Here is a 113,571-nt window from a genome sequence, read left to right as displayed (position 1 = left end):
GCGGTGTCGACCTTCTACGCCCGCAAGGACACCGCAACGCCGGTCAAGGCGTCCCTGACCGGGCTTGCCGCCAATGTCGTGCTGAAGGTGCTGCTGATGGGCTCGCTGGCCCAGGTCGGGCTCGCGCTCGCAACCGCCGTCGGCGCCTGGATCAACCTGTTGCTGGTGCTCGGTTTTGCGGTCGCCAGGGGCTATCTGGAATTTGGCAGTGCGCTCCGCGCATCGCTGGTCAAATATGCGATCACCGGGCTCGTGCTGGCGGGCATGCTCTGGCTCACCGCCAGCATCGCGATGGCGCAGCTTGCCGGTCTCGGCCGCTTCCGTGACGAAGCCGTTCTGGCCCTGCTGATCGTCGTCGGCGCGATCGTCTATGCCGGCGCCATTCTCAGCTTGTTTGGCCCACGCTGGCTCAAATCTCTGGTGCGGCGGAGCTGACGAACCGAGCGTCGGGTCCAGTTCGCGAAATTTTGCACCGCGTCAAAGTGGCGGCTGAATCGATTTGCGCCGATCCTGCTCCCGCTGCAATATGCACGTAATCGGGCAACAAGCGGGAAGTGAAACGAGATGGCAGCTCCAATCAAGTTCGGCGTCGGTCAAAGCGTGCTCCGGAAAGAGGACGATGCGCTGATCCGCGGCAAGGGCCGCTACACCGATGATCTCGCGCCGTCGGCCTCGCTCCATGCCTTGGTGCTGCGCTCGCCGCATGCGCACGCCAGGTTCACGATCGACGCGAGCGCGGCAAGGACGCTGCCCGGTGTGTCGCTGATTCTCACTGCCGAGGATGTCGCCGATCTCGGCGGCCTGCCGTGCCTGTTCAACCTCGAGACCGATCCATTCACGGCGCCCCCATATCCGATTCTCGCCAAGGACGAGGTGCGGCATGTCGGCGACGCCGTCGCCTTCGTGGTGGCCGATACGCTCGATCACGCCCGCGATGCGCTGGAGGCTGTCAAGGTCGAGTGGACTACCTTGCCGGCGGTGACCGGGGTTGCCAACGCTGTCAAGCCGGATGCGCCGCAGGTCTGGCCGCAGCACAAGGGTAACGTGCTGTTCGACGTCTCGATCGGCGACAAGAAGGCAGCCGACGAAGCATTCGCCAAGGCGCATGCGGTGGCCGAGATCAGGATCGTCAATCCGCGCGTGGTTGCGAGCTTCATGGAGACGCGCGCGGCCGTCTGCGAATATGATGCCAAGCGCGATCATTTGACGCTCACGGCCGGCAGCCAGGGCAGCCATCGCCTGCGCGACATCCTGTGCCAGAACGTGCTGAACATACCCGTCGAGAAGATGCGGGTGATCTGCCCGGATGTCGGCGGCGGCTTCGGCACCAAGCTGTTTCCCTACCGCGAATATGCGCTGCTTGCGGTCGCGGCCAGGCGCCTGCGCAAGACGGTGCGCTGGGCGGCCGATCGCGCCGAGCATTTCATGGGCGACGCGCAGGGCCGCGACAACGTCACGGTGGCGAAGATGGCGCTGGCCGAGGATGGCAAGTTTCTCGGCATGGACGTCGACCTGATGGGCGACATGGGCGCGTATCTCTCGACCTTCGGGCCCTACATTCCGCATGGCGGCGCCGGCATGCTGCCCGGTCTCTACGACATCCAGGCCTTCCATTGCCGCGTGCGCACCGTCTTCACCCATACCGTGCCGGTCGATGCCTATCGCGGTGCCGGCCGCCCCGAGGCGGCCTATGTGATCGAGCGGCTGGTCGACGCCTGCGCGCGCAAGCTCGGCATGAGCGTGGATGCGATCCGGCGCAAGAACTTCATCGCGCCGCGCGCGCTGCCCTATAAGACCGCGACCGGCAAGGTCTATGATTCCGGCGACTTCAGCGCGCATCTGAAGCGCGCGATGGAGATCGCGGAGTGGAAGGAGTTTCCCAAGCGCGCCAGGGCGGCGAAGAAGCAAGGTCTGGTGCGCGGCATCGGGCTTGCGAGCTATGTCGAGGTCTGCGGCGTGATGGGCGAGGAGACCGCCAATGTGCGGCTCGATCCCAATGGCGATGTCACCATCCTGATCGGCACCCAGTCGAGCGGGCAGGGGCACCAGACGGCCTATGCGCAGATCGTCGCCGAGCAGTTCGGCCTGCCGCCCGAGCGCATCCACATCCATCAGGGCGACACCGATGAGATCAAGACCGGCCTCGGCACCGGCGGCTCCGCCTCGATTCCCTCGGGCGGCGTCAGCGTGCAGCGCGCCACCCAGGAGCTTGGCGACAAGCTGAAGCAGATCGCGGCGGAGGCGTTAGAGGCCGGCATTGGCGATCTCGAGATCAGCGAGGGGCGGGTGCGTGTCGCCGGCACCGATCGGGCCATCAGCTTCGCCGATCTCGCCAAGAAGGCGGACGGCGATGCGAGTAAGCTGAGCGGCAGCGCGACCTTTGCCAGTGCCGACGGCACCTATCCGAACGGCACCCATCTCGCCGAGGTCGAGATCGATCCGGCCACCGGCATCATCAGGATCGTCAACTACGTCATCGTCGACGATTTCGGCGTCACGCTCAATCCATTGCTCCTCGCCGGTCAGGTGCATGGCGGCGCGGTGCAGGGTATTGGCCAGGCGCTGATGGAGCGGGTCATCTACAGCGACTCCGACGCGCAGCTCGTCACCGGCAGCTTCATGGACTACGCGCTGCCGCGCGCCGCGGATGCGCCGCCCTTTACCTTCGAGACTCACAACGTGCCCTGCAAGACCAATCCGATGGGCGTGAAGGGCGCCGGCGAGGCGGGCGCGATCGGGTCATGTCCGGCCGTCGTCAACGCGATCATCGAGGGGTTGTGGCGCGAGTACAAGATCGACCACATCGACATGCCGGCGACGCCGGAGCGGGTCTGGATTGCAATTCGCGAGCAGCACCGTCGCCATAGCCTCTGACTTCAGCCGCAATTCTGGAATAATTCGAAATTGCCGGGGTTGGACGGATGATGAATTCGGCTTGCGTCCGGCAAGCCGTGATCGTGGCAATAAGGGAGCTTAAGGAATGAAGCGGACTGTGGTGGCCGTCGGAGCGTTGTTGCTTGGGATCGGCGCGGTGATGGCACAGCAGGATCTGGTCAAGCACGACCAGGACACCATGAAAGCCAATGCCAAGAATCTCGGCGGTGTCCTGATCGCGATGGTCAAGGGTGAGAAGCCGTACGACCAGACCGCCGTCAGCGCCGCGCTCGCGCAGCTCGATGAGACCGCCAAGAAGCTGCCGACCATGTTCCCCGACAGCGTCAAGGGCGCGAAGTTCGATGGAGATTACAGCCCATCGCCGAAGCTATGGGAGGACAAGGCCGGCTTCCAGGCCAGGATCGACAGCTTCGCCAAGATCGTCGCGGAGGCCAAGGCCAAGGTCAAGGACCTCGATTCGTTGAAGGCGATCGCGCCTGCCATCGGCAAGGAATGCGGCAACTGCCACGAGACCTTCCGCGTCAAGCACGGCTGATCGCATGACAAAAGGGCGAGCGCGGATTGCGTTCGCCCTTTCACTTGTCTGCCATCTTTGCTGTTCGCGGCAGGACAGTCGTGCGACTTCGCGGATCTACTTCGTCACCTGCCCGCGGATTTCGCCGGCCGGGTTGGCGGCGGTGTGGACATTGACATAGTACTTGCCAGCCTCGAGATCGGCGGCCTGGGCGTCGGTCAGCGTCGCGCTGCCCTCAGCCGGGCTCGACGTCGCGTTGGGAATCGCGACCGCCACGCCGGCGTTCTTGCCGGGCTCGGCGGGACCATGGAAATGCGCGGCGGTCGCAGGGCCCGTCAGGCCCGAATAGGTCAGCTTCCAGCTCAGCTTCTTGCTGGCGGGATCATAGTCGATGTCGGCCGTCCCGGTGCCGCTGCTGCTCGTCGCCGGCACCTCGGACTTTCCGTCCAGCGTGGCCTTGAACTTCTCGGCACAGGCGGGTCCTGCGCAGGCAAGCGTTGTGATGAGAACGAGCGGAATGAACCTCGTGCTGGTCATGATTTCCTCCCAATGAACGTCAAGTACCAATTCGCTCAACCGTGAGCTTTCGGCTTTATTCCCGCGCAGAAGGCGAAGACCTGCGCGAAATTGTCAGCACCGCCAGCCGTGCGAGGCGGCTAGACTGGTGCCGACCTACCCTCGAAACGACGGATCGGTGATGCTGCGACGCTTTCTGCCTGCCCTGATCATCCTCGTTGTTGTTGCGGTTGCGGCCTATTGGTGGCTCACCACGCCTTCGATCGCGTTTGCGGTCACCGCACCTGCCCACACGCCCGATCTCGCCAATGGGCAGGAGATCTTCAATGCCGGCGGATGCGCGTCCTGCCATGCCGTTCCGAAGCAGCAGGATCGCTTGAAGCTTGGCGGCGGCCTGCCGATATCATCGCCCTTCGGCACCTTCTATGCGCCGAACATCTCGCCCGATCCCACCGACGGCATCGGGCGCTGGAGCGAGGCCGATTTCGTCAGGGCGCTGACGCGCGGCGTCTCGCCCGGCGGCCAGCATTATTTCCCGGCCTTTCCCTACACCACCTATGCGCATGCCAGGCTCGAGGACGTGCAGGATCTGTTCGCTTACTTGAAGACGCTGGCGCCGGTATCGGGCAGGGCGCCCGATCACGACATGCCGTTTCCGTTCAACATCCGCCGCAACATCGGGATCTGGAAGCTGCTGTTCTTCAGCGACAAGCCGTTCAGACCGGATCCGGCGCGCTCGGCGCAGTGGAATCGCGGCGCTTATCTGGTGAACGCGTTCGGCCATTGCGCCGAGTGCCACAGCCCGCGCAATGCGCTTGGCGGCATTGTCGCGGCGCAACGCTTCGCCGGCGGACCGGACCCGGAGGGACACGGCTTCGTGCCGAACATCACCCAAAAAGGATTATCCGACTGGAGCGAGAGCGACATCAGCTATTTCCTCGAGACCGGACAGATGCCGGATGGCGACTCCGCCGGCGGCTCGATGGCCGCCGTGATCCGCAACACCTCGCAACTGTCCACGGATGATCGCGCAGCTATCGCGAACTACATCAAGTCGCTTCCCCCGGTCGAGGGACCACCGAAGCCGCCGAAGAAGCCGGATGGTTAGTTTGTCGATTCCATAAGATCGCAGATCGTAGGATGGGTAGAGCGAACGGGTCGGAGCTTCCGACCTGTTCGCGAAACCCACCGCTGGCTTGATGATCTAACAATGATGGGGATCGCTTCGCTCAACCCATCCTACATTCTGGTCGTGAGTGTCGTCATTGCGAGGAGCGCTAGCGACGAAGCAATCCAGACTTCCGTCTTAGCGCTGGATTGCTTCCGCCGTCGCCCTTCGGGCTATGGCGGACACGTCGCTTCGCTCGCAATGACGAACATTGGCGAACATCCTGACGGTCGCTAGTTTTGGACACAACCATCAGTTCGTCAGCCTTTCGACCGGCTTGAAGCTGCCGTCGGACTGGATCTGGGTCAGGAACACCTCCGGCGGGTGGGTCTGGCGCATTGCGCCGAAGGCGATGATGTCGCCGCCGATGTCGAACTTGCCGACATCGTTGATGACCCGCAGGAGATCGGAGCGCGTCGGATTGGGCCCTGCGAGCTCCAGCGCCCGGCCGACCACGCGTCCGACGATATAGCCTTCCAGCGACTGGAAGTCCGGTGTCTGGCTTGGATCGAGCGCCTTCTGCGCCGCCTGATAGTCCGCGACCAGTTTCAGCCGCGTATCCCATGGGAACGGCACGACCTGGGAGACGATGATGCCGGCGCCCTCGCGTCCGAGCTCCTTGGCGAGCGCGGTGCCGCCGACGAAGGAGGCGGCGGCAAAGGTCGGGTTGAATCCGCTGCGATGCGACAGCTTGATGAACTCGGCGCAGGGACCGTAGGTGCCGACCATGATCACCGCATCGGGCTCGGCACGCTTGATCATCCGGAACGCGGCGCCGACCGCGCGGGTGTTGCGCTCGAAGGTGCCCTCGGCGGTCAGCTCCATGCCGCGCCGGTCAAGCGCGGCCTTGACGCCAGCAAGCACGTCGCGACCGTACGCGTCGTCCTGATAGAAGATTCCAATCCGGCTCTGGTGCAGATCCTCGACCAGATGCTTGATCCAGGCCTCGGCCTCCGCCTTGTAGCGTGCGCGGATGTTGACGACGTTCTGAAACTCTGGGCCGTTGAGGAACTCCGCGCCGGAGACCGGCCCGATGAAGGGCACGTCGTTGGCGGCGGCGATCGGTGCCGTTGCCATCGCCGTCGGGGTGCCGACCGCGCCGATCAGCGCGAACACCTTGTCCTCGTAGATCAGCTTCACGGTCTCCACGACCGAGCGGTCGGGGTCGTAGCCGTCGTTGCGGCTGACCAGCTTCAGCTTGCGGCCATGGATGCCGCCTTTGGCATTGATCTCGGTGAAAGCGGCCAGAAGGCCCTGGCGCATGGACTGTCCAAGCGCCGCCGAGGGCCCTTCGAGCGCGGCCACCTGGCCGAACAGGATGGTATCGCTGGTGACGCCGACCTCATCGGCCGCCGCAAGCGACGGAAGCAGGCCGCCTGCCAGCAAAGCAAGAGCGGCCAGGATCCGCAAAGGCGATCGCAACCTCATTCGTGCCACCGACCGAAGTCCCTGCTACCATAGGCTGCAACTCGTCCGGGGACGTCGGATCGAAGCGCCGCATGTGAATGTCCGTGTGCTAATGGGCCCATGATTTTCCCAAGGTCACGTAAAGATCTTGCGGCAAATGCGCTGCGACCGCTGCAAATGCCGTCTTCATGGGCAGCCAGACATCCTGGCGCACACGGGCCGTGCGGCTTTGAAAGGAGTGCGTTAACCAAGCTCGCGCTTGCCGCAGCGTTTGGTCGGCATCTTTGAGCGTCCTTAACCGCGGCAGTGTCCCATCCGCCTGGAAATAGGCAGGGGCAGCCATTTTGGCGGATACGGGATTGCAGGTCGGACAAGAGAGAAGACGGGCTGTGGAGGCGGATCGTCAGCAGGTCCGCGCGGAGATCGTGCGCGAGCCGTCTTCGTCCTCCTCTTCGTCACGCGCGCCGTTGTCGAAATACCGGCTCTATCGCCCGGCGCTGATTGCGGCCGGCATCGGCCTTCTGGCAACGCTCATCGGCACGGTCGCGGTCGGCCGCTGGGAGAACCGCCTCGCGCGCGCGGATTTCGAGGGCTTGGCCGAGGCGCAGGCGATCCTGATTCAGAACGGCATCAACGAATATGTCAGCCGGCTCACCGCGCTGCGCACCCGCTTTGAATCGGCCAACGAGGACATCACCCGCAGCGAGTATCAGACCTTCAGCGCCCGGCTGTTCGAGGCCCATCCGGGCCTGCTGCGGGTGTCCTGGCTGCCGCGGATCAAGCGCAAGGAGCGCGGCGAATACGAGGCCGCGGCGATCACCGACGGCGTCCCGGCATTCCGCATCAAGGCCTATCCGGACGGCGCGGTGGCGCCGGAGGGCGACGAATATTTTCCGGTCTACTTCTCCACCGAGCCTAAGACGGCGATGGTCTACGGGCTCGATTATTGGAGCGTTCCGGAGCGGCGCGCGGCGCTGGAGCAGGCCCGCGACTACGACATGATCGGCGCGGTTCGCACCCATCTGTACGACTACAAGAAGGGCGGGCGTTCCACCGCCGTGATGGTCGGCGTGCCAGTCTATGCCAAGGGCACCTCGCGTACCACGGTCGCCGACCGCAGGCGCAATCTGACCGGCTTCGTGGTCGGCCAGTTCGATCTGCCGCTGCTGCTGCAGTCGATCCGGGCGACCAGCAAGGCGAGCCCGGCGCTTGCCATCAACGTGCTGCCGCCCGAGCAGGGCATCAATCCCGTCGGGCTGGAGCGCGGTGATCTTGCCGCCGATACCGCGCGCCGGGCCGCCGAGACCGGACTGTACTGGCAGGTTGCGCTGCGCATCGGCGATGCCGACTGGCTGTTCCAGGCCGCCCCGGCCGCCGGCAGCGGGCTCACCACCACGCATGACCGTGCGCTGGCGCTCTATGCTGCGGGCATCGCCATCACCATCTTCCTCTCCGTCTATCTCATCGTGTCCGGCCGCAACGCCGCGCAGCTCGCGCTCGCCAACCGCCGGGTGCTGGAGCTTGCGCAAACCGATGCGCTGACCGGGCTTGCCAACCGCGCCTTCTTCCTGGAGCAGCTGGAGCAGATCATCGCGGGTAGCGGCAACGGCCGGTTTGCCGTGTTCCTGCTCGATCTCGACCGCTTCAAGAACGTCAACGACACGCTTGGTCATGGCGCGGGCGACGCCCTGCTGGTGCAGGTCGCCCAGCGGCTGAAGTCGAGCCTGCGAGCGAGCGACGTGCTGGCGCGGCTCGGCGGCGACGAGTTCGCACTGATCCAGGTCGGTGCTCCCGACCATCGCGTCGCATCGGTCGATTTGGCGCAGCGCATCGTCAAGCTGATCTCGGAACCGTTCCAGCTCTCCGGCCAGCGCGTCGAGATCGGCACCAGCATCGGCATCGCGCTGGCGCCGGAGCACGGGCGCCACCAGGAGCAGCTGCTCAAGAAGGCCGATATCGCGCTGTACCGCTCCAAGGCCGCAGGGCGCAACTGCCACACCGTCTATGACGATGCAATGTCCGCCGAGCTCGAGGCACGCTCGACGCTGGAGGGCGATCTCCGTGACGCCATCGCGCGCTGCCAGTTCGAGCTGCATTACCAGCCCTTCTATGATGTCGAGACGGGGCGGCGCTGCGGCGTCGAGGCCCTGGTGCGCTGGCGCCATCCGGCCAAGGGCCTGGTGCCGCCGGACCAATTCATTCCGCTTGCGGAATCCACCGGGCTGATCGTGCCGCTCGGCGAATGGATCCTCGGCCGCGCTTGCAACGACGCCACGATGTGGCCCGACGACGTCAAGGTCGCCGTCAATCTGTCGCCGGTTCAGTTCAAGCAGGCCGAGCTGTATGACGTGATCGAGGCGGCGTTGTCGAGCTCGGGCCTTGCGCCCGAGCGGCTCGAGATCGAGATCACGGAATCGGTCCTGCTCGAGCGCAAGGCCGAAAACGAGCTTCTCATCGAACGGCTGAAGGGATTGGGGATCTCGCTGGCGCTGGACGATTTCGGTACCGGCTATTCGTCACTGCGGTCGCTGACTGCGTTCCCGTTCGACAAGATCAAGATCGACAAGACCTTCGTCGGCAATCTTGGCCAGCGTGACGAAAGCGCGGCCGTGATCTCCTCGGTGGTGACATTGGCGCGCGGCCTCGGCATGAACATCACCGCCGAAGGCGTCGAGACCGAGGACCAGCTCGAGCATCTGCGCGTGCTCGGCGTCAACTTTGCGCAAGGCTATCTGCTGGGACGACCGATGCCGCTCAGCCAGCTCGAGGATCACTTGCAAGTCGAGGAGCAGCGCCGCAACGCCGCCTGAGCAGCCGGCGCCGCGCCGCGATACCGCTTCAGTCGCCCTCGTCGCCGATCCGTGGCGCTGCGATTTCGCGCATCCAGCGCGTCATGGTCGAACTGCCGCGATCTGCCGGATCCGGCGTCGTGACGACGGGCAGTGCCGCCTCGCGCGCAGCCCGCGGCGTGATGCCATAGGCCGCTTTGAACGAGCGCGTGAAATGCGCGTCGGTGCCAAGCTGCCAGCGCCGCGCCACCTCGCTGATCCGCAGTCCCCGCCCTCCGGTGGAGGCGAGATCGAAGAACGCGTGATGCAGTCGCGGGCTGCGAATATATTCGGCAATGCCGCCGATCGGCGCGAACAGGCGATAGAGCGAGGCGCGCGACAGACCGAAATGCAGCGCGATTGTATCGGCACTGAGGTCGGCATCGGCGAGCCGCGCCTCGATGTGCCGGCGGATGCGAAACAGCGATGCATTCGTCGCCACGCTGCGGTCGGCGTCGCGGCGTTCGAGCTCGCCCCTGAGGCAGGCCGAGACCAGGGCAACCGTGCCCTCGACCGCGGCCTGGCATTCGTCTGATGTCATGCGCGGCGCGTATTCGAGCAAGGCGGACAGGTGCTCCGCGAGCAGCAGCGCGAGCGCGCTGTCGCCTGGCAGCACCAGGCCGTGCAGATCCTCCACCTGCAGCAGGCGGGTGTCGAACATCGGGCGCGGCACCACGAGCGTGACGTTCTCGAAGGCTCTAGCCCGGGTCTCGCAGGTCTGCGCCAGATCGAGCACGCAGATATCGCCGGGCTCGACGCGGATCGGCATCTCGCCCGCCACGCCCTCGTAGCCGCCCTTGACGTAAAGCTGCAGGATGATGTGGTCGACGCCGCTGCGCGCAATGGTTGCAGCCGTACGCCGGAAGCGCTGGCCGCTGGCGCGCGCCATGCCGAGCAGGATCGATCCCATCGCGTAGGAGCGCAGGTCGGCGCGGAAGGGCTGCGATTCACCGGTCGCCAGCTCGTCGACATCGAAGAAGGTCGCGGTGGTCTCGCGCCAGGCGGCGATGTTGTCTTCGGTGCCCATCTGCTCGGATGAGAAGCCGAAGCTCGGCAGAAGGGAGGAGACGGATTCAATCTCGCTGGTCACGCTAAGCCGGCCGGTTTGAGCTTTTGTCTCAATCTCTTGATCGGATGTTTCCGTCGGTCGGTTCGGCTTGACCGCGCACCATCCTCTCACGCTATAGGAGCGACATAACCAAGTTGCTAATGACGAAAAAGATAGGGTCCTTCAACGTCACCTCCAGTCGGTTGGAGGACCTGCCGCTCGCGACGAGCGAACTCTCGCCCGGCGGTAAGCCTTTCATCACGAATGCGCATGTTGATGAAATTGTTTCATGACGTCGCGCCCGCCGGTCTCCGGCGGGCGTTTTTGTCAGGAACGAGACCGTCCGAGGACACGGCTCTCAGCTGGCGCCGAAGGCCTTGAAGGTGATGATGGTGTGGGTGTCCTGGATGCCCGGCAGCACCTGGACCTTCTCGTTGATGAAGTGGCCGATATCGGTATCCTTGTCGACATAGAACTTCACCAGGAGGTCATAGTCGCCGGCGGTCGAATAGATCTCGGAGGCGATCTCGGCCTCGGCCAGCGCATTGGCGACCGTATAGGACTGGCCAAGCTTGCATTTGATCTGGACGAAGAAGGGAACCATCGCGCACGTCTCCGAAAGGGGGTAGGCCGTAATATAGTCTTTTCCGGCCAAGTCGATATGGTTTCTGGGACCCGTGGGGCCGCGGGCGGGGCGCCTTGCCGGGCCCCCGCGGCGCGCGCTAGGGAAGAAGCCATGACCACGCCCATCGCGCTCACCATCGCCGGTTCGGATTCGAGCGGCGGCGCCGGCATCCAGGCCGACCTGAAGACCTTTGCCGCATTCGGGGTCTACGGCGCGTCCGTGATCACGGCGTTGACCGCGCAGAACACGCGCGGCGTGCGCGGCGTTCATTTGGTGCCACCTGACGTCGTTGCCGCGCAGCTCGATGCCGTGTTCGACGACCTCACTGTCGGCGCGGTCAAGATCGGCATGGTCGCGAGCCGCGGCGCGGTCGAGGCGATCGCGGCAAGCCTTGTCAGCCGGCAGCCCGCGCATGTCGTGCTCGATCCGGTGATGGTCGCCACATCTGGCGACAGGCTGCTGGCCGAAGACGCGGTCGACGGACTCCGCCGCTTGCTGATCCCACGCGCCACGCTGATTACGCCGAACCTGCCGGAAGCGGCGGCGCTGCTCGGCGAGGCCGTCGCCACTTCGGAGACCGCGATCGCCGAGCAGGGCCGGCGGCTGCTCGCCTTTGGCTGCGGGGCCGTGCTGATCAAGGGCGGCCATGGCGACGGACCCGAGAGCACCGACTATCTGATCACTGGCGAGGCGACGCTGCCGCTGACCGCGCCGCGGCTCGCGACCCGCAACACCCATGGCACCGGCTGCACGCTGTCCTCGGCGGTGGCCGCAGGCCTCGCCAAGGGCGAGGATCTTGCGAGTGCCGTGCGCGGCGCCAAGACCTTCATCACCGAAGCGATCGCCGCGGCTGATCGCTTCACCATCGGCCATGGCCACGGCCCGGTGCATCACTTCCACCGATTCGATTGACGGGACGCGCAGCGAGTCGCTGAGCGGCAGCCTGATCCGCTGGTCGCTCGCCGTATCATTCTCATCGCCGCTGATTTGCCGCTTTTTCCCGAAAATCAGACGTTGGCCGGAACGATCTCAGGATGGTGCGGTTGACACCGTTCCAACGGAGAGGAGGTCCGTTAATGAAGGCAGTGATCCTCACAACAATGGCGTTGATTGCGTCTCCCGCTTTTGCGCACGGCGGCGGTGCTGGTTCACAGAGAGTGACGAAATATGCGCCAGGGACAGGCGCGGGAAGCGCAGCAGACTGTCAAGCTGCGCTCGTTGCAATCCTGCGGAGCCTTTTCCAACAGGCGCCAGCGTTCTCGACCTGTGAACGCTGGCTTTCGCTGCTATTCTTTCCCGAAAATCCCATAGCTCACACCAGGAAGTGACATGCGAAAAGCGATCTGCGTTCTGATCCTCGCGGTCTCATCCGTGCTGGCCGCGCCAGCCACCGCTCTGCCGATTGCACCCATGCATCCCAGTGCAGACCGCGGCGGATCAGACATCATCGAAGTAAAAGGCGGCCACGGTCATGGCCATGGCCATGGGTGGGGGAGAGGACACGGTCACCGGCCATTCGGCTGGAGCCGCGGACGGAAGACCGGCTGGCGGCACCATCACTGTCCGCCCGGCCAATGGAAGAAGGGACGCTGCTGAACTGCAGCAAGCGCCAACTCGTCGAGGCCATGGCTGCGGAAACAGCGCCGGCGGGAGATCGTGTGCGACCCGCCGGCGATCGCGCTACAAGCGCAGCATCAGCCGCGGCGTGCCGCGATGATCGCGGCGACGTCGATCTTGGTCATGCCCATCATCGCCTCGAACGCACGCTTAGCTTCGTCTCCGCCAGCCCGCATCGCCTCCATGAGCACGCGCGGCGTGATCTGCCAGGAGATCCCCCATTTGTCCTTGCACCAGCCGCAGGCGCTTTCCTGCCCGCCATTGCCGACGATGGCGTTCCAATAGCGGTCGGTCTCCTCCTGATCCTCGGTTTCGATCAGGAATGAGAACGCCTCACTATGCTTGAACGCAGGACCGCCATTGAGGCCGACACAGGCAGCGCCGAACACCGTGAATTCGACCATCAGCACGTCGCCAGCCTTGCCGGAGGGGTAGTCACTGGGCGCGCGGTGGACGCCCACCACGGTGCTGTCGGGGAACGTCTCGGCGTAGAAGCGGGCAGCAGCCTCGGCATCCTTGTCGTACCAGAGACAGATCGTGTTCTTTTTCATGGTAAGTCCTTATCGCGTCCAACCAGTCAGGCCGCACTCCGTCGGCTCGCCAAATTAGACGGTGCACGCAATATGCTCCAGCCTCACGCGGTCATGACGCGGCTCGCGTTCGGTGAGGGCAGGGAAGGGGTGATCAACGAATCTCCTGATGTCCGTTGCCGCCTGCGGGGGTCCATCGCGCCGGATCAAGCTCGCTTGGGTTTGCAGGATTTCAGCAGCAGCGTGGTTTGCCGGCGCACGATTCTCTTGATCGCCTGCAGCCGCTCCGGCGTGATCTCGTTGGTGCCGAGCACGAATTTGAGATGCTCGCGCGCGAAATGAAACGTCAGCAATTGGCCGTTGATCGACACGGCCATCAACCGGCGTTCCTCCTCGCCAACGCTGCCCTCTGAAATATGCGCGATGATCCTGGCGCAGCAATCATGCACGCGTGATCCCGGGCCTTTCGAGGGATCGACCAGGCTGGCTTTGATCGGCATGATCCGGCGCACGATGAATAGGGCGCGGCGCGCGGCATCGGGCGAGCCGAACATGAAGTCCGCAAGGCCGTCGAGCATCGCGCAATAGGCATCGATGATCTCGTCGTCGCTCGCCTTGGCGCGCAGCAGCGCGTCGACCGTCTCCAGCACCGGGCCGACGACATTCATCGCGGCCGTCTGGATGTCGGCGATGCAGGCGGCGTAAAGCCCTTCCTTGTTCTCGAAATAATACTGCAGCGACGGCGCCGGCACGCCGGCCTCCGCCGCGATGTCGCGGGTGGAGACGCCATCGAAGCCGCGTTCGCCGAACAGCGCCAGCGCAGCACGGATGATCCGGGCTCGCGTCTCCTCGCCGCGCGCGTAGCCGCTCTCCGCTTTCCGCCGTCTCACCGTCGACATTCCAGCACCTCCACCTTCATCATAGCACATCTCCAGAATTATTCCAGTTGACATAAATATTCCAGTCGGAATAAATATTCCAATCGGAATAAATTCGCAGATGAGGCCCTGGCATGAGCGTCGCAGTCTTGAAGAAGGTGGGAGACACTCCCGCCAGCGAAGGCGAGGCCGCGCTGCCGAAGGTCGCGCGGAAGCGGAACCGCAGGCGCATCCTGCTTGGGGTGATCGCCTTCCTGGTCATCGCGTGCGGCGGTGTCTATGGCCGCTACTGGTATCTGGTGGGCCGCTTCATCGAGAGCACCAACAACGCTTATCTGCGCGCCGACCAGGTCGCGATGGCGCCGCGCGTGTCCGGCCAGGTCTCGGACATCTACGTCAAGGACAATGAGGACGTCGTCGCCGGGCAGGCGCTCTTGAAGATCGATCCTCGTCGCTACGAGATGACCGTGCGCCAGGCCAAGGCGACGGTCGATGCGCGGGAGGCCGATGTCGAAAAGAGCAAGGCCGATCTGCGGCAGCAGGATGCGGTGATCGCGCAAGCCGTGGCCGACGTCGAGACCGCGCGGGTCAATTCCGAGCTTGCGCAGAAGGAATATGAGCGCTCGGCGGCGCTCGCCGTCAGGGGCTTTGCCACCCAGCAGAAGAACGAGCAGACCGAGAGCGCGCTGGCGCAGGCGCGCTCCACGGTGAATCTGAAGCAGGCGGCGCTCGACGCCGCGCGCCAGCAGGTCGCGACATTGAAGGCGCAATTGGCGCAGGCCGAGGCGCAACTTGCGGCAGCGAAGGAAAGTCTCAGCCAGGCCGAGATCGACCTCAGCGATACCGTCGTGCGCAGCCCGATTACGGGGCGGGTCGGCGACCGCACCGTGCAGCTCGGGCAATTTGCGCAGCCGGGCACCAAGCTGCTGACGATCGTGCCGACCGGTCAGATCTATCTGGTCGCCAATTTCAAGGAGACGCAGGTTCGCAACATGCGTCCAGGCCAGCCGGCCGAGATCAGCGTCGATGCCTATCCGGACCTGAAGCTGCGTGGGACGGTCGAGAGCTTTGCGCCGGGCACCGGTGCGCAGTTCGCGCTGCTGCCGCCGGAGAACGCCACCGGCAATTTCACCAAGATCGTGCAGCGCGTGCCGGTCCGCATCCGCGTCAATGCGCCCGAGAAGGCTGCGCCGGCGTTCGTGCCGGGCTTGTCGATCGAGGTCTCCGTGAACACCAAGGCGGCGCCCGCGATCCGTACGGCAGGAGTGGCCCAATGAGCGCGGCGAGCGACACCTTGCGGCTGGGCGCGGGCGCGGCCGGATCGAAGCCAGCGGACAGCGCGAGTGCCGTCGACTGGATCGCAGTGGTCGCCGGAGCGCTGGGCGCGCTGATGGCCACGCTCGATACCTCGATCACCAACACTGCACTGCCGCAGATCCAAGGCGAGGTCGGCGCCAGCGGCACCGAAGGCACCTGGATCGGCACCGGCTATCTGGTCGCCGAGGTCGTCATGATTCCGCTGACGGCCTGGCTGACAAGGCTGCTCGGTCTGCGCCGCCTGTTGCTGATCACCACCATCGCCTTCGTGCTGTTCTCGATGCTGTGCGGCGTCTCGAACGGGCTGGTGGAGATGATCATCGGCCGCGCCGGCCAGGGCTTTTTCGGCGGCGCGCTGATTCCGACCGCGCAGGTCATCGTGCGCACACGATTGCCGGCGCGGCAGATGCCGATCGGCATGAGCATCTTCGGCACCATCGTGCTGCTCGGCCCCGTCATCGGACCTGTGATCGGCGGCTATCTCGCCGAAGAGGTCTCTTGGCGCTGCTGCTTCTTCCTCAATCTGCCGGTCGGCATCGCGCTGGTCACGCTGCTCGTTCTCGGACTGCCGGATGAAAAGTCCAGGCTCGATCTTCTGGCCAAGGCGGATTGGCTCGGCATCATCGGCATGGCGATCGCTTTCGCCTGCCTGACCGTCGTGCTCGAGGAAGGGCAGCGCGAGCGCTGGTTCGAATCTTCGCTCATCATCAATCTGTCCCTGGTCTCGCTGCTCGGCTTCGCCGCGATGTTCGTCGCGCAGAGGACGAGTGCTGATCCCGTCATCAAGCTGGCGCTGCTACGCAATCGTGCCTTCGCCAGCGCGACCTTCATCACGCTGGTGATCGGCGCGGCCGTGTACGGCACCACCTTCGTCGTGCCGCAGTTCCTTGCCGGCATCGCCGGCTACAATCCCCGGCAGGCCGGCGGCATCATGGCCCTGTCGGCGATTCCGGTCTTCGTTCTCATCCCCGTGCTGCCGCGCATCATCGGCCGCTTCGATACGCGCCTGATGGTGGCGCTGGGCCTGCTCGCCTTCGCCGCGAGCTGCTTCATGGACATCCATCTCAGCCCCGACAGTGCCGGCGGCGATTTCACCTCTTCGCAGCTGATGCGCGGCGTCGGCCAGATCCTGGCGATGATGCCGCTCAACCAGGCCTCGATGGCGGCGATCGGGCGCGAGAATGCTGCCGACGGCGCCGGCATCTACAGCATGGCGCGCAATCTCGGCGGCTCGATCGGGCTGGCTCTCTGCGGCGTCTTCATCGACCAGCGCAGCGCGGTGCATTCCGACACCATCCGCGAGGCCATCACCGCCAATTCGCTGATCGGGCAGGCGCGGCTCGCCGCCGACGGCCTGAGCCAGGGCATCGATCAGGCCAGGGCGCACCTGCGGGCGATCGCGCAGCTCTCCAGCCTGATCGAGAAGCAGGCGCTTGTCATGACCTACAATGATTGCTTCTGGTTGCTCGGCATCTGCCTCATCGCGATCGTGCCTGTCGTGCTGCTGCTGCGCTCGCCGAAGCCGGGCGCCGCAGTCGTGGCGGGACATTGAGGAAAGTGGAATGTCTTGGCTCGGTCACGCATCCCGATCCCACGCGACGGGCAGGTTGAGCAAACCTCGAAACGCCCAGCCACCCATCCGTGCCGGCTCGTCCCCGGCAAGGCGAAGCCGTTTGAGCCGCGCAAAGATGGCGGGCAGAGCGACATCGGCGACCATCGCGCGCGAGGCCCATGCGCCAGCACAGAAATGTGGGCCGGCACCGAACGCGATGCTTTTGCTGGTATCGCGCCTGACGTCGTAGTCATCGGGGTGCTCGAAGTGCTTCTCATCCCGATTGGCGGAGCCGAACATCAGGAAGACCCGTTCCTCCGGCTCGAAATCGACATCGCGGACGGTCCAGGGCTTCGCGACCCGGCGCGGGGACATCCCGATCGGAGAGATCCAGCGCGCATATTCCTCGAACGCCTGCATCCAGGGAATCTGGCCCGCCATCAGCAGCTTCAGCTGGTCCGGATGGGTGAGGAGCGCCCAGACGGTCCCGGCAATCGCATCGCGCGGTTCGTTTTGTCCGCCGCTGATGGCGAGCTTGATGTTGGCGCGAATGCTCTCCATCGGCATGTCGCAATCGAGCATGACCCCGAGCAGGCTGCGATCGGCTTTCCCACGAAGACGCGGCGCCATGTCGTCGATGGCATCATCGATGCCTGCCGTCGCCGCGCGGCAGCGCGCCTCGACCGCGGGATCGCCGACGTAGTTGGCGATGCCGTCGATCATGCCCTGCGACCAGGCGTTCATGTCCTGAAAGCGCATGTTGGTCAGGCCGGTGATCGACTTCAGGCATTCGGCCGAGAACGGCAGCGCGAAGTCGCGCACGAAGTCGCAGGCGCCGCTCGGCGCCAGCGCGCCGATGATGCGGTCGGCATGCGCCTGGAACTGGCCGGTCCAATGCGCCTTGACGGTCTTGGGAGAGACCGCGGGAAAGATCGCCTTGCGTTCGGCGAGATGAGCCTCGCCATCCTTGCGCATCATGTTGTGCCCCATCAGCCTGTTCATCAAGCCCTGCGGCTGATGCGAGCTGAAAACATCGATCTGCTTTTCGCAGACATAGATGTCGTCCCGGCTGCAGAGCAGCGTGCTGCCAAGCTGGGGCACGAAAGCGATCGGCGCCTCGCGGCGCAATCGCGCCAGGGTCGGGTAGGGATCGTGCCAGAAGGCAGAGACGTCGATGTCGATGCGGGGGGCTGTGCTCAAGATCGGTCCTCCGAGCGCGAGCGTATCGCATCAGCGCTCGGCATGTCTGTCCCGGTAATCTGGGACAAGCAAGGAGAGCTGCGCTAATGCGCGGAACGGGGGCGCGCCATCAGCCGCAGCGCGATGGCGAACAGCTCGTTTTGCGAGGAGATGCCGAGCTTCTCATAGGCCCGCTTGCGATAGGTGAACGCCGAATGCAGGCTGATGCCGAGTTCGGATGCGATCGCCTCGGTGCCGTAGCCCGACAGGATGCGCCGGCAGACATCCTTCTCGCGCGAGGTCAATGTCACGAAAGGCGCGTGCGTCGCGAACAATCTCTCGAGCTGCTTGCGCGCGTCGGGGACATCCTGCTCCTGGCAATGTCGGGCCACGATCGCCGCCAGCGCCGGCGCAAGCTCGGCCAGACGGGCGGTCTCGGCAGGCGTGAATTGTCCTTGATCGATGGTCCGATAGAAATTCAGGTAGAAGCAGGTGTCATCCACCCAGATCGCCGTCGCGCTCTTGTCGACGATCTCGCCATCTTCGAAAAACAGCTTCCGATAGGTATCGCTGTACATGCGCGGAGAGAATTTCGGCAGCACGATCGGTCGGCCCGCCGAGCGGTGGCGCAGCAGCGTGTCGTGGTTCGGGTCCGCCACATAGAAATGCTCGGAATAGGCGGCGCCGAGGTCTGGGCCGATCCCGATATTTCCAACGCCGAGGCAACACTGCGCAGCCTGGCCTTCGAACGCGAACACCATGCAATGGCCGACATTGGCAGCGGCTCGAACGGTATCGAGCAGCACCTTCGGGAACGAAGGTTGGCCGATCGCCAGCACCATCGGTGCGAGAACGGATGCAACATCCCCGTGGCGTCGATCCGCCATCGCTTCCTCCCGGTTTTCCTGAAACGTATCAGCGGCACCGCAGCTTTTGAAGCGCGGATGCCGTTTTGCAGTTGCTAACTGTCCCCAATTGCGGGGACAGACGTTGGCTGCGGAGGGTCGGTAATGTGAGCTCGGTTGTGCCGGCGATGCTAGAACTTGCACCGCAAGAGCATGAACTCGGGGAGGATCGACATGAAGCTGGCTGCTGCCGGGCTTTGGGCTGTTGCGAGCACGATGCTGCTGGTCTCGCATGCGCAGGCGGACATCAAGGTCGGGATCGTCGTATCGGCCACCGGGCCAGGCTCTGCACTCGGCCAGCCACAAATGAAAACGATCGCCGCGCTGCCGACCGAGATCGGAGGCGAGAAGGTCGTCTACATCGCGCTCGACGACGAGTCGGACCCGACCAAGGGAACGCAGAACGCGCGGCGGCTGGTGATTCAGGACGGCGTCGATGTCCTGATCGGCTCCTCGCTGACGCCGGTGACCATGCCCATGATCGACGTCGCCATGGAGGCCAAGACGCCGATCATCTCGCTTGCCGCGGCCACATCGATCGTGAAGCCGATCGATGACCGGCGCAGATGGGCATTCAAGGTCGTGCCGAACGACGACCTCATGGCGGCCGCGATCCTCAAGCACATCGCCAAATCAGGGATCAAGACGCTCGGCTATATCGGCGTGTCCGACGGCTACGGCGAGGGCTACTACAGCGAGGTGTCGCGGCTCGCGCCGACCCTGGGCCTGACCGTCACGACCCATGAGGTCTATGCGCGCGCCGACACCAGCGTGACCGGACAGGCGCTGAAGGTGATCGCCACCAATCCGGAAGCGGTGTTCATCGCCTCGGCAGGAACACCCGCCGTGCTGCCCCAGGAAGCGCTTCGCGCGCGCGGCTATGCGGGAAAGATCTTCCAGACCCATGGCGTCGCCACCGAGGACTTCATCAAGCTGGGCGGCGCGAACGTCGAAGGCGCGGTGTTTTCCGGAGAAGCCTTCACCATCGCCGACGATCTCGCATCCGATGATCCGTTCCGGCGCGCGCGAGACGAGTTTGTCGCGGCCTATGAACGGGCGAATGGGACTAAGCCGAACATGTTCGCCGCCCATCTCTGGGATGCCATGACGCTGATCAAGCGGGCTGCACCGAATGCCCTGAAGACCGCGAAGCCCGGCACGCCGGAGTTTCGCACCGCGCTGCGCGATGAACTGGAGCGGGGGAAGGACGTCTACCTGAACAACGGCCTGTCGACGATGTCACCGGAGAACCACAACGGTTACGACGCGCGGTCCGCTTTCCTCATCAAGGTCGAAGGAGGGAAGTTCCGGCTCGCGCGGTGACCGCGATACGAGCGGCGCGCCGCCGCATCGAAGCGGGAAGGGCGCACCAGCTACTTCCCTGCTGACTCCAGCCTGTCTCGTAGACCCACAATCAGTCCGTGGACGGCTCGGATATCCTTGGCCGAGAAGCCGGCCGCTATCTCATTGATCCACGGAGCCTGCAACTCCATCGCAGAATCGAACGCGCGCCGCCCCTTTTCCGTCAGGACGACGAGCTGGGCCCTGCGATGGTGAGGATTGGCCTCGAACGCGACGAGGCCGTCATGATGAAGATCATTGATGATGCGCTGAACGTTCTGGCGGTTGCCGCCCAGGTCGCGCGCGAGCCAAGCCACGGGCTGCGGCCGATCGGCAGCGACAATGGCACCGAGCACCTGCCAGCGGGCGCTGGTCAAACCCAGCGGCGCGACCAGCCGATCCCCTGCGGTCAAGAGCAGAGTGTTCACCCGAAACAGGTCGAGGACCAGGGCGCTGAGGGCTTCGCCTGCGGGCGTTCGGGATGGCTGCTTCATAGGCGCATAAATGCAGATTGACATCATAGTGTCAATATGGGACAAACGATGTTGTCAAGACGACATCATGATTACAAAAATGGAGCCCTCCATGTCCTTGTTGCGACCTCTCGATCCCTCGTTTCCGATCCAGCGCCAGATCGGAATTGACGCAAGTCCGGTCGTGCTCGTGAATCCCTTCATCCTCGACAAGAACGACGAAGCGGCCTTTTTGACAGTCTGGCAGGATGATGCCGAGTTCATGAAGCGGCAGCCCGGTTTCATCTCGACCCAGCTTCATCGCGCGATTGGCGACAATCCCACCTATTTGAACTATGCGGTTTGGGAGTCGACGGCTCACTTTCGCGCGGCGTTCGGCCACCCCGACTTTCAGGCAAAGATCGGGGCCTATCCTGCTTCGGCAGTCGCGATGCCGCATCTGTTCAAGAAGGTCGCGGTCCCCGGAATCTGCGTCGCGTGATGCGGCTTGCCGGCCCGCAGCACGATCGGATCACGCGGATGACGATGGCATCGAGCAGAACGTCGATCTAGGCACGATCGGCGTAAACGATGCGTTTGGCGGCCTGATCGTGGCCGAGCTCTGATGCCTCATCCTCAGACAGCACTGGTGCTCGGCGAGGGGGATTATCGGGCTTGTTCAGCCGGCTTCACATTCAACAGAAGCAGGAAGATCAGCACGTGGCTGACGAACAGCAACGGGACATAGAGCGCGGGCACGTAAATTCCTGCAGCCATGAGGCCGGGATCTCTGAGCTGCGTGGCGCCCATGTAGTATGCATTCAGAAGATCCAGCGTGCCCCAGACGTTGAATATCCAGACGACTGGAATGGCGATGGACCAACGCCAGGAGAGCGCCGCCATCGAGAGCAGGGCCAAGATCGCCGCAATGAAATCGCCCCATCCAACTCTGCTGGCAAAATCCGTGTTCAGTTCCGGCGACACGAATCCGGTCACAAGGAAGCTCATTCCCAAGAATCTGAATGCATGAAACGCTGCGAGGAGTCTCAAGGCGTCAAACCGGGACAGGGCGCGCAGCGCCGGCCAGACATAGATGTACGCGATGGCCGCGCTTGCCAGGACCGCGCCGGCGACGCTCAGGACGAAGGGCAGATTGAAAGTAGGCATTCTTTGATTCCTCGGACCGGCTTCGACGTGCCGTTAACAGCGCGGCCGCGGCGGTCGTGCTATTGCGCTCGTTCGGGATCGGCCAACAGCAGCCGAAGCGGCAACAGCGGCCCGATCGCGATGTACTCGTGATCCATCAGGTTTTGCTTGGCGAGTGGCAGGCCCTCCATGATCGCGTGCGCTTCCGCGACATCTTTGGTATCGAGCAGGAAGACGGCGCCGCGGCCATCGGCGCGCGAGAACCATTCACGAATCTTCCCACCGACGTAGAGCTGCACGGTCTGCCGGACTTCACTCGGCATGACCGCCATGACCTGGTCCCGCGTGACGTTGGCCTTGACCGTCAGGATGACCAGCACCCCGGTGGTTGCGGACGCAGCATTTTGTGTTTGAGCGATGGATGGTTCGGTCATGGCAGGGACACCTATCAGGGTTAGAGTGAGTGCGACGGCGGCGTTCCGGAGTAACGTTGTCATCTCGGTCTTCCATCGCGGCAGGCTGCTTAGTTCAAGTCATGATCACCGCAGGGATCGGAGCCGCGGTCTGCGACCGGCGTGGTGCCGGTCTGCACCCCGACGTAAGACAGCTTTCCGCGCGCGACTATCCGCGATAATCTCGACGAGCCATGAAGCAGAGCTTCACAGTCAGACAAGGTGCGTTGGACGGCGTCGAGGTGTTCCTCAGTGTCGCGCGGCACCGGAGTTTCCGCAGAGCCGCCGATGAGCTCGGTGTGACAACCTCAGCGGTGAGCCAGGCCGTCCGCGCGCTCGAAGCACGGGTCGGCGTGGCCCTTTTCATCCGAACGACGCGAAGCGTGGGACTGACCGAGGCTGGCGAACGCTTTCATGCGCGGGCAAGGCCGGCGTTCGAAGAGCTCGTGTCTGCGAGCGACGCGGCGCGCCAACTTGCGGGCAGGCCAAGCGGTCTGTTGCGGCTCACCGTGCCCCGCGGCGTCGTACCGACCGTGCTGGAGCCGATCGTGGCCTCGTTCTGCCGCGCCTACCCCGAGGTTCAGGTGGAGATCGTTGCCAGCGAGGCGCTCGTCGACCTCGCGGCGGAGGGCTTCGACGCCGGCGTTCGCATGGGCCAGTACATTGCGCCCGACATGGTCACGGTGCGGCTCTCTCCGCCTTTCCGGCTCGTGGTCGTTTGCAGTCCATCGTATCTGGCAAGCCGCGCGGCTCCGGAGTCTCCGGATGAACTGACCGACCACGCGTGCCTTCGCTGGCGCCGCTCAGGCGGGGCCATCGCGCCGTGGACATTCGACGACAATGGCCGCGCGATCGAGGTCGTCGTCAACGGCCCCTATATCGCGAACGATTTTCCGACGCTAATCGGTGCGGCGATCGCAGGCGTAGGCCTGGCGCAAGTGCCGGAGCCGGTCGCCGCGCGATCACTGGCCGAAGGCAAGTTGCAGCGCGTGCTCGACCCCTTCGCGCCGCTGACTCCGGGCGTCTTCCTCTATCATCCGGGCCGGCACCAGGTGATGCCGAAGCTGCGAGCCTTCATCGAGCACGTGAAGGCCAACGCGGGTGGACGCGGCAGAAGGCATCATTTGCACGAATGACAGCAAAGGGATTTAGGTCCGCTGTCGCTGGCCGCCCGCAAGGAATTCACGTCGCCAGCGCCTCCGCTATGGTTTCGTGGAATCGACGTACATTGTTTTCGAACCGCCCAAGGACGAACCTTCTGCTCTCTGCGGCCGCCAGGCCAAGCTGGATCTGTTCGCAGATGAACAGGTCCTCGTTGTTGAATACCTCGCCATCGATGAGGTCGAACGAGCGGTCCCAATGGGCCTGCGCTTTCTGGCCGGTTGGGTTCTCGGGCGTCAGAATCGTGTGCACGAACAGGGACTGATCAACTGTTACAGGAAAGACACCGATGTGGCTGGTGTAGTCCGGATGATACACTATGATACTATTTGGAAACACGAAGTGGACCAGCGACGCGTGCGTCCGCGGGCTCCATTCCTCGGCCGGCAGTTGTTGTATGGCTCCGAACTCGGAACGGCCCACTAGCATGCGCAAATGTGGACCGACGCTCTCGGTTGCCGCCTCCGTGTCTGCGAAGAAGCTGGCTATCGACGCAGCGTGCAGTCGCTTGATGTGGTAAAATTCGACGAATGCATCGACGATCAGTTTCCAGTTTGCCTTCCGCAGTACGACATTCTGTCGAAAAAAGCGTTGTTGGACGATTGCAAGCTCTGCCAAATCATCGTTCAGGCCGCCGAGATAGTCCGAGACGCTGATCTGCGGTCCGGCCTCACGGCCCAGAACGACCCATATCAGTCCATGGCACACAGTTGATTGCAGTTCATAAAGTCCGTGGCTCGCGCGATCGAGCGTCGGGAACGCTTCCGCTCGCGGTACACCCGCCAGGCGACCGTCAAGTCCGTAGGTCCAGCCATGATAGCGGCAGGACAGCTTGGACCGGCGGCAGATCTGCCCATCTGCGGCCAGCAATCTGGCGCCACGATGGCGGCAAACGTTGACCAGCACGCGTACGCTGCCTTCATCATCGCGCGTCAGCAGCATCGGAACGCCGACCACGGTGCGAGCCATCATGCTACCGATGGGAAGCTGGTCGGCATGGCCCAGACACAACGGCAGGCGATGGAATAGCTTCTCCACTTCTGCCCGGTACTGCTCCGAGCAGGTGTAGACAGTCGAATCCAGTGTGGTTTCTCCGAGGTCCCAGTCCGAGCTTTGCCGCTCGTTCCAGTTGGACAGCAGTTGTTCGAACAGCCTTTGCCAGGGCTTCTGACGAAGGGTGGTATCGGTAAGCATTCGTCGTTCCTTTTTGGACTTTCACTGGAGTTCATTGGTGTCCTCTGCCGTGTCGGCAGCCTCAAGCGGCATCCTCAGCTTCCCGTCGCCTGGCGTGGTCGCGTCGGTCCCGCCATGGCGCTCAGTTGTCGCTGTGCTGGATGTGCATCGGCCACGGTGGAGCAGATCAAGCCGGCCACAATCGCTGCCATGCCAATCGCGTGGTAGATGTGCAGGTGCTCGTGCAGCAGGGCGCTTGACAGAAATGCGCCATAGAGGGGAACGAGGTGAATGAACATCCCTGCTCTGACTGGTCCGACCCGAGCGATGCCGAACATGTAGATGAGATTGGCGAGGAGGCATGCGGCGACGCCCACGTAAAGCAATGCCGCAACGGCAGCCGCGTTCCAGGTCGCCCGTGCGCCGCTGAGATATTCCCATACGAGAAACGGAAACAGCACCACGACCGCCACGGCCAGTTGCGCACCTAGAAGTCCGAGGCGGTCCGCATCCGCCGGCAAGTCGCGCAGCAGCACCGAAAACAGCGCGAAAGACAGCATCGCTCCAAACAACATCAGATCTCCCTGCAAGGACTGGCCGGTCAGCAGCCGCGCAAATTCGCCATGAAGAGTGATGGTCAGCACGCCCGCGCAGGAGAAAGCCATGCCGAAAATCTGTCGAGCACGCAGCCGCTGCCCAAGGAACAGGGCTCCCATCAACACGATCAGCACGGGGATCGTGGAATTCATGAGTTGCCCGCTTGTCGCCGTCGTGAACTGCAGGCCCGAATAGGTCAGCAAGTTGAAGGCGACCATGCCGGCCAGGGATGCGCAGAGGACCCGCCAGCGGTACTCCCAGTGCCGCCTGAGGTCGCGACGGATAGTGGTCCAGCCGAACGGCAGCAGGAAGACCAGGGCGACGAAATGCCTGGCGAAGGCCAGCATCATAGGTGGCACCTCGGCGCGAGCAGCCCTTCCCACAACGAAATTGCCGGCCCAGAGCAGGGGCGGCAGGAGAAGCGCGAACAAGCCAAGGATCTGCATCCTGTCGCGGTTAGCTTGGCGTGCGCCGGAATTCATTGGCGACTCCTTGATCGAGACTGTCGGTCATGTTGGAATAGAATAGCCCGGCCTCGCCGATCGCCGATTGCGTTGTTGGGCAGGCGGCGCGAAAGTTCGCAATCCAGTTGCTAGAAGTCCGGCCTTGATGGTGTCAGAATGCTAGAGCTCGATGCCGTTGATCGAAGAATTCTTCGGGAGTTGCAGCGCGATGGCACGATCCGCAATGACGTGCTCGCGGCCAAGGTCGGGCTGAGCCCATCTCCGACGCTTCGCCGCGTCAGAGCCCTTGAAGAGGCGGGATACGTGCGATCCTACGTCGCCTTGCTCAACCCAGCCCGGCTCGGTCTGGGAGTTCGAGTCATGTTCGAGCTACGGCTTGCCGTCCAAAATCGAGACACGCTCGACCGGTTCGAAAAGGAGGTCACCGCCATTCCAGAGGTGATCGAGTGTATGACGGTGCTCGGCGATTGGGATTACGTTCTGACCGTTGTCGCGAAGGACATTGAGGACTATCAGCGCGTGTTGCTTGACCGGTTGGCCAAGATCTCAGGTGTTGCGAACTACAAGTCGACGCTTATTGTCCGAGACGTGAAGCGTTCCACTGAATTGCCGGTTTGAGTCTTGGCGGAGGCGAGGCAACTTGCATGGGGTGAGTGCTGCCCGCGACAAGCCGCGCATCATGGGCCTGTCCCGGGATTGATCGTCCACAAGCCGTCATTCCGCCGACGGATAAGCGCCTGGCGCAAGTGCCGGAGCCGGTCGCCGCGCGATCACTGGCTGAAGGCAAGTTGCAGCGCGTGCTCGACCCCTTCGCGCCGCTTACTCCCGGCGTCTTCCTCTATCATCCGGGCCGGCACCAGGTGATGCCGAAGCTGCGAGCCTTCATCGCGCACGTCAAAGCCAATGCGGGCGGGCGCGGGCCGAGGGCATAAATTGCGCGAGCCCCTCGACCAAGCGAATTGCAGCGCACTCGGTTCGGCTCTCGAAGACGATCTATTCAGCAAACATCGCGAAACTGCCGCTCCGGGTTAAGGGCCGCCTTTGGTCCCCTGAAGATCATTTCCGGTCGCGCCCGGTCAGCGGACATCGATGGTGTCGGCCGTAAGGTCCGAGACGGCCATATCCGGACCCATGCGCGTGCCATTCCGAAGGATGGAAACTCACTCGCTTTCCGCTATTTTGCATTGAGCCGCAGTTCTGTAGCGGCGATCTCGAAACGAGGTTCGCCCATGACCTCCACGTCCTCGATCAGGCGGCTTAGTGCGCCGCTCGTCGCTTTTTTTCTGACCATCTGGCCGCTGGTTTCGCCGGTACATGCTGTTGGGGACGCTGCAAAGGTTGGCGTGGTGTCCTTTGGCCTGTTCGGCGATCAAGACGTGTTTAGATCGGAGGCGACCGGCGCAGCTCAGGTCGTAGCCGGCCGTTTCGAGACCGGCCCGACCGACGTGGAGTACAATTCGAAGAAAGGCGGAAATGCAACGATCGAAGCTCTGACCAGGTCGTTGCGGGCGGCAGCCAAGCGCTTGGATACCGAGAAGGATGTTCTCTTTTTGATTCTCACCTCGCATGGCTCTCCAGACGGCCTTGCAATCAAGGCGGGGCGGCTCACACAAACGCTCACGCCATCTCGTCTCGGCGACATGCTCGCGAAGACAGGTGTACGACACAAGGTGGTGGTCATCTCGGCTTGTTATTCGGGGGCTTTTATCCCGCGTCTGGCAAATCCAGATGTGCTGGTCATTACCGCGGCCGACGCCAACCATCCCTCGTTCGGCTGTCAGGACAAAGCCAAGTGGACCTATTTCGGCGACGCTTTTTTCAATGTCGCGCTCCGGAAAGCTGTCAGCCTGAAGGATGCGTTTCTTGATGCGCGCTCACTCGTCCGGAAGCGAGAATTGCGGGAGCATTTCGAGCCGTCGAATCCCCTCATGGCAGGCGGCGCAAACGTGCTGCCATTGCTTGTCGGACGCCCTTGAACAACCGGCCGCGCCCGCACAGGCTATTGCTCGCGGGTGCATCGCCATTTCCGGTCTACCCGGATAAGCACACTGTTCGGCGCCCCCTTAGACTTCGCATTCGGGCCACAAGCGGAACTCAGGACGACAGGTCTCTATAGTGGTCGTCGGCCAATCGGCGACGCTGACGAATAAAGGCTCGGAAGCATTCGAAACCAATATAACCGAGCATCGAAAGGACGATGAGAATAGGGATATGCTCGCTGGCATGAAGCACAAGGTCCGCAAGCCAGTGAATGAACAAACGAAAGGTCATCCAGAGCGCAAACCACGGGTCATCATGTATCATCATGTCTTGTTCGCCCAAAATGCCACATTGCAATTGATGCCGTCGTCAAAGACTTAGCTATCGAGCGGCCGCGCGCTGCAAGCGTCAATTGCGGCACAAATCAGCCGCGGTCGTGCGGTTTTGTACCGTCTAGGCAGGCAGTACTACGCCGCGAACAAGTCCGCTTCGGGTTAGAATGCGAAGAACTCGAGGTGAGCAAAATCTGGTCCGCAGCGCCCCAGCGGACCTCGATGAGGCATGTCGCCACTTCCCTGATGGGTCCACAAGTGGAAGTGGGGAGATGGTTTGCTAAGGTGCCAAAACCGGCAATCCGACCGCGAGGCGAGTCTGGACCGCTTTGCTCCGACACCCGCCTTTGCGGCCGTTCCAACAAGGCTAGCCAAGGTGCGACCGATGGGCGGCGGGGCCGCGCAGTCACGCTTGAAGCTCAGGGTTTGAGGCGCACGGGCCGTCTTGTCGCGCTCGCAAAAATCTAATTTTCAAGTCGCCTCAGGTCAGTAGCCACTGAGGTGCTCTTCTGCACGAAAATTTCTCTTTCGTTTTTTCGGAATTTGTGCTTATAGTGCCTCGTCCGCGCTCGGCACGGAGGGGCGTATCGCGATCGTCACGACACGCGAGGGCGGATGCGGTGGGTGTGGTGGGCGCAGCATGATCCAATCATGCGGACGAACGCTTCGCCATGCACGGTGAAATCGTGTGGTCCTGGTCTCCCGGTGCCGAGGTCAAGCCGGCGCGGACGTTGCGCGGGCGACGGGGGCAAGAGAGCCGGTCCCTGGGGAGACCACGTATAAGCCGTCAAACCATAGCGCAGGGAGGGCCGGTGTTCGGCCGTACCTGTGGTGACTGCCGCCTGCTTTTCTTCTGCAGGCGGGCCATGGGTGCAGGCCTTGCATCCGGCCTTCCCTGCACCCTCTGTCTTAGAGGGTGAGTACCGCCCCACAGCTCGGACGCGATCGCGCCGCGAGAACGAGATGTCATGAGGTCGTTGTACAGCTGGTGCAGTCACTGGAACCAAACCCGGCAGCCGCTGTTACCGTATCGCAGGAGGAGCCCCATGCATCGTCCCAAGATTCAGCCCATTCGCAACAAGCTCGATCTCAACGACCGGATTCAGATGCGCGTCGTCACCAAGCGTCTCGGTGTTTCCCAGGCCGAACTCACCGATCTCGTCGGCCGGATCGGTAATTCGATCACCGCGCTTGCCAAGGAGGTCCATCTGCAAAAGGCCCGCAAGCTGTCGACGCATGAGCAGACGCCGCCCGCCGCCGTGATCGCATCGGTGGCCAGCGATCCGGCCGTGACTGAGCTGAGCACCGCGAGCGAAACGCCGGTCTAGACTGCCAGAGCAGGGAACGGACGTCATGGACCAGACGACCGACCGCCGCGACGCACTGGTGCAGGCGGCAGCAAACCTGCGCAGGTCCAAAGTGACTGAGGGCAGGCCGTTTCCGCTCGGTGCGACCTGGGACGGGCTCGGCGTCAACTTCGCGGTCTTTTCGGCGCACGCCACCAAGGTCGAGCTGTGCCTGTTCGACGATGCCGGCGAGACCGAGATCGAGCGGATCGAACTCCCCGAATATACCGACGAGGTCTGGCACGGCTATCTGCCGACGGCACGGCCCGGCACGGTCTACGGCTACCGCGTGCACGGACCCTATGAGCCCGATGCCGGGCACAGGTTCAATCCGAACAAGCTCGTCATCGATCCCTATGCCAAGCAGCTCGTCGGTAGCCTACGCTGGGGGCCGGAGCTGTTCGGCTATCAGCTCGACCATGCCGACAAGGATCTGTCTTTTGACGAGCGCGACAGTGCGCCCTTGATGCTGAAGTGCCGGGTGATCGATCCCGCCTTCACCTGGGGCACGGCGCGCAAGCCGGAGATCCCCTGGGAGCGCACCATCTTTTACGAGATGCACGTGAAAGGCTTCACCAAACTGCATCCGATGGTGCCGGAGGCCGAGCGCGGCACCTTCTCCGGTCTCGCCCATCCGGAGATTCCAGCCTATCTGCGCTCCCTCGGCATCACCTCGGCCGAGCTGCTGCCGATCCATGCCTTCATCGACGACAGCTATCTGGTCGACAAGGGCCTGCGCAACTACTGGGGCTACAACACGATCGGCTTCTTCGCGCCCGAGCCGCGCTACATGCTGACGCCGTTCGCGACCGAGTTCAAGGCCATGGTCAACCAGTTTCATGCCCATGGCATCGAGGTGATTCTCGACGTCGTCTACAACCACACCGCCGAAGGCAACGAGCTCGGGCCGACGCTGTCGTTCAAGGGCATCGACAATGCGAGCTATTACCGGCTGCTGCCCGACCAGAGGCGCTACTACATCAACGACACCGGCACCGGCAACACGGTGAATCTGTCGCATCAGCGCGTGCTGCAGCTCGTCGCGGATTCCCTGCGCTACTGGGCGACCGAGATGCGGGTCGACGGCTTCCGCTTCGATCTCGCCACCATCCTGGGCCGCGAGCCCTACGGCTTCGATGAGGGCGGAGGCTTCCTCGATACCTGCCGCCAGGACCCGGTCCTCTCCAGCGTCAAGCTGATCGCCGAGCCCTGGGATATCGGGCCGGGCGGCTACCAGGTCGGGCAGTTTCCGCCCGGCTGGGCCGAATGGAACGACAAATTCCGCGACACCACGCGCGCGTTCTGGAAGGGCGACTCCGGTGCAATGGCCGATCTCGCCAAGCGCATCTCCGGCTCCGGCGACCTCTTCAACAAGCGCGGGCGCCGGCCGTGGGCGAGCGTGAACTTCATCACCGCGCATGACGGCTTCACGCTCAACGATCTCGTCTCCTACAACGACAAGCACAACGAGGCGAATGGCGAGGACAATCGCGACGGCCACAGCAACAACCATTCCTGGAATTGCGGCGTGGAAGGCCCGACCGATGATCCGGAGATCGTCAGCTTGCGCGAGCGGCAGAAGCGCAATTTGCTTGCTACCATGTTGCTGTCGCACGGCACACCAATGCTGCTCGCCGGGGACGAGTTCGGCCACTCGCAGAACGGCAACAACAACGCCTATGCGCAGGACAACGAGACCACCTGGCTCGACTGGATGGGAATATCGCCGCAGGGGCGAGCCTTGCGCGAGTTCACGCGCAAGCTGATTGCGATGCGCAAGGCGTTCCCGATTCTCTATCGCAGTCGATTCCTGGTCGGGTCGCACAATGAGGAGCTCGACGTCAAGGATGTCACCTGGCTTGCGCCATCAGGCGAGGAGATGACGGACGAGCAGTGGAACGACGGCAATGCACGCTGCTTCGGCATGCTGCTGGACGGCCGGGCCCAGGAGACCGGCATCAAGCGGCGGGGCTCGGACGCGACCTTGCTGCTGATCTACAACGCCCATTACGACGTGGTGAAGTTCATGCTGCCGGCCGTGCCGGATGGGCGCAACTGGCTGTTTCTGCTCGACACCAACCAGCCCGACGCGCAACTGCCGTCGTTTCCGTTCGGTCATGTCTATGAGGTGACCGGCCGCTCGCTGCTCGCGTTCGGGCTGTCCTCGGAGCAGGCGCCGATGCGCGGGCTGCGCCATGGGCTGGGCGCGTTGCTCGACGTCGTCGAAACGCCGCTGCCGGGATGAGGGCCGATGTCAGGCGCCGCGCGCGTAGCTCTTCAGGCGCGCGTCGAGAACGGACAGGATGGCATCGCGCACCGGATCGCCGGAGCCGCGCAGCCAGGCCGCCGCCAGCGGCAGCCGGCCGATGGTGCTGCCGCGCTTCAGCCGCAAGGGCACGAAGCGGACGCCGGCAATTGCAAGCCGCGAGGTCCAGCGCGGCACGATCGCAACCCCAAGCCGCGCCGCGACCAGGTTGACGATGGTCTGCTTCTCGTCCGCGACCTGGGCCACGTCAGGCGCAAGCCCGGCCTCTTCGTACAGCTTCATGGTGAGGTCATGGCTGTGCGGCCGCGAGCGGCGGTCCGGCACGATCAGCGGCTGGCCGGCGATCTCCGCAAGCGAGATCGAGCTGCGCTTGGCCAGTCTGTGGCGCTGCGGCAGCGCCACGACAGCCGTTTCCATCAACAACGGGCGGAATTCGAGCCGCTTGTCGGTCCGCTCCGGCGGACGCACGAAGGCGAGATCGAGCGCGCCGGACAAAAGCTTCGGCAGCAGGCGGATGGTCTTCTCCTCCGTAAGCTGCACCGCGATCTCCGGAAATTGCGCACGGAAATCGTGCAGCAGCGGCGGCAGGAGACCAGCGGCGGCGCTGTCGATGGCGCCAAGGCGCAGCCGCCGCGTGGGTCGCGCGCGCGAGCGGTTGCGGAAAGTGGCCTCGATCGTCTCGACGTGCCCCAATATGGCGCGTGCGTCGCGCAGGAGCATCGCGCCGTGCTCGGTCAGCGACACCGCGCGGGTGGTGCGCATGAACAGGGGCGTCGCCAGATCCTCCTCCAGGAGCTTGATGTGGCGGCCGAGCGCGGAGGGCAGCATCTGCAGCCGCTGCGCCGCGCGCCCGAAATGCAGCTCCTCGGCGGCGGCAACGAAGCAGCGGAGCTGGTGCAGGTCCATCGGATCAGGCTCTCCCGGCGCGAGGATTATATCAATTTTTTGTATAAACCAACGCCGATTGAAGCAGCCGTGCAACCGTCTAGGCTTCCGACCGCAAGAAGAACATGGTTTCCGGGAGGTCACGTGACGACAGACGAGCTCGAGACGCGCGTGCTGCGCAAGGTGACCTTGCGCATCGTCCCCTTCATCATGCTGTTGTACTTCGTGGCCTTCGTCGATCGCGTCAATATCGGCTTCGCGGCGCTGACGATGAACAAGGATATCGGCCTGTCGCCTGCCGTGTTCGGGTTCGGCGCCGGCATCTTCTTCTGGGGCTATTTCCTGTTCGAGGTGCCGTCCAATCTCGCCCTCGACAAGTTCGGCGCACGGCTGTGGATCGCGCGCGTCATGATCTCCTGGGGCCTCGTCTCCGCCGCGATGGCCTTCGTGCAGGGGCCGATCAGCTTCTATAGTCTGCGCTTTTTGCTTGGCGTTGCCGAGGCGGGCTTCTTCCCCGGCATCATTCTTTATCTGTCGTACTGGTTTCCGGCGCGGCAGCGCGCCGCCGTCACGGCGCTGTTCATGGCCGCGGCACCGCTGTCAACAGTCCTGGGCTCGCCGATCTCGGGCGCGCTCTTGGAGATGGACGGGCTGCTCGGCTTGAGGGGCTGGCAGTGGCTGTTCCTGCTCGAGGCTTTGCCGGCCGTGCTGCTCGGTTTGGTCGTGCTCGGCTACATGACCGACCGTCCGGAGCAGGCGCGATGGCTCGCCGCCGACGAGCGCGCCTGGCTGGTGCGGACCATGACTGCAGAGATCAAGAGCAAAGCGGCTGTCGCCAGCCACAGCCTCTGGCGCGGTCTCGCCGACATCCGCGTGCTGGCGCTATCGCTGGTCTATTTCGGCACGTCCGCAGGCCTCTATACGCTCGGCGTGTGGGCGCCGCAGATCATCAAGCAGTTTGGCCTCTCGCCGCTCGAAGTCGGCTTCCTCAACGCGGTGCCGCCGACGGTCGCCGTCGTCGTCATGATCTGGTGGGCGCGGCATTCCGACCGGACGGGCGAGCGCACCTGGCATGTGGTGCTGGCCTGCCTGCTCTCGGCGATCGGGCTCGCGCTTGCCGGCATCGCGAGCAGCGTCGTTGCCGTGCTTGCCGCGCTCACCCTGGTCAATGTCGGCATCTCCTCGTCGAAGCCGCCGCTGTGGAGCATGCCGACCATGTTCCTGTCCGGCTCGGCCGCGGCCGCCGGCATCGCCACCATCAACTCCATCGGCAATCTCGGCGGTTTCGTTGGCCCCGCCATGATCGGCTGGATCAAGGACCGGACCGGCAGCTTCGCCGGCGGGCTTTATTTCGTCGCCGCTCTGCTCGTCCTTTCGGCCATGCTGACGCTGTTGCTCTCTCGCTCGCAGTCCGCGAAGGCCGAGCCGGCCGCGCAAGCCCAATCACACTGAACCCTGGTCTCGGAGCTTTCTCATGCGTCACTATTCCATCGCCGCCATTCCCGCCGACGGCATCGGCCCCGAAGTGATCTCGGCCGGTGTCCGCGTGCTGGAGGCACTCGCCAAACGCGCCGGCGACATCGGCTTCACCGTCAAGACCTTCGATTGGGGCTCGGACTACTACAAGAAGCATGGCGCGATGATGCCCGCCGACGGCCTCACCGAGCTGAAGAAGTTCGACGCCATCTATTTCGGTGCGGTCGGCGCACCCGATGTGCCCGATCACATCACGCTGTGGGGCCTGCGGCTGCCGATCTGCCAGGGCTTCGACCAATACGCCAATGTGCGGCCGACCAAGATCCTGCCGGGCGTCGCCTCGCCCTTGCGCAATGTCGGCGTTGGCGATCTCGACTGGGTGATCGTGCGCGAGAACTCCGAAGGCGAATATGCCGGCATGGGCGGCCGCGCGCATAGGGGCCTGCCGGAGGAGGTCGGCACGGAGGTCGCCGTGTTCACCCGTATCGGCGTTACCAGGATCATGCGTTACGCGTTTCAGCTGGCGCAGTCGCGGCCGCGCAAGTTTTTGACCGTCGTCACCAAGTCGAACGCGCAGCGCCATGGCATGGTGATGTGGGATGAGATCGCCGCCGAAGTGGCTGCCGAATTTCCCGACGTGACCTGGGACAAGATGCTGGTCGACGCCATGACGGTGCGGATGACGCTGCATCCGAAAAGCCTCGACACCATCGTCGCTACCAATCTGCATGCCGACATCCTGTCCGATCTTGCCGGCGCTCTGGCCGGCAGCCTTGGCGTGGCGCCGACCGGCAATATCGATCCGCAGCGTCGCTTCCCCTCGATGTTCGAGCCGATTCACGGCTCGGCCTTCGACATCACCGGCAAGGGCATTGCCAACCCGGTCGCAACCTTCTGGACCGGAGCGCAGATGCTGGAGCATCTCGGCGAGAAGGATGCGGCCGGCCGGCTGATGGCGGCGGTCGAGAAGGTCTGTGCGGCCGGCGTGCTCACGCCCGACGTCGGCGGCAAGGCGACGACGAAGGAGGTGACAGACGCCGTGATCGACGCCATCCACGGCTCCAACGTCTGACGGTAGTGTTAGGGCGCGCCCACAACCGAATGCGGCGGCTTTTCCACAGCCGCCGAACCGGAACCGGGCCGCGTCTCGTCCGTTCCCGGCATGCGAAAAGGTTCCACATGCGGGCTTGCCTTGCCGCGCATGAGGACTATTCGTGTTACAGCCGAGTCGGCGCAGGCGGTCACACGTCTGACGCCGACCGAAGATATCAGGGCCGTCCTGATCGGGCAGGGGAGAAAGGGCAACATCATCATGCGTCGTCATCGTCGGGCCAAGATCGTTGCAACCGTTGGTCCTGCCAGCAACACGCCGGAGATGCTCAAAGCGCTGTTCATGGCGGGTGTGGATACTTTCCGCCTCAATTTCAGCCACGGCACGCAAGGCGATCACGCCAAGGTCCATGCCGCGATCCGCGCCCTCGAAAAGGAGGTGCAGCGCCCGATCGGCATCCTGATGGACCTGCAGGGCCCGAAGATCCGCGTCGGCACCCTGCGCGACAAGAAGATCAACGTGGAAGCCGGTGAGACCATCCGCTTCGTGCTGGAGGGCACCGAGGGCGACAAGATGTCGATCCCGCTGCACCATTCGGAGATCTTCGCCGCTGTCGCGCCCGGTCACGATCTTCTGATCGATGACGGCCGCGTGCGGGTCCGCGTCACCGGGCTCGGCAATGATCACATCGATGCCAAGGTGGTGGTCGGCGGCGCGATCTCCAACAACAAGGGCGTCAACCTGCCGGGCACCATTCTCGATCTGTCGCCGCTGACGGCGAAGGATCGCTCCGACCTCGAATTCGGCCTCAAGCTCGGCGTCGACTGGGTGGCGCTGTCCTTTGTGCAGAAGCCGTCGGACGTGATCGAGGCGCGCGGCCTGATCGGCAACCGCGCCGGTGTGATGGCCAAGATCGAGAAGCCGGCGGCGCTGGACAAGATCGACGACATCATCCAGCTCTGCGACGCCATCATGGTGGCGCGCGGCGATCTCGGCGTCGAGATTCCGCATGAGGACGTGCCGGGCAAGCAGAAGGAGCTGGTGCGCGCCTGTCGCCTGGCGGTCAAGCCGGTGATCGTGGCGACACAGATGCTGGACTCGATGGTGGCAGCGCCGACGCCTACCCGCGCCGAGGTCTCCGACGTCGCGACCGCGATCTATGACGGCGCCGATGCGGTGATGCTGTCGGCGGAATCGGCCTCAGGGCAATATCCGCGCGAGGCGGTGGCGATGATGGACAGCATCATCAAGGCGACCGAAAGCCACAAGATGTATCGTTCGATCATCGAGGCCACGCAGCCGGGCGAAGAGCAGACCCCGCCGCATGCGGTGGCGACCGCCGCGGCCGATCTGGCCTCCGCGATCCATGCCAAGGCGATCGTGGCTTATACGTCGAGCGGCACCTCGGCCTCGCGCGTCGCCCGCAAGCGGCCGAGCCTGCCGATCCTGGCGATCACGCCGAACGAGGACGTCTCCCGCCGCATGTGCCTGTTGTGGGGCGCGCACAGCGTGCTGTCGGAGGACATCAACAGCTACGAGGAGATGGTCGAGCGCGCCACGCACTTCGCGGTCGAGCAGGAGTTTGCCAAAGCGACCGATCTTCTGGTGGTCGTCGCCGGCATCCCCTTCGCGCAGGCCGGCACCACCAACAATCTGCGCGTGGTGACCGTGCCACGGTAGGAGGCGTGGCGATGCCGAGCTTAAGGCGTTGCGTTGGCAGCGATTGGCTGAGCAGGCAGGACGCATAGTCGCGCGGTTCCGAACAGGGGATGGGTCGTCGCCGGCACTGCACCGCAGGGCTCGATCAGGTAGTCGATGCCATGCTGTCCGGCATAGGCCAGTCGTTGGTCGAGCGATTTCAACGCGGCGATCTCTGCTGATCGTGTTCGCCAGATGTGGTAGTAGGGCGGCGACCACATGGCGGCGGCGCCACGCTTGTAGTCGATCCAGATTCGACGATGGGCGGTCGATTCGAAAACGGCCGCACGCGATCGGGCGATGGCGTCCGGCAACGTCTCCGGCGGACTGTCACGGTCTGGACGAGGCGGCGGCAAGAACATCGCCATCTCCGGGGTACCGGTCCGCGCCCAGTTGCCGAGCTCGGTCCATTCGGTGACGCTACGGACCAGCAGGCGATTGGCATTGAAATTCTGCCAGGCTGAAACTGGCGCGAGGATCAGCGCCGCGAAACCGATTGCAGCGACGCCGAACGCGCGCATGGCAGGCGACGCAAGGGGCTGCAACTTCAGCAGCAACGGCGCGGTGGCAAACAGAGGCATGCACAAGGCGAAGCCGTAAGTCTGTGCGCTCAGCAGGATCACAGCAATGCTGCCTAGTGCGAAGGTCGGTTTCGTCACGTCGCGCAGCCAGCCTGTTACCACTGCGGCGACAGCGAGCCCGGCCAGCAGGTGGACGATCGCGCTCGACCGCAGCAGGTGCAGGTTGAAAAGGCTCTGCGAAGCAAACAGATAGGGCAGCACGATTCCGGCTGCGTACAGCCCAAGCACGCCGCAATAGGCGGCCCGCAGTTCGCGCGCATTAACGCCAAGCTGACGCAATGCCACGTGACCAAGCAGCGCCAGCGCGGTCAAAGCGAGCAGGTCATAGACCGGGATCGCGTCGATCAGAATATGCTCGGCGAAGTATTCGCGCAAATAAGCGACATAATCGAAATCGAGAGCTTGTCCGAGAGCGGGGTTCGATAGGACATTGACAAGCACCGGGAGCGCGAGCGAGGCACAAGGCAGCAATGCCGGCAATGCCTGTCGGCAGATCGCGCCTGCAGTGATGGCGCGTCGGGCGAGCAGGCTCGCGATGACGAAGCTCAGGATGGCCGCGAGCCACACCGCCATGAAGGCATTGATGAAGGACGTCAGACCGATCAGCAGGCTCGCAGTCGTGATCCTTCCGCGTGCCGCGGCGTAGATCGCGAGCAGGATGGTGCCGTTAGCGAGCTCGGAATGGGTGAAGTAGTTCAAGAACAGGCCGCCAAGGCCCGCGAAGCTGCCGCCTTCGAGAAAGCTCGTGATGCAAAGAAGGAGGCTGAAGACAATCTTGTCGGCGCGCGTCGTGATGCCGATCAGGGAGGCGCAGCAGAGAAAGCCGAGGAAGGATAGCAGCCGCGATAGCCACGCGAGACCGAGAAAGAGCGCCGGAATGTGGTCGAGGTAGTGCTCGGCGTGAGCTAGCAGCAGCCAGACGCCGGACGCGAAGTAGCGCAGCGACTGGATGAAGGCGTCATCATGGAATTGCGGCTCGTCATAAAGGCCGGCCATGATCGGAAGGTGGAAGATGTTGTTGTCGATGCCGAACACGAATCCGGTGTGCAGCATCGATAGGGTCGACGCGAAAGCGGCAACGAGCAGAGTGTCAATCCGTGCTCGCGTGATGCCTTCCGCGGGCGTGTCGCCAGCAAAGCCTGATTTTAGCGTGAGTTCCGACATCGGTCGCCGCCTGTGCGTGCCTTGGGCTTGGAACAGAAAGAGAGCTGTAGGATCGGCGGACGAGCCGTCGACAGAGCGATTGGGCGGCTGCAGGATGCCGAGAAAATCGGGTGCCGCTGATAAGAATATCAACTTAAAAGAGAAATTTTGGGCGCGAGTGGGCGCCAGACACGGCAATGGGCGACTTTCAGGTCATGATCTGGAATCCCAAATTGTTTTCGATCCGCCTGCATGCGCGTGACAGGCGGTAAATTTAGACCTTCGGTCGTAAAGTATTTCTGAATATGTCTGAAGAATGCCCATGAAACCTCGCCGGTACGGCTGGCCGCGCCGCTTCTTGAGGAAAACGATCGAGTCAGCGCAGGGAAATAGCTGATCACTATGCCCGCAGCGGGATCGACCAGGTGCATCGGGCCGATGCCGTTTGTTGTCGAAGGCGTCGCAGCTTCGGCAGACCTGCTAGAGCACCTCGCCGCGCTTCACATCGAAAGTCCGGCTCCTATGCGCGGGAACAGCGGGATTCCCGAGAAAAGCACCGCTTCTGTCGCCTGACTGTCGCAACGCGCTGTTATCGCGGGCTCGTGACTTGGGGGGCCCTGAGTCGCCTTGAGTGAGCGGCGGAAGCAGCGTGCGGCCGGTCGAGCCGCCGCGGGAATATGCTGCTCGTCATCGCAATGTCACGAGAAGCTGTTAGGTGGCGCGCATGGGAATTGAAACTGCTGGTGACGAGAGCCCAGACCGGCGCTTTCGCACGTTGTTCATCTCCGATGTTCATCTCGGAGCCCGGGGCTCGCAGGCCAATCTTCTCGTCGATTTTCTTCGCCATCATGACGCCGATACCATCTATCTGGTCGGAGACATCGTTGATGGCTGGGCGCTGAGGTCGAGCTGGCACTGGCCGCAGTCGCACAATGATCTCGTGCAGAAGATGCTGCGCAAGGCGCGCAAAGGCGCCAAGGTCGTCTACGTGCCGGGCAATCACGACGAGTTCCTGCGCGGCTATTATGGCACGCATTTCGGCGGCATCGACGTGGTGGAAAACATCGTGCACACCGGCGCGGACGGCAAGCGCTATCTGGTGATCCACGGCGACATCTTCGACCTCGTCGTGCAGAACGCGCGCTGGCTGGCCCATTTGGGCGACAAGGCCTATGACTTCGCGATCCAGATGAACCGGCTGGTCAACTTCTTCCGGCGCATGTTCGGCGTGCGCTACTGGTCGCTGTCGCAATGGGCCAAGCAGAAGGTCAAGAACGCCGTCAACTATATCGGCGCGTTCGAGACGGCGCTTGCGGCCGAAGCGCGCCGCCACGGCGCCGATGGCGTGATCTGCGGCCACATCCACTATGCCACGATCCGCGACGAGCAGGGTATTCGCTACATGAATTGCGGCGACTGGGTCGAGAGTTGCACGGCGCTCGCCGAGAACGAGGACGGCAGCTTCGAGATCATCACCTGGGCGGACCCGATGCGGCTGCAGGCACCGGCGCCGCAGGTGGCGGCACGGGCCGCCGCCTGATCGATGCGCATCCTGGTCGCGACGGACGCGTGGCATCCCCAGGTCAACGGGGTGGTCCGGACGCTGACCATGATGGCGCAGGCGGCGGAGGCGTTCGGCCACGAGATCGTGTTCCTGACGCCGGAATCATTCCGCACCTTCGCCATGCCGAGCTATCGCGACGTGCGGCTCGCGCTGCCGCGGCCCGCCAAGGTCGCGAAGCTGATCGCCGAGTGCCGGCCCGACAGCATCCATATCGCGACCGAAGGACCAATCGGCCTTTTGGTGCGGCGGCATTGCCGCAAGCATGATCTGCCGTTCACGACAAGCTTCCATACCCGTTTTCCGGACTACGTCGCGGCGCGTGCGCCGGTGTCGGAGGCATGGGTGTGGGCGAGCTTGCGCTGGTTTCACGGGCCGAGCCAGGCCGTGATGGCGGCGCTATCAGGCGAATTGAAGCAGCGCGGCTTTGCCAATGTCGTGCTGTGGCCGCGCGGCGTCGATACCACTCTGTTTCGGCCGCGCGAGGTCGATCTCTGTCTGCCGCAGCCGGTGTTCCTGTGCGTCGGGCGTGTCGCGGTGGAAAAGAATCTTGCGGCGTTCCTCTCGCTCGATCTACCAGGCACCAAAGTGATTGTCGGCGACGGGCCGGCGCGCGCCGATCTGGAACGCGACTATCCGGATGCGGTCTTCCTCGGCGCCTTGCAGGGTGAGGCGCTGGCAAAGGTGTACGCGGCGGCCGACGTATTCGTATTCCCGAGCCGTACCGATACGTTCGGCCTGGTGCTGCTCGAAGCGCTCGCCTCGGGCTTGCCGGTCGCGGCGTTTCCGGTGGCCGGCCCACGCGACGTGATCGGCGCTGCCGACGTGGGCGTGCTCGACGAGGATCTGCGTTCGGCTTGCCTCGCCGCGCTCACGATTTCGCGACAGGATTGTGTGGCGTTCGCCGCCAATCACACCTGGGATGCTTCGACCCGCGCTTTCATCGACCATATGGCGATTCTGCCCATTCCGCCGGCGCAATCCGAGCCGGTCGATGTGCTGGCCGAACAACCAAGCTGCGTGGCCTAGCTTGCGCCGGCGTGGCGGCGCGCGATACAACAGGCTCATGACAGTCCAATCGCCGATCCCTACCGTTACCGCCGCCGATATCGATGCGGCGGCACAAGTGCTTGCCGGCGTCGCCGTGCGTACGCCGCTGTTGTCGCCGCCGGTGCTGAGCGAGGTGCTCGGGGCCAGGGTGTTCGTCAAGCCCGAAGTGTTGCAGCGGACCGGATCGTTCAAATTCCGCGGCGCCTACAACAAGCTGTCATCGATTCCCGAGGATGCCCGCGGCAACGGCGTCGTCGCCTTCTCCTCCGGCAATCACGCCCAGGGCGTGGCGCATGCGGCGCAACTGCTCGGCATGCACGCCACCATCGTGATGCCCTCGGATGCGCCGGCGGCGAAGCGCGAGCGCACCAAGGCCTATGGGGCTGAGGTCGTGCTGTACGATCGCGACAAGGAGGATCGCGAGGCGATCGCCCGCGAGATCGCCGGTAAGCGCGGCGCAACCGTCGTGCCGCCTTATGACGATCTGCTTGTCATCGCCGGGCAGGGCACTGCAGGGCGCGAGATTGCCGAGGATCTGCAGGCGCTCGGCGTTTCGCCCGACCTGGTGGTGGCGCCGGCCTCCGGCGGTGGACTGCTCGCGGGCGTGTCGGTCGCGATCAAGACGCGCTTTCCGCAAGCCCAGATGATTGTGGCCGAGCCGGCGGGCTTCGACGATCATGCGCGCTCGCTGCGTGCGGGTCATCGCGAAGCACATGATGCCAGGGGCCGCACCATCTGCGACGCGTTGATGGCGGCGATGCCCGGCGAGATCACCTTTGCTGTCAACAGCCGGCTGTTATCGGGCGCGGTCGCTGCCTCCGATGAGGAGGTCGGCCGCGCCGTGGGCTTTGCATTCCGCGAGTTGAAGCTGGTGGTCGAGCCCGGTGGGGCGGTCGGGCTGGCGGCGCTGCTGGCCGGTCGTCTCGACATTGCCGGCAAGACCATCGTGATCCTGCTGTCCGGCGGCAATGTCGATGCCGATCTTTACGCAAAGCTGATTGCGTAGCGCCCGGCGCGTGTTTGGCGGCTGCGCGCTTATGAGAAGAACGCGATCTTTTCCGGCTGGGTCATGCGCCGGATCGGCGTCAACGGATCATTCGCAGCGATCGGCCGCTGCAGCATGCCGCTGGCGAGCAATGTCGAGCCCAGTGACGGTTGCGGGATCGGCTTCGGCATCGGGTGAAGCGTGGCGGCAGGCCGTGGCTGCTCAGCAGGCGCAGGCTGGGCGACCGGCGTAGGCCGGACCGGTTCCTGCATGATCTGCATCACCGGCTGTGGCGGCACGACGGGAGCTTGCGGCGTCGGCGCGACCGCGAGCCGGGGCGCCGGGGCAGGGCTCGGCGGAACGGGTGCGGGTGGGGGCTCTGCGCTAAATGTCGCGGCGGCTGGTGGCGGCGCCGTGGCCGCGGCCGGTACGGGTTCTGGTGCCGATGGCGCGGCGACAATCGCCGTCGCTGGCGCGGGCCCAGGCTTGGATACCGAAGCTATTGGCTCGGCGAAGGTGGCGACGATGTCGTCGTCGACCGACACCGGTTCCTCGATGTCGTAGTGAATCGAGCTGGTCGGGCTGAATGGCTTGTCGTCGGCCGCGGCATCGGGCGCGGCCATTTCCGCCGCGACGAGCTCGAGGATCGCCTCGTCATGGGCGTCCGCCTCGGCTTTGGTGACGACCACGATATCGAGATCGTCATCTGCCGGTGACGCCGCAACTTCATCCATGACCTCAGCGCGTTGGCTACTCGCTTGAGGTGGCGCAGCCGCGGAGGCCGGGGCCGCAGCCGCCGGGATTTCGGCCGGAGCTTGCGCCTGTGCGGGCTGCGGCTCGGGCGGCCGGACGGGCGACGCGGTCACGGTGTCCTGAGCGCGGGACGGCTGGGCGACGCTGGCCGCAGGCGGCGGCTCGACCGGCGCAGGCGCCGCCACGCTCTCTGCAGCGGGAACCCGAGCGTCGAGCATCGGCTCTGCTGCGGCAGCCATGGCTTCGGCAGGCATGGTCGGTGCCGCGGATGCGGCGACGTCAGTGGCTGCATCTGCAGTCGCTTCACTCCTTTCGGGAGCAGATGCCTGCGGTTGCTCGGCCATTTCGGCCGCGGGCGCGACGCCCTCGTCGGCGGCCGGCGTCGCGGTCACCTCAGCCTGCTCGAAACCGTCGAGCTGCGCCTTGATCACGTCGAATGAAGCGATCATCGCGGCGCGCGGATCGGCGCCGCTGAGCTGGTTGCAGGCGGCGTCGATCGCCGTCACCTGCGAATCGATCAGGTCGCAGATCCGGGAATCGGCACCAATCTCGCGCCAGCGCCAGGAGATTTCCTTGATGATCCGGAGGCCCTTGCGGACAGGTGCCAGATTCTGCTCGAGCGCGAGTCCGTCGAGGGCGGCCGTGGCGGCCCCTTCGGCGCTTGCGACCGCATGCCTGATCGCAGCGAGCACCTCGGGAAGCGCGCTGGCTTCGGCCTCCTGGGCGGCCTGCATTTCCTGCTGCTGCAGGCGCTGCTGCGCGGCGAGGGCTTGCTCGATCCGCGCCACGGCATCGAGCACCATGCTGGTGTCGGCGTTACGGTTGCGCTTGGCATATTCGCCGAGAAACCAGCGGCCGCGCGAGGTCTCCATGAAGGCGTCGCGGATCGCCTCATAGTCGGCCTCGCTCGGCTGGGCCGGGCGGGCGGAGATCGGCGAGAGGGCGAAGACGTCATCGGCCATGGCAAACTCGGTCGCGCAAATCGCTGCGCGTTGGCATAACGATCACCATGATATTGACCGAATCGCAATTGAATTGATGCCACAAGGCGGACAAATCCCCATTGCATCGGCTGCAACATCCCGCCGATTCGCGCGCCGGCTGGGGCTGTTCTATGGCGCGGTGTTCGTGCTGTCGGGCACCCATTTGCCGTTCTTCCCCGTATGGTTGCGGGCCATCGGCCTTGATGCGTCCTGGATCGGCGTCATTATCGCTGTTCCGGCTGTGACCCGTTTCACCGTGCTGCCCCTTGTCACGGCGTTGGCGGAACGTCGCCATGCGCTGCGCGGCGCGATGCGGCTGTCGGCCTTCGCCACCGGGTTCGGCTTCGCTCTGCTCGGCATTCAGCACTGGCCTGTGCTCGTCTTCCTGATCTATGCGGCGATCTGTTGCCTGTGGACGCCGTTGGTGCCGCTGACCGATGCGTATGCGCTGCGCGGCGCGCTGCATTACGGGCTCGACTACGGGCGCCTGCGGTTGTGGGGATCGGCGGCCTTCATCGTTGGCACACTGTTGTGCGGAGGGCTGGTCGACCTCATCGCGCCCGACAAGCTCATCTGGATCATCGTCTCGGTCGGCCTGCTTGGCGCCGTCGTCAGCCTCGGCCTGCAAGGACTCGAAGGTGCGCCCCGTGCGGCCGCCAGCGCGAAGGATGGTCGCGGTCTGCTGCGCGATCCCTGCTTTGTCTGCATCATCCTGTCGGCGGCGCTGATCCAGGGCAGCCATGCGGCTTTCTATACATTCTCGGCGATCGACTGGCGGGCGCAGGGCCTGACCGGTCTTACCATCGCCGGGCTGTGGACGCTCGGAGTGCTGGCCGAGATCGTGGTGTTCGCGCTGTCGTCGCGCTTCACGCTGGCTCCGGCGCACCTGGTGATGATCGGCGCGGTCGCTGCGGTGCTGCGCTGGCTATTGACGGCGCAGGAGCCGCATGCCGCCGGCCTCATCGCAGTCCAGATCAGCCACGGCTTCACTTTCGGCGTGACCCTGGTCGGCACGATGGGACTGCTGGTGCGCTATGTGCCGGCGCACATGACCGCGCGCGGTCAGGGTTACTACGCAGCGTCGACGGGTGTCATCGGCTCGGCAGCCTCGATGCTGTCAGGGCCCGTCTATGCTCATTACGGGCAGGGCGTCTATTACCTGATGGCGCTGATGGCCATGCTCGGGGGCGCGATGATGTGGCTGGTGCGCACCAGAGTGGCGCTTCATCCCCAGAGCGCAGCGTCGGGCGGATAGACGAGGCTGTCGTCATAGAGCAGGCCGTTGTTCCGATCTTCCGCCAGCAACAATGGCCCGTCGAGATCGACGAATCGCGCCAGCGGGGTCAGCAGCATCGCAGGCGCCATCGATAACGAGGTCGCGACCATGCAGCCGACCATGATGTCGAAGCCGAGCGCGTTCGCGGCGTCGGCCATCGCCAGCGCCTCGGTCAGCCCGCCGGTCTTGTCGAGCTTGATGTTCACAGCATCATAGCGGTCGCGCAGTCCCTCGAGCGAGGCACGGTCGTGCACGCTCTCATCGGCGCAGACGGCAACTGGACGATCGATGCGCGCGAGCGCCTCGTCCCTTCCCGCGGGCAGCGGCTGCTCGACCAGGGTGACGCCGGCCGCGGCGCAGGCGGCGAGATTGGCTTCGAGATCGGCCTCGGTCCAAGCCTCATTGGCATCGACGATGAGCTGAGATTGCGGAGCTGCATTGCGGACCGCCGCGATTCGCGCGGGATCGTCGGCGCCGCCGAGCTTGACCTTGAGCAATGGCCGGTGCGCCACCTTGGCTGCGGCAGCGGCCATCGACTGAGGCGCGCCGAGCGAGATGGTGTAGGCGGTGACGCAAGGCTGTGGCGCGCGCCGCCCGAGCAACTCCCAGATTCGCTTGCCGCTGAGCTTGGCTTCGATATCCAGCATCGCGCAGTCGAGCGCGTTGCGCGCCGCGCCCGGCGGCATCGCCTCCTGAATGCCTTGGCGGTCCAGACCATCGGCGATCGGGATCTGCATCGCCAGCACCGCATCCAGCGTGGCCTCCGGCGTCTCGCCATAGCGCGGATAGGGCACGCATTCGCCGCGGCCCACTACAAATCCCTGCCGCACTTCCGCCACGACCGTGACCGCTTCGGTCTTGGCACCACGGCTGATTGTGAAACTGCCGGCAATAGGCCAGCGCTCGATCTTTCCGATCAGCATTGGAGAATTGAGCGAAGTCATTTAAAAGCCGGACGATTTCTGGGTTCTGGCGGACGGGATACGACCACCTATCACGGACTCGTGTTCCGGTATCAACATTCGCGCCTTGCGCGGACGCTACTTCGGCGAATGTTGGCGGCGAGGGAACACTGGTTAACTCATGCTTGCTAGTGAGAGGCTTGGATTCGGCGTCGGTATACAACCTTCTTCTGACGAAGGGCATGCTAACGTCAACTCGCTGCACGAGCCGAAATTCGACGGGGTGTAATGGGGCGGTGGAACCTTCTAATTTGAGGGGCGACGATCGATCGGCCTGGGGGCGGAATTCGTGAGCGCTGGTCCGACGTTGGAACAGAATGCGCAGGGCAAGGTATTGTCGCTGCGGGCTGGTGGCGCGTGGACCGCGCCGTTTGCGCCGATGCTGGAGAAGCTGGTCGCAGAAGCTGAGAAGCTTGCCGGCGGCAAAGCCGAGGTCGCGATCGATGTCTCCGAGATCGCCAAGCTCGACACGTTCGGCGCCTGGCTGATCGAACGGCTCCGCCGAAGCTTCTCGCAAGGCCCAATTGAAGCCACGATCAACGGGCTCTCCGCCAACTATTCCTCGCTCGTCGACGAGGTTCGCCGTGTTTCAGTGGCGCCGGAGGCCGAGATCGCGACGATCACCATCACTGGCATGCTCGAGCAGATCGGCCGCACTGTGGCCGGCATTTTCGGGACCGTCGCATCGCTGATCGACATGCTGGGCGCGGTGCTGGTCGCGGGTGGGAGGGTGTTCATCCGTCCGCGAAGCTTCCGCCTGACCTCGACGGTGCACCACCTCGAGCAGGTCTGCTGGCGCGCGGTGCCGATCATCGTGCTCATCACCTTCCTGATCGGCTGCATCATCTCGCAACAGGGCATCTTCCATTTCCGCAGGTTCGGCGCCGACATCTTCGTGGTCGACATGCTCGGCGTGCTGGTGCTGCGCGAAATCGGCGTGCTCCTGGTCGCGATCATGATCGCCGGCCGTTCGGGCAGCGCCTATACCGCCGAGCTCGGCTCGATGAAGATGCGCGAGGAGATCGACGCACTGCGCACCATGGGCTTCGATCCGATCGAGGTCTTGATCCTGCCGCGGCTGCTGGCGCTGGTGATCGCACTGCCGATCCTGGCTTTTCTCGGCGATATCGCAGCCCTCTATGGCGGCGGGCTGGTCGCGTGGCTCTATGGCGGGGTCGACCCGGAGGCGTTCCTGCTGCGGCTGCGCGATTCGATCTCGATCAATCATTTCACCGTCGGCCTGATCAAGGCGCCTGTCATGGCCGCGGTGATCGGCATCGTCGCCTGCGTTGAGGGACTGGCGGTGCAGGGCAGTGCCGAGTCGCTCGGCCGCCACACCACATCCTCGGTGGTGAAAGGCATCTTCTTCGTCATTGTGATGGACGGCGTGTTTGCGATCTTCTTTGCGGCGGTCGGGATGTGAGCATGACGCCGCTTGAATTTCCCGACGCCGTCATCCGCGTGCGCGACGTCACCGTGCAGTTCGGCTCTACCCGCGTGCTCGACGGGCTCGATCTCGATGTCAGGCGCGGCGAGATCCTTGGCTTTGTCGGGCCCTCCGGCGCCGGCAAGTCCGTGCTGACCCGGACCATCATCGGACTGGTGCCGAAGGTCTCCGGCCGCATCGAGGTGTTCGATGTCGATCTCGACGCCGCCGATTCGGCTGAGCGCCGCGCGGTCGAGCGGCGCTGGGGCATCCTGTTTCAGCAGGGCGCGCTGTTCTCCTCGCTGACGGTGCGGCAGAACATTCAGTTTCCGGTGCGCGAATATCTCAAGGTCTCGCAGCGGCTGCTCGACGAGATCATGGTCGCCAAGCTCGGAATGGTCGGGTTGCGGCCAGAGGTCGCGGACCGTTTTCCGAGCGAGCTGTCGGGCGGCATGATCAAGCGGGTCGCGCTGGCGCGGGCGCTCGCGCTCGATCCGGAACTGGTGTTCCTGGACGAGCCGACCTCCGGCCTCGATCCGATCGGCGCCGGCGATTTCGACGAGCTGGTGCGGACCTTGCAGCGCACTTTGGGCCTGACGGTTTTCATGGTAACCCACGATCTCGACAGCCTCTACACGGCTTGTGACCGCATCGCCGTTTTGGGGAACGGCAAGATCATCGCGGCAGGATCAATGGCCGATATGCTGGCCTCCGAGCACCCCTGGCTGCGGCAATATTTCCACGGCAAGCGCGCGCGCGCTGTGATGGGACAGGCAAATGCGTAGGCGCCAGCACCGGAGTTTATGATGGAGACGCGGGCGAACTACGTCCTGATCGGGTCGTTCACGCTGGCGGTGATTGCGGCCGCGGTCGGATTCGTCCTCTGGTTCCAGAGCCTGCATACCACCAAGCAGCGCGGGCCGCTGCGCGTGATCTTCGAAGGCCCTGCTGCAGGGCTGCGCAACGGCGGCAGCGTCAATTTCAACGGCATCAGGGTCGGCGAAGTCATCTCGGTGAAGCTCGACAATCCGCGCCGTGTGGTCGCGCTGGCAATGATCGAGAACAGCGCCCCGATCCGCAAGGACACGCTGGTCGGACTCGAATTCCAGGGCCTGACGGGGGTCGCCGCAATTGCCCTGAAGGGCGGCGACGAGGCCGCGCCGCCGGTGCCGCTCGACCAGGATGGCGTGCCGGTGCTGACCGCTGATCCGGCGCGGCTGCAGGACGTTACCGAGGCCATCCGCGGCACGTTGCAGAACATCAACCGTATCGTCGCCGACAACCAGGACGCGGTGCGCAATTCGCTGAAGAATCTCGAGGTCTTCACGCAGTCGCTGGCGCGCAACTCCGAGCGCATCGACAACGTCATGGCCCGGGTCGACGGCGTGATGAGCAAGGCCGATAGCCTGATGCTGGGTCTCAACTCGCTCGCCGGCGGCAAGGATGGCGGCGAACTGATGCTGACGGTGAAGTCGATCCGCGAACTGGCGGAGGATTTCGACAAGCGCTCTGGCGCGCTGATGAGCGACGGCCGCCGTACCCTGGGCGACATCAGCCGCGCGGTGAACAATTTCGATCGCAATCCGACCCGGGTGCTGTTCGGCGCCAGCTCGAGCTCCTCGAGTCCCAGCAACGCGCAGGCGTCGCAGCCGGCCTCCGCGGCTGCAGACAGGCGGCGGTGAGGGGGCGAGTAGCGAATAGGGAGTAGCGAGCAGGGGCGTCAATGAAAGTACCCGGCTCGACCCGACGTACAATTCGCGGAAGCCGAGGAGCTCTGAAAACAAAACGGAGGCCGTAGGGCCTCCGTTTTTCGCTTCGCGACGAGCTATTTCACTACTCGCCGATCACTACTCGCCGATCACTACTCGCTGATCACTACTCGCCACTCCCCACTCCCCATTCGCCCCTCTCACGCCAGCCGTCCGGCGGCGTGGGCGAGCAGGGTGTAGACGAGGCCGGTCTCCGAGGTGAGCTGGTTGCGCAGCGCCTGCGGGTTGCGGTCGTCGCGGGCCACCTCGTCGAGCAGCCGCTCGAACTCGGTGATGTAGCGATCGACAGTCTGCTTGAAGGTGCGGTCGGCGCGGTACTTGCGGGCGACCTCGTCGAACGCCTTCTGCCCGGCGGGCGTATAGAGCCGCTTGGTGAAGGCCTTGGTCTCGCCGCGCTGGTAGCGGTCCCACATCTCGCCGGCCAGACCGCGGTCCATCAGGCGCGCGATGTCGAGCGACAGCGATTCCAGGGGATTGCCGGATTGCGGCACCGGCCCGCGGTTGCGCGACGCCTCGCGTCCCGCAGCGCCGCCATTGTCGGCGCGGCTGAGCAGATCGGACAGCCAAGTGTCGCGTCCTTGATCGGCCGGTGGCCCCATCGGCGGCGCCTCCACGCGGCGGGGCTGCGGCTGCTGCATGCCGAGATCCGGCGGCGGCAGGTTGCTGGCGCTGCCGCTCGGCTCGCGCACGCGCGGCGCCTCCGTGCGTCCGCCGCCCGCGACCGCGATCGGCTCGTCCTGACGCACCTCCTGGCGCACCGTTGCCGGGGTGGCGCGGGTGGGGGCGGCCGCGACGACATCGAGCCCGCGGCCATGTTGCGCCACGATGCGGTTGAGCTCGGCCAATGCCTCGATCTGATCGACGATCACCTTGCGCATCTGCGCGGTGCTCTCGGCGGCTTCCTGCGGCATCTCCAGCACGCCGCGCCTGAGTTCGTTGCGAGTGGCCTCGAGCTCACGCTGCATCTCGCCGGCCATCTGCTTCATGCTTCCCACCAGGGCGGCGAACTTCTCGGCGGACTGCTTGAACATTTCGTCCGATTCCTGCGTGCCCTGCTGGTAGATTTCGTGCAGGGACGCAGCCGTGAGCTTGCGCTCTTCCTCGGCATTGGCGCGGATCGCCTCGAACTGACGGGTGATCGCGGTCGCGCCGGCACCGGCCGTCTCCGCCACCACGCGGGCGATGTCGCGCGCGCGCTCCTCGGCCGCCGCCAGCGACTCGTCGAGCAGGGTGGTGAAGCGCGACAGGCGCTGGTCGAGATCGGCGGTGCGCAGATCGATGGTCGTGATCAGCGATTCCATCATCGTCTTGCGTTCGCCGATCGACGAGGAGGCTTCGCGGTTGCTCTGGTCGATGACCGAGGCCGCCTCGACCAGCGCCCTGCCATGCGCATCGAACTGGCCGGACAGCGCGTTGAGGTTCTCCAGCGCATTCGCGGTCTTGGTATTGAATACGCTGAGCTGGTCTTGCAGCGCCTCGGTGGCGGCGCCGTTGCGCGTGGTGACGTCATTCATTGCGGACACGAAGTCGGCGACGCGGGTCACCAGCGCACGCTCGAGCGAGTTCAGGTTATCGTGGGCGCCGGTCAACACCTCCTGCAGCAGGATGTTTCCCTCACGCAGCCGCTCGAACAATGCGACCGTGTCGGTGCGCAGGATCTTGCTGGTCTCCTGCATCTCGGTCACCGCCGCGACAGACACCTGGCGCGACTGCTCGATCGCGGCCCGCGAGGCCGTCTCCAGCTCCTTCAACGACTTGCTGATGGCGCCGGTCGCGATCTCGCCCGCCGAGGTGATGGTGCGCGCAACGTCCGAGCCGTTGCCGAGCATCGCCTGAGAGAAGGCCTGACCGCGGCTCTCGATCGTTTTCAGCGCATCCGATGTGGCGCGGTCGATCTCGACCGAGAGCTGCTGCGTCCTGGAGCCGAGCGCCTCGACCAGCGTGCCGCGCTTGCCGTCGATGAGCTGGGCCAGCCGCTCGGCCTGCTGCGCCACGTAGGTGACGATCTCGTCGGTCTTGCCGGTCATGGCCGAGCCGAACGAGTTGCCGGCGGCAAGCACCGTGCGCTCGATTTCGGTCGAGCTCGACTTCACCCGGGTCGTGACCTCGTTCGAGGCCGCGACGAGCGCGTTGTGGGCGTTCAGCGCGCTGGTCTGGATGTTGTCGGTGGTGCTCGCGGCGACCTGGTTGATCGAGCGCTCGATCTCTGCGGTGATCGCCTTGAGCTGGCCAGCCGTATCGCTCGAGGTCGTCGTCAGCACGATCTGGGCTTCGCGCGCGCTGTTCATGATCACATCGGCAGTCTCGCCCGACGCGCTGGCTAGAATACCCTGCGCCTCGCGGGCCCGGCCGATGATCGCGGAGGTGGTCTCGCTCGACGTTACGGTCAGCACGCTCTGCGCCTCGCGCACGCTGCCGGCAATCGCCGCCGCGGTCTCGGTGGACGCCGTGGTGAGCGAGGTCTGGGCCTGGCGCGCGCTGTTGAGGATGGCTGCCGCCGCGTCGGCGCCGACGGCCGACAGCGCGCGCTCGACATCGCCCGCCAGCGACTTGACGTGGTTGGCGGTCTCGGATGATGCCGCAATCAGCGTGGTCTGCACATCGCGCGCGCTGCCGACGATGGAGGTCGCCGCATTGGCGCTGACCGCGGAGAGGGCACGCTCGACGTCCGATGCCAGCGACTTGACGTGCTCGGCCGCTTCTGCGGAAGCCGCGGTCAAGGTGCTGTGTGCGTCGCGGGCCCCGTTCACGATCGACGCCGCGGTGTTGGTGCCCGCTGCCGATAGGGTGCGCTCGATATCGGCTGCCAGCGATTTCACGTGGTTCGCCGCTTCCGCCGACGAACTGATCAGCGTGGTCTGCGCCTCGCGGGCGCCGACGGTGATCGCCTCGGCGGTCGCTGTGCTGGCCAGCGAGAGCGAGCGCTGCACGTCGGCGGCGAGTGCCTTGACCTGGGTGGCGGCTTCATTCGATGCGGCCAGCAACGCGCCCTGCGCCTCGCGAGCGCCGGCGGTGATGGTCTGCGCGGTCTCGGTGCCGGCGAGCGACAGCGACTGCTGCATGTCGGTCGCGAGCGCCTTGACGTGGTTGGTGGCTTCGGAAGAGGCGGACACGAGCGTGGTCTGCACCTCGCGCGCGCCGGCCAGGATCGCCGCCGCCGTGGCCGAGCCCGCGGCCGTCAGGGTGCGCTCGATGTCGACCGTGAGCGACTTGATCTGGTGGGCCGTGTCGCCCGATGAGGTGACCAGCGTGGCCTGGGCCTCGCGGGCGCTGGTCACGATCGAATTGGCGGCGCCCTCGCCGGCGGTGGTGAGCGCACGCTCCACCTCGGCGGAGGTCGATTTGAGCTGCGTGCTGACGTCGGTCGTGACCGCCGTGAGCTGGCTCCCGACATCGCTCGACACCGTCAGCAGGGCCTGCTGGGCTGAACGCGCGCCGGTCTGGATGGTCTCGCTGGTGTTGACCACGAGGTTGGTCAGCGCGCGCTCGGCATCCTCGACATGCGAGCGGATGCTGGCGGACAGCAGTTCCGCACGGCTCATCAGGTCTTCGCTGGCTTGGCGCCCGCTGCTTTCGATGCGGCCGGCCGCCGCTTCGACACGCGTGCCGAGCAGGTCCTCGAATTGCGAGACGCGGCGGTCGATATCGGTGGCGATCGAGCCGACCTTGGTGTCGATGCTCTGGTGAATCTCCTGGAAGCGGGCGGTCACGGCGTCCGTGAGCTGCACGCTGGAGCCGTTGATCGTCTCCGAGACGGTGGCGATGCGCTCGTCAATCGCCTCCAGCGCTTCGGCGGTGCCGTTATGGAGCGAGGAGGTGAGGACGGTGAGGCGCGAGTCGATCGATTGGATCGCCTGCGCGGCGCCGTCGGTGAGCGACGAGGTGAGGACGTTGAGGCGCGAATCGATCGACTGGATGACCTGCGCCGCGCCGTCGGTCATCGATGTCGTCAGCGCGCCGAGCCGGCCCTCGATCGTGGCTGTGACCGATTGGGCGCGCGTATCGAAGGTGTCGCCAAGCGTCTTCAGCCGGCCGTCGACGGATTCGTCGAACGACCGCATCTTGTTGTCGAGCGCCGCATCGAGATTGGTGATGCGCGCCTCGATGGTGGTCTCGAACTGGGAGAGGCGCTGATCCATCGTGGCGGTGATCGATCCGCCGTTCACGCTCAGCTTGTCGTCGAAACTGTCGACATAGCTCTTCAGGCTGTCGGCGATCTCCTGCGTGCGCTGGCCCATGCGCTCCACGACCTCGCCGCCGAACGTCTTCACGGTCCGGTCGAATTCGGTGATATGGCGGGTGATCAGCGCGCCGAGCGTCGAGGAGTCGCGGGCGAACCTCTCTACGAGCTCGGTACCCTGATTCCTCACCAGCTCGTCGAAGGCACTCATCTGCAGCGACAGCGCGTCGTGCACTGTTTCAGTCTGGCCCACCACCTTGGAGACGAGGGAGTTGACCGTGGCGTCAAGCGATTCGCTCGCCTTCTCGCCGCTGCTGAGGATGTGGCCGGACAGCTGCTGGCTGGCTTCGTTGATCTTGCTGACGAGATCGCTGCCGCGCAGATCGAGTTCCAGCAGCAGCGAGTCGCCGGAGGCCTTCAGCGAATCGTGCACCTGCTCGGTGCGCACCGAAATGCCGTCGACGATGGCAGCCGCCCGCTGCTCGAACTCGGCCGTGATGCGGTCGATGCGGTCGTTCAGCATCTCGTGGATGCGGTCGGAGAGGTCGGCGAACTCGTCGTGGACGTTGCCGGTCTTGAAGTTCAGGCTGGTGGTCAGCCGCTCGGAGGCGTCGAGCACCGCGCGCGTGGTCTCTGCGCTGGCTTCCTCGAGCCGGTCGAGCAGGTCGCCGCCGCGCTCGCCGAGCGCCAGAATCATGTTGTCGCCGGCATTGCTGAGCGCGGTCGTGATGTGAGCGCCGCGCTCCTCGAGCGCACCGGTGATGCTCTTGGCGACCTCGTCGACGCGCGAGGCGATCGCGTCCGAGATCAGCGCGATGTCGTGGCGCAGATCGATCTGCACGCCGGAAATGGCGCTGCGGACCTGCTCGGCCTGGCCGACCAGGTTGTCGCGCTGATGGGCGATGTCCTGGAGCAGGGCGCGGATGCGCACCTCGTTGTCGCTGTAGGCGCGTTCCAGCGCGGCGACCTCGTTGGCAACAAGCGTTTCGAGCTCGCCCGCGCGCGCAATCGCACGCTCGACGCCGTCGCCCATCGCCGCGACCTCGCGTCGGATCGCCTGGCCGACGGTGACCATCGAATCCGAGGCGGCGCCTTCCGGCTCGGAGAAGCGGATCGCGACCTGCGCCATGGATTGCGCGATCATCCGCAGTTCCTGGCCGCGCCAGGCCAGGCTCGCCAGCACGTAGAACAGCAGCACGGGGGCGATGAACACCGCAGCGAGGCCGGCGAGAATCAGCACGCCGCCGCTCTGGCCGATCGCGCTCTGCAGCGACGGCAGGAAGCCGATGGTGAGCAGGCCACAACCTACGATCCAGACGGCAGCAAACAGCGTGGCCAGCGTGTAGACGCTGCGCGACGGACGACCCTTCTGGATGGCCTGGAGGAGCTGGCCGATGGTCTCGCGGTCGTCATTGGCCGGCCGGCGGGCGATGAGCGGGGGCGGGTCGTTCGCATCGAACGCCGGCCGCTCGGAGGCAGGACCCGCACGCAGGTCGAAATTGTCGAAGGCCGGCGTGCCGGTCGGCATGCTCGGCGGCGCCCCGTCGCTACGCACCGGTCCCTGCGGTCCTTCCGCCCCCGACGCGTCGCTGATGTTCAAAGCCTCCTGAATGGCCGACAGCGCGACTTCAGTCGGGTCTTTGACCTTCTTGGGGGTGTTCGCCATGATGTGTCTGAGCCCTCGTCTCTAATCCGGTGAGCCGCGCACGAGTGCCCCCTCGAAGGCTCGGAACCGGATTCATCCTCCACGGGCATAAGGCCCGGCAATCGCCGGCCAGCCCGCTCCATCCGGGCGTCATCCTATTTGCTGCGCGAGGTGAAAGAAATGGTCGCGATTAAGAGATTCTTAATCATCGTTAACAGCGGCACGGGATAACGCATTACAAATCTTGCAAATTCCCGTTTTTTCCACGATTGGGGCGGTGGTAGGTCCAAAACAAGGCTACCCCACGACAAATTTTAGGTAAGGATGCATTAACTATTGCCGTGCTTGGCTCGGTGAGCGCGACTCGCGCGCACTGATTTGGACCTGTTCATGTCGCTTGACCTGCAATGGATCGACTGGATGCCTTCGCCGCCGCTGGTTCCCGACGACGGACCGATCAGCCTCCACCATCTTCGCAGCATGACGCTTGGCGATCCCGATCTCGAGCGCGAGGTGCTGTCGATGTTCGCGGCCCAGGCGGCGCGGCTGTTTGCCCGCCTCACCACGCTGCCTGAGGATGCTGCGGCGCTCGCGCACACGCTGAAGGGGTCGGCGCAGGCGATCGGCGCAGCCGACGTCGCGGACGCCGCACAGGCTCTGGAGGAGGCGATCCGCAAGGGCAATCCGACCCGCGCGCTGGCCGAGCTTGGCTGCGCCGTCGCCGAGGCGCGGGGCGCGATCGAGGACATGCTCGGACCGTCCTGAACGGCGCGTCCGCTGCACTAGCGCGGAACGGGGCGAGCCGTTATAGGACACCCCGACCCTCCTTTCGCAGTACGAGCACACATGGCCAAGATCAATTTTGTCGACCACACCGGCGAAACCCGCAGCGTGGAGATCGAGAACGGCGCGACCGTGATGGAAGCGGCGATTCGCAATGCCATTCCGGGCATCGAGGCTGAGTGTGGCGGCGCCTGCGCCTGCGCCACCTGCCATGTCTATGTCGACGAAGCCTGGCGCGAGAAGGTTGGCCCGCCCTCGCCGATGGAGGAGGACATGCTCGACTTCGGCTATGACGTACGTCCGAATTCGCGTCTGTCCTGCCAGATCAAGGTCAGCGACGAGCTGGACGGGCTCACCGTCTCTACGCCCGAGCGGCAGGCCTGATCTCGACCCGATCACTCGCACCGGCCTTCCGGCGCTCATGCGAGATCTGGCCGCGTCCCCTTGACGCCGCGCCGCAGCCAGGGCTGAAGGGCGCTGATTAGCTCTGCCGTCAGCGGCGCCGGCTTGCGCGTCTCCTCGTCAATCAGGACCATCACGGCCTGCGCCGAGGCGATGCATCGCCCTTCCGAAAACACCACCTGATCGCAGGTCACCGAGGTGCGGCCGAACCTGGCGACGCCGAGCCCGAGCTCGATCTGTCCCGGCCAGCGCAGCTCCGCGCGGAAGTGCATGTCGAGCCGCACCATGATCCAGGCGAAGCCCGGCAGCATCAGGCCGTATTGCGGATCCTTCATCAGCGTCACGCGCCCTGTCTCGAAATAGGTCGCATAAACAGCGTTATTGACGTGCTGGTTGGGATCGAGATCGCCGAAGCGCACGTTGTCCCTTAGCCGGTAGGGGAAGTCCCGAAGACGTGGCGTCGAAGTGTCGATGGCAGCTGCGTTCACCGATTGATCTCCGTCATTTCATTGTCCTTGCAGCCGTGTCATCGATACAGGCACGGTCCTCGGCCGGCATTTATGCCTTCCCCGAAGGCTTTGTGTTGGCTAGACAGATTGGGCCGCAATCTCCTGTCATCGTATCCTTTCGACGCCCGCCGGGCGCCTCCAACCGATAAAGAAGCGACATGAGCGAAGCGATCAATACCGACGTGCTGATCATCGGCGCTGGCCCCTGCGGACTGTTTGCCGTGTTCGAGCTGGGACTGCTCGACATCAAGGCGCATCTCGTCGACATTCTCGACAAGCCCGGCGGTCAGTGCGCCGAACTCTATCCGGAGAAGCCGATCTACGACATTCCCGGTGTGCCGATGGTCACCGGCCACGGCCTCACCGAAGCGCTCATGGAGCAGATCAAGCCGTTCAATCCGACCTTCCATCTCGGCGAGATGGTGGAGAAGGTGGAGAAGATCGGCAATCCCGGATTCCGCGTCAGCACCGACGCCGGCAAGGTGTTCGAATGCAAGGTGGTGGTGATCGCGGCCGGCGGCGGCTCGTTCCAGCCGAAACGTCCGCCGGTGCCTGGCATCGAAGCCTATGAAGGCAGCTCGGTATTCTATGCCGTGCGCAAGATGGAGCAGTTTCGCGATAAGAACCTCGTGATCGTCGGCGGCGGCGACTCGGCGCTCGACTGGACGCTCAATCTGCATCCGATCGCGAGGCGCGTCACGCTGGTGCATCGTCGCGACGATTTCCGCGCCGCGCCTCACAGTGTCGAGCAGATGCGCGCCTTGGTGAGTTCGGGCCAGATGGATCTGCGCATCGGCCAGATCACCGGTCTTGCGGGCAGCGACGGCCGGCTGTCGTCGGCTACCATCAAGGGCAACGACAACGCAGTCGAGACGATCGACTGTGATATGATGTTGCCGTTCTTCGGCCTCACCATGAAGCTCGGTCCGGTGGCGGAGTGGGGGATTGCGCTGGAGAACAACCTCGTTCCGGTCGAGACCTCGGCGTTCGAGACCTCCGTGCCCGGCATCTTCGCGATCGGCGACATCAATACCTATCCGGGCAAGATCAAGCTGATCCTGTGCGGCTTTCACGAAGGCGCGCTGATGGCGCAGAAGGCGCATCGCTACGTTTATCCGGAGAAGCGGCTGGTGTTCCAGTACACCACCTCGTCCTCGAGCCTGCAGAAGAAACTCGGCGTCAGCTAAGTGGATTGTGTCCGTATGTTTCAGCCGGCGGCCTCTTGAGAGGCTCGCGGCGCGGTGCACTGGAATGGTCCTCGAAATGGCCTTAGTCTGCGGCAATGCGATTGGTTGATTAGTCAAGGTGACATGATGATGCTCGATGCGTTTTCCAGGCTGCGGCCGATGCCGCGCGCGCTCAAGCTTGCCGCAGCTGCGCTCGTGCTCGCGAGCGCGCTTGCCGTGCGTCCGGCCTCGGCGGAGGAGCCCTCCGCGGCCGGCCTGTGGCAGAAGATCGAGGACGGCAGGCCCGTGCTGTACGTGCTCGTGGTCGATCATAATGGCGTTTACGAAGGCGTGATGGCGAAGCTGTTTCCGAAGCCGGGTGATCCGCCGAATCCGACCTGTGCGAAATGCACCGACGACCGCAAGAATGCGCCGTGGCTCGGCATTTCCTTCATCCGCGACATGAAACGGGACGGCCTGAAATACGAGGATGGCAACGTGCTCGATCCTCGCAACGGTAAAATCTACAGCGCCAAGATGACTGTCAGCCCGGACGGACAGGAACTGACCCTGCGCGGCTATATTGGCTTCTCGCTCCTCGGCAAGGACGAGACCTGGAACCGGCTGCCCGACAGCGCGCTCGCCCAGATCGACCCGGCTGTTGTCGCGAAATATCTGCCTGCGCAGGCTGCCGCTGCCAAAGCCGGCGCACCGACCATGGGCAAGAAGAAGTGACGGGACGCTTCCCCGTGTGATGGTCGGGGGTGACCGCACCTTATCTCGCTCGCAATTCCGAGCCGGATGCATTGTGCCCAACGGGTAGTTCCGTCGCCTCCCAGTTGTTTATTCCGAGGTCATTCATCATTGCCTCGCGCCGCGTAATATTTCGCGTCGCCGGGAACGATTGTGTCGCGAGCCTATTTCTCACGACACGATCATACCGGAGGAAATGTTATGAGGACTTTCGCAATCACCTTGGCGGCCGCTGCAAGTGCGCTGGTTGTGAGCGCTGCATCCGCTGCCCCGCTGTCTCCCGTGGTTCCTTCCGCGCCGGAGAGCAATATTCAAAACGTTCGCCTGGTCTGCAATGAATACGGGCGTTGCTGGCGCGAACGGAGCGAGCGTCGCGTCATTATCCGCGAAGGCCGCAATGCCTACGACTATGCTCCTCGCGAGCGGTATTACGAGCGCCGCGGCTATCGAGACCGTGGCGGCGTCGAGTTCGACGCGCCCGGCGTGAGCGTCGGCATCGGCGCTGATCGCTACTAAGAAGAGGTCCGATGCAGGGAGCCGCGAAAATCCGCGGCTCTTTGCAGGGCGTCCAGGCGGGAGCGCCCGGATCTTGCGTGCGTCGCGAAGGGTGGGCGGATGACACTTCGGCAATCCGCCCTTCGTGTCCGCGCCCCCGTTACTGCGACAGCTTCACGAAGTCCGGGAACTTCAGCTTGCCTTCGGCGATGGCCTTCGGCCAAACCGTGACCTGCTTGCCGTCCTGCCACTGGAAGACGAGGCCGGTGATAAAGCCGGGGCCGGACTTCACCCCGTGCGTGAACTCGTCATCCCTGCCATAGAACTGGATGCGGCCAATGGTGCCTTCGTAGTTCGTCTTCTCCATCGCCGCGACCATCTTGTCAGGATCGGTTGAGCCCGCGCGTTGGATTGCTTCCGCGATGATGTAAACGTCGTCATAGGCGGTGTAGCCGGTATAGGCTGGCGGCGTGCCGAACTTGGCCTTGAAGGCCTGCGCAAACGGCTTCGTCTTCGGTGTCACCGCGACATCGGGAGTCGCGACTGCAAGCGATGGCACGCCGTCGGCGGCGCCGTTGGTGTCATTCCAGAAGGTCGGGCTCAGTGCCTGCGCGCTGATGCCGAACATCGGGATCGGCACCTGCTGGTTCTTCCACTGCACGGTCGGCTGCACGCCGACATGGGAGATTCCGGTCACGATCGCGTTCGGCCGCTTGCTCTCGATATTGTTGAAGATCGGCGTGAAGTCGGTGGTATCGGGCGAGAAGCGGATATGCTCGACGACGCTCATCCCGGCCTTCGGCAAACAGGACTCGTAGCCGACGTCGAGCGGCTTGGTCCATGCCGCATCCTCGCTCATGATCGCGACGCTCTTGAGCTTGAGGTTGTCGACCAGGAGATCCTTGGCGGCGTCGCAGACAAGCTGGGCTTGCGCCGCCGAGGTCAAATAGCCGTGGAAAGTATATTTGTTCTTCTCATAATCATTGTGGATCGCCTTCGTGATCTCGTTCGACGCTGCGCCCGGAGTGATCAACGGCATCTTCAGCCGCGCCGCCCAGGGCTCCAGCGCCAGCACCACCTCGCTGATGTAGCTCGCGATGACAGCGGAGACCTTGTCCTCGCTCACGGCACGCTGGAAGGCGCGCACCGAATCCGCAGACGAGCTCTTGTTGTCGTAGGTGACGATCTCGATCCTGCGGCCCAGAACGCCGCCCTTGGCATTGATCTCGTCGGCGGCGATCTGCGCGCCGCCCGGCGTTGCCGCGCCCGCGATCGACTGGACCTCGGCGATCACGCCGATCTTGATCGGATCGCCCGATTGCGCGGCGGCCGGCTGGAAAAGTGAGATTGCAGCCGTCGTGGCCAAGAGGGCGAGCGGCACCGCGCTGGCATTGAACCGAAACATCCGTTTTCTCCCTGGACGATTTTTTCGTTGGCTCGCGTCCGGCGGTCGAGCGCCGGCGCGCCCAAAGTCTACGCTGCGGCAATATGGCTTGGGAAGCACATCCGGGAAAGGCGACGCGCAGCGACTGCCGCGCTGCACTCACGTCAGCCAGTTTTCAACGCTGAGGCCGCGAACGCGTTTGAACTCGCGATCGTTTGCGGTCACGATCGTAGCTCCCATTGCGCAAGCGTGTGCAGCAATCAGGAGATCGTTGCCGCCGATTGGTTTGCCCGTCGCTTCGAGTGCAGTACGTACCGCGCCGTAGTGATCATCAGCCGGTGCATCGAAGGGAAGAACGGTGATCTCGCCGAGCAGATCCGCCACCGCGAGGCGAAGACGAGGGGAGCCACTTTTGATGCAGCCATAGCGAAGTTCGGCGGCGACGATCACGCTTGTGCAGATATTCTGCTCGCCGACCCTGAGGATGTGCTCAATCACCTTTCCTTGCGGATTTCTGATCAGATCCGAGATGATGTTGGTATCGAGCATGAAGAGCGTCAAAGCTCATGCTCCGCAGGTGGGGCCGAATCCTCGATGTTCGGAAATTCGTCTTCGACCGGTGTCATGGACTTGATCAGTGCGACAAGGCCGCGTTTCCGAACGGGTTCGATAATGAGGCGATCACCATCGCGATGCATGATCGCATCGTTCCCCGGCAATTCGAATTCGACGGGGATACGGACCGCCTGATTGCGGCCGTTGCGAAACAACTTGACGGGCCGGCTTTCGGACATTTTTTCCTTGCGCTCCATGGCATATGCCTAAACATATGCCGACCAGCCGCCGTGGGCAAGCCGGAGGTTCGCCGACGAACCCTACTGCCGCTGCGCTGCCGGCGCCGACGGCAGAGGCAGCGGCTCGCCATTGATCGAGGCCTCCGGCGCATCGAGATTCAGCACCTGGGCCGCAGCCGGGAAGGCTGCGTCCGCCATTGCGGCATGGCCTTCCGCGGTCGGATGGACGGCGCCGCCATAGACGGCCGATAGCACACCCCAGGTGGCATCATGGATGTCGGACGGCTGCATCGCCGCCGGCAAGCCCTGCGGATAGGTCATGGCGGCAAAGTAACTGTCATTGGCGTCGCGGATCCAGCGCGCCCGCGGCAGATAGGCGCGATACTCGGCCGCGCTGCGGCCGCACAGCAGCGGCTGATTCCCGGCGCTGACAATGTCAGGATCGAAGCTCTCGCCCTTTGACGAGAAGCATTCGCGGTCGAACTGCGGATCGCTCGCAGAGCGCGCGCAGAAGCCGTGATTGGCAAAGACCGCCTGATGCGCGTCGACGAAGGTCATGCGATCGCTGCGCGGATCGCGGCACAGTACGCCGCTTTGGCACTGCGCGAGCGCTGACAGCGTCGGCAGGAATTCGTTCTCGACGAAAGCAGTGACATTGGCGAGGCGCTGCGGATCGGCGTTGAAGGATGGGTGGATATCGAAGCCGGCGCGGCCGCCCGGGCAGGGCGTGCCGCCGCCGGCGAGCGCCGGGTTGCCGTAGGAGGTGTAGATGACGTGGGAGAGATCGCCGACCAGCGGTTTCAGCGCCTCGCGCAGCTTGGCAAAGCCTTGCGGCAGGTCGCGCATCAGGTCGGAGCGTGCGTCCTCGACCGAGCCGATCACGCCCGAGCGCTTGAAGATCGTGCGCTCGGTCGGCGTGTCGACGATGACGTCCGCGACAAGGCCCGAGAAATTGATGTCGTTGGCGCCGATCGACAGCAGCACCAGATCGAGCTTGCGATCGGCTTGCCGACGCTTCGCCGCGGTCAGCGCCTCGCGCAGCTCGCCGAGCTGGCCGTTGACGCCGCCCGCGCAGGTGGAGACCGAGCGGCCTGGTGCGCATTCGCGAGCGCGCTGGCTGCCGAACAGGCCGTCGGCGATGGTGGCGCCGGTGCAGGCCAGCGGCAGATAGGTCACTGCGATATGCGGATAGCGGACCGCGAGCGCGAGCGCAGTGCGGGTCTGGTAGGAATACAGCGATCGGTGGCAGGCGGCGTTGAACCAGATTGCGCTCTGACGCTGCCAGTTCTGCAGCGTGTCCGGTGCCTCGCAGGCGCGCCCGCCTTTGAAGCCGGCACGGCTCGGCCGATAGTATTGCGCGCTGGCGCCGCCAAGATAGGAGCGGAAGCAGAAGCCTTCCTCGGCGAGCGCGATCGGCCGGTCCGGGTTGCCCTCGCCGGAGGCGATGCTGTCGCCGAGGCCGGCGATGAAGATATCGCGCACCTGGATTCCGGTGGACAGCCGCTGCGGCGCATCGGACCCGGAGGACACGTCGACGGTCGCCACGGTCTGGCGGTCGTAACGGACGCGCAGATTGACCGGCTCGGCGCAATCGAAGGCCTGGGATTGCGGGCCATCGCCATCGTCGAACGTCCAGGCGCAGGTGGCGCCGACCGGGACCGCGCCTGATAGCCGCACGGTGATCGGATGATCGATCGGCGTGAGGTAGCTCTCCTTGACGTTGTCGCGCGTGCAAGGCTCGTTCACGCGGCCCGCGAGATCGATGCACAGCCGGTTGACGATGTTGCGAGCCCAGCCGCGACCGTCGCTCTGCAGCTCGAGCCCCTGTTCGGAGGCGAGAATGCTGCGGTCGCGCGCGCTCTCCACATGCAGCTGGAAGTCGCGCTCTTCGCGGAACAGGCGGAAGCGGTTGCGGACCTCCCAACTGATCTGCATGGGCGGGCCGGCGCCGAACTGGGCAGCCACGGGGCGCAGTGGAAGCGCCTCAAGCGCGCACGCCATCGCGAGCGCTGCGATCGTCAATCGGATGCGAAATCGGGTCATGGCGTGACGTTTCACGTCAGAGTTGGGGCGGAAATAAGAGGATCATTGCGGCCGCGCATCGGCGCCCGATTCCTATTTTCCTGCGAGTGCCGTTTCTATCCCTGCGACTGCCGTTTCACTCGCTGCGGAACCGGAGCCGGCGCAGCGGCGGGCGCTGCAGTTTGTTGGCGAAACATCCCATTAAGCTTGCGCCGCTGCTGCCAGGGCACCACCACATTCATCCAGAGCTCGCGGCAACCCATGATCGAGATCGCGGTACCGAACGGGATGACGAAATAGAGCACGCGGAACACCAGCAACGTCGCAAGGAGCTGTTCCCGTCCGAACTGCGGAAGCGCCACCAGCATCGCCGCGTCGAACACCCCTAAGCTGCCGGGCGCGTGGCTGGCGAAGCCGAGCAGGGTTGCAAGGATGAACACGACAGCGAGCGACAGGAAGTCGATCGGCGGGTCGGCTGGCATCAACAGGTACATCGCCAGCGCGCAGAAGCCGAGATCGACCACCCCGATCAGGATCTGCACGAACGTGAGCTGCGTCGAGGGGAGCACCACCTTCCAGCCGTTCTGGCCGAGCTGACGGCGGTTCTTACCGAGCGCAAGCCAGCCGAGATAGGCCAGGATGGCGCCGACAAGACCGATGGCGATCAGCTGGTTCACCGCTGGCGGGAGCTGGTCCATGCTGGAAGCCGCCGCCGGGTGCAGGGTCATGCCGATCCCGAGCACGAAGATGTTGCCGAGCCAGAAGGTCAGGCCGGACAGGAAACAGATCTTGGCGACGTCGATCGCGCTCAGGCCGTAATCGGAATAGATCCGGAAGCGGATCGCGCCACCGGTGAAGACGGTGGCGCCGATATTGTGACCGATCGAATAGCTCGTGAAAGCGGACATCGCCGCGATCCGATAGGGAATGTGCTTCTTGCCAATCGTTCGCAATGCGAAGAAGTCATAGAAGGTCAGCGTGCAGAACGCCCCGACCACGCAGAGCGCGGCGAGCGCGATGTGCTGCGGCGGGATGTCGGTGAGCGCGGTCAGGATCACGCCGGCGTCGACGCCCCGCAGGGTGCGCACCAGTGTCGTGATCGCAAACGCGATGATGGCGAAGCTCGCCGCAACTCCCAGCCGCTTCCAGCCGATCCATTTCTTGAAACCACGCCCGAGCGCGGTCAGCAGTCGCTGCATTCATCCTCCCGGCGGGGCGGCATTAAAGGTTGGGAATCGGCGGAAACCATGACGTGAACGGCGGCGGGCGCTCCATTGAGGCGTTCCTTTAAGCCAAAAAGCGGCGCTTGTGCAGTCCTTGACAAGATCAGCTTTGACCTTAGCGGGGAACGCCTGTCATACGCCAGACACATATCCGTCCGCCTAACATAAGTCTCAATCGGCTTCGGCCAACGCCTGCGTGCAGGCTGGGGTTCCGGGGCTTGGGCGATCTCGCATGGCCGTCATTTCGGAACATCGGCCACAGCCACCGGTTAGCCCGGTGTAGCCACGCAAATATGGCACGCATGGGTCGGGGAGGGGACCCGTCCACGTTCCCAACAAGAAGGATGAGGCGATGGGACTGTTCACCAAGGACATCAAGACGATGAATGATCTTTTCGTTCATCAGCTCCAGGACATCTATTACGCCGAGAACCAGCTCGTCAAAGCACTGCCGAAGATGGCCGAGAAGGCGACTGACAAGCAGCTCAAGCAGGGCTTCTTGACCCATCTCGACGAGACCAAGACGCATGTGCAGCGGCTGGAGCAGGTCTTCAAGATGCATGGTGTCGCGCCCAAGGCGATCGACTGCCCGGCGATCGACGGGATCATCGAGGAGGCCGACGAGGTCGCCGGCGAGGTGGCCGACAAGGCGGTGCTGGACGCAGCCCTGATCAATGCCGGCCAGGCCGCGGAGCATTACGAGATCACCCGCTATGGCAGCTTGATCGCCTGGGCCAAGCAGCTTGGGCGCAACGACTGCGCCGCCTTGCTGCAGAAGACGCTGGATGAGGAGAAGGCGACCGACAAGAAGCTCACCTCGCTCGCCGAGAGCTCGGTCAATCTGCGCGCTGCGAGCTGATCACGAAAAAATCCACCTGAGGCAAAACGCCGCGCGGAAGCTCGCGCGGCGTTTCCGGCGTCCGGCCGCGTTCTCCCGGCGAACTGCACAGCCGGCGTCCAACCGCATTATTCGATCATTGTCGAATCATTATTGTCAGCGCCGGAGGTAGAAGGGCGTCATCCGTTCCTCCCACAGGAGTTCCGGTATGAACCATATCTTCATCACAAGACCGGCCTGTCATCAGGCGGACGACCATACGCCGCAAGCCCGCACATCCCTTGCGGACGCGCTCACGCTCGCGGCCATGAGCCTTGGCTATGGGGTGGTGCAGCTCGACGTCACCATCGTCAACACCGCGCTCGCGAGCATCCGCGCCTCGCTCGGCGGCGGCGTCTCCGAGCTGCAATGGGTCGTCAACGCTTACACCATTGCCTTTGCCGCCTTCATCCTCACGGCGGGCGCGCTTGGCGACCGCATCGGTGCGCGCCGCGTGTTCATGGGCGGCTTCGCGCTGTTCACCGCGGCCTCGGTGGGTTGCGCAGCAGCGCCAAATGCGTCGAGCCTGATTGCGCTGCGCGCGATCCAGGGACTCGCCGCGGCGATCCTGGTGCCGAATTCGCTGGCGCTCTTGAACCATGCCTATCCGGAGGCGAAGGCCCGCGGGCGCGCGGTGGCGATCTGGGCGGCTGGTGCCAGCCTGGCCTTGACCGCAGGTCCCTTCGTCGGTGGCGTGCTGATCGCGCTCACCGGCTGGCGCGCGATCTTCCTGGTCAATTTGCCGATCGGGCTGGCCGGATTATGGCTGGCACGGACCTACGCGCAGGAGACGCCGGCGCATGCGAGCCATGAGCTCGATCTGCCAGGCCAGTGTGCTGCGATCGTCGCACTTGGCGCGCTTGCGGCCAGCCTGATCGAGGGCGGCGCGCGGGGCTGGGCCGATCCGTTCGTGCTGACCGGCTTCGTGCTCGCCATTGCCGCCGGCGTCCTGTTCGTGTTGCAGGAGGCAAAGGCGAGGCAGCCGATGCTGCCGCTGTCGCTATTCGACGATCGGCTGTTTTCTGTGTGCGCGCTGGTCGGCCTGTTGGTGAACGTCGCGGTCTATGGCCTGATCTTCGTCTTCAGCCTGTACTTCCAGGAGATCAACCATCTCTCGGCCTTCGCGACCGGTCTTGCCTTCGTGCCGATGCTGGCCGTGGTGTTTCCGGTCAACCTGATCGCGCCGCGCGTCGCAGAACGAATTGGCGCGCGCGCCACCATCGCAGCCGGCGCGGTGCTGGCGGCGCTGGGCTGCCTGGCGCTGCTCACCATCGCGCCGGGCACGTCCTACTGGGCGATCGGCGGACAGTTGATTGCGATCTCCAGCGGGCTTGGCTTGTTGGTGCCGCCGCTGACATCGACCTTGCTCGGTAGTGTCGATGCCTCGCGCTCCGGCATCGCCGCCGGCGTGCTCAACGCGACTCGGCAGACCGGCAGCGTGCTTGGCGTTGCGCTGTTCGGCTCGCTAATCGCGCGGTCCGGTGCGTTCATCCCCGGACTGCGGCTGTCGCTGGTGATTTCGGCATTGGTGATGCTTGCCGCAGCCGTCGCAATCGGAGTGCGCGTGCGGGAGCCGGCGAAACGGTGAGAAGCGGGCTCAGGTCTTGCGCAGCGCGAAATTGGCGCCGCAGAACGCCATCAGCGCACCAAGGCAGAGCGCCGCTGTGCCGGCGAGTGCACCGGACACCGACGGCACCGGGCTTGGCCCGGAGATCGCCTGCCCGGTGCCGGCCAGCAACAGCACGCCCATAACGATCAGGAATTGCTGCATCCGCTTCGGGATCTGGCCCGACACCGCGCTGTGCATGATGTTCGCGATGAAATAGCCGCCGGAGAAGCCGACGGTCGCGATCAGCCACCAGGCCAGCGCGGAGCCGGCCGGCATGAAGGCGCCGGCATCGTTGCGCCAGAGCCCGCTGAGGTCGAGCCCGATACGCGCGCCCAGCATGTGCATGGCGAGCGCCAGCAGTACACCGGCAGCAACGGCGCCGGCCAGAATCAATCGGCGCGGAAAATAGGTCGTTTCGCTCATGGCTCGTTTATAGGATAAGCCGCGGAGCGCGCAAAGCAGGGGATCGGGAGAAAGCACATTCAGATAAAGCACATTCAGATTCAGGCGAGCACGGCTGACGTGACCAGCTACGCCTACAAGGCGTCGCTGATCGGGGCTGCGCACCGGTTCGAGTTGACCGATGCAGGGCTCGTCTGGCACATCGCCGGCCGCTCCGGCACCTGGCCCTATGCCGATATCGCTTCGATCAAGCTGTCCTACCGGCCGGTGTCGATGCAGGCCAAACGCTTTCGCGCCGACCTGCGCAACGCAAGTGGCAACCGTCTCAGCCTGCTCTCGACCTCATGGCAGACCGCCGCGCTGATGACAGCGCAGAGCGAAGCCTATCGGGACTTCATCAAAGAATTGCATGCGCGGATGCGTGATGTCGGCAGCAACGCCGTGCTGACCGGCGGCCTCGGACGCAAGACCTATGGTGCGGCCCTCGCGCTGACCGTGCTGTTTGCTGTCGCGATGGCAGGGCTGCTGGTGCGCGCGCTCGCGACGCGCGAATGGGCCGGCGCCGCGTTCCTGGTCGGCTTCGCCGCGCTGTTTGCCTGGCAGGTCGGCGGCTTCATTGTTCGCAACCGGCCGCGTGCCTACACATTCGCCGACATTCCGCGTGCTCTGCTGCCCTAGCGTCTGCAATGCGGCGTCATCAAATGTGACTTCGCAAGATCTCGCGAGTCGTGACACGCTGCGGCTTGAATGAGAGAGCAGGGTGGCGATGCAGGATCGCTCGCGACGGATACCTGATGCGGCCGAGATCGCCGCGATCAATGCCACGCATCTGATCCAAACGCCGCTACGGCCCGCGGACCTGCTGTTCGTGTTCGGCACGCGTGTCGATGAGGCGCTGCGCGCGGCGACCGCGTGCCGGCTCTGGCGGGACGGCTACTTCAAGCATGCGATCGTCAGCGGCGGCATTACGCCGGGCGGAGACGAATCCGAATGCGTGGTCATCAAGCGCGCTATGGCGGCCGGTGGCATTCCCGCCGACATCATCCTGGAGGAGCACCGCGCCACCAACACCGGCGAGAACGTGATCTTCTCGCTGCCCGTGATCGAGGCCGCGCTCGGGCTCGTCAACATCAAAAGCGTGATCTGCCTCGGCAACACCTGGACCGCGCGACGCTATCCGATGACCTTGCAGCGGCACTGGCCTGATGTCGAGAAGATGCTGCTGACCGTGGACAGCTTTGCGACACCCCGCGCGCGCTGGCACACCGATTCCGAGTTCTGCCGGCTCGTACTCAGGGAATGGGACAAGATCGAGCCCTACAGCGAGAAAGGCTTCATCGCCGAGTGGCCGTGACCGCGCGCCTATTCGGTCGTGTCGAAGTCCTCTTCGCGCGCTTTCAGAATGCCTGCGAGCGTCTGCAATCCTGTCTCGAGCTGCGCCAGCGTCGGTGCGCCCAACGCCAGCCGTACTGCGTTCGGCGCGTGACCTGGCGCCACCGCGAATGTCGTCGATGGCGTCAATGCGATGTCGCGCCGCGCGGCCGCACCGACCAGCGCCTGCGAGCGCCAGTGCGGGGGCAGGTTGAGCCAGAGATGATAGGCCCTGCTGTTCGCCTGCAGCGTGAAGCCTGAGAGCAACTGGCTCGCGAGCTGCTGGCGTCGCACGGCATCGTCACGCTTGAGTCGCGTCAGCTCGGCCGCCGTGCCATCGTCGATCAGCCGCTGTCCGGCGGCGAGCATATAGCCGGAGGCGGTCCAGCCGCCGGAGCGCACGGCGGCCATCAGGCTCTCGCGCAAGGATGGTGGTGCCGCGATGAAGCCGAGCGCGACGCCCGGCGCGATCTTCTTGGACAGGCTGTCGAGTACGATGCAGGCATCAGGCGCCTCGGCGGCGAGGGGCGGGATGTCGTCGAGAAAGGCGTAGACCGCGTCCTCGATCACCGTGAGGCCGAGCTTGTCGACGATGCGTAGGAGCTCAGTGCGCCGCTGCGGCGGCATGGTCATGCCGAGCGGATTCTGCATGACGGGCTGAACGTAGAGCGCCGACAGCTTGGCCTCGCGATGCGCTTTCTGCACCGCGTCCGGCCGCACACCGTCCTCGTCCATCGCCAGCGGCACCAGGGTGATGCCGAGCCGCGCCGCGATGCCTTTGACGAACGGATAGGTCAGCGCCTCGACGCCGCAGCGTCCGCCTGCCGGCACCAAGGCCGCCAATGCGGCAGCGATGGATTGCCGGCCATTGCCGGTGAAGACGAGACGATCCGGCGCCGGCGTCCAGCCGCCGCGCGAGAGGAAAGAGCTCGCGCTGTGGCGGGCTGCCTGTGTGCCGATGCTCGAGGCCGGGCGCAGGATGACGTCGAGGATCTCCGCGCGCTGCAACGCCTGCAAGCTCCTTGCGATCACGGCCGACTGGCCGGGCAGCAACGGATAGTTGAATTCGAGATCGATCCGCGCGCCCTGCGGCTCGTTGGGCAGCGCGGTGGTGGCGCGACCGTCTCCTGCAACGAAGGTGCCGCGTCCGACCTCGCCTACGACCAGCCCCCGCCGCAGCAGCTCGGTATAGACGCGGCTGGCGGTCGACACCGCGATGCCGCGCTCATATGCGAAGCTGCGCTGCGGCGGCAGCCGGTCGCCGGGCTTCAGACGGCCCCTCGCAATTTCGTCCGCGAGGGTGTCTGCAAGCTTCAGGTAGTCGTGCGCGGACATGATTGCACCGAGGACAATGTTTCACTTGAACCGAGACATTTACGGGTTCAATGAGGCCGCATCAAGCTGCTTTTGCCCCGAGCCTTTTTGGGTTCGAGCCGCATGCAGGTGGTAACCGGCCATTTGCGCCGCGGTTTCAGTCGGCCAGGAGCCCGAGATGACGATGTCGATCTTGACCAACCGCTCGCCCACGACAGTCCCGCCAAGTCCATGGACCGGATTGGTCCGCTGGGGCACGGCTTGGCCGCTCGCATTGATGAGCTATTGGCATCGGCGTGCCACTATCAAGACGCTGCGGGAGCTCGATGACCACACCTTGCGCGACATCGGATTGACGCGCGCCGATCTCGATGACGCACTGCAGGACAGGTCCAGCCTCGATCTGTAGCTGCAGGTGTGAGAACGGCTCGCGTGTCATTTACGGCTATCGTCATTGCGAGGGGCGAAGCGGCCGAAGCAATCCAGACTTCCTGATTGACTCTGGATTGCTTCGCTTCGCTCGCAATGACGAGAAAGACTAAAATGCGCCGCCAGTGCCTGACCAACAGTTCGTAGGATGGGTTGAGCGGGAAGCGACACCCATCACTCTCGGCTAACCGAACCGCGATGGGTTTCGCAGACAGATTGGAAGCGCCGACCTGTTTGCTCTGACCATCCTACGAAGATCGCCTTCGTGGAATCGATCGGCTAGTGCCTGACCACCAGCACCGAGCATTTGGCGTAGCGCACGACATGGCCGGCGTTCGAGCCCAGAAAGTAGGTGCGCATCGCCGGGCGGTGCGAGGTCATCACGATCAGGTCGGCCTTGACCGCGCTGGCCTCTTCCAGGATCTCGTGATAGATGCCGCCTTGGCGCACCACATAGCTGATGCGGTTCGGCGGGATGCCGGATTCGCGGGCCACGATCGATAGCGCTTCCTCAGCGGTCTCGCGCTGCTGTGCGTCGAAATCGGCCGGCACATATTCGGCCAGCATCACCGGCGTCATCGGCATCACGTTGAGCAGGCGGACGCTGCCTTCCCAGGTCTGCGCCAACGTGGCTGCAGTCGCGATCGCGGGCTTGGCAAGGTCTGTGTCGGCCAGATCGATCGGAACGAGTATCGACTTGAACATGTCGCCCTCCTGCATCCCTCGCGCATTACGCGCCGGGGCAAGAGAGCTGTCAATCGCCGGCGCCGTGCTTCAGAAGCTTGGGCGTAACGAAGGTCACCAGCCGGCCGCGGCCAAATGACACGTCGTCCCATGCGTCGATCTCGAAATCCAGGATGGCCAGTCCGGAGGTCGGCAGGTTGCGCGCCAGCTCCCGGCGTGCCGCGGCATCGCCGCTGCCGGTCAAGGCGAGCGCGAGTTCGTGCAGGCCGGGATTGTGGCCGACCAGCATCAGCCGCCGCGGATCTAGGCCCGCGGCGATGCGGATGCTGTGCAGCAACTGCATCACCTCCGCGCCATAGATGTCAGGCACCCATTCGACCTGCGGCTTCGGTACCCGTGCCTGCATCATTGTCCAGGCGAGCTCCCAGGTCTGCCGGGCGCGGACCGCAGGCGAGACCAGAACGAGATCGGGAAAGGGCGGATGGCGCGCAATGTAGTCGCCGATTTCGGCGGCATCGGCGTGACCGCGCTGGTCGAGTCGGCGGTCCCGATCGCGGCCGGATGGCGCGTCGCTTTCGGTCTTGGCGTGACGCAGCAACATCAGACGGCGCATCGGCAAAATCTCGACTCGGTTTCGGCACGATTAAGGTACAGCTCGTCATTCAGGACAAGGTGACAAGCCCCTCGCGGGCCGGTTAAGAAACGCCATGAACGACACTTCCACAAGCGCGAACGACGATGGCGGCTCTGCAGCCGGCAATGAACGAACCCGGCTCTCTTTCGATCTCGATGTCGACATTTGCGTGGTCGGCGCCGGACTGGCCGGGCTCACGGTGGCGCTTTGTGCTGCGCGGCAAGGCGCCAGCGTCGCGGTGCTTGAAGGCCGGAATGTCGGTTGGAACGCATCCGGCAGCTTGGTCGGTACGCTCATGCCGGGCTTTGCGCTGCCGCTGCCCGATTTGATCGCGCGTGTCGGGCTGGCAAATGCCAGGGAGCTCTGGGCACTGTCCTGGGCTGGCGCCGAATTCGTCAGGGCCAATGCCACCGAATCAATGATGCCCAGCCTCGGCCTCAGTGAAGGTGTGCTCGAGGTCTCCAACACAGATGCCGGCGACGCGCTGGTCGGCCGCCTGCAAATGCTGGCTGAGGATTTCGACACCATAGTCGAAGGCTGGCCGGTCGAGCGCGTGCGCGATGTGCTCAGGACTGACCGGTATTTCCACGGAATCCATTATCCGCAGGCGTTCCAGCTCGACGGCCGACGTTATGTCCACGCGCTGGCGCGGCTGGCGCGGCGAGCCGGCGCGCGGATCTTCGAGGACACGCCGGTGGTCAGCATCGACTTCTCCGGCATCCGCAAGCGCATCGTCACGCCCTCGGCGAAGCTGCGCGCGGCGCATATCGTGCTGGCCGGCAATATCCATCTGGGGGCGCCCTTAAGGCGGCTGTCGGATACGCTGCTGCCAGTCTGGCGTTATGGCGGGATTACCGCGCCACTCGGCGCGGGGCTTTCCGAGGCGATCGGCTTTGCCGGCTCGGTGTTCGACAGCGACGGGATCGATCATTTCCGGATCATCGACGGCGACCGGCTGATGTGGTCGAGCCCGGAGACCACCTGGGCGATGCGGCCGCAGCGCTTTGCGGGCGCCATCGCGCGCCGCATCCGCACCGTGTTCCCGCAGCTTGGCCCTGTCGACATCACCGAGACCTTCGGCGGGGCGACCGGCCAAACCGTGCATGGCATGCCGCAGGTCGGCCAGCTCCGCAAAGGGCTCTGGGTGGCGAGCGGCTTCGGCCGCCAGGGTCTCAATACCTCGGCCATGGCCGGACAATTGATCGCAAGCGGCATCCTGGCCGGTGACGATCGCTGGCGGCTGTTCTCACCATTCGAGCTGGTGTGGGCGGGCGGCGTGGCCGGGCGGGTCGCAGGCCATGTGGTCGGGCTATGGACCCGCGGCAGCTCCGCAGTCGCGGGCACGCTGGCGCGCCATCGCGAACGGGTGCGCACCCAAGAGAGGGCCCGCGAAGCGCGGCTCGCCGAGGCCAACTGCGTTGCCGCTCAGCCGCGGCCGGCGCCGCCTCATCATGCGCCCAATCGGGCGCGTCCCTTGCGGCCGCAGCCGCCCGACATGGCGGATCACGGCCAAAGGGAGAGTCAAGGGGAGGGGGTCGAGCCCTGAAATGGCGCGACAGTCGCAATAAAGTGAGGTGCGCTGTCCCGCCCTGACGTAACTTCCGACGGTCAGATCCGTATGTCCAGGCGAAACGCCGCTTCCACGGAGACCGCCATGATCGATCGTCGCCTCCTGCTCACCTCTGCCGCCGGATTGTTCGGCTTGCTCGCGCTGCGCTGGTTCGGCGGGGCCGGGCCGGCACGTGCCGCCGAGAAGTTCGAGATCGAGAAAACGGACGCCGAATGGCGTGCGCAGCTGACGCCGGAGCAATATCAGGTCCTGCGCCAGGAGGGCACCGAACGGCCCTGGACCAGCCCGCTGCTCAAGGAGCACCGCAAGGGCACCTTCGCTTGCGCCGGCTGCGACCTGCCGCTGTTCGCTTCCGAGACCAAGTTCGAGAGCGGCACCGGCTGGCCCAGCTTCTACAAGCCGCTCGACAATGCCGTCGCCACCCGCAGCGATCGCACCTTCGGTATGGTGCGCACCGAGGTGCACTGCCGCCGCTGCGGCGGCCATCTCGGTCATGTCTTCGACGACGGCCCGAAGCCCACCGGCCTGCGCTATTGCATGGATGGTGTCGCGCTGGTCTTCCATCCGGCGGCGCCCAAAGAAAGCTAGAAAGCGTTTTCAAGCGAAGCGGGTACCGGTTCGCGTTAAGAAGACGCCTCAAATGAAAACTGAGGCCTCAGTTCGCTTGCAATCGGACGAGACCTCAAAAACTCCGACCGATTTGGCCGGCTCGTCCGTTCAAGATCTGCGAACGGATCGTGACGAGCCGGCGCCCCGTTCGAAGCACCGGGGCGGCGGGCGATGTTCTACGCCCGGCAAGAGTTGCCGGCTCGGCAATAGTTCACCAGTTTTTGTATCCTGATTTCCGGCACGCTTTTTACTAAGCGTCTGATTTGACGCGCGTTTCGTTGTTGGCACAACGATTGCGACAGTCTCTGCGAATTGCGGTTGCCCGTGGTCCTCAAACCCTGAACCGCCGGATCGAACGTGGAGACATTGGTATGGGTATCTTCGACGCGCTGAACACCTCGGTGGGCGGCTTGCAGGCGCAGTCCTTCGCTCTGCAGAACATCTCTGGCAACATCGCCAACGCTTCGACCACCGGCTACAAGGGGATCGGTACCTCCTTCGAAGATCTCATCCCGGATGCCACCACGCCGAGCAAGCAGAACGCCGGCGGCGTCACCGCGTTCGCGCAGGCGACCATTACAACCCAGGGCACCGTCACCTCGACGACGGTCGCCACCAACATGGCGATCAACGGCGACGGCTTCTTCTCGGTGCAGAAGGCGACCTCGGTCACGGACAACGTGCCGGTATTCTCCGGCGTGACCGACTACACCCGCCGCGGCGATTTCCAGGTCAATGCCAACGGCAATCTGGTGAACGGCGCCGGCTACTACCTGATGGGCATCACGGTGGACCCGAAAACCGGCAACCCGACCGGCAACGTGCCGCAGGTGCTGCAATTCCAGAACAATTTCATTCCGGCCCAGGCGACCTCGGCGATCCAATACGCCGCGAACCTGCCGACCCAGCCCAAGACTCCGGCGAGCTCGAGCGCGGCCACCGGCACCATCACCGCAGCCGGCGGCCTCAATCCGGCCGACTTCGCTTCCAACCCGCTTCCGGTCGGCACGCCGGCCGCGCCTTACACCGACAACACCATCACCGGCTCGGCCGCGCTGAACCAGGCCTCGACTCCGGCGCCGATCACATCGGCGACTAAGTTGTCCGGCACTGCGCCCAGCGACTCGCTGCCGACCGGCTTTGTCTCCGGCGACGTCATCGTGGTGAACGGCACCAGTCTCAACTTCATCGCCGGCACCACCTCGAGCGGCACCAATATCGCGATCGGCGACAATGTCGGCGCCCTGCTCTCGGCCATCCAGACCATCACGGGCGTTGCCCCCACCATCAATGCCTCGACCGGCGCAATCACGCTGCACACCGGCACGGCTTCGAACCTTAACATCACCAGTACTGCCCCGGCCTTCTCGTCGCTCGGCTTCTCGTCTCCGGTCACGGCGGCGCGAGGCGGCGGCGGCACGGCCGGCACCGGCTTCGTGATCGCCAACGACATCACCGCCTTCACCAACGAATCCATCAGCGGCGGCGCGGTCACGTGCTACAATCAGGCCGGCACGCCGGTGAACCTGCAGCTGCGCTGGGCCAAGACCGACAGCGCATCGCTCGGCACCGGCCATCAAGATACCTGGAACCTGTTCTACCAGACCTCGACCACGGCGACCGGCACCGGCGTCGCCTGGGTCAATTCGGGCACCAAATTCACCTTCTCGTCCAACGGCGCGCTGTCCTCGCCGACGGGCTCGGCCATCACCATTCCTGGCGTCGTCGTTGACGGCCAGACGCTCGGGTCAATCTCTGTCAACATTTCCTCCGGCGCATTGACGCAGTACGCCAGCTCTGCCGGTGCGGCTACGATCAACACCATCTCGCAGAACGGCTTCGCTGCCGGCCAGCTGCAGTCGGTCTCGATTGCCAATTCCGGGCTCGTGATCGGCACCTTCTCCAACGGCCAGAACATCGACCTCGCTCAGGTGACGCTATCGCACTTCAACGGCACCAACTATCTGAAGGCGCTCGACGGCGGCGCCTATGAGGTCACCGATCTCTCCGGACCGGCGATCATCGGCGCCTCCGGCAAGATCTCCGGCTCGTCGCTGGAAGGATCGAACACCGACATCGCCGACGAGTTCACCAAGCTGATCGTCACCCAGCAGGCCTATTCGGCGAACACCAAGGTGATCACCACGGCCAACAATATGGTTCAGGACCTCCTGAACGTGCTGCGCTGATTGCATCTCGCGCTTCCTGACTGATGTGAGACGGATACCATCATGGGTCTGAGTTCGGCACTTGCCACCGCAATGTCGGGTCTGCGCTCGACGCAGGCGGCGCTTTCGATCATCACCTCGAACGTCGCCAATGCGCAGACACCGGGCTATGTCGCGCAGAACCCGAATCAGATCGAGGTCGCGAGCGGCAGCTACGGCTCGACGGTCGCGACCAACGGCGTCAACCGCCAGCTGGACCTGTTCGTGCAGAGCCAGCTGCGCACCGAGATGGCGGGCGGCGGCTATGCCGACCAGATGGCCAACATTCTGGGCCAGCTGCAAAGCGTCTACGGCACGCCCGGCGGCGACGGCACGCTGGAGGGCGCACTGAACAACTTCACCACCGCGTTGCAGTCGCTGTCGAACAATCCCAGCAACAGCTCCGCGCAGTCGGTGGCGCTGTCGGCGGCGCAAAGCCTGGCCCGACAGCTCAACACGACGACCCAGGGCATCCAGACACTGCGCACCAACGTCTCGCAGGACCTCGGCACGTCGGCGACCGCCGCTAACGGGCTGATGAGCCAGATTGCAGAGATCAACACCCAGCTTCAGGGCCTCAGCTCGAACGATCCATTGGCGGCGACGCTGATGGACCAGCGCGACAATGCGATCAATCAGCTCGCCAAATATACCGACATCCGCACGGTCACAGACAATTCGAACCAGGTCAGCGTGTTCACGACCTCGGGCATCCAACTCGTCGGTGCGGGCCTCGCGTCCGAATTCCAGTACACTTCGGCGGGTTCGCTGAACGCCACCTCGCTCTACAGCACCAATCCTACTCAGAACGGTGTCGGCTCGCTCAACATCAAGCTGCCGAACGGCGCGCTGCTCGATGTCGTGTCCAGCAATATCGTGAGCTCGGGTCAGATCGCGGCCGACATCAAGCTGCGCGACCAGACCCTGGTGCAGGCGCAGACCCAGATCGATCAGCTCGCTGCCACCATGTCGTCGGCGCTGTCCGACAAGACCACTGCGGGCACCGCGGTCGCCGGTCCGCCAGCAGGCTTCGACGTCAACACTTCGGGCCTGCTGGATGGCAATTCCATCAACCTGACATACACGGATTCGAGCAACGTTCAGCGCCAGATCAAGATCGTCAATGTCAGCGATCCCGCGGCGCTGCCGCTGCAGAACGCGGTGGGTGCCAACCCGACCCTGGTCGGTGCGAACTTCTCGCTCGGCATGGCTTCCGTGGTGTCGCAGCTGAACGTGGCGCTTGGAAGCGCACATCTACAGTTCACCAATCCCTCCGGCTCGACCTTGCGCATCACCGATGACGGCACTAGCGCGGCGACGGTGAACGCGGCCTCGGCCACGACCACGGTGCAGACGCTGGCGAGCGGCAACGCGCAATTGCCGCTGTTCACCGACGGTACCACGGCCTACACCGGCTACATCAGGGCCAGCGGGTCGGAGATGACCGGGCTCGCCGGGCGCATCTCGGTCAATCCGGCGCTGCTGGCCGACCCGGCCAAGCTCTCGACCTATTCGACTTCGCCGGCGACCGCGGCCGGAGACGCCACACGGCCGAGCTTCCTGTTCGCGCAGCTCACCCAGGCGACCTTCAACGTCTCGCCGGCCACCGGGCTCGGCTCGGCGGCGCAGCCCTTCAAGGCCACGGTGTCGAACTATCTGCAGCAGTTCATCAGCCAGCAGGGCAATGCCTCCACGCTCGCCACCCAATTGCAGCAGGGGCAGAGCGTCGTGGTGTCGACGCTGCAGCAGAAATTCAACTCGACCTCCGCGGTCAACATGGACAGCGAGATGTCGAACCTGATCCAGGTCCAGAACACCTATGCAGCCAACGCTCATATCATGTCGGTGGTCCAAAGCATGATGCAGAGCCTGCTCCAGGCCAACACGTAAGGCGCGTCACATGTCGATCAGCAGCATCAATTACGGCTCGTCTCTGCTCGGCCTGTCCGTGCGGAACATCACCAACCAGCTCGCCGATCTCTCGACGCAGCTCTCCAGCGGCGTCAAGTCGAGCACCTATGCAGGCATGGGGGTGGACGAGGGCTTCGCGGTGGCGGCGCGCGCGCAGCTGTCGAACATCGCGGCCTTCACCACCACGATGACCCACGTCAACACCATCATCGGGGCGGCGAACACCGCGCTGCAGTCGCTCCAGTCGATCCATGACACGGTGCAGAGCGGAGCCTCGGCGACGCCGCAGAACGTGACCAGTGCGGGGCAGAGCGTCGGACAGCAGAATGCGCTGTCGAACCTGTCGGCGATCGTCGGCATCCTGAACACCCAGGTCGGCGACCGCTACATCTTCTCGGGCTCGGCGACCAACCAGCCGGCAATGGCCTCCGCCGACGATATCCTGAACGGCACTTCGACCCAGGCCGGGCTGAAGCAGGTGATATCGGAGCGGCAGCAGGCCGATCTCGGTGGCACCGGAATGGGACGGCTCGTGCTGTCCTCGTCGGCCACGATACCGCTGACGCTCTCCGAGGACTCCGCCAACTCTCCGTTCGGTTTCAAGCTGGACAGCGTGAGCTCCTCACTGACCAATGCCACCGTCACTCAACCGCAGGGTACGCCGACGGCGGTCTCGGTGGATTTCACCGCAGGAGATCCCAATCCGGGAGACAAGATCACCTTCAAGTTCGACCTGCCAGACGGCACGACGGAAGCCATCCAGCTCACCGCCTCGAACACGACGCCATTGGCCGCCAACAGCTTCGCCATCGGTGGCTCGCCGGCGGCGACGACGGCGAACCTGCAATCGGCGCTGAGCAGCGCGATCACCACGCTGGCCAGCACCTCGCTGAAGGCGGCCTCCGCCATCGCGGCCGGCAACGACTTCTTCAATGCCGCGAGCGTTGCTACCGGAAGCGCGGTCAGCAACAACAATTCCGCCACGTCGGCGCGGATCACCGGCGCCACGTTGCTGTCGGGGACGGCCAGCGCCACCTCCGATTCGCTCGGCACCGGTTTCGCCGTCGGCAACACCATCACGGTGAATGGACAGACGATCACCTTCGTCGCCTCGGGGGCGACCGACAACACCCACGTCAACGTCACCGACAGCGTGCAGACGCTGTTGTCGAAGATCGACGCGCTCAGTGGCACCTCGACCCCATCCACGGTCATTGCCGGGCGTGTCTCGCTGCATACCGACGATCCGGCAAGCTTCTCGGTGTCGAGCAACAATGCGGCCGCCTTCGCCGCGCTCGGCTTCTCGGGCACGGTGACCGCACCGACCCCGCCGCTGCGCGTGTCAGGCTCGCCGCTTGGTTCGGCCACCAGCCTCACGAATGGCTCAGCCAACACGGTCGCCTGGTACACGGGGAACAGCGGTCCCGGCAGTGCGCGCTCCACCGCTTCGGTCCAGATCGATTCCGCCCAGAGCGTGCAATTCGGGGCTCAGGCCAACGAGACGGCGATCCGCACATTGGTGCAGCAGACGGCGGTCTATGCGGCGGTATCGGCCTTGCCGAGCGCCTCCGACCCGACCGGGCAGATCGCGGCACAACAGATCGGAGCGCTCAGCCAGCGCGTTGCCGCCAATCTGACGCCGCAGCTCGGCCGACAGACGATCTCGGACATCCAGACCGACTTCGCCAATGCCCAGACCGCGATGAAGGACGCTGGCGCTCGGCAGACGCAGGCGAAGGCGGCGCTGCAGAGCCTGGTCGACCACACGGAGGGCATTTCCCAGGACCAGGTCGCGTCCGAGATCCTGCAGCTCCAGAACAACCTGCAGGCCTCCTACCAGACCACCTCGATGCTGTCACAGCTCTCGCTGGTGAAGTTCCTGTAGGCTCGCGGCGGGCAGCGGTTAGGTTTTCGTTAACCACGTCTGGTTAACGTTTGTTCAGACGTGAGGCAGGGTCTGCCTTATTGGGAATGCGATCATGACCGAGCGAATTCACCTGGTGATTGGCACGCCCTGTTTCGGCGGGCAGGTTTCGAGCATCTATGCGAGCTCGATCTTCGCCCTACAACGCGAGCTGCGCGCGACGTCCAACGTCAATCTGACCGTTCACATGCGTGACGGCGATGCCCTGATCACGCGGGCCCGGGCCAATCTCGTCGCGCTGTTTCTCAGTGATCCGACTGCCACGCATTTCCTGTTCGTGGACGCCGACATCGGCTTCACGCCGGGCCAGGTGTTTCGTCTGATCGAATCCGGTGGTGACGTGGTCGCGGGCGTCTATCCGGTCAAGCGGGTCAATTGGGACAAAGCGAGGCGGGCGATCAATGCCGGCCGGACGAATGTCGCGGCCGCATCGCTGGATTATGTGCTCGAGATCGAAGACCCCGATCACGTTACGGTGGTCAATGGCTTTGCGCGGGTGCGCTATGCCGGCACCGGCTTTTTGATGATCCGGCGCCGCGTGTTGGAGCGGATGTGCGCGCATCCCGCCTATGCGCCGCTGCGGTTCATGCGTGAGCATTCGCACGATGCACTGGCTGGCAATCCGCATCGCTTCGCGCTGTTCGAGTGCATGATCGACCCGGCGACCGGCACCTACCTTAGCGAGGACTTCGCCTTCTGCAAGCGCTGGACCGATATCGGCGGCGAGATCTGGGCCGATCTCGACAGCCGCCTGGACCATGTCGGTCCGTCGGTGTTCCGCGGCGATGTGGCGTCGCAATTCGCTGCCGCGCCGGCTGCGGCCGACGCTGCCTGAAGATTCTTCGATGATCCCGGTGGTGGCCCGGTCGGAAGCTTCCGCGTCGCTCAGTGTCCATACGCCGGCGGCTGGGCTCCGCGAGTTGTTCATGCCGCTGGATGAGTTGCTCGTCCGTGGCGGTGATCCGCGGCTGGCGCTCGATCCTGTCAGCGGCTGCAATCTCTATGGCTGCAGCCCATCGCCGGCCCCGCAGCTTCTCTGTTTCGCTTCAAGCACCGCATCGCCGATTTCCGAACGCGCCTATGCGCGCGCCGAGCGGGCGCGCGAGCAGTTGATGCATGCCGCGATCGGGCTAGGCCTCGATGAGGCGCTCGACCGCCGCACCGAGGAGATGCGGCACGAGCTCAGGGCGCATCTGCAGCTGGCTGCCGACGTCGAGATCGTGTTCTCGCCATCGGGCACGGACTCGCAGCTTCACGCGCTGGCGCTGACCCGCGCGCTGCTGGGCGAGCGGCTGACGACCATCGTGGTGGCCGCCGACCAGACCGGCAGCGGCACGCCGGCAACGGCGCGCGGCCGTCATTTCAACGCGCAGACGGCGAGCGGCGTCGCGGTATGTAAGGACTCGCCGATTGCCGGTCTCGCCTGCGAGAGTATCGCGCTGCCGCTGTGCAGCGACGCCGAGCTTGCGCCGCGCGCCGAACATGCGCAGTTCGTGCTCGATGCCGTCAAGGCAGTATCTGCGCGCGGTCATGCCGCGATGCTGCAGATCATGGACTCCTCGAAGCTCGGCTGGCGCGCGCCTGATCAGGACTGTCTCGATCTGATCGCGCGGCGCTGGCCCGGCCGCGTGCAGCTCGTCGTCGATGCCTGCCAGATGCGGCTGGGCCGCCGCCGGCTGCGCGGGCTTCTCGATCGCGGCGCCATGGTGCTGATCACCGGCTCGAAGTTCTATGGCGGCCCCGCCTTCAGCGGCGCGCTGCTGGTGCCAGGCATGCTGTCGCGTGCACTGCAGCGCTGTGGCGCCGTTGCCGACGGGCTGTTCGACTACATCGGCCGCAGCGACTGGCCGATGACTTGGACATCGCTCCGCGCCCGTTCCGTAGCGCGGCCGAATCTCGGCCAGTGGCTGCGCTGGGAGGCGGCGCTCGAGGAGATCGCAGCCTATCACCAGGTGCCGAACGGTTTCCGCGCGTTCGCGCTGAGAGAGCTTGGCCAGGCGATCGAAAATCGACTGATTCGATCATCCTTCTTGCGTCCGGTGATAACCGAACGTCGCGGTGCCGACGACGAGGAATTCGCGCGGCCCACGATCTTTCCGTTCGCGCTTCTGCGCGACAGCCGGCTGCTGGCTGCCAATGACGTCCAGCAGGTCCATCGCGCGCTGCGCCGCCACATGAGCGGCGTCATTGGCGGCACCGACGATCGCGCGATTGCCTCACAACATTGTCTGGTCGGCCAGCCCGTCCGGGTCGAGCGCTCCGCGGCTGCGCCGACGGCGCTCTTGCGGCTGTGCATCGGTGCGCGGCAGGTGATCGAGACGTGGAATTCGGATGCTGCGGTCGCGCGCGATAATCTCGCTCGCGAGATCGGCCGTCTCACGGACGTCGTCGCAAAAATAGAGCTGCTCGCATCGCATGTGGGCAGCCTCGATTCGAGGAAGGTGTGATGCAGTCTGAAATGCTGGCGCTCACGGTCGAGGCGCGCGCGCAATGTGCCGACCGGATCGGCATGGCGAAGCTTGCCAAGGCCTCGTTCGACGGCTGCGATCTGAAGCCGCTCTGGGTGCAGCTGCTTGCCAAGCTGCTCGACGGCAAGGCAAACGCGGGTGAGGGGCTCGACGTCGCGCTGCTCGCGCAACTGCTCGGCGACAAAGCGGCAGGGCTCGCGATCCAGCAGGAAGTGCTGCGGTCGCACCAATTGTACCGCTCGCCGTGCAAATCGGAGACGCCGCGGCTGCGCGTGTTGGCGTTGGCGGCGGCGACCGATATGGGCAGCAACACGCCGATCGAGTTCCTGCTCGAGAACACCGACATCGAGCTGATGATGCTGCACGTGATCCCCGAAGCGGAATTGCCATCGCCATTGCCCGATCACGACGTCGCCATCGTGATCGCCTCCGACTCGGATGATTGCCAACATGCCCTGCGCAAGATCGACGAGGTTGCGGCGCGATGGCCCCGGCCATTGCTCAATCCGCCGCGAATGATCTGCAACCTCGACCGTGACAAGCTGTACCGGCTGCTCGCCGGGATCGACGGTCTTGTCATGCCCGCAACCTTCACGGCGCGGCGCGCGCCGCTGGTCGAGGTGGCCGAAGAGCGGGAATGGCTGACCACGATCGCGGGCGAACTCACGTTTCCGATCATCATCCGGCCGCGTGGCTCGCATGCCGGTGTCGGTCTTGAAAAGGTCGACGACGCCATCGAGCTCTCGCTCTATCTCGACGAACGCGACGAGCAGGAGTTCTTCATGGCCCGTTTCGTCGACTATGCGAGCGAGGACGGCCTGTTCCGCAAATACCGCGTCGTCTTCGTCGACGGCCAGCCTTATGCCTGCCACATGGCGATCGCTGGCCGCTGGGACATCTGGTACCTCAACGCGGGCATGAGCGCGAGCGAGGCGAAGCGGCGCGAGGAAGCGACGTTCATGCAGACCTTCGACATCGGCTTCGGCCGGCGGCATCGCACTGTGCTGGCTGCGATCGCCGAGCGCGTCGGGCTCGACTATTTCATCATCGATTGCGCCGAGACCAGGGACGGCGCGCTGCTGCTGTTCGAGGCGGACAACACCGCTGTGGTCCACGATATGGATCACGCCGACATCTTCCCCTACAAGTCGCCGCAGATGCAGAAGGTGTTTTCGGCATTCGCCGCAATGCTGGAGCGGCGCGCCGCGCGGGCAGGGGAGCAGGCGGCGTGAGCCTTGTTGCGCCGGATCCGGAGACGCGTTCGCAAGCGAACCAGACGCTCGATCCGCAGGATTGGAAGCAGATCCGCGCGCAGGGTCATCGCATGCTCGATGACATGATCGACTACATCGCCGACATCCGCGACCGTCCGGTCTGGCAGCCGATTCCGCCAGAGCTCCGCGAGCAGTTTCGCGCGCCGCTGCCGCAGGCACCGACGGAGCTCGCCGAAGTCTATCGTGAGTTCTCAGATCTCGTCGTGCCCTACGCGACGGGTAACGTCCATCCTGGTTTCATGGGATGGGTGCATGGCGGCGGCTCGGCTGTCGGCATGCTGGCCGAAATGCTCGCCGCGGGCTTGAACGCCAATCTCGGCGGTCGCGATCACATGCCGATCGAGGTTGAGCGGCAGGTCGTCGACTGGACGCGCCAGATGTTCGGCTTTCCCACAGGTGCCAGCGGCATTTTCGTCACGGGCACCTCGATGGCCAATCTGATGGCGGTGCTGGTGGCCCGGCGCGCGGCGCTCGGCGCCGGCGTCCGGCAGCAGGGCGTCGGCGGCGAGGGAGAGCTGTTGCGAGGCTACACCTCCGCGGCCGCGCATGGCTGCATCGGCAGAGCAATGGATATTGCGGGGCTCGGCAGCAACGCGCTGCGCAGCGTCGCGGTCGACCAGGCGCATCGCATCGATGTAGCCGCTTTGCGCGATGCGGTCGCACGCGATCGTGCCGCCGGCCTGAAGCCTTTCCTGGTCGTGGCATCAGCCGGCACGGTCGACATCGGGGCGATCGACGATCTCGGAGAAGTCGCGGCGTTCTGCCGTGACGAGAAGCTGTGGTTCCACGTCGATGGCGCGTTCGGCGCGCTCGCGATCCTGTCACCCGATCTCGCGCCGCGCCTTGCCGGAATCGAGCAGGCGGATTCGATCGCGCTCGATTTTCATAAATGGGGGCAGGTGCCCTATGACGCAGGCTTCCTGCTGGTGCGCGATGGCGAGCGCCATCGCGACGCTTTCGCCCAGCCTGCCGCCTATCTGCGCCGGGAGACGCGCGGGCTTGCTGCAGGACAGCAGTGGCCGTGCGATCTCGGGCCCGATCTGTCGCGCGGCTTTCGCGCGCTGAAGACCTGGTTCACGCTGAAAACGTTCGGCACCGACAGGCTTGGCGCGGTCATCGCGCAGACCTGCGCGCTCGCGAAATATCTGGACGCGTGCATCCTGGCCGAGCCGCAACTCGAGCTGCTGGCGCCCGTCAATCTCAACATCGTCTGCTTCCGCTACCGCGCGGACGACGCCGATGTCGTGAACGGCGAGATTGTTGCCGACCTCCACGAATCCGGCATCGCTGCGCCGTCAACCACGATGCTGGATGGACGGCTCGCGATCCGAGTTGCGATCGTCAATCATCGGACTGCAAGATGCGACATCGATGCGATGCTTGCAGCGGTGCTGTCGTTCGGGGCGCAGAGAACGATGGTCGGCGCGGAGCCGCTGGCCGAAATCGAGGCGCCGCCGCTCGCGCCATGAGCGCCGGATGTGATGAACTGCACCTGAAGTTCGTCATTGCGAGGAGCCAACGGGTCCGCGCAACGCGCGGCCCGATGACAGGCTCCGCGACGAAGCAATCCAGAATCCTTGTATGGCTCTGGATTGCTTCGCTTCGCTCGCAAGGACGGGTGGATAGGATGAGCCGGGAAGGGCGCCCGGCTCTGCGCTGCGCAGAGCCGGATGCAAGCTCACGCTGCAGTGACGGTCTGAGTCTGGTCTGCGTCGGCCTGATCGGCTTCGGCCTGCTCCAGCAGCTTCTTCTCGTAGGCGACGAGCTTCTTGGCTTCCTTCAGCGCCTGGTAGAGGTCGCCGTTGAGGATATGGCCATTGATCGCTTCGATCAGTGGCCAGGCGCTCGGCACCGTCGTGATGATGTCACGTAGCAGGTTGAAATAGGTGCCGTGGCTGGCGTCGGCATTCGGCGAGATGTACATGAGCTGGACCGCCAGATAGACGAGCTTGGCGGGCGTGTCCGCCGTCTCCGGCGTCAAAATGTCCTTCTCGCGCAGGATCGGAATATTGTCGCCGTCGATCAGGAGGCGCGCGCGCTGATCGGTGTTGGTGATCACGCAGGAGCCGATGATGATTCGTTCATGCGGCTTGAGTTCGACTTTCAGAGCCATCCGTGTTCTCCGTTGCCGCTTGTCGAGGGAGCCGGCGGCTAGCCTGCCGCGACGCTTACGGCAGGCGCTGACCGGTCGTGCCGGGGCGGTCGACGCGCGGGCAATCCTTTCCGAACAAGGTTAACGGCTGGTAAATGCCATCCCCTGTTTGGTAAATGCGTTGAGTTATCAAGGCCCTTCGGAAACGCTCCAAGCCGGGCCCGCCGCAGCGAATGTGCGCCAACGCATCCCGATCCGGCTCGCGCGCTCTGCCGCTTCAGGCTTTGTTAGCCAGTCTCGTTCACCTTATCCGCGTCGCCTGATCGCGAAGTCGTTCACGGCGGCACCCGGTCCCGAAGGACCGGAGACTATGCTTCACACCAGAAAGGTATGAATATGACTGGCATTGTTCTCTCGGCGTCCGTGCGTCAGAATCTGCTCTCGCTGCAGTCCACCGCTCAGTTGCTCGCGACGACCCAGAACGATCTCTCCACCGGCAAGAAGGTCAACTCGGCTCTCGACAATCCGACCAACTACTTCACAGCCCAGGGCCTCGACAACCGCGCTTCCGACATCTCCAACCTGCTCGATGGTATCGGCAACGGCGTGCAGGTGCTGCAGGCCGCCAACACCGGCATCACCTCGCTGCAGAGCCTCGTCGACAGCGCCAAGTCGATCGCCAACCAGGTGCTGCAGAGCTCGGTCGGCTATTCCACCAAATCCACCGTCACCTCCGCCGCGCTGACCGGCGCCACCGCGACCAACCTGCTGGGGTCCAGCACCTCCGCTGTCACCGGCAGCGCCGTCAACAACGACAACACCACGCCGGCCGCGATCACCGGCTCTACGCTGTTGTCGGGCACCAGCGGCTCCTCGTCGAACGACCTCGCCTCCAGCATCACCACCGGTGATACGCTGGTCGTGAACGGCACCACCTTCACCTTCGTTGCCGGTTCGAGCTCGTCGGGCACCAACATCGGCATCACCGACACCGTCACGCATCTACTGTCGACGATCCAGTCGGCCACCGGCGTGACCTCCTCGATCACCGCCGGTGCGATCAGCCTGACGCCCTCTGCATCGGGCCTCACGCTGTCGGGTACCGCGTTGGCGAAGCTCGGCCTCAGCTCCGTCGGCGACGGCCTGTCCGGCCAGACGCTGACGATCGCTGCAACCGGCGGGGGCACGGCGACGAACATCACCTTTGGTCTCGGCACCGGACAGGTCGCGACGCTGAACGATCTGAACACGAAGCTCGCCGCCAACAACCTGCAGGCCTCGATCGACGCGAGCGGCAAGATCTCGATCACCACCACCAATGATGCTGCATCGTCCACGATCGGCACCATCGGTGGCACGGCGACGGCCAGCGGCCAGGCCTTCAACGGTCTGACGGCTGCTGCTCCGGTCGCTGATGCGACCTCGCAGTCGCAGCGGGCGAGCCTGGTGGCGCAGTACAACAACGTGCTGGCGCAGATCAACACCACGGCGGCCGACTCGTCCTTCAACGGGGTCAACCTGCTGAACGGCGACACGCTGAAGCTCACCTTCAACGAGACCGGCAAGTCGTCGCTCTCGATCACGGGCGTGACCTTCAACACCGGTGGCCTGGGCCTGTCGACCCTGACCTCGGGTGTCGACTTCCTCGACAACAACTCGGCGAACAAGGTGATCACCGCGCTGAGCTCGGCGAGCTCCACGCTGCGCGCCGAAGCCTCGACCCTCGGTTCGAACCTCTCGGTCGTGCAGATCCGTCAGGACTTCAACAAGAACCTGATCAACGTGCTGCAGACCGGCTCGTCCAACCTGACGCTGGCCGACACCAACGAGGAAGCGGCCAACAGCCAGGCGCTGTCGACCCGCCAGTCGATCGCAGTGTCCGCGCTGTCGCTCGCCAACCAGTCGCAGCAGAGCGTTCTGCAGCTGCTGCGCTGATCGACCGAACAGGTCATCCAAGACGTTGCGAAACGGCGGGGAAACCCCGCCGTTTTTCGTTGCTGCGGTGTCGCGACGAGAGGGGGACATCCTGAATTGATTGAGCTATTTCGCGCCCCCGGGCCGGTAACCATTCGTTAAGCAAATAATTTAAACGGCCATTAACCATGTTTTAAAGGAGACCAACTAGAACCGGCTCGTGAATAACTAGGAAGGTTTCACACAAATGTCCGGTATCGTTCTTTCGGCTTCGGTTCGCCAAAACCTGCTCGCGCTGCAAAACACAGCGTCGTTGCTCGCCACGACTCAAAACAACCTGGCCACCGGCAACAAGGTCAATACGGCGCTCGACAATCCCACCGAATTCTTCACCGCGCAGTCGCTCAACAACCGGGCGAGCGACATCTCCAACCTGCTCGACGGCATCAGCAACGGCGTGCAGGTGCTGCAGGCTGCCAATACCGGCCTGACCTCGTTGCAGAAGCTCGTCGACAGCGCCAAGTCGATCGCGAGCCAGGTGCTGCAGGCGCCGACCGGCTACACCACGAAGTCGAGCATCACCTCCGCGGTGATTCCGGGCGCCAATGCCAACAACCTGCTCGGCAGCTCGTCGAACAATTTCGTGACCGGCAGCGCCGTCAACAACGACAACACCACGCCGGCGGCGATCACCGGATCGACCCGCCTTTCGGGCACGTCGAGCTCGACCTCGAACGACCTGGCATCCAACATCACGACCGGTGACACGCTGGTCGTGAACGGCGTCGTCTTCACCTTTGTTGCAGGCTCGGTCTCGGCCGGCACCAATATCGGCATCGGCGATACTGTCTCCAACCTGCTGGCTGCGATCGATGCCGTGACCGGCGCCTCGACCACGCCGTCGTCCGTCAGCGGCGGCAAAATAACGCTGGCAACCGGTACCGCTCAGGACCTGACGATCTCGGGTAGTGCATTGGCCAAGCTCGGCCTCACCGCAGCGACCACGGCACGGAACCCTCCCGCATTAAGCGGTCAGACCTTGACGATCGCTGCCACAGGCGGAGGAACACCGACAAATATCACGTTTGGAACAGGCGCATCGCAAATATCGACGCTCAATCAGCTCAACACGGTTCTGGCGGCGAACAATCTGCAGGCAAGCCTCAGCACCAGCGGCGCGCTCACGATCCTCACCACCAACGAAGCCGCTTCGTCGACCATCGGCGCGGTCAGCGGCTCGTCGACCGCAAGCGGTCAGGCCTTCAACGGCGTAACCGCTTCGACACCCGTGATTGATCCGAACTCGCAGACCACGCGTGCGGGTCTGGTCGCGCAGTACAACAACGTGATGGCGCAGATCAACACCACCGCGCAGGACGCGTCCTTCAACGGCATCAACCTCTTGAACGGCGATACGCTCAAGCTGGTGTTCAACGAGACCGGACGCTCGACTCTGAATATCACCGGCGTGACCTTCAACGATGCGGGTCTTGGCCTGTCAAACCTGACGGTGGGCACCGACTTCCTCGACAGCAACTCGGCAAACAAGGTGTTGTCCACGCTCGACAGTGCCTCGACGGCACTGCGCTCGGAGGCCTCGGCTCTGGGCTCGAACCTGTCGATCGTCGAGATCCGTCAGGACTTCAACAAGAACCTGATCAACGTGCTGCAGACCGGCTCGTCCAACCTGACGCTGGCCGATACCAACGAGGAGGCGGCCAACAGCCAGGCGCTGTCGACCCGCCAGTCGATCGCGGTGTCCGCGCTGGCGCTCGCAAACCAGTCGCAGCAGAGCGTGCTTCAGCTCCTGCGCTAGGCGATCGCGACATCAAGATTGCAAGGAGCGGCGGGCAGGGCCCGCCGCTTTTCTTTTGGGCCGATACTATTGCAGCTACTTCAATACATGGCTCCTTGCGGCTGCTCATTTGTAGCAGCAACCCATCAGCGCGTGGCGTACCGCCGCGAGCATCTGCATGCATTGTGATGTTTCGTCGTTTCGGCATGCTGTCGCTGCGGGCGCGATGCGAACGAGTGAAAATCTTTTTGATTTTTCGCGCGTGCTGTTCGCCTGGTGTTAAGCGTCGAAGCGGGGGAGCCGCATTTTGCGCACAAGTATGGCGGATCGGTCCGATACGCTAACAGCCGCTAACCATATTTTAAAGGCGCGCAACGTACAAAACACGAGCCGTTTGGTTGTGTCCCTAGCGTCAGTCCGGAGTACTGAATGTCACATGCCGCTCAAGCCTATGCTCGTACCTCGCAGACCACGGCATCTCCCCGGGAAATTGAAGCACAGGCATTATTGAAGGCGGCGCGACAGCTGCAGGAGGTCCAGGCCAATTGGAACGGTGCTGACCGCAATCTGTACAAGGCGCTGCTGTTCAACCGTCGTCTGTGGACGATCTTCATGAGCGCCATGGAGATGAGCGACAATCCGAATCCGCTCGAGATCCGCCAGAACATCGCCAACATCGGCGTATTCGTGCTGAAGCAGACGATCGAGGTGCAGATGAATCCGGATCCGGCGAAGCTCAAATCGCTGATCGATATCAACTGCCACATCGCTGCCGGCCTTTCCGGACGTCGCTGAACGGCGTTGCCGCGGTAAGCGCGGAGGATCTCATGGCCGACGTGACGAGTATCCTGGCCTCCGCCTACAAGGCCAACACGCTGAGCGTTGCGAAGAGCAGCAGCAAGTATGTGGCGGTCGATCCGAGTCTCTACCAGGGCTCCTGGACCGGCAAGTACGCCAGCAACAAGCCGTTCTTGATCACGATCTCGGACGTCTCCGGCTTCCGTGCCAAGGTGCATTATCAGAGCCAAGGCACGTCCAAATATCAGGACGTGCTGATCAAGGACGGCGCGTTCCGGATCGGCGACACCAAGTTCACGCTGACCGCCAAGGGCAAGGCGCAGATCAAGAACGTGGTGACGGATCCGGCCAGCGGTCAGACCTATCTCGACACCGCCTACGCCGCCCAGGACAAATAGCGGATCGGCACGTGCCGATGGTGATCGGTGTCGTGCTCGGTCGTGCTGTCAAACCCTCGTCGTTACGCCGTGCGGTCGGTCGGAAGCACCCGCTGCGTTTCGTCCTTCTGCATGTCCAGCGTGTGGAAATAAGCGCGCCGCCGCAGCACCGCCTCGTCGGGATATTGCTCGACGACCTGATCGGTCTTGCGGTTCACGACCTGGAACACCATCGCGGCCGCCGTGCGGTCGTAATAGGCCTGATGCGACACGAAAGCGTCGTTCGCCGCGAGCTCCTGCGGGTCGTTGCGCACGCTGGCGCTGGTGTCAGCCGCGGTCACGGTCTGGCTTGGCGGCAAATCGGTCTGAACCGCATTGCTCACCGCCTGGCTCACCGGCGCCGCCACTACTGTTGCGGTTGCCGACGCTCCCACCGGCCTGATGCTAAAGTCGGAACTCATGGCAGCCTCCTCGTGCCCACCGAGTCAAACCCAACCTATCCCGATTTCAACTATGACGAGGAGACATCAACGTCCTGTTAGGAATTAGCGTGAATCCCGCGTTACGAATCGGCGCGGCATTTTCCAGAATCAGTTCCAAAGCGCGAAAGCCGCCGGTCGCGGAAGACACGGCGGCTTCGCTCTTGGTGGGTTGCGGACGGGCTCAGAGCGAGCGGCTGACCGCAACCGGCGTGACGTGGCGCGGGCCGGGCGCTGCGCGGCGGCCGGCCGCGGTATAAGTGTTGGGCATGCTGCGGCGCTGCATCTCCGCATTCACGCCGCGCACGATCTTTTCCGAAACCGAATGCGCGGTCGCGAGCACCGTGAGGTTGACCTTCAGCATCGCGCGGAACACGTCGTGATGGCGGTGCAGGGTGGCGAGCAACTCAGGCGCGGTGGCTTGCATGAATTTCTGGCTGGCCTTGAGCCGGCCAACCGCCGCGACATAATGGCCGGACAGCTCGGTCTTGCTCCGCCCAAGCCGCATCGCCTCGCGGAGCCCTCCGGCGCGCACCAGCTCAGTCTCCTGCTCGATCACCGCGAGCAGGTCGCTCATCACCTTGAGCAGCTGGTCGGCCAGCTCACGCGCTTCCGCCGGGGTCGTGGCCGCCGGATAGAGCGTCTTATTCGCCTGCACCTGTCCTTGCGCCGTCATACGATACCCTTTTCTGCGCGAGTACGAACCGATCCGCGCGTTACAAACTCAAACTATCAGCTCGTGCTCTTGGCTTGCTGCATGATCAGCTCGCGGAACACCTGATCGGAGATGCCGACGCCGCCGGCCTTGGCGAAGTTCTTGGAGTATTGCTCCGTGAGCATCGAGCGCCACACGCCGGTGGCGGGCGTGTCGCCGAACGGGCCGTCACCCTTCAGTCCGCTCGTCATCTGCGCGAACATCGAGTTGATGAACATGCCCTCGAAATCGGTTGCGGTGGCCTTGGCCTTGGCCTGCGCCGCCGGCGCGACCTTGGTGAGCGCCTCGGCCAGATCGAGGTCGGTGTGCGGCGTGGCCGGGGGCATCGGAGAGGGCATGCTGAGCGGCACGCGGCCGGTGTAGGAATCGATGAAGCTCGACATCACATCACCTCGATATCGGCTTCGATCGCACCTGCCGCCTTGATCGCCTGCAGGATGCTGATCAGGTCGCGCGGACCGATGCCGAGGCCATTGAGTCCGTCGACGAGCTGCTGCAGCGAGACGCCGTCCTTCACCACCGCGAACTTCTTGCCGTCCTCGGACACGCCGACGCTGGTACGCGGCGTGACGACGGTGCGGCCGCGCGACAGCGGGTTGGGCTGGCTCACCTGCGGGCTTTCCGAGATCGTGACCGTGAGATTGCCCTGTGCGACCGCGACGGTGGCGACGCGAACGTCGCGGCCCATCACGATGATGCCGGAGCGTTCGTCGATGACGATCTTTGCGGCGAGGTCGGGGTCCACCTGCAACTGCTCGATCTCAGTGAGAAACGCCACGACATTGCCCTTGAATTCCGGCGGTATCGTGAGTTGTACCGTGGAGGGGTCGATAGGTTCAGCGGTTTTGACGCCGAGAAAATCGTTTACGGCGGCGGCGATGCGCTTGGCTGTGGTAAAGTCTGCGTTACGCAGCGCGAGCCGCACATTGGGCAGGCGGTTCAGCGCGAATTCGATCTCGCGCTCGATGATGGCGCCATTGGCGATGCGGCCGACAGTCGGCACGCCGCGCACGATCTTGGCAGCCTCGCCCTCGGCCTGAAACCCGGAGATCGCGAGCGAGCCCTGCGCGACTGCGTAGACATTGCCGTCGGCGCCGAGCAGGGGGGTGACGAGCAGGGTGCCGCCCTGCAGGTTCTTGGCATCGCCGAGCGCGGACACGGTGACGTCCATCCGCGTGCCCTGCGTGGCGAAGGGCGGCAGGTTGCCCGTGACCATGACAGCGGCGACGTTGCCGGTGCGGATGGTGGCGCCGCGGATGTTGACGCCCATGCGCTCGAGCATCGCCTGCAGCGACTGCTTGGTGAAGGGGATGTTGTTCAGCGTATCGCCGGTGCCGTTGAGGCCGACGACCAGGCCGTAGCCGATCAGCTGGTTCTGGCGCACGCCCTCGATATTGGCGAGATCCTTGATCCGCGATGTCGCATTCGCGGCAAACGTCGACGATGCCAGCGCAAGCACGGCAGCGCAGGCCGCCTGAAGCAGACGCGTTGAACGGATGCGTCGCATCCCATTCTCCCCTCGAACTCGAAATGTCATTGATCGATGCCGCCACTCCCATGACTGCATGATCGTCCTTTCTCATGCGAGGCGCGTGCCAGCGCGATGCTCAGGTCTAACTAATTGAAATGGTGCGACATTGATGCGAGCGGGCCGGCGTGTCGCGATCATCCGACGCGATCGAAACTGCCGATCCCGGCAGATTTTGCCGGGCCCTTTACGCGCCATTAACCATGAAACGGCCAATCTCACTTCACGCAATGAACGCCGCTGGAAAGACCCATGCGCATCTATGGACCGAACGGCACCACGCTCGCGACCTCGTCGGGCGCGACGCGGAAGACCTCTTCGAGCACCTTCACGCTGCCAGATCTCGGAACCTTGCAGGAGACGCGCGCGCCGCTGGCGCCGAAGCAGACCGCCAATATCGACGCGCTGCTCGCGATGCAGGGCATCGAGGAGGATCCGGTCGAACGACGCAAGCGCTCGGCACAGCGCGGCAAACGCGCGCTCGACGTGCTCGATGAGCTCAAGCTCGGCCTGCTCTCCGGCAATCTCAGCCCGACGATGGCGATCCGGCTGCGCGATGCGGCTGCAAGCCTCAAGGAATCTTCCGGCGATCCCGGTCTCGATGCGGTGCTGTCCGAAATCGAGCTGCGCGTCGAGGTCGAACTCGCCAAGGCCGGGCGCGCCTAGAGACGGAGGCGGAGCAGGACGGCGTTTCATCTCACGCCGCCTTGGACGAAAGCTGCGCGTCGTATCGGCGCTGCGCCGCCAGCACGTCCTTCAGATGTTGCTCGGCCCAGTCGCGCACATGATCGACCACGGCCGCCAGCGTCAGGCCAAGCGGCGTGATCGAGTACTCCACCGTCACCGGCACGGTCGCAATCGCGCGGCGTTTCACCAGCCCGTCGCGCTCCAGGCTCTTGAGCACCTGCGACAGCATCTTCTGTGAAATGCCATCAATGGCGCGGCGCAACTGATTGAAGCGCAACGGTTCGTCGCGCAGCAGCAGCAGGATCAGCACCGCCCATTTGTCGCCGATCCGGTCGAGGATCTGGCGGGTCGGGCAGTCGGCCGCGTAGGCATTCGCCTTCATGGGTTACTCCGGCGTGACCAGGTGATCTCAAAGTGCGTTCTTAACACCAGCTTTCCACATGTTATCTGGTTTCTATTGGATACCTAGAGGTCATAACAGGAGCTCTCATGAAAATCGCTGTCGCCGGTGCATCCGGACGGGCCGGCTCGTGCATCACCGCCGAGCTCGCCAATCGTGGCCATCACGTCACCGGTATCGCCCGGAACCCGGAGAAGATCGCCAAGCTGCCCAACGTGACCGCGGTCAAGGGCGACGCCAACGATCGTGCCGAGCTTGCCAGATTGTGGGCCGGCCACGACGTGGCGATCAGCTCGATCCACTTCCTCCAGAGCGACGTCGAGACGCTGATCGGCGCGGCCAAGGATTCCGGCGTATCGCGTTACCTCGTTGTCGGTGGCGCCGGCTCGCTGGAGGTGGCGCCCGGCGTGCGGCTGGTCACGACGCCGACCTTTCCGCCGCAATACAAGGCCGAAGCGGAGAAGGGCGCGGCGTTCCTCGACCGCCTGCGGCAGGAGACGGACCTGAACTGGACTTTCCTGTCGCCCTCGGCCCTGATCGATTTCGGCGCCAGGACCGGGAAGTTCCGCCTGGGAACGGAACAGCTGCTGGTCGATTCGAATGGCAAGAGCTGGATCTCGTTCGAGGACTTTGCGGTCGCTCTGGCCGACGAGATCGAGCGCCCGGCTCACCTGCGACGCCGCTTCACAGTCGGCTATTAAGGCCGCGCGGTCGGCCAATGGCCGAGCGGAACCGCGGCGGCCCGAGCCCGGATCGATTTGTCTGTGCAAGGCCTTGCGGGTTGGGCGCCGGTCAGGGGCGGCATATTGTCTGTCATCGGGCGCCGCTATATAAGGCGCCCGCGAACGGACGTATTCCGTCCGCCGGTGCCATGACCGGCGCCAGCACGTTGAGATGGGCTGACCTTGGAAAAGTTGAAAAACTATAAGCCTTCCGAAAAAGAGCCTTTCATGAACGAACGCCAGCGCGAATATTTTCGCGCCAAGCTGCTGGCATGGAAGGAGGAGATTCTGCGCGAATCGAAGCTCACCCTGCAGGCTCTGCAGGAGGAGAACGTGAACCACCCCGACCTCGCCGACCGGGCGTCGTCGGAAACCGACCGGGCGATCGAGCTGCGCGCCCGTGACCGCCAGCGCAAGCTGATCTCCAAGATCGACGCGGCGCTCCAGCGAATCGAAGACAACACCTACGGCTATTGCGAGGAGACCGGCGAGCCGATTTCGCTGAAGCGGCTCGAGGCCCGTCCGATCGCGACATTGTCGTTGGAGGCGCAGGAGCGGCACGAGAAGCGCGAGAAGGTCTATCGCGACGAATAACCCGTCGCGGTCCTGATCGGCAAAAGCGAGCGCGGCAACGCGCCGCCGGCGCTTGGCTGGCCGTCGCGTCATACGGGTCGTTGATATTGCTCGGACCACGCCAGCAGCGCGCGGAACATCGGCAACAGCCCATAGGCAGCATCCGTCAGCTCGTACTCTACCCGTAGCGGCACCTCTGGAAATGCCGTGCGCAGCACGAGCCCATCCTGCACGAGCTCGCGGAGCTGCGCCGTCAGCATATGCTGGGTGATGCCGCCGATCGCGCGCCGCAGCCGGCCAAAACGGACCGGCCCCTCCATCAGGCAAAACAGAATCTCCAGCTTCCACTTGCCGGAAAGTGTCCGGATCGCGTGCTGGAACGTCACGAGCTTGGCGGGATCGGGCGTGCAGCCTGGGCACTCCACATCGGATGCGGACCGGGCTGGTGCAGTCTGGTTTTCCGTACTGGTCATGAAATCCATCCGTCTTGTTCCCACGGAGATAAGCGCTCACGTCCCGATGCCATAGGAGCCGGGCATGATGCCGGGCGCGAGGGAGGACACGATGAGTGAGGTTCTGGTCACTGGCGGCTCGGGCTTCATCGCCGCGCACTGCATGCTTCAATTGCTCAGCGCGGGGCATCGCGTGCGCACCACCGTGCGCAATCTGGCGCGGCGCGACGAGGTGCTGGCGATGCTGCGGCAGGGCGGAGCGGCCGCGCCAGCCGACGTCGCGTTCCATGCCGCAGACCTGACCATGGACGCGGGCTGGGCCGAGGCGGCAAACGGCTGCGACTACGTCCTGCATGTCGCCTCGCCGCTGCTGCCCTACCTTCCCAAGGATGAGAACGAGCTCATCGCGCCGGCGCGCGAAGGCACGCTTCGGGTGCTGCGCGCGGCCCGCGACGCCGGAGTGAAGCGCGTCGTCCTGACCTCCTCCTTTGCCGCGGTCGGTTACGGCCATCCCTCCCGCGAGACGCCGTTCAACGAGACCGATTGGACCAATGTCGAGGGCGACGACGTGCAGCCCTACGTCAAGTCGAAGGCGCTGGCGGAACGCGCCGCCTGGGACTTCATCGCGCGCGAGGGCGAAAGCCTGGAGCTTGCCGCCATCAACCCGGTGGCGGTGCTCGGCCCGGCGCTGGGGCCGGATGTCTCCGCCTCGCTCACCCTGGTGCAAGCGCTGCTGGCTGGCCGAACCCCGGCTGCGCCCCGAATCAATTTCGCGCTGGTCGACGTGCGCGATGTCGCCGACCTGCATCTGCGGGCGATGCTGCACCCGGCGGCCAAGGGCGAGCGGTTCCTGGCGGTGGCCGGCGAGCCGATGTCGATGTTCGAGATCGGGCAGGTGCTGCGGCAGCATCTCGGCGAAGCCGCCCGCCGGGTGCCGCGGCGGGAGATGCCCGACTGGCTGGCGCGTGCGCTGGCGCTGGTGGTGCCGCAGATGCGGGGCATGCTGCCGATGCTCGGGCGGAGGCGCCGCGCCAGCGGCGAGAAGGCCCGGCGCCTGCTCGGCTGGAACCCACGGCCGAATGATGAGATCATTCTGGCCACCGCGGAAAGCCTGCTCGCGCTCGGCCTGGTCAAGCCTTGAGGGACCTAAAGCAGGATATGAGCGGGCCGCGCTCCGCCTCGCGCTCGCCATCAAGATGAGGCGGGCGCTGGATTTTCGTTTATGATCAATCCGTTCACTACGAAACCTGCAGCTCCGGTTCGGCCGGCTCGCGAAGGGAGATGAACGTCGATGGACGCAGATTCCGTGCTGGCCGCCGCACAGGCGATCGCAACCGCCCGCCGCGGCCGCGTGCCGCTCGGCCCGCTGCCCCCTGATCTTCAGCCGCAAGATGAAGCGGCAGGCTATGAGATCCAGCATGAGCTGCATTGGCTGCTCGCCGAGCATGTCGGCGATTTCGCCGGCTACAAGATCGGCTGCACCAGCAAGGTCATGCAGGACTATCTCAGGATTCCTCATCCCTGCGCGGGCGGGATCTTCGCGCAAGGCATCCACCACACCGGTGCCGTGCTGCATGCGGCCGAGTTCGTTCGCGTCGGCGTCGAATGCGAGATCGCGATCCGGCTCGCGCGGGACCTGCTGCCATTGGATGCGCCCTTCACGATCCAGCGCGTGCTTGAGGCGGTCGGCGACTGCCAGCCGGCGATCGAGATCGTGGACGACCGCTATGTGCAATGGGAGACCTTGGGCGCGCCGACCCTCGTTGCCGACGATTTCTTCGCCGCCGGCTGCGTGCTCGGCGCGGCGGTCAAGATCGACGCACTGCCGGACCTCGCCGGGATCAAGGGGCGCGCCGTCATTAATGGCACGTTGGCGGGCGAAGGAACCGGCGCCGACGTGCTGGGCCATCCCTTGCATGCGTTGGCCTGGCTTGCCAACCATCTCGCCGCGCGCGGCGATGGGCTCGAGGCTGGCCAGCTCGTGCTGACCGGCAGCCTGATCAAGACGATCTGGCTCAAGCCGGGTGACCGGGTGCTGATGGAGCTCGACGGATTGGGGAAGGTGGAGGTGACGTTCGATTGAGCCCATATCGTTGCCCCAAGGCTCGCCGCCATGCCCGCGCCATCAGCGGTCGCAACCGAACTAGCCGAGGGATGCGCAGCACCGTTCCCGCCGCGCAGATCGCGCCCGAGGCTTTGCTGGCAATCACCCTCGAAGAGGCGAGGGCGCAGGGAAGACCGGGTATCCGCTGACACCCATGGTCCGCGTGCAACAAAAAGCACGCGGCAGAACCACAGGTACAGCCAATAACCGGCCTTCCCTGCGCGATGGTTTAGCGGCTTATACGTGATCTCCTCGGGGACCGGCGTTCTTGCCCCCGTCGCCTGCGAGCTCGTCGCGCCGCAGACTTGGCGCCAGCACCGGGGCGCCGGGACCACACGACTTCACCGTCCGCGAGCCGTGCCGCTCGTCAATCGGCTCGCCCGCGTCCATCGCATTCCGACCTAACGTCCGTGACGATCGCGATACGCCCCTCGATTTCGGGTCTGAACAAAACGAGAACATAGAGCAAGAGCCCCAGCTCGTCAAGAGTAAATACTGTTTATCCGAATTCGAGACGGCTGCTCTCGGAGCGCGACGACGCGGACCTAATGCACGACGAGGGTATCCACCTCTCGAAGCGAGCGAAGGAAGCATGAAATGATTTCCGAACCCAAAAAGACGGAGACGGTGGATAGCGGCCTGTCCGTTTCTTGCAATCCGTTTCTTGCAATCGGAAGGGGGGGACAGGCCGCCGGGGCGCTATTTCAGCGGTAAAAACAGTTCCGCAACCGTCTCATGCTCCGGCACCTCCGGGAAGAAGCTCAGCCGCTGGCAATAGATCGGGAAGTCGCGTGCTTCCTCGCCGCTGGCCGGAAGCCAGTCGCGATAAAGATAGAGCGCGGCGGGCTCCAGATTGTGGGTGTTGCCAACGACGCGCAGCACCGCGCAGCGTCCGCCAGGTATTTCGCCTGCTTTGATCTGCTCCTCGTTCGCCTCGATCGGTTTGTCGATCCCGACACAGAGGTCCACGCTATAGTCTGCAGGCGATGCAGGACGCCGCTCGGAACGCCAGACATTAAAGGTCGGATTTGTCTTGGGGTGCAGGCCAGCGGCCGTGCGCCACGCGATGAACCGCTGGATGGTGGCGCCGAGCGTCGCCGGGTCGCCCCGATGCTCCATGATCGCCACCGGCGTGGGGGGCACGTCGCGGATCGTGACGTCGTCGGGCGTATAAGTCTTCCGCATGAGCTTGCTCCTCGCGTTGTCGAGAGGCCCAAAGGCCGCAAGCCACGGCTTCCAGTTGGGAAACTTCCGGAACGACGAAGGCGACTGCCCGAACCGTTGCCGAAAAGCGCGGGCGAAGGCATCCGGTGCATCGTAACCTGCGTCCATCGCGATGTCCGTGACGCTTTCGGCATCGCTGTAGGCGAGCCGGTATGAAGCACGCTTCATGCGGGCGAGCTGGATATAGCGATGCACGGACAGCCCGAAGGTTGCCGTGAACTGCCGGTGGAAATGAAATTTCGAGTAAGCTGCGATGCTGCTCAGCACGTCCAGGCCCAGATCGTCGTCCAGATGCCGGTCTATGTGATCGAGCACCCGCTGCATCCGGGCATGGTAGTTTCGAAGCGCTGCCTTCACCCTTCCGTCCTCCGTGGCAGCACCAGCTAAGCGGACGTAAACATGACGCGCTCGACCGATCTTGCGGTTTTGTCGGTCAAGCAGAACGTCGCCAAGGATCGTCTACGGGCACGCCCAATCCATGAATGAACGCCGAACGGGGAAGCAAATCATCGTCTCGGTCCACGGCGGGCTCATCACGAACATCCAGCTCGCCGTCGACGCGCGTAAGCTCCACAACATTGTTGAGCCCACATCGCCTGTGACAAAATCATCCGGATCATCTGGCTTGCACGGTTTGCCACACCAAGCCGGCGCGCTTTCTGCAAACGAAGGAGAGAAGGGGAGAAAAGACAGCCCCTTTCACGAACCGGGAGGCCGGTCCAAGTCTGAACATCATGTAGTCCTGCTCGATCGGGAGTGGAGGGGATCCAAAAGCTTCTTCCCACCACATCCGAAGATCCGACGTAAAGTGATAAAACACATCTGTCGCTAATTGATGGCTCATGAAATCGGCCCACTCTCTGGCGGATTTCCCTTCTCTGAAATAGCCAAATCCAAGTTTTGTGGCAGGTCTCCATGTAAAAGCGCGCAGCGCGCGGACCCATCCAATGAACAAAGTACAGTCCGACGTGTCCCTCGAACCACGCCGAGCGATCTGGGAAAAGGGCCAGAAACACCCCGCCTGGTTTAAGAACGCGCGCAATCTCCCGCAGCGCGTCTTTGGGTTTCTCAACGTGTTCGAAAACCTGGTTTGAGATCACCACATCGAAGAACCGATCTTCGAACTGGATCCTGGCTCCATCCAGCGGGCGGAAAAAGTCAGGCCGCTCGTTCGCGGGGGCATCCCGATCAACACCGAAGAATTCATATCCGCGAGAGCGGCCAAGATTCACAACTTCCCCGCGGCCGCAGCCGTAATCCAAAACGCGCGGGGATGGTTTGCCGGCAAGGTCAACCGCACGCCTGAAGACATACTCATAATTTCGCGCTCATTCGGCAAATCTTTCACACAACCGGTTCGTGAGCAAGGCTGGGGGAGGTAAGCGCGATTGCATGCCCGGCGAAGGCTTCGCGCAACCGATCGTTGGTTGAAGGTTGCCTCCGTTCAAGACTCCGGACGCGTGATTGGTCTCCTTGGACGGCCTCAATCGACCGGCAATCATTGAGAAGACCTTCACAGTGTCCTTGATGGATACCGGTTCTTCGCCTGCTTGCGAAACGAACACGGCCCTCGCCAGGGGAGCTAGCGAGGGCCGTGTATACATCGAAACTGCGCCTAGGTTCGCAGCCCCGATGTGGGAGCTCGTTGATTGTCGAAGGAGCGTGGTCGGCAAGATGATGAAGATCTCGCGCGGGGCTACCCCCTCCCTAGCCCTCCCCCACAAGGGGGAGGGGACTTTCATCGCATCATTTCGATCCCATGCTTGGCGGAGGTCGTGACGAACATCGGTCGCTTCGCGTCAGCCCGGTTGTTCTTCAACGCGAGATCGAAAGCGGGCTTTCGATCTCCAGTCACCCGCTTCGCTAGAACGGTAGCAAGATGTCCATCACCTGCTGGCCGTAGCGCGGCTGCTGCACGTCCATGATCTGGCCACGGCCGCCATAGGAGATGCGCGCCTGCGCGATCTTGGTGGAGTCGATGGTGTTGTCGCTCTGGATGTCCTCAGGCCGCACGATGCCGGCGACGATCAGCTCTCGAACTTCGTAGTTGACGCGCATCTCCTGCTTGCCTTCGACGACCAGATTGCCGTTCGGCAGCACCTGGGTGACCACGGCGGCGACGTTGGTGGTCAATGATTCCGAGCGCTGGATCGTGCCCTTGCCGTCCGAAGAGGCCGAGGAGTCGGTGGTGAGCAGGCGGCCCGGTAGCACGTTGGAGCCAAGCGCCTTGGAGCCGATGAAGTCGGTAATCCCCGAGTCTTCCTTATTGGTGCGGCTGCGCTGGGTCTCGTTGGCGAAATTGGCCCGGTCGGTGATGTTGACGGTCACCGTCAGGAGGTCGCCGACCTGGTGGGCGCGCTGGTCCTTGAAGAAGGCGCGCGAGCCGTTGCGCCACAGCGAGTTCGGCGCGTAGGACACCGTCTCCGGCTTCGGCATCGGCATCTGCACCGGCTTGTAGCCGGGCTGCGTGGTCGGATTCTCGATCTCCGTCAGCTTCGGCTTCTCGCCGATCTGGCTGAGGCGGTCGATCGAGGAGCAGCCGCCCGCAAGGCTCAGCATCGCGAACGAGACTGTCACCAGCGCGATCCGCCGAAACCCTTGCGAGGACGAGACATCAAACTTGAACGTCGACATGAAACTTACTCGGCTTTCGCTGTGGCGGAGGTTGGAAGGCGGCTCGCGACGGTGACGGGCCCGGCGATCTCGGCTTCGGCGGTCTGTGCCGGCCGTGGCGTGGCGATCTCGACCGCGACCTGGCCGCGGCCGGCGACACGGCCGGAGACGGTGCGCTTGGACTGCACGTTGAGCACGCTCACCGTGTCGCCTTCGCCGCCGGACTCCAGCGCCTTGCCACGGGTGGTGAGATAGATGCCCGCGGTCTGATAGATGATGGTGACGTCCTGGTCGCGCTGCACGAGGTCGGGCCTGGCGAGGTCGAGCGTCTTCAGTGCCTGGCCGGCGCGCAGCGGCCGGCGCGTCTGCATGCCGATGGCGGCCACGCGCGAGATCGGCTCGCCGGCGCCAAGCTCCGCCTTCGGACGCCGCTCGATCACGACGTCGCCGGTGCGCAGGACGTCGGAGCGGTCGATGTTGCGGGTCAGCACCGCGACCTCGACCGTCTCGATCGCCGTGCCGGTGAAGCGCAGCTTGGTCGTGCCTGCGGTCGCGCCGTTGCCGATCTCGAAGGTGACATCGAAGCGGCCGTTCCGCGGATCGACGCGCACCGCGCTCGGTGCCAGCGCGCCGGTCAGGCCGGCGTCGAGCTTCAGGTCCTGCACCGGCTGGTCGAAGTTGACGGTGAGATTGGCGGCATCGCCGAGGCCGAAGCGGTGTTCGACCGCCTTGGCCACCGCGCGCTCGACTTCGCTCGCGTCGATGGTGCGCGCCAGCCGCGTTACCGCGACCTCCTTGATGTTGCGGGTGTCGACGCCGATCACCTGATGGCTGCGCAGCGCCGCGATCACCTGCGCGGTCGGCAACAGGCCCGTGGTGCCGAGATCGGGGGCGCGGTAGACCGCGACCTGGGCGGCGGCGCCGGCATTGTCGATGAGGTCACCGACGCGCACGATGTCGCCGGTGACGTTGACGGTCGCATGCAGCACGGGCGCGGCGATCTGATCTTCTTCGCCGGCAATCGCCGAGAGCGCGGTGGAGGCGAGCAGCGCCCCGGCCAGCAGCAGTTTGTGCGAGGTGCGGATCATCATGGCAGACATCCTTTCAGATCAGCGGAACAGCGCCGTGGTGGACTGCATCATCTGGTCGGCGGCGGTGATGACCTTGGCATTCATCTCGTAGGCGCGCTGGGCGGCGATCAGCTCGCTCATCTCGCTGACGACGTCGACATTGGCCTGCTCGAGGCTGCCCTGGGTGATGCTGCCGTAGCCTTCCGCGTTGGCAACGCCGTCCTGCGGTTGACCGGAGGAGGGCGTGTCGGTGTACTGGTTGCTGCCGACCGGCTGCAGGCCCGCCTTGTTGATGAAGCGGGTGAGCTGGATCTGGCCGATGATCTGCGAGGTGGTCGAGCCCGGCAGCGTCACCGAGACCTGGCCTTGCGCGTTCACGGTGATGCCCGAGGCGTTCTGCGGGATCGTGATGGTCGGCTGGATCGGGTTGCCCTGCGCAGTGACGATGCGGCCCTGATTGTCCATCTGGAAGGTGCCGTCGCGGGTGTACTGGAACGTGCCGTCCGGCATCAGCACCTTGAAGAAGCCTTCGCCGGTGATGGAGAGATCGAGGTCGTTGCCGGTCTGCGACAGCGTACCTTGCGTCATCGAGCGCGGCGTGCCGACGGTCTTGACGCCGCCGCCGAGGTCGATGCCGACGGGCAGGATGGTGCCCTGGTCGGAGGACTGCGCACCGACGCGGCGCACATGCTCATAGATCAGATCCTGAAACTGCGCCGTCTGCTTCTTGAAGCCGGTGGTGCGCAGGTTGGCGATGTTGTTGGAGATCACCTGAACGTTCAGTTCCTGTGCCGCCATTCCGGTCGCAGCGGTGTGAAGCGCCTGCATGTCAATTGTCCTTCGTGTTCTGCGAGGTTCAGGCCGGAACGTCGGCGAGTTTCTCGATCGCGCTCTTGCGCAGATCGCTTTGCGTCTGCACGAGGGTCGCGATCTGCTGATAGGTGCGCATCACTTCGACCATGCGGCTCATCTCGCCGACCGCGTTCACGTTCGACTTCTCGATCGCGCCCTGCTGGATGGTCGATTTCGTATCGGGCTGTGCCGCGGCGCCGCCGGCCGCGGCGTAGAGGTTGTTGCCCTGCTTCTGCGCGGCTTGCGGATCGGCAAAATTGACCAAGCGCAGCTTGCCGCGGATCGAGTCGGCGCGGCTCGCGCCTTCGACCACCGTGACGGTGCCGTCGGGCGAGATGGAGATGTCGTGGTCGGTCGGCTGGAACACGATCGGGCCGCCGGTGCCGAGCACCAGATCGCCGGAGGCGGTGACGAGCTGCCCGGTGTTGCTCAGATGCAAATTGCCGTCGCGGGTGTAGCGCTCGCCGTTCGCGGTCTGCACGGCGAGGAAGCCGGAGCCGTTGATGGCAACGTCGAGCGGATTGCCGGTGCTCTGGATCGGTCCCTGCGAAAAGTCGCGATAGGTGCCGCGGTCCTGCACATAGGAGACGCGGCGGTCGCTTGCCTGGAAATTGTCCTCATGCGCGCCCGAGGTGAGATATTCCTCGAACAGCTGCTGGTCGGCCTTGAAGCCGTTGGTATTGACGTTGGCAACGTTGTTGGCGACGACGTCGAGTTGTCGTTCCAGCACCATCTGCCGCGACAATCCGACGAGAAGCGCATTCTCCATCGGTCAAGCTCCCCTTAACGATGCCCGCCCGAATGGCCCTCCCAGGCCGCTCCTTGCGGGGTGTTTCGAACCGTCCGGCTCTCCCAAGCCCGCCGGTTCGCTCGTGAGGAGAGCGAATGCCGTGCCAACTCAGATTGTTTTGTGAAATCAATGATTTGGAAATTTTGCGGGCCTGAAATCACCCGGCAATAACGGCTCATTCACCATAGTTGCCCGGCAACTTTTTCCCACCGCAACAGCGAAAGAAAGGTTCCATTAACCATTCCCGCCGTAGCGTCCGCGAACGAGAAGCGCAGGTGCGCTGGGAGCGTTGGTATCGCGTCATAGGCTTTCTGCGGCATCGGCCCAATCCTTTCAGAGGACCGAAAGCCATGGCTGAGACTGAAGGCGGAGCAGGCGAGGGCGAGGAGCTCGGCGCGCCCAAGAGCAAGCTCAAGCTCATCATCATCGCCGTCAGCGCGCTCGCGATCCTCAGCGGCGGTGCCGCCGCCTATTTCTTCCTGTCCGGCAAGAAGGGCGAGGAGCAGCACGCGGAAGCCGCGCCGCCGCAGAAGCCGCCGGCCTTTGTCGAGGTGCCCGATCTCCTGGTCAACCTGGTCGGCAATCCCGGCGACCGCGTGCAGTACCTCAAGGTCAAGGTCGTGCTCGAGGTGAAGGAGGAGAAGCAGGTCGAGCAGATCAAGCCGACCCTGCCGCGCGTCAGCGACATCTTCCAGACCTATTTGCGCGAGCTCAGGCCGAGCGACCTCAATGGCTCCGCCGGCCTGTTCCGCCTCAAGGAAGAGCTGACCAAGCGGGTCAACGTCGCGCTGGCGCCGAACCAGGTCAACGCGGTGCTGTTCAAGGAAATCGTGGTCCAGTAAGGCGCGGGAATCAGAGACATGGCCGGCAACGATCAAGCCGATCAAGATGCGATAGCCGCACAATGGGAAGCCTCGCTCGAAAGCGAGGATCCCGCCGAGGCCGCCGAAGCCGCGGCAGCCAACGAACTCACCGAATCGATGTCGCTGCAATGGGCGGCGATGGTCGAGGACGGCAGCCGCGACTTCGGCACTGCCAAGAACGGCGGCGGCGAGCGGGTGCTGTCGCAGGAGGAGATCGACAACCTGCTCGGCTTCACCGCCGGCGAGGTCAATCTCGACGACCATTCCGGCATCCGCGCCATCATCGATTCGGCGATGGTGTCCTACGAGCGTCTGCCGATGCTCGAAATCGTCTTCGACCGCCTGGTGCGGCTGATGACGACAAGCTTGCGCAACTTCACCTCCGACAATGTCGAGGTCACGCTGGACCGCATCACCTCGGTGCGCTTCGGCGACTACATGAACTCGATCCCGCTGCCGGCTGTGCTCTCGGTCTTCAAGGCCGAGGAGTGGGAGAATTTCGGCCTCGCCACCGTCGATTCAACGCTGATCTACTCGATCATCGACGTGCTGCTTGGCGGCCGCCGCGGCAACACAGCGCTGCGCGTCGAGGGCCGGCCCTACACCACGATCGAGACCAACCTCGTCAAGCGCCTGATCGAGGTGGTGCTGTCCGATGCCGAGCAGGCGTTCCGGCCGCTGTCGCCGGTGCGCTTCACCATCGACCGGCTGGAGACCAATCCGCGTTTCGCGGCGATCAGCCGGCCCGCCAATGCCGCGATCCTGGTCAAGCTGCGCATCGACATGGAGGATCGCGGCGGCAATATCGAGCTCTTGCTGCCTTATGCCACCATCGAGCCGATCCGCCCGGTTCTGCTGCAGATGTTCATGGGCGAGAAGTTCGGCCGCGATCCCGTCTGGGAAGGCCATTTCGCCACCGAGATCGCGCAGGCCGAGATCGCCGTCGACGCCGTGCTGTACGAGGCCGACGTGCCGCTCAAGCAGCTGATGCAGCTCAAGGTCGGCGACACGCTGCCGCTCGACATCCGCCCCGACGCGCTGGTTGCGGTCCGCTGCGGCGCGACCACGCTGACGGAAGGACGCATGGGCCGGGTCGGCGATCGCGTCGCGATCCGTGTCACCAAACAGTTGCGCAAGCCGCATACGACGCTTGCGATGTTCGAAGGGGCCGAAGGCCAGAACAAGATGATGGAGGCACAATGAACCACGCCCTCGGGTTGATCATCGAAAGCCTTGTGGCGGTCCTGCTCGTGCTGACCATCGGCTACTGCATGTTGCTCAATGCACGGCTCAAGCGCCTGAAATCCGACGAGCACTCGTTGAAGGCCGTGATCGCGGAGCTGATCACCGCGACCGAGATCGCCGAGCGCGCGATCGGCGGTCTCAAGCTTGCGGTGCGCGACGTCAACGAGAACCTCGGCAACCAGATGAGCGCGGCGACGCAGATGTCCGAGCAGCTGAAGCGGCAGCTGATGGAAAGCGACAATGTGGTGCGGCGGCTGTCGAAGATCGCGAGCGCGGCGCGTCCCGCATCCGCGCCGATCGAGCCCGAACCTGCTCCTGCCTTCGTTGCCACGCCTGCGCCTGCCCCTGCACCGGTCACCGGCGCCAGGGCTGTCGCCGCCGCGGCGCAGGCCTTCTCTGAACGTCGAAGGTCCGGTGGCCTCGCCGCATGAATGCGTTTCGCAATATCCGCGTCCTCCCGGTCGTCCTGATCGCGGTTTGTGCGCTGGCCGTGCTGAAGGTCGCGGGTCTCGTGCTCGACGGCGGCTATGTGTTCGACTACGCCCCGCAGCCATCCAAGCGGTCGTGGGCGCAGGAGAATTTGAACTATCCCGGCCGCGAGGAGACCGACATCACCGGCGCCACGCATGGCGAGCCGAAGGAGGCGAAAAAGGATGAGGCGCCGAAGCCGGCGGCTCCCGAGACCAAGCCGCAGGGCATGGTGCTGCATCCGGAGGATAATCAGCAGCCGGTGTCGGCTTCGGAGAAGGCGATCCTGGAGCGTCTGCAGAGCCGCCGCCAGGAGCTCGAGGCACGCGCGCGCGAGATCGACATCCGCGAGAGCCTGCTGAAAGCCGCCGAGCAGCGCATCCAGGCCAAGACCGAGGAGATGAAGGCGATCGAGCAGCGCATTTCCGCCGCGAACGGCCAGAAGAGCGAGGCGGACAACGCGCGCTTCAAGAGCATCGTCACGATGTATGAGGGCATGAAGCCGAAGGACGCCGCCAAGGTGTTCGACCGGCTGGAGATGTCCGTGCTGATCGAGATCGCATCGCAGATCGCGCCGCGCAAGATGTCGGACATTCTCGGGCTGATGCAGCCCGAATCCGCCGAACGCCTCACCGTCGAGCTGGCGCGCCGCGCCGGCGGCGACAGATCCTCCGAGGCCAGTGCCGAGCTGCCCAAGATCGAGGGCAAGGTGATGCCGCCGAAGACGAATTGAGCCGCATATTTAACAGGCCCTTAAACGCGCGCGGCTAGATTTGCCGCCGTGGCGGGCAGGGCATGTCCGTGACCTTACGGGTGTCGAACTGGAAGTGTGGTGGCATGGTGCGCACGGCTGATGTCGGATTGTGGTCGCAGGCTCGTGCCTGCGCGCGGGCGGGCCTTGGTCTCGTCGCCGCCATCGTCATCGGCCTTGCCGCGCCGGCGATCGCCCGCGCCGAGCCGGTGAAGGGCGAGGCGAGCCTGCAGGCCGCGAGCGGCTACGCGCGGCTGGTGCTGAGATTCGCCGAGGACGTCGGCGCCGAGGTGACGACAGCCGGCTCGATCCTGCTGATCAAGTTCGATCGTCCCGCCAACATTCCGATCGATCGCTGGACCGAGGCGGCGCCCGACTACATCTCGTCCGCGCGCGGCGATCCCGACGGCTCGGCGCTGCGGCTGTCGCTGTCGCGCAAGGTGCGCGTCAACACGATGGCGGCCGGCGAGCGCGTGTTCATTGACCTCTTGCCGGACAATTGGACCGGCCCGCCGCCGAACCTGCCGCCGGAGGTGGTGAAGGAACTCGCCGAGCGCGCACGCGCCGCCGAGCGGGCGCTGCGGCAGCAGCGCGCCGAAACCGAAGCCAAGCGGCGGCCTCCGATCCGGGTCCGCGCGCTGGTGCAGCCGACCTTCGTCCGCTTCGTGTTCGAGATGCCCGACGGCGTCAACGTGTCCTCGGTGCTGAACGACCAGAAGCTGACGCTGCTGTTCAATGCACCGCTGACCTTCGACCTCGCCGATGCCAAGATCGCGGCGCCGCCGAACGTCGCCTCGATCAGCCAGAAGATGGATCCGGCCGCCACGACCATCGAGATGAACGTGATCGGCGATGTCGACCTCCACACTTTCCGCGAGGACAAGAACTACAACATCGACGTCGCCTTCCAGCGGACCGATCAGCCAAAGACCGTGCTGCTGCCGGATGCCCTGCCGGCGAAGACGGCCGTGGCCGAGAACGCAAGTGAGAAGGCAAAGGCCGCGGCGCATGCGGGCGAGATCACGCCGCCGACCTCGGAGAGCATTGCGCGCGAGATGAAGGCGCAGAGCAAGGGGGAAGCGCCTGCGACTGCGGCGAACGCCGAGCCGGCCGCGAGCCAGCCCGCGCCCGAGCTGCCGTCCAAGGCGCAAGTCTCCGCTGCGCCGGTGCCGAAGCCGGAATTGGCACAGGCCGAGGCTGCGCATGGCGAGGCTGCTGCCAATGCCAAGCCCGAAGCACCGAAGCCCGAGACACCGACGGCTGAAGCCGTGAAAGCCGCATCTGCGCCATCGCCGTCCGAGCGGACTGACGGCGCCGCACCTGTCGAGGCGATCAGGGATAGCGAAGGGCTGCGCCTGACCTTCGGCTTCGACCGGCCGACGCCGGCGGCGCTGTTCCGCCGCGGCGACACCGTGTGGCTGGTGTTCGATTCCACGAGGCCGGTCGATATCGAGCCGATTCGAGCCAAGGGCGGGGCTGTTGTCCGGGAGGTGACGCGGCTGCCGCTGGACAAGGGCCAGGCCATCCGCATCCGGCTCAACCGGCCGCAGATGCATGCGCTGTCGAGCGACGACGGCAAAGGCCGGAGCTGGACGCTCGCCTTCGCCGACAAGGCCGCGAGCGCGCAGCAGCCGCTGATGGTCATGCGCAACGTCACCGATCCGGCGATCGCCAATGTCGCGATCCCGCTTGCCAATCCAGGCCCCGGCCTTTTGCATCGGCTGACCGATCCCGACGCCGGCGACCAGCTGCTCGTGATCACCGCGCTGCCGCCGATCCGCGGCTTCATCAAGCGCCAGGATTTCGTCGAGCTGTCGCTGCTCGATTCCTTCCACGGCATCGCCGTGCGTCCGAACACGGACGAGGTCGCGGCCGAGATCGCGCCGGACAAGGTCATCCTTGGCAAGCCCGGCGGCTTGACGCTGTCCTCGATCGGCTACTCGCCGGAGCGCGCGCCGAGCGCGGTGCGGCCGATGTTCGACATCGACGAGTGGAACAGGAATCAAAACGAGCCCTTCCTGCCGCGTCAGGATGCACTGATCAAGGCTGCAGCGACCGCCGAGCCGGAGAAGCGCGCGCAGGCGCGGCTTGCGCTCGCTCGCTTCTACATGGGACACGCGATGTACCCGGAGGCGAGGGGCGTCACCAATCTGATGATCTCGGACGGCGATCCCCGCACCGACGAGATCGCGATGCTGACGCTCCATGCGGTCGCGAGCATTCTGATGGGACGGCCCGACCAGGGATTGAAGGATCTCGCCAGCCCGTCGATCGGCAACAATTTCGATTCGCAGATGTGGAAGGGGCTCGCCTATGCCCGCCAGGGCAAATGGGCCGAGGCGCGCGAGAAGTTCAAGAACGTCGAATTCGCCATCGCCTCGCTGCCGCTCGCGCTGCAGCGCGTGGTGACTGCGGATGCGATGAAGGCCTCGCTCGAGGTCCGCGATTTCGCCGGCGCCGCCAAGCGGCGCGCCGAACTTGAGGTGATCGGCGTCTCTCCCGACATGAAGCCCGCGGTCGCGGTGCTGCGCGGCCGGCTCGCCGAGGCGATGGCGCAGGAGAAGGATGCGCTCGACGACTATCGGCTCGCCGCCCTGTCGAAGGATCGCGTTGCCGCGGCCGAAGGCGAGCTGCTCGAGATCAAGCTCCTGCAGAAGCGCAAGGAGATCAAGCCGGAGGACGCGCTGCACGAGCTGGAGACGCTGCAGGCGATCTGGCGCGGCGACGCGGTCGAAGTGGAGACGCTGCAGATGCTGTCGCAGCTTTACAGCGAGACCGGGCACTATCTGGATTCGCTGGCCGCGGCGCGCACGGCGACCCGCCTGATGCCGAACTCGGAAGTAGCCCGGCAAACCCAGGATGCGGCCTCCGCACTGTTCTCGCAGCTGTTCCTCGGTGGCAAGGCCGATGAGCTGCCGCCGGTGGATGCGCTCAGCATCTTCTACGAATTCCGCGAGCTGACGCCGATCGGCCGGCGCGGCGACGAGATGATCCGCCGTCTCGCGGACCGGCTGGTCGGCATCGATCTTCTGGATCAGGCCGCCGAGCTCTTGCAGTACCAGATCGACAAGCGCCTCGAAGGCGCGGCACGGGCGCAGGTCGCGGCCAGGCTTGCGATGGTCTATCTGACCGCGCGCAAGCCGGACCGCGCGATCGAGGCGCTGAACACGACCCGCATCGCCGATCTCTCCGGCGAGCTGCGCCAGCAGCGCCTGCTGCTCGAGGCGCGGGCGCAGAGCGATATTGGCCGCCACGATCTCGGGCTCGACATCATCAGCAACATCAATGGTCGCGAGGCGATCCGGCTGCGCTCCGACATCTATTGGGCGTCGCGGCGCTGGCGCGAGGCCTCCGAGCAGATCGAGCTCTATTACGGCGATCGGTGGCGCGACTTCCGGCCGCTCAATCCGGCCGAGCGCGGCGACGTCATCCGCGCGGTGGTCGGTTACGCGCTCGCCGAGGATGCGATCGGGCTGGCGCGGTTTCGGGAGAAATATGCGCCGCTGATGACCGGCGAGGCCGACAAGCTCGCCTTCGACGTCGCCAGCAAGCCGGCCACCGGCTCGAGCGCCGAGTTCGCTCAGATCGCCAGGATGGCGGCGAGCGTCGACACGCTCGACGGCTTCCTGCGCGACATGAAGACACGCTTCCCCGATGCGACCGCGCGCTCGCCCGAGGCCTCGCGCGATCCTCAGAAGGACGCCGCCAAGGACTCGGCAAAAGCCGCGACCGACACCACCGCCGCGCTGCCGCGGATCAACGGCGTGAAGCAGGCGGCAGCCGGCCGATAGGCTGAAAAGGTTCGCCCGCTGGCCGCGACCGGCGCGTCGCGAGACGGCCGCGGGCGCCGACCACAAACTCCGCTGTCGTCCCGGCCTTGAGCCGGGACCCATAGCCACCATCGGCGATTGTCGGCAAAGATCGTCGACTATCCCGTGTCACAACATCTCCCTGGGTTATGGGTCCCGGGGCGCGCTTTCGCTTGCCCGGGACGACAGTTGTGATTGTCGTTGCGAGCGAGCCGTCCTTGCCAGCATGAGTCACAACGCAACAGCTGATCGACCTGAATTAAAGGTGAGGCGAGATGCCGCTGCGCAACGCCGTGGAGCAATCTGTGGCCGGACGTTGACACCCTCGGGAGTTTAACTAACGTGATCGCGACGGTTCCTCATCGAGGATTAAACGGGAACGCGGTGTGGGGCGACCCGATTCCGCGGCTGCCCCCGCAACTGTGAGCGGCGAGCCTTTGCCACATGCCACTGGGACTAGTGTTGCTGCACTAGCCCGGGAAGGCGGCGAAAGGCGATGACCCGCGAGCCAGGAGACCTGCCGTCAGTCGTGGTCACACGTGAGCACATCGGGCGGGGTGTCCTGGTGGAAGTCGACTGCCGCGTTCTGCGGGAGGAAGGCTTGGTTCGCGGTGACGTGCCACGTTGTCGCGAGTCCTGTTGATGATCCCCATCTTTGCCGCACCGAAGCGGCGCTTCTTCCTGCTTTCATCCGTTGCGTCGTCGTTCCTGCTCTTGCCCGCCGAGGTCTGGTCGCAGACTGCCCAGCCGAGCTATCCGCTCGAACCTGTCGTGGTGACCCCGTCGGCCAAGCCGCCGGCGCGCCGCGCTGCCGAGCGGTCGGCATCACCGACTGCGCGAGCGCGCCAGCAGCGCGATGCTGCCCGCGTAACCACCGCTCCAACTGCAACCCCGCCGTCCGGACCAATGTTCGCCGCGCCAACTCTGAATCTCGCCGGCACGGCGTCGACCGGGAGCCGCCTCGGCTTGACGCGCCTGCAGACGCCGGCCAGCGTCGAAGTGATCCCGGCGGAAACCGTGGCCGAGCGCGGCCAGTACGACATCATCTCCGCAGTGACCCAGAACGCCACCGGCTTCACCGCCAGCCCGGAGCCCGGCAACGGCAGCCTCTCTTTCAATACGCGCGGCTTCACCGGCAATGGCTCCGTCATGACGCTGTATGACGGCACGCGCCTTTATGTCGGCTCCGGCACGCTGACGTTTCCCTATGACACCTGGTCGGCACAGCGTATCGAGGTGCTGCGCGGCCCAGCATCCGTGCTGTACGGCGAAGGCGCCATCGGCGGCGCCATCAACGTCATCTCGAAGATGCCGTTGTGGGTC

102 protein-coding genes, 1 pseudogene and 1 riboswitch (2 of these 104 running past the window's edge) are annotated in these 113,571 nt (G+C 64.5%); of the genes and pseudogenes, 60 read left to right on the top strand and 43 right to left on the bottom strand.

Going from position 1 to position 113,571, the window contains the following annotated elements; all coding sequences use genetic code 11:
- The 3 genes from murJ to P6U24_RS27515 all read left to right on the top strand — a co-directional run.
- Positions 1-435: the 3' portion of a murein biosynthesis integral membrane protein MurJ gene (gene murJ, locus P6U24_RS27525; protein ID WP_407155585.1), read on the top strand. 1,098 nt of this gene lie to the left of the window's left edge; 435 of the gene's 1,533 nt are visible here — the last part of the coding sequence; its start codon lies beyond the left edge, outside the window; it ends in the stop codon at positions 433-435.
- Between the two features lie 129 nt (positions 436-564).
- Positions 565-2,874, top strand: a complete 2,310-nt coding sequence (locus tag P6U24_RS27520) for a xanthine dehydrogenase family protein molybdopterin-binding subunit (RefSeq protein ID WP_407155584.1) — start codon at positions 565-567, stop codon at positions 2,872-2,874.
- Between the two features lie 106 nt (positions 2,875-2,980).
- Complete coding sequence (locus tag P6U24_RS27515) at positions 2,981-3,430, top strand: c-type cytochrome (RefSeq protein ID WP_407155583.1); 450 nt, start codon at positions 2,981-2,983, stop codon at positions 3,428-3,430.
- 96 nt (positions 3,431-3,526) lie between these two features.
- Here the strand turns inward: P6U24_RS27515 and P6U24_RS27510 are convergent, their stop codons facing one another.
- Complete coding sequence (locus P6U24_RS27510; RefSeq protein WP_407155582.1) at positions 3,527-3,946, bottom strand: CHRD domain-containing protein; 420 nt, start codon at positions 3,944-3,946, stop codon at positions 3,527-3,529.
- A 160-nt stretch (positions 3,947-4,106) separates the two neighbouring features.
- Between P6U24_RS27510 and P6U24_RS27505 the strand changes: the two genes are divergently transcribed.
- Positions 4,107-5,033: a c-type cytochrome gene (locus tag P6U24_RS27505; protein WP_407155581.1), complete on the top strand. Its 927-nt coding sequence runs from the start codon at positions 4,107-4,109 to the stop codon at positions 5,031-5,033.
- Between the two features lie 312 nt (positions 5,034-5,345).
- Here P6U24_RS27505 and P6U24_RS27500 read toward each other — a convergent pair whose 3' ends face one another.
- Positions 5,346-6,521, bottom strand: a complete 1,176-nt coding sequence (locus tag P6U24_RS27500) for an ABC transporter substrate-binding protein (RefSeq protein WP_407155580.1) — start codon at positions 6,519-6,521, stop codon at positions 5,346-5,348.
- Between the two features lie 404 nt (positions 6,522-6,925).
- Between P6U24_RS27500 and P6U24_RS27495 the strand changes: the two genes are divergently transcribed.
- Positions 6,926-9,310 carry an EAL domain-containing protein gene (locus P6U24_RS27495; RefSeq protein WP_407160609.1) on the top strand — a complete coding sequence of 795 codons (2,385 nt, stop codon included), beginning with the start codon at positions 6,926-6,928 and terminating at the stop codon, positions 9,308-9,310.
- A gap of 28 nt (positions 9,311-9,338) precedes the next feature.
- Here the strand turns inward: P6U24_RS27495 and P6U24_RS27490 are convergent, their stop codons facing one another.
- Together P6U24_RS27490 and P6U24_RS27485 are read right to left on the bottom strand one after the other, a co-directional pair.
- Complete coding sequence (locus P6U24_RS27490) at positions 9,339-10,406, bottom strand: helix-turn-helix domain-containing protein (protein WP_407160608.1); 1,068 nt, start codon at positions 10,404-10,406, stop codon at positions 9,339-9,341.
- A gap of 328 nt (positions 10,407-10,734) precedes the next feature.
- Positions 10,735-10,980, bottom strand: a complete 246-nt coding sequence (locus P6U24_RS27485) for an Lrp/AsnC ligand binding domain-containing protein (RefSeq protein WP_008968091.1) — start codon at positions 10,978-10,980, stop codon at positions 10,735-10,737.
- Between the two features lie 132 nt (positions 10,981-11,112).
- On the opposite strand from P6U24_RS27485, the gene thiD reads away from it, so the two are divergent.
- Positions 11,113-11,913 carry a bifunctional hydroxymethylpyrimidine kinase/phosphomethylpyrimidine kinase gene (gene thiD, locus P6U24_RS27480; RefSeq protein ID WP_407155579.1) on the top strand — a complete coding sequence of 267 codons (801 nt, stop codon included), beginning with the start codon at positions 11,113-11,115 and terminating at the stop codon, positions 11,911-11,913.
- A gap of 782 nt (positions 11,914-12,695) precedes the next feature.
- Here thiD and P6U24_RS27475 read toward each other — a convergent pair.
- Entirely contained in the window at positions 12,696-13,169 is a 474-nt protein-coding gene (locus P6U24_RS27475) for a VOC family protein (RefSeq protein WP_407155578.1), read from the bottom strand.
- 185 nt (positions 13,170-13,354) lie between these two features.
- Positions 13,355-14,047 (bottom strand): CerR family C-terminal domain-containing protein, encoded by a 693-nt coding sequence (locus P6U24_RS27470; protein WP_407155577.1) that lies wholly within the window; start codon positions 14,045-14,047, stop codon positions 13,355-13,357.
- Between the two features lie 113 nt (positions 14,048-14,160).
- On the opposite strand from P6U24_RS27470, the gene P6U24_RS27465 reads away from it, so the two are divergent.
- Both P6U24_RS27465 and P6U24_RS27460 read left to right on the top strand, forming a co-directional pair.
- Positions 14,161-15,303, top strand: a complete 1,143-nt coding sequence (locus P6U24_RS27465; protein ID WP_407155576.1) for an HlyD family secretion protein — start codon at positions 14,161-14,163, stop codon at positions 15,301-15,303.
- Positions 15,300-16,895, top strand: a complete 1,596-nt coding sequence (locus P6U24_RS27460; protein ID WP_407155575.1) for a DHA2 family efflux MFS transporter permease subunit — start codon at positions 15,300-15,302, stop codon at positions 16,893-16,895. The genes P6U24_RS27465 and P6U24_RS27460 overlap by 4 nt, the downstream gene beginning before the upstream one ends.
- Before the next feature lie 24 nt (positions 16,896-16,919).
- Here P6U24_RS27460 and P6U24_RS27455 read toward each other — a convergent pair whose 3' ends face one another.
- Positions 16,920-18,095 (bottom strand): cytochrome P450, encoded by a 1,176-nt coding sequence (locus tag P6U24_RS27455; RefSeq protein WP_407155574.1) that lies wholly within the window; start codon positions 18,093-18,095, stop codon positions 16,920-16,922.
- 83 nt (positions 18,096-18,178) lie between these two features.
- Positions 18,179-18,961, bottom strand: a complete 783-nt coding sequence (locus P6U24_RS27450) for a LuxR C-terminal-related transcriptional regulator (RefSeq protein WP_407155573.1) — start codon at positions 18,959-18,961, stop codon at positions 18,179-18,181.
- Between the two features lie 192 nt (positions 18,962-19,153).
- Here P6U24_RS27450 and P6U24_RS27445 point away from each other — a divergent pair, with 192 nt between their 5' ends.
- Entirely contained in the window at positions 19,154-20,302 is a 1,149-nt protein-coding gene (locus tag P6U24_RS27445; protein WP_407155572.1) for an ABC transporter substrate-binding protein, read from the top strand.
- A 50-nt stretch (positions 20,303-20,352) separates the two neighbouring features.
- Here P6U24_RS27445 and P6U24_RS27440 read toward each other — a convergent pair whose 3' ends face one another.
- Positions 20,353-20,814, bottom strand: coding sequence for a MarR family winged helix-turn-helix transcriptional regulator (locus P6U24_RS27440; RefSeq protein ID WP_407155571.1), 462 nt, complete (start codon positions 20,812-20,814; stop codon positions 20,353-20,355).
- 91 nt (positions 20,815-20,905) lie between these two features.
- Here P6U24_RS27440 and P6U24_RS27435 point away from each other — a divergent pair, with 91 nt between their 5' ends.
- On the top strand, positions 20,906-21,274 hold the full coding sequence (locus P6U24_RS27435; protein WP_407155570.1) for an antibiotic biosynthesis monooxygenase family protein: 369 nt from the start codon (positions 20,906-20,908) through the stop codon (positions 21,272-21,274).
- Between the two features lie 164 nt (positions 21,275-21,438).
- Here P6U24_RS27435 and P6U24_RS27430 read toward each other — a convergent pair whose 3' ends face one another.
- The gene (locus tag P6U24_RS27430) at positions 21,439-21,939 is read right to left on the bottom strand and encodes a hypothetical protein (protein WP_407155569.1); all 501 of its coding nucleotides are present in this window, start codon (positions 21,937-21,939) and stop codon (positions 21,439-21,441) included.
- Positions 21,940-21,998: 59 nt separating this feature from the next.
- Complete coding sequence (locus P6U24_RS27425) at positions 21,999-22,352, bottom strand: hypothetical protein (protein WP_407155568.1); 354 nt, start codon at positions 22,350-22,352, stop codon at positions 21,999-22,001.
- A gap of 212 nt (positions 22,353-22,564) precedes the next feature.
- On the opposite strand from P6U24_RS27425, the gene P6U24_RS27420 reads away from it, so the two are divergent.
- Positions 22,565-23,506: a LysR family transcriptional regulator gene (locus P6U24_RS27420; protein WP_407155567.1), complete on the top strand. Its 942-nt coding sequence runs from the start codon at positions 22,565-22,567 to the stop codon at positions 23,504-23,506.
- Between the two features lie 46 nt (positions 23,507-23,552).
- Here P6U24_RS27420 and P6U24_RS27415 read toward each other — a convergent pair whose 3' ends face one another.
- Both P6U24_RS27415 and P6U24_RS27410 read right to left on the bottom strand, forming a co-directional pair.
- Positions 23,553-24,725, bottom strand: a complete 1,173-nt coding sequence (locus P6U24_RS27415; protein ID WP_407155566.1) for an aromatic ring-hydroxylating oxygenase subunit alpha — start codon at positions 24,723-24,725, stop codon at positions 23,553-23,555.
- 74 nt (positions 24,726-24,799) lie between these two features.
- Positions 24,800-25,783: a DMT family transporter gene (locus P6U24_RS27410; RefSeq protein ID WP_407155565.1), complete on the bottom strand. Its 984-nt coding sequence runs from the start codon at positions 25,781-25,783 to the stop codon at positions 24,800-24,802.
- 138 nt (positions 25,784-25,921) lie between these two features.
- Here P6U24_RS27410 and P6U24_RS27405 point away from each other — a divergent pair, with 138 nt between their 5' ends.
- The 3 genes and pseudogenes from P6U24_RS27405 (at position 25,922) to P6U24_RS27395 (ending at position 27,741) form a co-directional block, all read left to right on the top strand.
- Entirely contained in the window at positions 25,922-26,383 is a 462-nt protein-coding gene (locus P6U24_RS27405; protein WP_407155564.1) for an Lrp/AsnC family transcriptional regulator, read from the top strand.
- Between the two features lie 110 nt (positions 26,384-26,493).
- A pseudogene (locus P6U24_RS27400) lies at positions 26,494-26,697 on the top strand (LysR family transcriptional regulator); the annotation flags it as partial.
- Between the two features lie 297 nt (positions 26,698-26,994).
- Complete coding sequence (locus P6U24_RS27395) at positions 26,995-27,741, top strand: C13 family peptidase (protein WP_407155563.1); 747 nt, start codon at positions 26,995-26,997, stop codon at positions 27,739-27,741.
- 118 nt (positions 27,742-27,859) lie between these two features.
- Here the strand turns inward: P6U24_RS27395 and P6U24_RS27390 are convergent, their stop codons facing one another.
- A complete protein-coding gene (locus P6U24_RS27390) occupies positions 27,860-28,072 on the bottom strand; it encodes a hypothetical protein (RefSeq protein WP_407155562.1) in 213 nt (70 codons plus the stop codon).
- A gap of 1,051 nt (positions 28,073-29,123) precedes the next feature.
- Between P6U24_RS27390 and P6U24_RS27385 the strand changes: the two genes are divergently transcribed.
- Both P6U24_RS27385 and glgX read left to right on the top strand, forming a co-directional pair.
- Entirely contained in the window at positions 29,124-29,405 is a 282-nt protein-coding gene (locus P6U24_RS27385; protein WP_407155561.1) for a DUF3606 domain-containing protein, read from the top strand.
- Between the two features lie 25 nt (positions 29,406-29,430).
- Positions 29,431-31,668, top strand: a complete 2,238-nt coding sequence (glgX, locus tag P6U24_RS27380; protein ID WP_407155560.1) for a glycogen debranching protein GlgX — start codon at positions 29,431-29,433, stop codon at positions 31,666-31,668.
- Positions 31,669-31,677: 9 nt separating this feature from the next.
- On the opposite strand, the gene P6U24_RS27375 is transcribed toward glgX, so the two are convergent.
- A complete protein-coding gene (locus P6U24_RS27375) occupies positions 31,678-32,595 on the bottom strand; it encodes a LysR family transcriptional regulator (RefSeq protein WP_407155559.1) in 918 nt (305 codons plus the stop codon).
- A gap of 123 nt (positions 32,596-32,718) precedes the next feature.
- Between P6U24_RS27375 and P6U24_RS27370 the strand changes: the two genes are divergently transcribed.
- The 3 genes from P6U24_RS27370 to pyk all read left to right on the top strand — a co-directional run bounded on the left by P6U24_RS27370 (position 32,719) and on the right by pyk (position 36,781).
- A complete protein-coding gene (locus tag P6U24_RS27370; protein ID WP_407155558.1) occupies positions 32,719-34,026 on the top strand; it encodes an MFS transporter in 1,308 nt (435 codons plus the stop codon).
- Positions 34,027-34,048: 22 nt separating this feature from the next.
- Entirely contained in the window at positions 34,049-35,122 is a 1,074-nt protein-coding gene (locus P6U24_RS27365) for a tartrate dehydrogenase (protein WP_407155557.1), read from the top strand.
- Between the two features lie 240 nt (positions 35,123-35,362).
- Positions 35,363-36,781, top strand: coding sequence for a pyruvate kinase (gene pyk / locus P6U24_RS27360; RefSeq protein ID WP_407155556.1), 1,419 nt, complete (start codon positions 35,363-35,365; stop codon positions 36,779-36,781).
- Positions 36,782-36,801: 20 nt separating this feature from the next.
- Here the strand turns inward: pyk and P6U24_RS27355 are convergent, their stop codons facing one another.
- Together P6U24_RS27355 and P6U24_RS27350 are read right to left on the bottom strand one after the other, a co-directional pair.
- Positions 36,802-38,433, bottom strand: a complete 1,632-nt coding sequence (locus tag P6U24_RS27355; protein WP_407155555.1) for a hypothetical protein — start codon at positions 38,431-38,433, stop codon at positions 36,802-36,804.
- Positions 38,434-38,672: 239 nt separating this feature from the next.
- Positions 38,673-38,954, bottom strand: a complete 282-nt coding sequence (locus P6U24_RS27350; RefSeq protein WP_407155554.1) for a hypothetical protein — start codon at positions 38,952-38,954, stop codon at positions 38,673-38,675.
- A gap of 293 nt (positions 38,955-39,247) precedes the next feature.
- Here P6U24_RS27350 and P6U24_RS27345 point away from each other — a divergent pair, with 293 nt between their 5' ends.
- Genes P6U24_RS27345 through P6U24_RS27335 form a run of 3 tightly spaced genes read left to right on the top strand, consistent with a single transcriptional unit; the run spans position 39,248 to position 42,140 of the window.
- Complete coding sequence (locus P6U24_RS27345) at positions 39,248-40,063, top strand: UDP-2,3-diacylglucosamine diphosphatase (protein ID WP_407155553.1); 816 nt, start codon at positions 39,248-39,250, stop codon at positions 40,061-40,063.
- Positions 40,064-40,066: 3 nt separating this feature from the next.
- On the top strand, positions 40,067-41,113 hold the full coding sequence (locus P6U24_RS27340; protein ID WP_407155552.1) for a glycosyltransferase family 4 protein: 1,047 nt from the start codon (positions 40,067-40,069) through the stop codon (positions 41,111-41,113).
- Between the two features lie 37 nt (positions 41,114-41,150).
- A complete protein-coding gene (locus P6U24_RS27335) occupies positions 41,151-42,140 on the top strand; it encodes a threonine/serine dehydratase (protein ID WP_407155551.1) in 990 nt (329 codons plus the stop codon).
- A gap of 29 nt (positions 42,141-42,169) precedes the next feature.
- Here the strand turns inward: P6U24_RS27335 and P6U24_RS27330 are convergent, their stop codons facing one another.
- On the bottom strand, positions 42,170-43,834 hold the full coding sequence (locus P6U24_RS27330) for a hypothetical protein (protein ID WP_407155550.1): 1,665 nt from the start codon (positions 43,832-43,834) through the stop codon (positions 42,170-42,172).
- 76 nt (positions 43,835-43,910) lie between these two features.
- On the opposite strand from P6U24_RS27330, the gene P6U24_RS27325 reads away from it, so the two are divergent.
- Positions 43,911-45,110 carry an MFS transporter gene (locus tag P6U24_RS27325; protein ID WP_407155549.1) on the top strand — a complete coding sequence of 400 codons (1,200 nt, stop codon included), beginning with the start codon at positions 43,911-43,913 and terminating at the stop codon, positions 45,108-45,110.
- On the opposite strand, the gene dgcA is transcribed toward P6U24_RS27325, so the two are convergent.
- Positions 45,080-46,075 carry an N-acetyl-D-Glu racemase DgcA gene (gene dgcA / locus P6U24_RS27320; protein ID WP_407155548.1) on the bottom strand — a complete coding sequence of 332 codons (996 nt, stop codon included), beginning with the start codon at positions 46,073-46,075 and terminating at the stop codon, positions 45,080-45,082. The genes P6U24_RS27325 and dgcA overlap by 31 nt on opposite strands.
- A 307-nt stretch (positions 46,076-46,382) precedes the next feature.
- Here dgcA and P6U24_RS27315 point away from each other — a divergent pair, with 307 nt between their 5' ends.
- Genes P6U24_RS27315 through P6U24_RS27305 form a run of 3 tightly spaced genes read left to right on the top strand, consistent with a single transcriptional unit; the run spans position 46,383 to position 49,201 of the window.
- A complete protein-coding gene (locus P6U24_RS27315) occupies positions 46,383-47,516 on the top strand; it encodes an MlaE family ABC transporter permease (protein ID WP_407155547.1) in 1,134 nt (377 codons plus the stop codon).
- 2 nt (positions 47,517-47,518) lie between these two features.
- On the top strand, positions 47,519-48,304 hold the full coding sequence (locus P6U24_RS27310) for an ABC transporter ATP-binding protein (protein ID WP_407155546.1): 786 nt from the start codon (positions 47,519-47,521) through the stop codon (positions 48,302-48,304).
- Between the two features lie 21 nt (positions 48,305-48,325).
- Positions 48,326-49,201 (top strand): MlaD family protein, encoded by an 876-nt coding sequence (locus tag P6U24_RS27305; protein WP_407155545.1) that lies wholly within the window; start codon positions 48,326-48,328, stop codon positions 49,199-49,201.
- A 227-nt stretch (positions 49,202-49,428) separates the two neighbouring features.
- Here the strand turns inward: P6U24_RS27305 and P6U24_RS27300 are convergent, their stop codons facing one another.
- On the bottom strand, positions 49,429-55,134 hold the full coding sequence (locus tag P6U24_RS27300) for a methyl-accepting chemotaxis protein (protein ID WP_407155544.1): 5,706 nt from the start codon (positions 55,132-55,134) through the stop codon (positions 49,429-49,431).
- Between the two features lie 369 nt (positions 55,135-55,503).
- Between P6U24_RS27300 and P6U24_RS27295 the strand changes: the two genes are divergently transcribed.
- On the top strand, positions 55,504-55,878 hold the full coding sequence (locus tag P6U24_RS27295; protein ID WP_407155543.1) for an Hpt domain-containing protein: 375 nt from the start codon (positions 55,504-55,506) through the stop codon (positions 55,876-55,878).
- Between the two features lie 81 nt (positions 55,879-55,959).
- On the top strand, positions 55,960-56,280 hold the full coding sequence (locus P6U24_RS27290) for a 2Fe-2S iron-sulfur cluster-binding protein (RefSeq protein ID WP_407155542.1): 321 nt from the start codon (positions 55,960-55,962) through the stop codon (positions 56,278-56,280).
- 35 nt (positions 56,281-56,315) lie between these two features.
- Here the strand turns inward: P6U24_RS27290 and P6U24_RS27285 are convergent, their stop codons facing one another.
- Positions 56,316-56,786: an acyl-CoA thioesterase gene (locus P6U24_RS27285; RefSeq protein WP_407155541.1), complete on the bottom strand. Its 471-nt coding sequence runs from the start codon at positions 56,784-56,786 to the stop codon at positions 56,316-56,318.
- A gap of 179 nt (positions 56,787-56,965) precedes the next feature.
- On the opposite strand from P6U24_RS27285, the gene P6U24_RS27280 reads away from it, so the two are divergent.
- The 3 genes from P6U24_RS27280 (at position 56,966) to P6U24_RS27270 (ending at position 59,242) form a co-directional block, all read left to right on the top strand.
- Complete coding sequence (locus P6U24_RS27280; protein ID WP_407155540.1) at positions 56,966-57,994, top strand: NAD(P)/FAD-dependent oxidoreductase; 1,029 nt, start codon at positions 56,966-56,968, stop codon at positions 57,992-57,994.
- A 129-nt stretch (positions 57,995-58,123) separates the two neighbouring features.
- Complete coding sequence (locus P6U24_RS27275; RefSeq protein ID WP_407160607.1) at positions 58,124-58,708, top strand: DUF2147 domain-containing protein; 585 nt, start codon at positions 58,124-58,126, stop codon at positions 58,706-58,708.
- Between the two features lie 219 nt (positions 58,709-58,927).
- The gene (locus tag P6U24_RS27270) at positions 58,928-59,242 is read left to right on the top strand and encodes a hypothetical protein (RefSeq protein ID WP_407160606.1); all 315 of its coding nucleotides are present in this window, start codon (positions 58,928-58,930) and stop codon (positions 59,240-59,242) included.
- A 139-nt stretch (positions 59,243-59,381) separates the two neighbouring features.
- On the opposite strand, the gene P6U24_RS27265 is transcribed toward P6U24_RS27270, so the two are convergent.
- The 5 genes from P6U24_RS27265 to P6U24_RS27245 form a co-directional block, all read right to left on the bottom strand.
- Positions 59,382-60,626 carry an ABC transporter substrate-binding protein gene (locus P6U24_RS27265; protein ID WP_407155539.1) on the bottom strand — a complete coding sequence of 415 codons (1,245 nt, stop codon included), beginning with the start codon at positions 60,624-60,626 and terminating at the stop codon, positions 59,382-59,384.
- Positions 60,627-60,764: 138 nt separating this feature from the next.
- Positions 60,765-61,154 (bottom strand): type II toxin-antitoxin system VapC family toxin, encoded by a 390-nt coding sequence (locus P6U24_RS27260; RefSeq protein ID WP_407160605.1) that lies wholly within the window; start codon positions 61,152-61,154, stop codon positions 60,765-60,767.
- An 8-nt stretch (positions 61,155-61,162) separates the two neighbouring features.
- Positions 61,163-61,399, bottom strand: coding sequence for an antitoxin (locus P6U24_RS27255; protein WP_407160604.1), 237 nt, complete (start codon positions 61,397-61,399; stop codon positions 61,163-61,165).
- Positions 61,400-61,480: 81 nt separating this feature from the next.
- Positions 61,481-63,442: a hypothetical protein gene (locus P6U24_RS27250; protein ID WP_407155538.1), complete on the bottom strand. Its 1,962-nt coding sequence runs from the start codon at positions 63,440-63,442 to the stop codon at positions 61,481-61,483.
- Positions 63,443-63,537: 95 nt separating this feature from the next.
- The gene (locus P6U24_RS27245) at positions 63,538-64,620 is read right to left on the bottom strand and encodes a YbhN family protein (protein WP_407155537.1); all 1,083 of its coding nucleotides are present in this window, start codon (positions 64,618-64,620) and stop codon (positions 63,538-63,540) included.
- Between the two features lie 376 nt (positions 64,621-64,996).
- Between P6U24_RS27245 and P6U24_RS27240 the strand changes: the two genes are divergently transcribed.
- Positions 64,997-65,503, top strand: a complete 507-nt coding sequence (locus P6U24_RS27240; protein ID WP_407155536.1) for a ferritin-like domain-containing protein — start codon at positions 64,997-64,999, stop codon at positions 65,501-65,503.
- A gap of 187 nt (positions 65,504-65,690) precedes the next feature.
- Positions 65,691-67,109, top strand: a complete 1,419-nt coding sequence (locus P6U24_RS27235) for an MFS transporter (RefSeq protein ID WP_407155535.1) — start codon at positions 65,691-65,693, stop codon at positions 67,107-67,109.
- Positions 67,110-67,118: 9 nt separating this feature from the next.
- Here P6U24_RS27235 and P6U24_RS27230 read toward each other — a convergent pair whose 3' ends face one another.
- A complete protein-coding gene (locus P6U24_RS27230) occupies positions 67,119-67,553 on the bottom strand; it encodes a hypothetical protein (RefSeq protein WP_407155534.1) in 435 nt (144 codons plus the stop codon).
- 78 nt (positions 67,554-67,631) lie between these two features.
- Between P6U24_RS27230 and P6U24_RS27225 the strand changes: the two genes are divergently transcribed.
- A complete protein-coding gene (locus tag P6U24_RS27225; RefSeq protein ID WP_407160603.1) occupies positions 67,632-68,210 on the top strand; it encodes a hypothetical protein in 579 nt (192 codons plus the stop codon).
- Between the two features lie 88 nt (positions 68,211-68,298).
- A complete protein-coding gene (locus P6U24_RS27220) occupies positions 68,299-68,886 on the top strand; it encodes a YdcF family protein (RefSeq protein ID WP_407160602.1) in 588 nt (195 codons plus the stop codon).
- Between the two features lie 8 nt (positions 68,887-68,894).
- Here P6U24_RS27220 and P6U24_RS27215 read toward each other — a convergent pair whose 3' ends face one another.
- Entirely contained in the window at positions 68,895-70,238 is a 1,344-nt protein-coding gene (locus tag P6U24_RS27215; protein ID WP_407155533.1) for a PLP-dependent aminotransferase family protein, read from the bottom strand.
- 157 nt (positions 70,239-70,395) lie between these two features.
- Between P6U24_RS27215 and P6U24_RS27210 the strand changes: the two genes are divergently transcribed.
- Entirely contained in the window at positions 70,396-70,626 is a 231-nt protein-coding gene (locus tag P6U24_RS27210) for a DUF1127 domain-containing protein (protein WP_407155532.1), read from the top strand.
- A gap of 299 nt (positions 70,627-70,925) precedes the next feature.
- On the opposite strand, the gene P6U24_RS27205 is transcribed toward P6U24_RS27210, so the two are convergent.
- Together P6U24_RS27205 and P6U24_RS27200 are read right to left on the bottom strand one after the other, a co-directional pair.
- Positions 70,926-71,351 (bottom strand): universal stress protein, encoded by a 426-nt coding sequence (locus P6U24_RS27205; protein ID WP_407155531.1) that lies wholly within the window; start codon positions 71,349-71,351, stop codon positions 70,926-70,928.
- 49 nt (positions 71,352-71,400) lie between these two features.
- Positions 71,401-71,943, bottom strand: coding sequence for a SixA phosphatase family protein (locus tag P6U24_RS27200; RefSeq protein WP_407155530.1), 543 nt, complete (start codon positions 71,941-71,943; stop codon positions 71,401-71,403).
- A 94-nt stretch (positions 71,944-72,037) separates the two neighbouring features.
- On the opposite strand from P6U24_RS27200, the gene P6U24_RS27195 reads away from it, so the two are divergent.
- The 9 genes from P6U24_RS27195 to P6U24_RS27155 all read left to right on the top strand — a co-directional run bounded on the left by P6U24_RS27195 (position 72,038) and on the right by P6U24_RS27155 (position 85,396).
- Positions 72,038-73,510 (top strand): NAD(P)/FAD-dependent oxidoreductase, encoded by a 1,473-nt coding sequence (locus P6U24_RS27195; protein WP_407155529.1) that lies wholly within the window; start codon positions 72,038-72,040, stop codon positions 73,508-73,510.
- Positions 73,511-73,618: 108 nt separating this feature from the next.
- Complete coding sequence (msrB, locus tag P6U24_RS27190) at positions 73,619-74,122, top strand: peptide-methionine (R)-S-oxide reductase MsrB (RefSeq protein WP_407155528.1); 504 nt, start codon at positions 73,619-73,621, stop codon at positions 74,120-74,122.
- 392 nt (positions 74,123-74,514) lie between these two features.
- Positions 74,515-76,332: a flagellar hook-basal body complex protein gene (locus tag P6U24_RS27185; protein ID WP_407155527.1), complete on the top strand. Its 1,818-nt coding sequence runs from the start codon at positions 74,515-74,517 to the stop codon at positions 76,330-76,332.
- A 42-nt stretch (positions 76,333-76,374) separates the two neighbouring features.
- Entirely contained in the window at positions 76,375-78,240 is a 1,866-nt protein-coding gene (gene flgK, locus P6U24_RS27180; RefSeq protein ID WP_407155526.1) for a flagellar hook-associated protein FlgK, read from the top strand.
- Between the two features lie 10 nt (positions 78,241-78,250).
- Complete coding sequence (locus P6U24_RS27175; RefSeq protein WP_407155525.1) at positions 78,251-80,146, top strand: flagellar protein; 1,896 nt, start codon at positions 78,251-78,253, stop codon at positions 80,144-80,146.
- Between the two features lie 94 nt (positions 80,147-80,240).
- On the top strand, positions 80,241-81,020 hold the full coding sequence (locus tag P6U24_RS27170) for a hypothetical protein (RefSeq protein ID WP_407155524.1): 780 nt from the start codon (positions 80,241-80,243) through the stop codon (positions 81,018-81,020).
- A 10-nt stretch (positions 81,021-81,030) separates the two neighbouring features.
- On the top strand, positions 81,031-82,632 hold the full coding sequence (locus tag P6U24_RS27165; RefSeq protein ID WP_407155523.1) for a hypothetical protein: 1,602 nt from the start codon (positions 81,031-81,033) through the stop codon (positions 82,630-82,632).
- A gap of 62 nt (positions 82,633-82,694) precedes the next feature.
- Positions 82,695-83,885 carry a RimK family alpha-L-glutamate ligase gene (locus P6U24_RS27160; RefSeq protein ID WP_407160601.1) on the top strand — a complete coding sequence of 397 codons (1,191 nt, stop codon included), beginning with the start codon at positions 82,695-82,697 and terminating at the stop codon, positions 83,883-83,885.
- The gene (locus tag P6U24_RS27155) at positions 83,882-85,396 is read left to right on the top strand and encodes a pyridoxal phosphate-dependent decarboxylase family protein (RefSeq protein ID WP_407155522.1); all 1,515 of its coding nucleotides are present in this window, start codon (positions 83,882-83,884) and stop codon (positions 85,394-85,396) included. Before P6U24_RS27160 ends, P6U24_RS27155 begins: the two co-directional genes overlap by 4 nt.
- A 209-nt stretch (positions 85,397-85,605) precedes the next feature.
- Here the strand turns inward: P6U24_RS27155 and flbT are convergent, their stop codons facing one another.
- Positions 85,606-86,040 carry a flagellar biosynthesis repressor FlbT gene (gene flbT / locus P6U24_RS27150; RefSeq protein ID WP_407155521.1) on the bottom strand — a complete coding sequence of 145 codons (435 nt, stop codon included), beginning with the start codon at positions 86,038-86,040 and terminating at the stop codon, positions 85,606-85,608.
- A 375-nt stretch (positions 86,041-86,415) separates the two neighbouring features.
- Between flbT and P6U24_RS27145 the strand changes: the two genes are divergently transcribed.
- The 4 genes from P6U24_RS27145 to P6U24_RS27130 all read left to right on the top strand — a co-directional run bounded on the left by P6U24_RS27145 (position 86,416) and on the right by P6U24_RS27130 (position 90,924).
- Positions 86,416-87,954, top strand: a complete 1,539-nt coding sequence (locus tag P6U24_RS27145; RefSeq protein ID WP_407155520.1) for a flagellin — start codon at positions 86,416-86,418, stop codon at positions 87,952-87,954.
- A gap of 226 nt (positions 87,955-88,180) precedes the next feature.
- Positions 88,181-89,749, top strand: a complete 1,569-nt coding sequence (locus tag P6U24_RS27140; protein ID WP_407155519.1) for a flagellin — start codon at positions 88,181-88,183, stop codon at positions 89,747-89,749.
- Between the two features lie 408 nt (positions 89,750-90,157).
- Entirely contained in the window at positions 90,158-90,523 is a 366-nt protein-coding gene (flaF, locus tag P6U24_RS27135; RefSeq protein WP_407155518.1) for a flagellar biosynthesis regulator FlaF, read from the top strand.
- Between the two features lie 32 nt (positions 90,524-90,555).
- Positions 90,556-90,924, top strand: coding sequence for a hypothetical protein (locus tag P6U24_RS27130; RefSeq protein WP_407155517.1), 369 nt, complete (start codon positions 90,556-90,558; stop codon positions 90,922-90,924).
- Positions 90,925-90,986: 62 nt separating this feature from the next.
- Here P6U24_RS27130 and P6U24_RS27125 read toward each other — a convergent pair whose 3' ends face one another.
- The 4 genes from P6U24_RS27125 to P6U24_RS27110 all read right to left on the bottom strand — a co-directional run bounded on the left by P6U24_RS27125 (position 90,987) and on the right by P6U24_RS27110 (position 93,604).
- Positions 90,987-91,364, bottom strand: coding sequence for a hypothetical protein (locus P6U24_RS27125; RefSeq protein ID WP_407155516.1), 378 nt, complete (start codon positions 91,362-91,364; stop codon positions 90,987-90,989).
- Positions 91,365-91,566: 202 nt separating this feature from the next.
- Entirely contained in the window at positions 91,567-92,058 is a 492-nt protein-coding gene (locus P6U24_RS27120) for a hypothetical protein (protein WP_407155515.1), read from the bottom strand.
- A 56-nt stretch (positions 92,059-92,114) separates the two neighbouring features.
- Positions 92,115-92,483: a flagellar assembly peptidoglycan hydrolase FlgJ gene (gene flgJ / locus P6U24_RS27115; protein WP_407155514.1), complete on the bottom strand. Its 369-nt coding sequence runs from the start codon at positions 92,481-92,483 to the stop codon at positions 92,115-92,117.
- Positions 92,480-93,604, bottom strand: coding sequence for a flagellar basal body P-ring protein FlgI (locus P6U24_RS27110; protein WP_407155513.1), 1,125 nt, complete (start codon positions 93,602-93,604; stop codon positions 92,480-92,482). The genes flgJ and P6U24_RS27110 overlap by 4 nt, the downstream gene beginning before the upstream one ends.
- Positions 93,605-93,877: 273 nt before the next feature.
- On the opposite strand from P6U24_RS27110, the gene P6U24_RS27105 reads away from it, so the two are divergent.
- Positions 93,878-94,291 (top strand): flagellar assembly protein FliX, encoded by a 414-nt coding sequence (locus P6U24_RS27105; RefSeq protein ID WP_407155512.1) that lies wholly within the window; start codon positions 93,878-93,880, stop codon positions 94,289-94,291.
- Positions 94,292-94,322: 31 nt separating this feature from the next.
- Here the strand turns inward: P6U24_RS27105 and P6U24_RS27100 are convergent, their stop codons facing one another.
- On the bottom strand, positions 94,323-94,694 hold the full coding sequence (locus P6U24_RS27100) for a winged helix-turn-helix transcriptional regulator (RefSeq protein ID WP_407155511.1): 372 nt from the start codon (positions 94,692-94,694) through the stop codon (positions 94,323-94,325).
- A 107-nt stretch (positions 94,695-94,801) separates the two neighbouring features.
- Here P6U24_RS27100 and P6U24_RS27095 point away from each other — a divergent pair, with 107 nt between their 5' ends.
- Together P6U24_RS27095 and dksA are read left to right on the top strand one after the other, a co-directional pair.
- Positions 94,802-95,413: an NAD(P)-dependent oxidoreductase gene (locus P6U24_RS27095; protein WP_407155510.1), complete on the top strand. Its 612-nt coding sequence runs from the start codon at positions 94,802-94,804 to the stop codon at positions 95,411-95,413.
- Positions 95,414-95,662: 249 nt separating this feature from the next.
- Entirely contained in the window at positions 95,663-96,028 is a 366-nt protein-coding gene (dksA, locus tag P6U24_RS27090) for an RNA polymerase-binding protein DksA (RefSeq protein WP_407155509.1), read from the top strand.
- Between the two features lie 68 nt (positions 96,029-96,096).
- On the opposite strand, the gene P6U24_RS27085 is transcribed toward dksA, so the two are convergent.
- Positions 96,097-96,489 (bottom strand): winged helix-turn-helix transcriptional regulator, encoded by a 393-nt coding sequence (locus tag P6U24_RS27085; RefSeq protein WP_407155508.1) that lies wholly within the window; start codon positions 96,487-96,489, stop codon positions 96,097-96,099.
- Positions 96,490-96,571: 82 nt separating this feature from the next.
- Between P6U24_RS27085 and P6U24_RS27080 the strand changes: the two genes are divergently transcribed.
- A complete protein-coding gene (locus tag P6U24_RS27080) occupies positions 96,572-97,600 on the top strand; it encodes an SDR family oxidoreductase (RefSeq protein WP_407155507.1) in 1,029 nt (342 codons plus the stop codon).
- Positions 97,601-97,750: 150 nt separating this feature from the next.
- Positions 97,751-98,542 (top strand): 2-keto-4-pentenoate hydratase, encoded by a 792-nt coding sequence (locus tag P6U24_RS27075; RefSeq protein ID WP_407155506.1) that lies wholly within the window; start codon positions 97,751-97,753, stop codon positions 98,540-98,542.
- Positions 98,543-99,262: 720 nt separating this feature from the next.
- Here P6U24_RS27075 and P6U24_RS27070 read toward each other — a convergent pair.
- The 6 genes from P6U24_RS27070 to flgF all read right to left on the bottom strand — a co-directional run bounded on the left by P6U24_RS27070 (position 99,263) and on the right by flgF (position 105,091).
- Entirely contained in the window at positions 99,263-100,144 is an 882-nt protein-coding gene (locus tag P6U24_RS27070; protein ID WP_407155505.1) for a GyrI-like domain-containing protein, read from the bottom strand.
- Between the two features lie 176 nt (positions 100,145-100,320).
- Complete coding sequence (locus tag P6U24_RS27065; RefSeq protein ID WP_407155504.1) at positions 100,321-101,049, bottom strand: class I SAM-dependent methyltransferase; 729 nt, start codon at positions 101,047-101,049, stop codon at positions 100,321-100,323.
- A 601-nt stretch (positions 101,050-101,650) separates the two neighbouring features.
- Entirely contained in the window at positions 101,651-102,421 is a 771-nt protein-coding gene (gene flgH / locus P6U24_RS27060) for a flagellar basal body L-ring protein FlgH (RefSeq protein ID WP_407155503.1), read from the bottom strand.
- A gap of 5 nt (positions 102,422-102,426) precedes the next feature.
- A complete protein-coding gene (gene flgA / locus P6U24_RS27055; protein ID WP_407155502.1) occupies positions 102,427-103,491 on the bottom strand; it encodes a flagellar basal body P-ring formation chaperone FlgA in 1,065 nt (354 codons plus the stop codon).
- Positions 103,492-103,509: 18 nt separating this feature from the next.
- Positions 103,510-104,298 (bottom strand): flagellar basal-body rod protein FlgG, encoded by a 789-nt coding sequence (gene flgG, locus P6U24_RS27050; RefSeq protein WP_407155501.1) that lies wholly within the window; start codon positions 104,296-104,298, stop codon positions 103,510-103,512.
- A 28-nt stretch (positions 104,299-104,326) separates the two neighbouring features.
- Positions 104,327-105,091: a flagellar basal-body rod protein FlgF gene (gene flgF / locus P6U24_RS27045; protein WP_407155500.1), complete on the bottom strand. Its 765-nt coding sequence runs from the start codon at positions 105,089-105,091 to the stop codon at positions 104,327-104,329.
- A 371-nt stretch (positions 105,092-105,462) separates the two neighbouring features.
- On the opposite strand from flgF, the gene fliL reads away from it, so the two are divergent.
- The 6 genes from fliL to P6U24_RS27015 form a co-directional block, all read left to right on the top strand.
- Positions 105,463-105,954: a flagellar basal body-associated protein FliL gene (gene fliL / locus P6U24_RS27040; protein ID WP_407155499.1), complete on the top strand. Its 492-nt coding sequence runs from the start codon at positions 105,463-105,465 to the stop codon at positions 105,952-105,954.
- Between the two features lie 18 nt (positions 105,955-105,972).
- Positions 105,973-107,178: a flagellar motor switch protein FliM gene (gene fliM, locus P6U24_RS27035; RefSeq protein ID WP_407155498.1), complete on the top strand. Its 1,206-nt coding sequence runs from the start codon at positions 105,973-105,975 to the stop codon at positions 107,176-107,178.
- Positions 107,175-107,651, top strand: a complete 477-nt coding sequence (locus tag P6U24_RS27030; RefSeq protein ID WP_407155497.1) for a DUF6468 domain-containing protein — start codon at positions 107,175-107,177, stop codon at positions 107,649-107,651. The genes fliM and P6U24_RS27030 overlap by 4 nt, the downstream gene beginning before the upstream one ends.
- Entirely contained in the window at positions 107,648-108,421 is a 774-nt protein-coding gene (locus P6U24_RS27025) for a MotE family protein (RefSeq protein ID WP_407155496.1), read from the top strand. The genes P6U24_RS27030 and P6U24_RS27025 overlap by 4 nt, the downstream gene beginning before the upstream one ends.
- Before the next feature lie 104 nt (positions 108,422-108,525).
- Positions 108,526-112,230 (top strand): tetratricopeptide repeat protein, encoded by a 3,705-nt coding sequence (locus tag P6U24_RS27020; protein ID WP_407160600.1) that lies wholly within the window; start codon positions 108,526-108,528, stop codon positions 112,228-112,230.
- Between the two features lie 353 nt (positions 112,231-112,583).
- A riboswitch (cobalamin riboswitch) is annotated at positions 112,584-112,788 on the top strand.
- Between the two features lie 102 nt (positions 112,789-112,890).
- Positions 112,891-113,571, top strand: partial view of a TonB-dependent siderophore receptor gene (locus tag P6U24_RS27015; protein WP_407155495.1) — the beginning only. 1,608 nt of this gene lie beyond the right edge of the window; the window shows 681 of its 2,289 coding nt (coding positions 1-681); it begins with the start codon at positions 112,891-112,893; its stop codon lies off the right edge, out of view.

The organism is Bradyrhizobium sp. STM 3557 (assembly GCF_045571465.1).
In the GTDB taxonomy this organism is placed as follows: domain Bacteria; phylum Pseudomonadota; class Alphaproteobacteria; order Rhizobiales; family Xanthobacteraceae; genus Bradyrhizobium.
The sequence above is the reverse complement of the archived record's forward strand: the minus strand, read 5'-3'. Positions and strand labels throughout refer to the sequence as shown.

Bases quoted from the DNA above. Each gene is read 5' to 3' on its own strand.
- P6U24_RS27520 (WP_407155584.1), top strand. From the start codon at position 565: ATGGCAGCTCCAATCAAGTTCGGCGTCGGTCAAAGCGTGCTCCGGAAA.
- P6U24_RS27515 (WP_407155583.1), top strand. From the start codon at position 2,981: ATGAAGCGGACTGTGGTGGCCGTCGGAGCGTTGTTGCTTGGGATCGGC.
- P6U24_RS27510 (WP_407155582.1), bottom strand. From the start codon at position 3,946: ATGACCAGCACGAGGTTCATTCCGCTCGTTCTCATCACAACGCTTGCC.
- P6U24_RS27505 (WP_407155581.1), top strand. From the start codon at position 4,107: ATGCTGCGACGCTTTCTGCCTGCCCTGATCATCCTCGTTGTTGTTGCG.
- P6U24_RS27500 (WP_407155580.1), bottom strand. From the start codon at position 6,521: ATGAGGTTGCGATCGCCTTTGCGGATCCTGGCCGCTCTTGCTTTGCTG.
- P6U24_RS27485 (WP_008968091.1), bottom strand. From the start codon at position 10,980: ATGGTTCCCTTCTTCGTCCAGATCAAATGCAAGCTTGGCCAGTCCTAT.
- thiD (WP_407155579.1), top strand. From the start codon at position 11,113: ATGACCACGCCCATCGCGCTCACCATCGCCGGTTCGGATTCGAGCGGC.
- P6U24_RS27475 (WP_407155578.1), bottom strand. From the start codon at position 13,169: ATGAAAAAGAACACGATCTGTCTCTGGTACGACAAGGATGCCGAGGCT.
- P6U24_RS27470 (WP_407155577.1), bottom strand. From the start codon at position 14,047: ATGTCGACGGTGAGACGGCGGAAAGCGGAGAGCGGCTACGCGCGCGGC.
- P6U24_RS27465 (WP_407155576.1), top strand. From the start codon at position 14,161: ATGAGCGTCGCAGTCTTGAAGAAGGTGGGAGACACTCCCGCCAGCGAA.
- P6U24_RS27460 (WP_407155575.1), top strand. From the start codon at position 15,300: ATGAGCGCGGCGAGCGACACCTTGCGGCTGGGCGCGGGCGCGGCCGGA.
- P6U24_RS27450 (WP_407155573.1), bottom strand. From the start codon at position 18,961: ATGGCGGATCGACGCCACGGGGATGTTGCATCCGTTCTCGCACCGATG.
- P6U24_RS27445 (WP_407155572.1), top strand. From the start codon at position 19,154: ATGAAGCTGGCTGCTGCCGGGCTTTGGGCTGTTGCGAGCACGATGCTG.
- P6U24_RS27440 (WP_407155571.1), bottom strand. From the start codon at position 20,814: ATGAAGCAGCCATCCCGAACGCCCGCAGGCGAAGCCCTCAGCGCCCTG.
- P6U24_RS27435 (WP_407155570.1), top strand. From the start codon at position 20,906: ATGTCCTTGTTGCGACCTCTCGATCCCTCGTTTCCGATCCAGCGCCAG.
- P6U24_RS27430 (WP_407155569.1), bottom strand. From the start codon at position 21,939: ATGCCTACTTTCAATCTGCCCTTCGTCCTGAGCGTCGCCGGCGCGGTC.
- P6U24_RS27425 (WP_407155568.1), bottom strand. From the start codon at position 22,352: ATGACCGAACCATCCATCGCTCAAACACAAAATGCTGCGTCCGCAACC.
- P6U24_RS27420 (WP_407155567.1), top strand. From the start codon at position 22,565: ATGAAGCAGAGCTTCACAGTCAGACAAGGTGCGTTGGACGGCGTCGAG.
- P6U24_RS27415 (WP_407155566.1), bottom strand. From the start codon at position 24,725: ATGCTTACCGATACCACCCTTCGTCAGAAGCCCTGGCAAAGGCTGTTC.
- P6U24_RS27410 (WP_407155565.1), bottom strand. From the start codon at position 25,783: ATGAATTCCGGCGCACGCCAAGCTAACCGCGACAGGATGCAGATCCTT.
- P6U24_RS27405 (WP_407155564.1), top strand. From the start codon at position 25,922: ATGCTAGAGCTCGATGCCGTTGATCGAAGAATTCTTCGGGAGTTGCAG.
- P6U24_RS27395 (WP_407155563.1), top strand. From the start codon at position 26,995: ATGACCTCCACGTCCTCGATCAGGCGGCTTAGTGCGCCGCTCGTCGCT.
- P6U24_RS27390 (WP_407155562.1), bottom strand. From the start codon at position 28,072: ATGATGATACATGATGACCCGTGGTTTGCGCTCTGGATGACCTTTCGT.
- P6U24_RS27385 (WP_407155561.1), top strand. From the start codon at position 29,124: ATGCATCGTCCCAAGATTCAGCCCATTCGCAACAAGCTCGATCTCAAC.
- glgX (WP_407155560.1), top strand. From the start codon at position 29,431: ATGGACCAGACGACCGACCGCCGCGACGCACTGGTGCAGGCGGCAGCA.
- P6U24_RS27375 (WP_407155559.1), bottom strand. From the start codon at position 32,595: ATGGACCTGCACCAGCTCCGCTGCTTCGTTGCCGCCGCCGAGGAGCTG.
- P6U24_RS27365 (WP_407155557.1), top strand. From the start codon at position 34,049: ATGCGTCACTATTCCATCGCCGCCATTCCCGCCGACGGCATCGGCCCC.
- pyk (WP_407155556.1), top strand. From the start codon at position 35,363: ATGCGTCGTCATCGTCGGGCCAAGATCGTTGCAACCGTTGGTCCTGCC.
- P6U24_RS27355 (WP_407155555.1), bottom strand. From the start codon at position 38,433: ATGCTGCACACCGGATTCGTGTTCGGCATCGACAACAACATCTTCCAC.
- P6U24_RS27350 (WP_407155554.1), bottom strand. From the start codon at position 38,954: ATGCACCTGGTCGATCCCGCTGCGGGCATAGTGATCAGCTATTTCCCT.
- P6U24_RS27345 (WP_407155553.1), top strand. From the start codon at position 39,248: ATGGGAATTGAAACTGCTGGTGACGAGAGCCCAGACCGGCGCTTTCGC.
- P6U24_RS27340 (WP_407155552.1), top strand. From the start codon at position 40,067: ATGCGCATCCTGGTCGCGACGGACGCGTGGCATCCCCAGGTCAACGGG.
- P6U24_RS27335 (WP_407155551.1), top strand. From the start codon at position 41,151: ATGACAGTCCAATCGCCGATCCCTACCGTTACCGCCGCCGATATCGAT.
- P6U24_RS27330 (WP_407155550.1), bottom strand. From the start codon at position 43,834: ATGGCCGATGACGTCTTCGCCCTCTCGCCGATCTCCGCCCGCCCGGCC.
- P6U24_RS27325 (WP_407155549.1), top strand. From the start codon at position 43,911: ATGCCACAAGGCGGACAAATCCCCATTGCATCGGCTGCAACATCCCGC.
- dgcA (WP_407155548.1), bottom strand. From the start codon at position 46,075: ATGACTTCGCTCAATTCTCCAATGCTGATCGGAAAGATCGAGCGCTGG.
- P6U24_RS27310 (WP_407155546.1), top strand. From the start codon at position 47,519: ATGACGCCGCTTGAATTTCCCGACGCCGTCATCCGCGTGCGCGACGTC.
- P6U24_RS27305 (WP_407155545.1), top strand. From the start codon at position 48,326: ATGGAGACGCGGGCGAACTACGTCCTGATCGGGTCGTTCACGCTGGCG.
- P6U24_RS27300 (WP_407155544.1), bottom strand. From the start codon at position 55,134: ATGGCGAACACCCCCAAGAAGGTCAAAGACCCGACTGAAGTCGCGCTG.
- P6U24_RS27295 (WP_407155543.1), top strand. From the start codon at position 55,504: ATGTCGCTTGACCTGCAATGGATCGACTGGATGCCTTCGCCGCCGCTG.
- P6U24_RS27290 (WP_407155542.1), top strand. From the start codon at position 55,960: ATGGCCAAGATCAATTTTGTCGACCACACCGGCGAAACCCGCAGCGTG.
- P6U24_RS27280 (WP_407155540.1), top strand. From the start codon at position 56,966: ATGAGCGAAGCGATCAATACCGACGTGCTGATCATCGGCGCTGGCCCC.
- P6U24_RS27275 (WP_407160607.1), top strand. From the start codon at position 58,124: ATGCTCGATGCGTTTTCCAGGCTGCGGCCGATGCCGCGCGCGCTCAAG.
- P6U24_RS27270 (WP_407160606.1), top strand. From the start codon at position 58,928: ATGAGGACTTTCGCAATCACCTTGGCGGCCGCTGCAAGTGCGCTGGTT.
- P6U24_RS27265 (WP_407155539.1), bottom strand. From the start codon at position 60,626: ATGTTTCGGTTCAATGCCAGCGCGGTGCCGCTCGCCCTCTTGGCCACG.
- P6U24_RS27260 (WP_407160605.1), bottom strand. From the start codon at position 61,154: ATGCTCGATACCAACATCATCTCGGATCTGATCAGAAATCCGCAAGGA.
- P6U24_RS27255 (WP_407160604.1), bottom strand. From the start codon at position 61,399: ATGTCCGAAAGCCGGCCCGTCAAGTTGTTTCGCAACGGCCGCAATCAG.
- P6U24_RS27250 (WP_407155538.1), bottom strand. From the start codon at position 63,442: ATGACCCGATTTCGCATCCGATTGACGATCGCAGCGCTCGCGATGGCG.
- P6U24_RS27245 (WP_407155537.1), bottom strand. From the start codon at position 64,620: ATGCAGCGACTGCTGACCGCGCTCGGGCGTGGTTTCAAGAAATGGATC.
- P6U24_RS27240 (WP_407155536.1), top strand. From the start codon at position 64,997: ATGGGACTGTTCACCAAGGACATCAAGACGATGAATGATCTTTTCGTT.
- P6U24_RS27235 (WP_407155535.1), top strand. From the start codon at position 65,691: ATGAACCATATCTTCATCACAAGACCGGCCTGTCATCAGGCGGACGAC.
- P6U24_RS27230 (WP_407155534.1), bottom strand. From the start codon at position 67,553: ATGAGCGAAACGACCTATTTTCCGCGCCGATTGATTCTGGCCGGCGCC.
- P6U24_RS27220 (WP_407160602.1), top strand. From the start codon at position 68,299: ATGCAGGATCGCTCGCGACGGATACCTGATGCGGCCGAGATCGCCGCG.
- P6U24_RS27215 (WP_407155533.1), bottom strand. From the start codon at position 70,238: ATGTCCGCGCACGACTACCTGAAGCTTGCAGACACCCTCGCGGACGAA.
- P6U24_RS27210 (WP_407155532.1), top strand. From the start codon at position 70,396: ATGACGATGTCGATCTTGACCAACCGCTCGCCCACGACAGTCCCGCCA.
- P6U24_RS27205 (WP_407155531.1), bottom strand. From the start codon at position 71,351: ATGTTCAAGTCGATACTCGTTCCGATCGATCTGGCCGACACAGACCTT.
- P6U24_RS27200 (WP_407155530.1), bottom strand. From the start codon at position 71,943: ATGCGCCGTCTGATGTTGCTGCGTCACGCCAAGACCGAAAGCGACGCG.
- P6U24_RS27195 (WP_407155529.1), top strand. From the start codon at position 72,038: ATGAACGACACTTCCACAAGCGCGAACGACGATGGCGGCTCTGCAGCC.
- msrB (WP_407155528.1), top strand. From the start codon at position 73,619: ATGATCGATCGTCGCCTCCTGCTCACCTCTGCCGCCGGATTGTTCGGC.
- P6U24_RS27185 (WP_407155527.1), top strand. From the start codon at position 74,515: ATGGGTATCTTCGACGCGCTGAACACCTCGGTGGGCGGCTTGCAGGCG.
- flgK (WP_407155526.1), top strand. From the start codon at position 76,375: ATGGGTCTGAGTTCGGCACTTGCCACCGCAATGTCGGGTCTGCGCTCG.
- P6U24_RS27175 (WP_407155525.1), top strand. From the start codon at position 78,251: ATGTCGATCAGCAGCATCAATTACGGCTCGTCTCTGCTCGGCCTGTCC.
- P6U24_RS27170 (WP_407155524.1), top strand. From the start codon at position 80,241: ATGACCGAGCGAATTCACCTGGTGATTGGCACGCCCTGTTTCGGCGGG.
- P6U24_RS27165 (WP_407155523.1), top strand. From the start codon at position 81,031: ATGATCCCGGTGGTGGCCCGGTCGGAAGCTTCCGCGTCGCTCAGTGTC.
- P6U24_RS27160 (WP_407160601.1), top strand. From the start codon at position 82,695: ATGGCGAAGCTTGCCAAGGCCTCGTTCGACGGCTGCGATCTGAAGCCG.
- flbT (WP_407155521.1), bottom strand. From the start codon at position 86,040: ATGGCTCTGAAAGTCGAACTCAAGCCGCATGAACGAATCATCATCGGC.
- P6U24_RS27145 (WP_407155520.1), top strand. From the start codon at position 86,416: ATGACTGGCATTGTTCTCTCGGCGTCCGTGCGTCAGAATCTGCTCTCG.
- P6U24_RS27140 (WP_407155519.1), top strand. From the start codon at position 88,181: ATGTCCGGTATCGTTCTTTCGGCTTCGGTTCGCCAAAACCTGCTCGCG.
- flaF (WP_407155518.1), top strand. From the start codon at position 90,158: ATGTCACATGCCGCTCAAGCCTATGCTCGTACCTCGCAGACCACGGCA.
- P6U24_RS27130 (WP_407155517.1), top strand. From the start codon at position 90,556: ATGGCCGACGTGACGAGTATCCTGGCCTCCGCCTACAAGGCCAACACG.
- P6U24_RS27125 (WP_407155516.1), bottom strand. From the start codon at position 91,364: ATGAGTTCCGACTTTAGCATCAGGCCGGTGGGAGCGTCGGCAACCGCA.
- P6U24_RS27120 (WP_407155515.1), bottom strand. From the start codon at position 92,058: ATGACGGCGCAAGGACAGGTGCAGGCGAATAAGACGCTCTATCCGGCG.
- P6U24_RS27110 (WP_407155513.1), bottom strand. From the start codon at position 93,604: ATGCGACGCATCCGTTCAACGCGTCTGCTTCAGGCGGCCTGCGCTGCC.
- P6U24_RS27105 (WP_407155512.1), top strand. From the start codon at position 93,878: ATGCGCATCTATGGACCGAACGGCACCACGCTCGCGACCTCGTCGGGC.
- P6U24_RS27100 (WP_407155511.1), bottom strand. From the start codon at position 94,694: ATGAAGGCGAATGCCTACGCGGCCGACTGCCCGACCCGCCAGATCCTC.
- P6U24_RS27095 (WP_407155510.1), top strand. From the start codon at position 94,802: ATGAAAATCGCTGTCGCCGGTGCATCCGGACGGGCCGGCTCGTGCATC.
- dksA (WP_407155509.1), top strand. From the start codon at position 95,663: ATGAACGAACGCCAGCGCGAATATTTTCGCGCCAAGCTGCTGGCATGG.
- P6U24_RS27085 (WP_407155508.1), bottom strand. From the start codon at position 96,489: ATGGATTTCATGACCAGTACGGAAAACCAGACTGCACCAGCCCGGTCC.
- P6U24_RS27080 (WP_407155507.1), top strand. From the start codon at position 96,572: ATGAGTGAGGTTCTGGTCACTGGCGGCTCGGGCTTCATCGCCGCGCAC.
- P6U24_RS27075 (WP_407155506.1), top strand. From the start codon at position 97,751: ATGGACGCAGATTCCGTGCTGGCCGCCGCACAGGCGATCGCAACCGCC.
- flgH (WP_407155503.1), bottom strand. From the start codon at position 102,421: ATGTCGACGTTCAAGTTTGATGTCTCGTCCTCGCAAGGGTTTCGGCGG.
- flgA (WP_407155502.1), bottom strand. From the start codon at position 103,491: ATGATGATCCGCACCTCGCACAAACTGCTGCTGGCCGGGGCGCTGCTC.
- flgG (WP_407155501.1), bottom strand. From the start codon at position 104,298: ATGCAGGCGCTTCACACCGCTGCGACCGGAATGGCGGCACAGGAACTG.
- flgF (WP_407155500.1), bottom strand. From the start codon at position 105,091: ATGGAGAATGCGCTTCTCGTCGGATTGTCGCGGCAGATGGTGCTGGAA.
- fliL (WP_407155499.1), top strand. From the start codon at position 105,463: ATGGCTGAGACTGAAGGCGGAGCAGGCGAGGGCGAGGAGCTCGGCGCG.
- fliM (WP_407155498.1), top strand. From the start codon at position 105,973: ATGGCCGGCAACGATCAAGCCGATCAAGATGCGATAGCCGCACAATGG.
- P6U24_RS27030 (WP_407155497.1), top strand. From the start codon at position 107,175: ATGAACCACGCCCTCGGGTTGATCATCGAAAGCCTTGTGGCGGTCCTG.
- P6U24_RS27025 (WP_407155496.1), top strand. From the start codon at position 107,648: ATGAATGCGTTTCGCAATATCCGCGTCCTCCCGGTCGTCCTGATCGCG.
- P6U24_RS27020 (WP_407160600.1), top strand. From the start codon at position 108,526: ATGGTGCGCACGGCTGATGTCGGATTGTGGTCGCAGGCTCGTGCCTGC.